This is a genomic window from Pseudomonas sp. S3_C06 (assembly GCF_054667675.1).
Window position 1 is genome coordinate 4481373 of record NZ_CP162747.1, and the last position, 115343, is coordinate 4596715.

The following is a 115343-nucleotide window of genomic DNA, read 5'->3' on the forward strand; positions in this document are numbered from 1 at the left end:
ATTTTTCGAGGTGCTGGATCGTTTTCCACAGGCCCGGGCGGTGTTGTGGGGGCATGTGCATCAGGAGATCGATCGTGAGCGCAATGGCGTGCGGTTGATGGCTTCGCCGTCGACGTGCATTCAGTTCGAGCCGGGGAGTGAGGATTTCAAGGTAGGGGAGCAGGCGCCGGGATATCGGTGGTTGCGGTTGTTGCCGGATGGGCGGTTGGAAACCGGAGTTGAGCGCGTTACCGGTTTCGCCTTCACCGTCGATTACGGCTCTGACGGTTACTGATTGCCAATCAAAAGCCCCTCATCGGAACGCCGCCCGCCCAGCCCTCTCCCAGAGGGAGAGGGGGCCGACCGAGGTGCCTTTCGCTATCCATCGACCTGAAGCAGCGTTGTCGATTATGGATTCACAGCACAGCGTTCAGGTCGATGTAGTTCGCAAATATCCCCCATTCGGTCCCCTCTACCTCCGGGAGAGGGCTAGGGTGAGGGCAGCTCGTGCTGTCACACCAAATTATCGAGCCCACCCCCAATCCGCTCTTCTCTCCCTGTAAACTCCGCAAACCCAAACCGACACCCAGGGAGCTCAAATGTCTGGTTCGATCCTCTATATCCACGGTTTCAACAGCGCCCCGGCCTCGAAAAAGGCCTGTCAGTTGGTGACGGTGATGGAACAGCTGGGTTTGAGCGACAAACTGCGTGTCCCGGCCCTGCATCACCACCCGCGCGAAGCCATCGGTCAGTTGGAACAAGCGATTGCCGAACTGGGCAGCCCGCTGCTGGTGGGAAGCTCACTCGGCGGCTACTATGCGACTCACCTGGCCGAGCGCCATGGCTTGAAAGCCCTGCTGGTCAACCCGGCGGTCAGCCCGCACCGGATGTTCGACGGCTATCTGGGCCCGCAGAAAAACCTGTATACCGATGAGATCTGGGAGTTGACCCACGACCACGTCACGGCCCTGGCCGAACTGGAAGTGCCGGCGCCTCAGGATGCGCAGCGCTATCAGGTATGGTTGCAGACCGGCGATGAAACACTGGACTATCGCCTCGCCCAACAGTATTACCGCGCCTGTGCCTTGCGCATTCAGGCCGGCGGCGACCATGGTTTTCAGGGTTTTGCCGGGCAATTGCCGGCGTTGCTGAGTTTTGCCGGCATTGGCGCCGATTTGTTTCAGGCAATCGATTTCACCGCACTGTGAAGTCTTGCCCCTATTTCATGAATGACTGACGACGAGACCCTATGGCCACTCCCAGCGCTAGCTCTTATAACGCCGACGCCATCGAAGTCCTCTCGGGCCTCGACCCGGTGCGCAAACGCCCCGGCATGTACACCGACACCAGTCGGCCGAACCACCTCGCCCAGGAAGTCATCGACAACAGTGTCGACGAAGCCCTGGCTGGCCACGCCAGATCGGTGCAGGTCATCCTGCACGCCGACCACTCGCTGGAAGTCAGCGACGACGGCCGTGGCATGCCGGTCGACATCCACCCGGAAGAGGGCGTGTCGGGTGTCGAGCTGATCCTCACCAAACTCCATGCGGGCGGCAAGTTCTCGAACAAGAACTACCAGTTCTCCGGCGGTTTGCACGGCGTAGGTATTTCCGTGGTCAACGCCTTGTCGACCGAAGTGCGCGTACGCGTGAAGCGTGACGGCAACGAATACCAGATGACGTTCAACGACGGCTTCAAAGCCTCGGAACTGGAAATCGTCGGCACCGTCGGCAAACGCAACACCGGCACCAGCGTGTACTTCGCGCCGGATCCGAAATACTTCGACTCACCGAAATTCTCCATCAGCCGTCTCAAGCACGTGCTCAAGGCCAAGGCTGTGTTGTGCCCGGGGCTGCTGGTCAGCTTCGAAGACAAAGGCACCGGCGAGAAAGTCGAGTGGCATTACGAAGACGGCCTGCGCTCGTATCTGGTCGATGCGGTCAGCGAGTTCGAACGCCTGCCGAACGAGCCGTTCTGCGGCGCTTTCGCGGGTAATAAAGAAGCGGTCGACTGGGCGCTGCTGTGGCTGCCCGAAGGTGGCGACGCGGTGCAGGAAAGCTACGTCAACCTGATCCCGACGGCGCAGGGTGGTACCCACGTCAACGGTTTGCGTCAGGGCCTGCTCGATGCGATGCGCGAGTTCTGCGAATTCCGCAGCCTGCTGCCGCGCGGTGTGAAGCTGGCGCCGGAAGACGTCTGGGAACGCATCGCGTTCGTCCTGTCGATGAAAATGCAGGAGCCGCAATTCTCCGGCCAGACCAAAGAACGTTTGTCGTCCCGTGAAGCCGCGGCGTTTGTCTCCGGTGTGGTCAAGGACGCGTTCAGCCTGTGGCTCAACGCCAACCCGGAAACCGGTCTGGCGCTGGCCGAACTGGCGATCAACAACGCCGGTCGCCGCCTGAAAGCGAGCAAGAAAGTCGAGCGCAAACGCGTCACTCAGGGCCCCGCGTTGCCGGGTAAGCTGGCTGACTGCGCCGGGCAGGACCCGATGCGTTCCGAACTGTTCCTGGTCGAAGGTGATTCCGCCGGCGGTTCCGCCAAGCAAGCGCGGGACAAGGAATTCCAGGCAATCCTGCCGTTGCGCGGCAAGATCCTCAACACCTGGGAAGTCGACGGCAGCGAAGTGCTGGCCAGTCAGGAAGTGCACAACATCGCCGTGGCCATCGGTGTCGATCCGGGCGCGGCGGACATGAGCCAGCTGCGTTACGGCAAGATCTGCATCCTCGCCGACGCCGACTCCGACGGTCTGCACATCGCAACCTTGCTGTGCGCGCTGTTCGTCCAGCATTTCCGCCCGCTGGTGGATGCCGGTCACGTCTACGTCGCCATGCCGCCGCTGTACCGAATCGACCTCGGCAAAGAGATCTACTACGCCCTCGACGAAGCCGAGCGCGATGGCATTCTCGACCGTCTGGTTGCCGAGAAGAAGCGCGGCAAACCACAGGTCACCCGATTCAAAGGTCTGGGCGAAATGAACCCGCCGCAGCTGCGTGAAACCACCATGGACCCGAACACGCGGCGCCTGGTGCAACTGACGCTGGGCGAAGATTTTGCCGAAACCTCGGAAATGATGGACATGCTGCTGGCGAAGAAACGCGCCGGTGACCGCAAGACCTGGCTCGAATCCAAAGGCAACCTCGCCGAGGTGCTGGCCTGATGCGGTTTGGCTGGGCCTTGGCGGGTGCGTTGCTGTTGTGTGCGATGAGCGTGTCGGCCGAGCCGTTGCAGGAGTTGCGCGTGCTCTCCGGGCACCCGGTCGACGGCATGCGCGGCGGTAACCTGTCGGGGCTGGCCATGTGTGGCGGCGAGTTGTGGACGGTGTCGGACCGCGATGACGATCAGATCTATCGGCTCAATACCGCCGATCAGGTCTGGCAGGCCGAAGCCTTGCACATCGACGTGCCGCTGGTGCCGGAGACCGGTTTGCCGTGGGGGTTGCGCTCGCGCAATTGGGCCGCGTCGTTCGTGCGCGGTGGCGATCTGGATTTCGAGGGCATCAGTTGCGACAGCGCCGGCAATCGCTACATTGTCAGCGAGGGCCATGCGGCGGTTTTGCAGGTGCCCGTCAGCGGCCCGGTCAACTGGCTGAAGATCTCGCCGATGATGGTTCGCGAAGCGCGGGCCAGTGGCATGCTCCTGCATTTCAATGCGATCTTCGAAGGCCTGGCGATCAGCCCTGCGGGCGATCAGATGTGGCTGGCCGCCGAGCGGCAAAGCCGTGGTTTGCTGCTGATCAAGCGCCAGCAGACGGTGTGGGATTGCGATGGTCGTTGCGTGCTGCTCAGCGAGGGCGGCAAGGAAATGCAGCCGCCGCAGTTCCCGAAGGCCAGAGCGGTCGACCGAGACTTTTCCGACCTTTCGTTGTTTAACGGCAAATTGTTTACCCTTGAGCGCAACGCCTTCCAGATTTGTCGGCGCGATGCGCAGACCGCCAAAGTCGAGCGTTGCTGGTCGTACGCCGCTGAACTGTTGCAGGCCAACCGCCGTTACTCGCAGAACTTCGGGTTGGAAGAGGCGCTGATCGTTGACGCTGATGGTGCATGGGTCGGCGTCGACAATAATTTCGGCCCGCGCGCCGACGGTGAGGTTCGGCCGATCGTCTGGCGCTTCGCCGCACCTGACGGTGGCTGGAGCGCCAAGCCATGAGCCAGCAACCGCCGGGCAAGCGCGCCGGTCGGGTGCTGATGATTCTGGCGTGGTGCGCGGCGCTGTTTCTGGCGACGCGGTTTTTCGGCCAGTGGGAGCAGCGCCAGCAGAATCCGAACGTGGTGGTCAGTTCGGAGCAGGGCGAAGGTTTTATCGAAGTGAAACTGGCCGGCAATGCCCAAGGGCATTTTGTCGCCAGCGGTCAGATCAACGGTGAGCCGGTGGAGTTCATGCTCGACACCGGCGCAACCGATGTGGCGATCCCGGCGGATCTGGCCAAGCGCTTGAAGCTGGAAGAAGGTTTCGGAGTGACCCTGAGCACGGCGAACGGCCTGAGCCAGGGCTATCGGACCAAAATTGCCCGTCTGCAACTGGGTGACATCGTGCTGCGGGACGTCCGTGCATTGGTGGCGCCGGGGCTGCATGGCGATCAGGTGCTGCTCGGCATGAGCGCCTTGAACAAACTTGAATTTACTCAGCGCGGTGGCACCATGCTGCTGCGCCAGACAACGAACCGATGAGGCCTGCATGAGCAACCCCCTTGATCTCAGCCTGGACGGTGTAGAACGCCGCTCGTTGGCCGACTTCACCGAAAGTGCCTACCTCAACTACTCCATGTACGTGATCATGGACCGTGCCCTGCCGCATATCGGCGACGGCCTGAAACCGGTACAGCGGCGTATCGTCTACGCCATGAGCGAGTTGGGCCTGGACGCCGATTCCAAGCACAAGAAATCGGCGCGTACCGTCGGTGACGTACTCGGCAAGTTCCACCCGCACGGCGACTCGGCGTGCTACGAAGCGATGGTGCTGATGGCCCAGCCGTTCAGCTATCGCTACACGCTGGTTGACGGCCAGGGCAACTGGGGTGCGCCGGACGATCCGAAGTCCTTCGCCGCCATGCGTTACACCGAAGCACGCTTGTCGCGGTATTCCGAAGTACTGCTCAGCGAACTGGGCCAAGGCACTGCCGACTGGGGCCCGAACTTTGACGGCACCCTGCAGGAGCCGCTGGTACTGCCGGCGCGCCTGCCGAACATTCTGCTCAACGGCACCACCGGCATCGCCGTGGGCATGGCCACCGACGTGCCGCCGCACAACCTGCGCGAAGTCGCCACTGCGTGCGTGCGCTTGCTCGATGAGCCGAAAGCCACGGTTGAACAGCTCTGCGAACACATTCAGGGCCCGGATTATCCGACCGAAGCGGAAATCATCACGCCGCGCGCCGACCTGCTGAAAATGTACGAAACCGGCAAGGGCTCGGTGCGCATGCGCGCCGTGTACCACGTCGAGGACGGCGACATCATTGTCACCGCGCTGCCGCATCAGGTCTCCGGTGCGAAAGTGCTGGAGCAGATTGCCGCGCTGATGCAGGCGAAACCGTCGAAAGCCCCGCAGATCGCTGACCTGCGCGACGAATCCGACCACGAAAACCCGTGCCGCATCGTGATCATTCCAGTCAACAGCCGCGTCGATCACGAAGCGCTGATGCAGCACCTGTTCGCCAGCACCGAGCTGGAGTCGACCTACCGGGTCAACGTCAACATCATCGGTCTGGACGGCAAACCGCAGTTGAAAAACCTGCGGGCCTTGCTGGTCGAGTGGCTGGAATTCCGCGTGTTGACCGTGCGTCGCCGCCTGCAATTCCGCCTCGACAAAGTCGAGCGTCGCCTGCACCTGTTGGACGGTTTGTTGATTGCCTACCTCAACCTGGATGAAGTGATCCACATCATCCGCACCGAGGAACACCCGAAAGCCAAGCTGATCGAGCGTTTCGCCCTCAGCGAGATTCAGGCCGACTACATCCTCGACACGCGTCTGCGTCAGTTGGCGCGACTGGAAGAGATGAAGCTGCGCGACGAGCAGGACGAACTGCTCAAGGAACAAGCCAAGCTGCAAGCGCTGCTGGGCAGCGAAGCCAAGCTGAAGAAGCTGGTGCGTACGGAGCTGATCAAGGATGCCGAAACCTATGGCGACGACCGTCGTTCGCCAATCGTTGAACGCACCGAAGCCAAAGCGTTGACCGAACACGATCTGCTGCCGAACGAGAAAGTCACCGTCGTACTCTCGGAAAAAGGCTGGATTCGTTCGGCCAAAGGTCACGACATCGACGCCACCGGCCTGTCGTACAAGGCTGGCGACGGCTTCAAGACCTCGGCGGCGGGGCGCTCCAACCAGTCTGCCGTGGTGATTGACTCCACCGGCCGCAGCTATTCGGTTGCTGCGCATACGCTGCCGTCGGCGCGTGGCCAGGGCGAACCATTGACCGGTCGTCTGACGCCGCCACCGGGTGCCTCGTTCGAATGCGTACTGATGCCGGAGGATGACGCGTTGTACGTGATCGCCTCCGACGCCGGTTACGGTTTCGTGGTGAAGGGCGAAGATCTGCAAGCCAAGAACAAGGCCGGTAAAGCCCTGTTGAGCCTGCCGAACAACGCCAAGGTGATCGCGCCGCGTCCGGTTGCCGATCGTGAGCACAACTGGCTGGCCTCGGTCACGACCGAAGGTCGCCTGCTGATCTTCAAAATCAGCGATCTGCCACAATTAGGGAAGGGCAAAGGCAACAAGATCATCGGTATTTCCGGTGAGCGTGTGGCCAGTCGCGAAGAATATGTCACGGACATCGCCGTACTTCCGGATGGCGCCACTTTGGTGTTGCAGGCCGGAAAACGCACCTTGTCGCTGAAGGCTGACGACCTTGAACACTACAAAGGTGAGCGTGGACGTCGTGGCAACAAGCTTCCAAGGGGCTTCCAGCGGGTCGATGCGCTGCTCGTCGAAAACCTCAATTAGGCGTCCTAGAGGCGTCGATCCACGATTTAACGCGTAGATCGACGCTTTGGCGCTGGAGTCGGAACGCATATTCACGGATGATATGGCCTTTCCAAGCGCCGGCGTGGCCGAGCGTTCTTCATATTTATTGAGTATTTTCACTGTGGTCAGCCTTGTGGCGGCCACCTGGACGGGATGATGACTGCTCTGCGCCCCCTTATTTTCCTGCTCGCCGGCGTTTTGGGCCTGGCGGGTTGCAGCGTTCACCAGCCGGTGTCGCTGTATCAACTGGACAGCGGAAGTCCGGTTCAGCCTGCGCAAAGCGCGGGCATGGCGGTTTTGTTGGGCCCGGTAGTCGTAGCCGATTACCTGCAACGTGAGACCTTGCTGCAACGTCAACCGGACGGCAGTCTGCAAGCGGCGACCGACGGTCGTTGGGCTGGCAGCCTTTCGTCGGATATCGATCAGTTGCTGATGCGTCAGGTGGCGGGTCATCTGGACAGCCAACGTGTGGTGCTGGCACCGGCCACCGGTGGGTTTACCCCGGATGTGCAGGTATTGCTGACCATCACGCGTCTGGACTCCGGCGCGAAACAGCCGGCGATCCTCGATGCGCAGTGGCGCTTGATCGACCGCCGTGGTCAGGTGCGCGATAACCGCATCGTTCATCTGCAGGAGCTGCATGCCGGCAGTACGGCGTCGCAGGTGCAGGCTCAGGGCATTTTGCTGCAGCGTCTGGCCGAGCAATTGTCGGTGGCGCTGAAGCCTTTGGCCAATCAGCCTCCGGTGGCTGAGGCACCGCGTAAATCGGCACCAAAACCGGCAGCGCCGGCAGCGGAAGCCGAGAAGCAGCCGAAGATTCCGATGGCATCGCCGATTCGGACTGACATGGAAGTGTTCCGCTTCTGACGCTGGAACGAGACAGAACAGAGCCCGCCTTGTGCGGGCTTTGTTGTGTCTGGGGTTCTGCGTGAAAGATCAAAAGCCCCTCACCCTAGCCCTCTCCCAGAGGGAGAGGGGACTGACCGAGGTGTCTTGCGTCATACGTGGACCTGAAAGTACCTGGCGATTATGGATTCGGTAGAGCAGAGGCGGACTGGGAGTATCTGGCGTCATACGTGACCTGAAAGAGCTTGGCGATTCTGGATTCACAGCAGGGCGCTCAAGTCGGTGTAGCTCTCCAATATCCCCCAATCAGTCCCCTCTCCCTCGGGGAGAGGGCTAGGGTGAGGGGCTTTTCAGTCATCCACAAAAAAGCCCGCAGACAATCACTCGTCTGCGGGCTTCTGTGTTTCAGGCTTAAAGCTTAAGCCCGGCGCTCATGCATCCGCGCCAGTTGCCGCTCGAGCATCGATGGATAAGGCTCCATCAACCGCTCGACGCAGCAAGCACCCTCAGGGCTGGCAATCGGCCGAATCCGCGCACGCTGACGGATCAGCGCATCGTCGCCGATCTTGCGTTCAACCAGCAGCAGATTGCGGCTGTGTTGTGACAGAGCCAATGCATCCTGCGCCGAATCGGTCAGCAACAGATCGATCTGGCTCAAGCCGAACAACTCATCGCCCAAGGTCAGGCCCAGTTGCAACTGCAGGGTGATGCCGCTGTCCGCGACTTCAATCTGCAACTGATGACCCAAGGCCCGCAGCAACTCGCCGCAGCAGATCGCGTTGGTCAGGTAATCGTCACCGCTGTCTTCGGTGTGGAACAGCATCAGCGTGCTGCCGTCGTTCAGGGTTTCGATTTCGCCCTGATACAACGAAGCGGCCTGATCGAGGCAGTCGCGATAGCGCTCCTGCAATTCTTCCAGGCGTGCCCGTGGCAAGCGGCGCAGTTGCTCCTGAGAGCCCAGTTGCACGGCCAGTACGGCGGTGTGCTGCGGCACGCTTGGCGACGGTTGGCGGATAACGGGTTGGGGCGCGCCATTGAGCGACTCGTCGCGCAGGTCGGCGAATGCGTCATCGTCATCATCGTCTTCGACGGTGCTGACCAGATGCCGCGGTGCAGGCTTCTGCGCGGCCATCGGACGGGTTTCGTCGAAACTCGGATCACGCAAGTTGCGCACCTCGAATTCCGGCTCGTCTTCTTCGTCCTCGAACTCAGGCTCCGGTTCCGGTGCAGGCTCCGGCGCGTAGTTGGCGTGCAGCTGACGCGCCAGATCGCCAATCTCATCCTGACGATCGATGCCCGGCGTGTGCTCGTCGATACGGCGCAACCAGACGCGCAATTGCAGCAGCGGCGTCGACAGGTAGCGGCCCATGCGCAGGCTCAGGGCCAGCGACAGTGCCAGCAGAATCCCGCTGAGAATGCCCATGCTTTGCAGGCTGATGGTCATCGGCTGCTGGAACTGATCCATGTCCAGGCTGATGCGCAGTTGCCCGGCGGTCACGTCCTGAAAAGTGATCTTGCTCTCGTACATGCCTTCGGCTTCGCCCAGCAGGCTGTGCTTGGGCCGCTGACCGGACTCGGCGAGGATGCGGTTATCCACGCTGTAGATCGCCGCGTGGGCCACCAGTTTGTTCTTGGTCAGGTTGTTGAGCAGCACGTTGAGGCTGAGGATGTCGTTGGACACCAACAGCTCGGTGGCAGAGGTCGCGGTCTGCGTGGTCAGGCTTTCGCCCAGCGCATCGGCCTGCTGGTGCATGGCCTGCTTGAATTGCAAACCCATCACGCCGGCATAGATCACCAGGGCCAGAGCGACCAGGATCACGTTATGGCTGGCAATGCGCAATGCAATCGGTACACGGCGGTGGCGCAGTGCACGGAAGATCAGCAGGAAGAAGTTATCGGTTTTAACTGGCGTGGGCCGGTTCACTGAGCTCGGCTCTTTTGTCCGTGAAGTTGACGCGCAGTATAGCGACAGGCCCTAGACCGGCAAAGCGCTCGCGGTGCCCGATGGTCACTGAAAGTGGGTAGAATGCGGTTTTTTTCCAGTTGCGGGGGTGCGCGTTGCGCGAAATCGTCCTGATTAACATCACGGGAGTCGACCGTCCGGGTCTGACGGCAGCCATTACCGGTGTTCTGGCACAGGGTGGTGTGAACATTCTCGACATCGGTCAGGCGGTGATCCACGACACCCTGTCGTTCGGCATCCTGGTTGAAATTCCCGATTCGGAGCAAGGTAAATCCGTGCTCAAGGACATCCTGTTCAAGGGCTACGAGCTCGACCAGCAGGTGCGCTTCACCCCGGTGTCCGAAGAGGATTACCAGCAATGGGTGGGCAATCAGGGCAAGAAGCGCCACATCGTCACCCTGCTGACTCGCAAAGTGACCGCTGGCCAATTGCAGGCGGTCAGCTCGATCACTGCCAAATATGGCCTGAACATCGATCACATCGACCGTCTGTCGGGTCGCATGCCACTGGACACGCCAGCGGACAAGGGCAAGGGCTGCATCGAGTTCTCCGTGCGTGGCGAAGCGGCTGATCCGCAAGCGCTGCGTGCCGAATTCCTCAGCGTTGCCCAAGAGCTGAATGTCGACATCGCCTTCCAGGAAGATTCGCTGTTTCGTCGCAACCGTCGCCTGGCGGTGTTCGACATGGACTCGACCCTGATTGAAGCCGAAGTCATCGACGAACTGGCCAAGGCGGCCGGGGTGGGCGAGCAGGTATCTGAAATCACCGAGCGCGCCATGGCCGGTGAACTGGACTTCCGCGCCAGTTTCAAGGAGCGCCTGGCCTTGCTCAAAGGCCTGGATGTCAGCGTGCTGGATTCGATTGGCGCCTCGCTGCGTCTGACCGAGGGCGCTGAAACCTTGTTCGCCGAACTCAAGCGTCTGGGCTACAAAACCGCGATCCTGTCCGGTGGTTTCACCTACTTCGCCAAGCAGTTGCAGGCCAAGCTCGGCATTGACTATGTGTTTGCCAACGAACTTGAAGTGGTCGATGGCAAGTGCACCGGCGTGGCGATCGAGCCGATTGTCGATGCGCAGCGCAAGGCTGATCTGTTGAAAGAGCTGGCGCACAAGGAAGGTTTGCGTCTGGAGCAGACCATTGCGGTCGGCGACGGCGCGAATGATCTGCCGATGCTGGCAATTGCCGGGCTGGGCGTGGCGTTCCGTGCCAAGCCACTGGTCAAGCAGTCGGCGAAGCAGGCGATCTCGACGTTGGGTCTGGATGGCGTGTTGTATCTGCTGGGCTTCCGTGATCGCGACGGGCAGCTCTGAGTTCTCTGTTGCCTGAAACGACTCCTTCGCGAGCAGGCTCGCTCCCACAGTTGAAATGCATTCCAATGTGGGAGCGAGCCTGCTCGCGAATGTAGCGCCGCCGATCCATCGGCGGGTACTTAAAGCGACTTCCACAGCGAGTCAAAATCCTCCTCGCTCCCGCCATTCTGCGCGGCCTCCAGTGAGCGATAGGCAAACTGATTGAAGCTATGCGTACTCGCCACCCGTCGATCCAGTCCGGCGCGGTGCTCTTCGCCCTGGGTGTTGATCAACACCTTGCTGCCCTCCTGAAACGGCAAGCGCGGTGCCAGCAGGGTCGCCGGCACATCGATCGCACTGATCTCCGGTAACAGTAATCCGCGCAGATATTGACTGTGATCGTCCCGCGAACGCACCAGTTGCAAGCCGCACGGCTGTGCATGTGGCGCCACCAGTTCAATGCCCATTTGCGTGCCGCCGCCGCGCACCTGACGTATCCAGCGAATGACCGCGATGCTCCATCCCTGACTGACACTGTCCTGAATCCCGAGCATTTCGCCGGCCTGCAATTCTGCGGGCACTTCATTTGGCCACGACAGGCAGTAACCACCGGGGCTGTGATTGATCACCGGCAGGGCGTAGATCGGGTAATGCGGTGTGCTGTCGGTGTGGCTTTCATCCTCAAGCAAATGGTCGTACTGAATCTCCTCATAGGGTAAAAACTCCTCAGACTGGCTCTGCGGCGCAGCGTCGAAGGCCTGGCTCCAACTGTCCTTTTCACCTTTGGCGACGGCACGGCTGAAGTTCGCCGAGCGCGCTCCGGGATGTTTGAGCAGGTCGCTGAAACTGCGCTCGCCGCCGAGGTAGAAGTGCAGGGCGCTCATGCCGACGCACACGGTCAGATGACCCTGGCCGACGGTGCGCTGAAAACTGCGTTCGGCCGTCTGGCCCCAAGTCGCGTGCAGGTGCTGCAGGGTGTCGAAGCTCAGCCCTGCCGGGACGGGCAAGGGGGTCGAAGTGTCCTGATGCTGCAAATGCGCTTCGATGGCGTTCACCAGCGGCTGTGGATCGAAACCGAGCAACCCGCGCTGTTGCTCGCGACGAAACATGCTGCGGTAGCGCGGGCCTGCATCCAGTTCTGCGCTGATCGCCAACAAGCCTGCGTCCGGGCTGGCGGGATGCAGCTTGAGCAGCGCGCTCCACGGCTCCAGCACTTCGGCGAGCCGGGCGATCTGGTTCTGCCGCAACTGATTGCACCGGGCGCTGCCCAGCAAGAGTGCGGCGATGTAGGTCTGTTCAAGGCTCAATTCTGTGGTGAGGCTGGCCAGGTCGTCACGCACGCGTCGGTGTTGCAGTTGTAATTCAGCGGCGCTGAGGTACAACTGATGCAGTTCGAACCACAGCTGCTCCGGCGGCGAGCTATACAGCTGCGTGGCGCGCAGCAGTTGGCCTTTGAGTGCATGGGCGGCACGTTGCAGAGCCATACTGACCAGCGCTGCACGATCCTTGCTGTACTTCGGCGCAATCCGCAATACGATCTGTTTGTAGCCGATGGCCAGATGGCTTTGCAGCGCCTGGCACAGGTTGCTGATCTTGCGCGAGCGCTCGTCGAGCATGATCGCTTGATGCAGGAAGTGCCGCTCCAGATGCTGGCAGACGAAATAAACCTCGGGTCGCAGCAACTCAAGCAGGTTGAGACGGTTGTCACTGGGGGTGAGCAGCTGGTTGAGTTCGCCCAGGCCTTGATACAGCAGGCGGGCGGTTTCGCCGATGTTGGCCTTGGGCAGGTCAGCGATCCAGCGCTTGAGATCACGCGGGGAAGCTTCGCAAAACGACAGGCGCGTTTGCGACGGTGTTGGTGCTTGAAGGGACGGCGGGGAGATGGTCTGGCTCATGCCAAAAACCATAGCAGCAAATAACGTAATCTGCGGGAGCGCCTGAGGCGACTCCCGCAGCGGTCAATCAGGCTTTTGGCAGCGCCAGGCCCTGGCCCATCTGCACAGGCGAACCAGCGACCAGTTCTTCAGCCCATTTCACCTGATCCGGCCCAAACAGTACGATGGCGGTCGAACCCAGCTTGAAGCGACCCAGTTCGGCACCTTTTTCCAGATGGATCGGCGCACGCGCGGCTTCGTCATAGCGGAAGGTTTTCAGTTCACGCTTTGGCGGCGTGACCAGACCGGCCCACACGGTTTCGATCGAAGCGACGATCATCGCGCCCACCAGCACCACCGCCATCGGCCCGCGCTCGGTGTCGAAAATGCACGCCACACGCTCGTTGCGGGCGAACAGTTCCGGAACGTTTTCAGCCGTGGTCTGGTTGACCGAGAAAATCCGCCCCGGGATATAGACCATTTCGCGCAGGGTGCCGGCCAGTGGCATGTGCACACGGTGGTAATCCTTTGGCGACAGGTAGATGGTGGCGAAGTCGCCGCCCATGAACGGCGCCGCATTGGCCGCATCACCGCCGAGCAGTTCGAGCACGCTGAAGCTGTGGCCCTTGGCCTGGAACACGCGACCGTGTTCGATCGGGCCAAGCTGGCTGACCGCACCGTCGGCTGGGCTGAGGATCGCGCCCGGGGTTTCGTCCAGCGGACGCGCGCCGTCTTTCAGGGCACGGGTGAAGAAGGCGTTGAAGTGTTCGTAAGCGGTCAGGTCTTCGACCAGCGCTTGCGACATGTCCACCTGATAGCGCTTGGCGAACCACTGGGTGAAGGCATTCTTGAACCAGCGCACGCGGCACTCGGCAACGCAGCCAGCCAGGCGCGACAGCAGGTGATGAGGCAGCAGGTACTGGCTGAGGATAAACAGACGCTCTTTCATTGGTTGTCCTTAAAAAACCTTAAATCTCGACTGGCGTGTCAGGGTGGTTGCCCCATTCGCCCCAGGAACCGGCGTAGCCTTTGACCCGCGGATAACCGAGGGACTTGGCCACCAGATAAGTGAAGCCCGACCGGTGATGGGTCTGGCAGTGGGTAATGATTTCTTTGTCCTTGGTGATCCCGAGGTCTTCGAGAATCTGCGGCATGTCCGTGCGAATGCGCAGCTGACGCGCCTTGTCCATGCCGGCGGTCCATTCGAAGTTGACCGCACCGGGGATGTGCCCGGCCTTGGCGGCCAGTACTTTCTCGCCGGAGTACTCCAGTGGACCGCGCGCATCCCAGATCGCCAGATCGGCAGCACCGAGACGGCTTTGCAGGTATTCGCGGGTGGCGGTCGGCGCTTCGTGCAGGGTCAACGACAATGGGCCGCCAACGGCTGCCGGTACCTGGATCGACATCGGCATGCCATCCGCCAGCCACGCCGGCAGACCACCGTCTATATAGTGGTACTTGTCGTGACCGATCACGTCGAGCAGCCAGATGAAGCGCCCGGCCCAGCCACCGCCTTCGTCGTCATAGACCACGTAGACCGCGTCTTTGCGATGGCCCAATTCACCGAACAGCGCCTCCAGATCAGCTTTGGCCGGCAGCAGGCCCGGCGCTGGCGGCTGGCCGAGCTGAGTGCGTTTCGGGTCGACAAAGCGTGCGCCGGGCAGATGACCTTCGGTATAGCGGGCGGCACTGGTCAGATCCACCAGAATCAGTTCAGGGGATTCGAGGCGCGGGAGCAGGTCGCTCGGCTCGATGACGAGCGGCAAGCCAGAGAAGTCAGACATGTGAGGTCTCCAGAGCACAAAGGGGGGATTGTAGCGCAGCCTCATCGGGCACGGCTGCTAAAGCTGTGCAGGGCCTTTTCGATGCACTGCGCGGTTTTGCCAAAGGCTTGCACAGTGATGTCGGCGAACGGTCCACCGCCCTGATCGGCGACAACGATCATGATCACCCGGCCATTGTTGACCAGAGAGCGCAGGAATAGATGCTCGCCCCGAAACAGCGTGCGCAGGCTCGGTGGCAGCAGCGCGGAGAACTGCGCGTTGTTGTCCGGGGTAATCCGCACCTGCGCCTGTTGCGCCAACAGCCGTTGCAGCACGCTGCTCTGGCTGACGACAAAATTCAGCGCCGCCGCTTCTTTCGGCAGCCCGGCGGTTTGATTCACGCGCAGATTCGACTGCGTGCGATCGGCCATCAGGATCATCACCCGGCGCATGCCGCTGGCGACCAGTGCATCGCGAGCGGCGACGGTCAGGCTCATGGCATTGGTGAAGCGGCTCGGTTCGGCGAGCAGTTCGGCACATTGCTTGCGCCACTGGCCCAGGTCTTCAGCGCTTGGCGCGGCGGCGGGCAGCATGCCGGCCGGCAAGCGACGAGTGCCCAATGGCCACAACAACGAAACCGCCGGATGCCACAGATCCGGCATCGCATGCTGGCGCGCGCTGTTCGCGGCTTGCTGGTGCAACTGTTGTTGCACGTCGTCCATCGGGATTTGCAGATAAAGGCTGGTCAGGTATTGCCAGCGTTCGCTGTGCGGACTGTCCCAGGCCTGTTGCGCCGACAGCGCCAGACCATTGGCCAGCAGCACGGTATTGGCCGGTTGATTGAGCCAGCGGCGCAGGGTCGGGTCATCGTCGAGGCGGTTTTGCTGACGCAGCGGATGTTCGCTGTCGCGAGCAATACGCAGCACTTTCACCAGTTCGCGCTGCTCACTGAGCAACAGCTTGTAGCCCTGCTGCACCCAGATCGGCAGATGCCAGGCCTGCACCAAAGCGTCAGCGATTTTCAGCAGGCATACGCCGAACAGTTGCTTTTCGACCACGCGGGCCGATTCGCCCTTGTGGATAACCCGCAGCTCCCACTCTTCAAGCAATTGCGGATACGTCAGCGCCAAGGGCCACAGCGGCGACAGAAACAGCAGGCTGCCCCAATGAATGTCCTGCCACAGCCGCGCCAGGCGACTGGCGAAAAAACCGTTGGCCTGTTGCGTCGCGTGCTGGCTGATCATTTGCAGTTGGCGCAGGGCCTTGGGGATTTGCATCAGCGGTTCGGCGGGCAAGCGCGTCAGCAGCTCTTCGGTGCGGGCGAGGCCCAGACGATTGATCGCTACCTCGAGATTTTCCGCTGGCGTGGCCATGGTGCCGTGGGTGTGACGATTCGCCTCACGGATGATGCTCAAGGCCAGTGCCGGGCTGTCCTGCATCAGGTCGGCGATATCGCGCAGCGAGCTGCGATTGTCACGGATCGCGCGGCAGACTTTGTCGTGAGCCTCTTGCGGGACGGGCAGTCGCACGCCATCGAGCAACTTTACCCAGCCGTCGAGCGTGGTCGGTTTTGCGTGTGGGACGTTCGTTTCATTAGCCATGTCTGGACGGGATCTTCACTGACTGTAGACGCGCCCGGCATGGGCTAAATTGGCTTTTCGCCTGAACTGGCTATAGTCTGGCGCAGTTTTGCCGATAAGTAGAAGAAGAGATTTTTTAACTTCCGAATATGACCTTGAACCCGACTTAAGTAAGTACTTTCTACCTATGGCTAAAATTATCGGCATCATCGTCGTATTCGCGAGCGTGCTCGGCGGATACGTGCTCTCCCACGGCAAGATTGCCGCCCTGATCCAGCCCTTCGAGGTGTTGATCATCGGTGGTGCTGCACTCGGTGCATTCCTGCAGGCCAACCCCGGCTACATGACGATGCACGTGCTCAAGAAATCCCTGAGCATGTTCAGTTCGCGCTTCACCCACACGTTCTATCTGGAAGTGCTGGGGCTGATCTACGAGATCCTCAACAAGAGCCGCCGCGAAGGCATGATGGCCATCGAGGGCGACATCGAAGATGCCGCCGCGAGCCCGATCTTCGCCAAGTACCCGGCGGTGCTTAAAGATGAACGCATGACCGCGTTTATCTGCGATTACCTGCGCATCATGTCCTCCGGCAACATGGCTCCGCACGAGCTGGAAGGCCTGTTCGACATGGAACTGTACAGCCTGAAAGAAGACCTTGAGCACCCATCCCATGCGGTGAACGGCATTGCCGACGCCATGCCGGGTTTCGGTATCGTTGCGGCGGTACTCGGTATCGTGGTGACCATGGCCTCGCTGGGTGAAGGCGATCAGAAATCCATCGGCCTGCACGTTGGTGCAGCACTGGTCGGTACCTTCTTCGGTATTCTGGCGGCGTACGGTTTCTTCGGTCCGTTGGCGCATTCCCTGGCCCACGATGCCAAGGAAGAGCTGAACGTCTACGAAGCCATCAAGGCTTCGCTGGTGGCTTCGGCTTCCGGCATGCCGCCGTCGCTGGCGGTCGAGTTCGGTCGCAAGGTGCTGTACCCGGCCCACCGTCCAAGCTTTGCCGAGCTGGAACAAGCCGTTCGCGGTCGCTAAGCCATGGAAAATAATCAGCCGATTATCATCAAGCGCGTCAAGCGCATAGCCGGCGGGCATCACGGCGGGGCGTGGAAAATCGCCTTCGCCGACTTCGCCACGGCGATGATGGCGTTCTTTCTGGTGCTGTGGTTGCTGTCCACCGCAACGCCGGAGCAGAAGATCGCCATCGCCGGTTACTTCAAAGACCCGGTCGGCTTTTCCGAAAGCGGCACGCCGTACATCATCGACCTGGGTGGCACACCGACCCTGGCCCCGGAAAATACCCTCAACCCTGAGGTGAAATCCCAGCCGCAACCGGACAAGGTCACCGTCGACACCGAACAAGTTGAAGGCATGGCCGAAATGGTCGAGAAAGAGCGCCTCGAACTGCTGCTGCAAGAACTGCAGAACAAGGTCGACGAGAACCCGCAACTGCAGAAATTCAAGGATCAGATCCTCTTCGAAATCACGCCGAATGGCTTGCGTATCCAGATCATGGACGCCGAGAACCGGCCGATGTTCGACTCCGGTTCTGCACGCCTGAAGCCGTATTTCGAAGACATCCTGCTGGCCATGGCCGACACCATCAAAGCGGTGCCGAACAAGATCAGCATCAGCGGCCACACCGACGCCAAGCCATACACTGGCACTGGCGATTTCGGTAACTGGGAACTGTCGGCCAACCGTGCCAACGCTGCCCGTCGTGCGCTGATCGCCGGTAGCTATCCGGATGCGCAAGTGGCGCGGGTCGTCGGTTATGCCTCGTCGGCACTGTTCGACAAGGAAAACCCGTTCAACCCGGTCAACCGCCGCATCGACATCGTCGTGCTGACCAAAAAGGCTCAAGCGGCGATCGAAGGTTCGCAAGGTGCCGATCCTGCGAAACCTGCAGATCAAGGTCAGAACGGCGCCGCTCCGGCGACACCGGTTGATCCGAATGCGCTGCCGGCGGACCAGCAGCCGGTGCCGGCGCATGAGTTGCGTGAACGGTTGAATCTGTTTGATGACGCCGCGCCGAAACCGGCGGAACCGGGGAGTGCGGCGCCACCGCCAGCAACCACTGCACCGGCGCCTGCGCCCAAGCAGTAATCGACAAAAAGCCACGGTCACCGTGGCTTTTTTGTTTCTGCCTGCGTCGCAATGACCAGTCGCAGTTTTCGCAATCACGGAAGATCAGTTAATGGAAAGACTCAAAGCCTATTTTCAACGGCATGGCAACGCACCCTTCAAATTTGGCGAGGGGCGGGTCAGTGGCTATATTTCGGCCACCCTCGGGCTGTTGAGCCTGTTGGCGGTGTTCTGTTTCCTGTTTCCCGAGTGGCTGACCACGGCCGAACTGCGCAAGGTCTATGACGAGCAGTTCGCGCGCACCACGCTGTTGCTCGGTCTGGTGCTGTCGTTCAGCCTCGGCACCCTGAATATCCTGCTCAACAAGCGCAAACGTCTGGGGATTACCGGATTGGTGGCGTCGGGGCTGGCGGTATTCCTCGGGGGCACCAATGTCCAGGTCAGCTCGATCGGGCAGACCCCGTACTCGCTCGGTCTGGACTGGTTTGTGCTGGCGCTGCTGGTGTCGGCGATCGTGTTCATTCCGCTGGAGAAGCTCTATTCCAAGGATCCCGAACAAAATATCCTGCGCCCGCACTGGCGCACCGACCTGACCTACTTTTTCGTCAGCCACATGCTGGTGCAGTTCATCCTGATCTTCATCACCGCCTCCTCGAGCTACATCGCTGGTTGGGCGATGTCGCCGAGCTTGCAGGCAAGTGTGCAAAGCCTGCCGCTGGTGGTGCAGTTTCTGTTGGCGATCCTGGTCGCCGATCTCGGCCAATACTGGCTGCACCGGCTCTACCATGTGGTGCCGTGGCTGTGGCGCATCCACGCGGTGCATCACTCCAGCACGCACATGGACTGGCTCGCCGGTTCGCGCGTGCACTTCATCGAAATCCTGCTCACCCGCACCGGCGTACTGGTGCCGTTGATGCTGCTGGGTTTTGCCCCTCAAGCCTTGAACGCTTATGTGATTCTGGTCGGTGTTCAGGCGGTGCTCGCCCACGCCAACGTGCGGATCAACGGCGGCTGGCTGAATTACCTGATCGTGCTGCCGCGCTATCACCATTGGCACCACGCCCGGCACAAGGATTACATCTACAAGAACTACGCGATCCACACGCCGCTGGTGGACATGCTGTTTGGCACCTTCAAATTGCCGCCCAAAGAGTGGCCGGTGCGTTATGGCGTGTTCGGCAAGGAATTGCCGGGCGGGATCGTGCGTCAGCATTTGTATGCGTTTCAAAAGCCTGAGCCGAAGACGGCTGTGCCAAAGCCGCCACCCAGCGTTTGAGGCAAAAAAAAGCCGCGAGATGATCGCGGCTTTTTTGTGTCTGGCTATTTAGTAGCCGTTTTCCGGCAAGCTGGCGATGATCGAGCGGTAGCTATTCATCCGCTGCTGCTGGATCCGTCCGTCTTCGAGTGCCTTGAGCAGTGCACAGCCCGGTTCGCGATCATGCTTGCAGTCGCGGAAACGGCAAGTGCCGAGCAAATCATCGAATTCGATGAAACCGGCTTCGACATCGGCGCGACTGACGTGGCCCAGGCCGAATTCACGAATACCCGGGGAGTCGATCAACTCGCCACCGCCCGGGAAGTGGAACAGTCGCGCGGTGGTCGTCGTGTGCGTGCCCTGGCCGGACAGTTCGGACAACGGCCCGACACGGGTTTCAACTTCAGGCAGCAGGCTGTTGACCAGCGACGACTTGCCGACACCGGACTGACCGACGAATACGCTGATACGGCCGTCGAGTTGCTGTTGCAACTGTTCCATACCGTTGCCGTGGTGCGCCGAGACTTCCAGCACCGGATAACCCAGCGTGCGATACACCGCCAGCAATGCGTTGAGCGCCGGGGCGTTCTGCTCGTCGATCAGGTCGAATTTGTTCAGCAGCAGCAACGGTCGGATGCCGGCGTGTTCGGCGGCGACCAGATAACGGTCGATCAGGTTGGCGTGAGGCTCAGGCAGCGGCGCAAAGACGATGACGATCATGTCGACGTTGGCCGCTACCGGTTTGAGCTGGCCCCGGCTGTCCGGGCGGCACAGTTCGGTGGTACGCGGCAGTTGCGCGACGATCACCCCGATGCCTTGGTTACCGGCACGCCAGACGACCGTGTCACCGGTCACCAGTGCTGGCAGGTTCGCGCGCAAGTGGCAGCGGAACACTTGGCCGGCCTGATCACCGTCAACCGCCTCGACCTCGACCTGGACACCGAAGTGGGCGATCACCAGGCCGGTTTGTTCCGGGCCCAGGTCGCCACCCTCAAGGGCTTCGACAGCCGAGGACTCGCGTTTGGCGGCGCGTGCAGCGCGTTCGCCCTGAATCTTTTCGATGCGCCAGTTTTGACGACGATTGAGTTGGCGTTTGGCCATGGGTGTTCCGTCTGAAGAATGCAGCGATTAGGTAAAACGGCCGCGAGTTTAGCACGCCCGGCCAGCGGCCTAGGCTAAACTGCGCAGCATTGCCTAGGAGCCGAAATATGCCAAACCCGCAGAACCTGATCTGGATCGACCTGGAAATGACCGGTCTGGATCCGGAAAACGACGTCATCATCGAAATGGCCACCATCGTTACCGACAGCGATCTCAACACGCTGGCCGAAGGACCGGTGATCGCCATCCACCACAGCGACGAAGTGCTCGCCCGCATGGACGAGTGGAACACCCGCACCCACGGTAACTCCGGCCTGACCCAGCGCGTGCGCGACAGCCGCATCAGCATGGCCGAGGCAGAAGCCGAAACCATCGCCTTCCTGGAAAAGTGGGTGCCGAAGGGCAAATCGCCGATCTGCGGCAACAGCATCTGCCAGGATCGCCGCTTCCTTTATACGCACATGAAAGGGCTGGAAAGCTACTTCCACTACCGCAACCTCGATGTCTCCACGCTCAAGGAACTGGCTGCGCGCTGGGCGCCGGACGTGCGCGACAGCTTCAAGAAGGGCAGCACGCACCTGGCGCTGGACGACATCCGCGAATCGATCGCCGAGTTGCAGCACTACCGCAAGCATTTCATCAAGTTCTGATGTGGTTTGTGCAGGAGCTGCCACAGGTTGCTCCTGCATTGGAACGTGTCGGTCGCAGCTGTTGCAATGACATCCTGCTAATCTTTCGAAGTGTATTTTATCCCGACATTGTTGTTGCAGTATTCTGATATTGAGTGATGTGCCTTTATTCTGCTCGTGAAAAAGTAATGGCTTTGACGAGTTTTAATTAAGTGCCCCGCTTGAATTGAAGTTATGATCGCCTTTTTGTTTTTTCTTACACTTTTGAGGAAAGAGTTTTCCCTGGTGCATGTTATTACTGATGCTCTGTATTTTCGAACACTCGAAGTGTTCGATTTGATATCTATCAAGGAAGAAGTTCATGAGTGAAACGTTGAGTGCATCACAGGGGCAATCTGTTGAGTCAGGTGCGGCAGAAAGCATTGGTAGTTTTGCCGTAAAGTTTGACGCGGGTGCATCCAGTCGGAGCAAAGTGCTATACGCCAATGGGCGCATGCAGGTTAAGGTCCAGGTTGTAGTGGCGGGTGTGGATCGCGATGGTAACGTCGTTGCTGTTTCCGACGAGGTCATGGAGAGTATTCGTCTTATTCACTATGACAGCGGCAAAACCTTGCGCAATGGCTGGCGAGCCAGCACGGAGCAGGGCCGCTTCACCTTGGCAGTAGCGCCCACCGCCACAGTTACGGAGAATGATGGAGAAGAAGATTCTTCGGGCCAGCAACGCGTACGCACATTCTGGGTTTCCAGCGAAAATGTCGAAACCATCCAGATAGGTGCATCCGTTAAATTCGATAACACAATCATCCGCAGTAACGGCACAACTCTGTCGAGCAGGCATGACAGCAGCATCAACATTGAGGCCATCCTGCCGGTAACCTATGCGGTTGAGCAATTCCGTTGGCAAGATGTCTGGTATGACGGCGGATTTAGAAATCAACGTATTTACAAATACTACCTCGGCTTGTATCCCGATGCGCGACAAGTCAAGTTGGTGGACTGGATTGCTGAGGGCTCTGACAAGAACGTTGTTTTTGCCTTCGGGAATAAAACCAAAGGATGGAATGCAGCATTCCAGGCAGGCATTATGATCCGCCCTGACCGGCAAAGTATTGACGTGTCGTTACCGTTTACCGACGTCGTAGGCTGGACGCCAGACGCCATCAGAGATATTTATCATGAGAAGGACTACGAGGTTCGAGTCAACGACCGCATCGGAGAACTGACGGTTGTCCAGTTACTGTCTCCAGCTGCACGAGATCAACCACCGGTCGACAGATCGGAAGTTTTCCGCTTCACCGCTCTGGACCAATTTGGCACTGAACATAAACTGGCTATCCGCACAGACTTTAAAGAACGAAGCTTCAGGCTGGAACGAGGTTAACGTCATCTCTTTTGATACCGGCGCGAAATGGCTAGACTGCGCGCCTCTCTGCCGGGATCGCCACCATGTTGCTGATGCTCTATCTGATTGCCATTACTGCTGAAGCCATGACTGGCGCGTTGTCTGCGGGCCGTCGTGGCATGGACTGGTTTGGCGTGGTGCTGATTGCCTGCGTCACGGCGTTGGGTGGCGGTTCGGTTCGTGATGTGCTGCTGGGGCATTATCCGCTGACATGGGTCAAACATCCGGAATATCTGGTGTTGACCTCGGTCGCGGCGATGTTCACCGTGTTCACCGCGCGCTGGATGCGCCATCTGCGCTCGCTGTTTCTGGTACTCGATGCAGTCGGTCTGGTGGCGTTCACCCTGATCGGCTGCATGACCGCTCTGGAAATGGGCCACGGCATGCTGGTGGCATCGGTCAGCGGGGTGATCACCGGGGTATTCGGCGGCATTCTTCGCGATATCTTCTGCAACGACATTCCACTGATCTTTCGGCGCGAACTGTATGCGAGCGTGTCGTTTGCTGCAGCATGGTGCTACATGCTGTGTCTTTATCTGAATGTGGCAAGCGATCAAGCCATTTTGATCACGCTGTTTGGCGGTTTTCTGTTACGTCTGCTGGCCATACGTTTTCATTGGGAAATGCCGAAGTTCGTTTATAACGACGAGCATTAACCCTCGTTGCTGGAAGATGGTGGTTTCCGGATAAAAGCCTGTGAGCCGCCGAAACTTGCAAGTGTATGTTTCTTATATTTTTCGCTTTGCTGTTTATTTGAAAGGTCTGTAGTTTTTTTGTTGGCATTTCTTCGGTGCCAATATTTAAATATAACTCTTCAAAGGAATACATCATGAGTGAAAGCATGGACGCTACACCCAATCAGCAAGCCAGTCCGACCATTCTTGCTGGACTTGGCAGTTTCAAAGTCAAGTTTGATGCCAGCGACAATACTCGCAGTAAATCGCTGTACGCTAATGGACGGATGCAGGTGAAAGTGCAAGTTCTGGTTTCCGGGGTTGATGCTGATGGTGATGTTGTGCACGTACCGACAGAGGTGATGGAAAGCATCGAATTGATTCATTACAGCTCTGGCAAAACGTTGCGCGACGGCTGGGCCGCGAATATCGTGCAAGGGCGGTTTACTATCGAGGCGCCGCCCTCAGCCGCTGCAGGAGAGGTTCAAGACGATGATCTGGAAAATGACAGCATCCATCCTCAGGTACGTACGTTCTGGGTATCCTCATCGAGCGCTGGTACGACCCAGATCGGTGCACGCTTGTCTCTGAACGGTGTGAGGATCGTCAGTAACGCGACCACGTTTTCCAATGTTCATGACAGCAGCGTAACGCTCGAAGCACAAACACCTGAGACCTATTCGATTGGACTGTTCGATTGGTTTCAGACGCGGCGGGGCAATGAAGAACCCGGCAATCGTATCTGGAACTACTATCTAGGGTTGTTTCCGAAGGGGCAGCAGATCAGGCTGGTCGACTGGATTGTAGATGGAGTGGAGCCAAACGCTGATGATATCTTTGCAGGCGGTAACAAACTTAATGAATCAAAAACAAATTATATGGAGATTACACTTGTTCGTCGCGAACGAACTGAGTTTATAACGTACTTGCCTTTTTCCGGGAATAGTAATCTGCATACTTTTACTGCTGACGCTATAACAAGGCAAGAGAAGCGATATAGCGTAACCGTCAATGATCGTGAAGGTTATCTGACCGTGGTTCAAGCACTGTCCGAGTATTCGAAAGATGCGGGAAAATACAAAGTCGGCAATGTGCTTCACTTTCGTGCCATTGATCAGCACGGTACCGAGCATAAATTGGCTATTCGCACGAATTTTCATGAGCGTAATTTATACCTCGAACGTGGCTAGGTCTCATCGTCACTGATTCAATTTCTGTGGATGCAGTAATATATGCTTTTGATATGGTGATTACCGATAAGCTGTGATGTTCAATTGTCCGGTATTCGCACCCAAAGTGCTTTTACTGATGTCCGGCGCTGACCCTGAAGTTATGCGGGGTCAACGCCATCTCACTTTAAGGATGAGTATTGATGACTGGCAGGCTCTTACCGGCCACCGTTTGCTTCTCCAGCAATGCTGCATCAGTCCACACCGCATTGCCTAGGGCCGTTGCGGCCTACCTACAAGCCTGCCTCGATCACATTGATGCCAGCGATCAAGGTAACGTGATCCCGAGATCTTCCGCGATCAATGAGTTCGCCAAGCATGCTGCGAAGTCTTCATTGAAAGATTTCTGGATCCCCTACCCAAAAGCCTCGGCGGGACCGATGCGTAAGGCAACCTGCCCAAAACGATGGACCAGGCATTCGGATGGTGACTACAAAGTACGCCCGTAATTGCGCACTTTCTGAGTATCGTCCTCCGGTACCGGGGAGCCCCGGATTGTCGTTCGCCTGACAGTGAACCAGCAATTCATTCGCAGTAATGGAACGCCCCTTTACAGTAGCCACGACAGCAGTGCGCCCCTGATCAAGGAATTCGACGCTTATTCCATCAAAAGTTTCAGGTGGCAAAAGGTTCGACGTGAGAATCAAGAGCACGCCGGTGTAGCTATCTGCCGCTTCATGTGCTCCGTTTTGGATTTTTAAGAAAGTTTACAATCTGCTTATCGGATTTCGTGTTCTGGTGATTCCTGCGCAGGTTATCTTTTGCGTGTTGTCTGGCGACGATTTGTTTGAATGGTTTGCTTCAGTGTTGCAATTACAATTTGTCAATCATCCCTGGTTTATTTGGTTTTTTGGTTGTGTGTAAATGGCGCTGTGTTAATCCTGCTTTTTATTTTTTATCAGGTTAAATATATGTTTGAGAAAGATCTAAGTATTCAGCACTTTGAAGTTAAGTTTGATTCTTCGGCCGCTGATCGCCGTCGGACGTTATATGCCAACGGACGTATGCAAATTCGGGTATTGGTGCGAGTCTCCGCAGCGGATGCGCAAGGTAATGAAGTCTCTCTGCATGGGCATCCGGCGCTGCAGACCCTTAAACTCATCAGCTATAACGACGGCACACCTCTCGAGGGTAACTGGATTTCCAGTCGCCAAGAGAACCGCTATGCCCATGACATGTCAGGCCGCGAAGCGAGCATTACGCCGCTGATACCCGCTTCCGACAATCGGATATCCGACCCTTCCGAAACCGTTCAAGTGTTCGAGTTCTGGGTGTCTAGCAAGCGAGTGGGATCGTTGCAGATTGCCGCAGAATTAATGTTGGACGGCAAGCGGTATCGAAGCAATGGGCAAAATGGCTACGACAGCAGCGTTAGCCTGGACGCCGTTGCTCCCAAGCGATATCCGGCTGCCAGTTTCCTGTTCGGTGGAATCAGGAGTGTCGAGCAGAAAAGTAGTTACGACAGGCTTGAACAGTTCAGTCTTTCGCTTTTTTCGGAGGGGCGGGTTATTCACTTGCTCGACTGGTCCAGTGATCAGGTGAAATATGACCCGGACTACGCTGGTGAATTCTTTTACTCCGGCAATCTTGATGATGGTGTGAATAACCTGAGTACTTACTTTGGTTTCATTGCTCCGGTCTATGGCGAATCAGTCACAGTAAAGACGCACTATGGCTTTAGGACGCTACCTCAGGAAGCCGGTCGGATTTCCATATTCGTCTATGCCAGTGCGGAACCTGCCAATAAACCTGCGCGTACCGAAACCTTCGAGCTGAAAGTTTTTGATGAGTTCGGTACTGATCACCGTTTGCGTATTAATTCAAACACAGCTCTTCGCAGCTTCTTTATAAGCTGATTCCTTTTATTTCGTTCGTCGGCCTGCTCTTGTTGCTGAGTCTCAGGTCGACGGTTGATGTTTGTATGGATGCATTGTTTAAAATAACAGGAAGTTGTTTATGAGTAGTCATTTTCCAGAGCCCGTGCATTCGAATGCATTTAATTTTAGCGAATTTGTGAGCGGTGGCGTTGATCCTCGAACAGGTATATATACCTGCTCGTTGTCCCTGGGTGCCATTCGTTCCGCAGATTTGAACGGCCCCTCGTTTAATCTTGCGCTGAACTTCAATCCGCTTAATTCGCGCAACACAGGTTATGGCCTTGGTTGGTCGCTGACCCTGACGCGTTATGACGTTCGTAACAAGGTCATGACGCTATTCACCGGTGAAACCTATCGGGCAGTTGAATCACGAAATGCGCTTCATTTTAAAGAAATGAAGCTGGAGAGCGCCAAGGTGCTGAAGCACGGCGACGGACACTACGAAGTACGTTACAAGGATGGTCGGCGCGAAGAGCTAAAGGTCTTCGGTGCTACACAGATTGCCGTACCCATTCGAATCTTCGCAGCGAACGGCGTGAGCATCAGCCTGAAATACGTGTTGTTCAATGAGCAGCCGATGCTCATCGAAATCGCGGACGACAAAAGGACTTTGTTGAAAGTTGGCAGCACGCGTAGCCGCGTCACCTTGACTCGCGATCCCGATACGCCAGCCAGCGCCGGATTTACCTTAAAGCTCAAGAATGATCGGGTCAGCACCATCAGCTTGCCTGTCGGCAGGGGCTGGGATCTGCAGTACGAGGACATCAATGGCACCGGTTATTTGAAGCGAGTGGTTTCGCCGCTGGGGGCTGTGGAAAATATCCGCTACAAGGAAATCGGTCATCTGTTACCCACCTTGCAGGGTGTCCAGAGTCTGCCTTACGTGATTGCTCACGATATTTATCCAAAGCAAGGTCAGCCCAGGGTCGTCAAGGCTTACACCTATTCGGACTGGAACTTTCTGGGGCACGGCGTGGCGGCGGATCCTTCGGATGACGGCGACCCGCTTTACCGGGCGGCCAGCACTTACCAGTACAGCAGTGTCGAGCGTCTGATGATGGGTGAGAAAGTTCATACCCAGGTCAAACGCACCTACGATAAGTTCCACCTGTTGGTTTCTGAAGTCACCACTTGTGGTGATGCGGTAGTGACAGTTGCCACCGAATATCACGGTGATGTCAAAAAAACACTCGACCAGCAGCCGGCTCAGTTCCGTATGCCCAAGACGCAGACCCGCAGCTACGAGAACCGACTAACCAAGAAGATCCGTTCCGAGACGTCGACCACTGAGTTCGATGCCACCGGTAATCTGCGTAAACAGGTCGGAATCGATGGCGTGACGACGCTGTTTGAATACTTCCCCTCCTTCCAAAGCCCGGACTGCCCCGCAGACCCACTAGGCTTTGTCCGATTCCTTAAACAGCAGACCGTGATCCCGGCTTCAGGTGGTGGAGCGTCCACCGTTAAACGCTTTCGCTATGCGTTGCAGCCGGGTGTTAAAGGTTCGACATTGGCAAATGTGATGCCCGTCGAAGAACAGCTGTACGAGTGTGTGGCGGACAGTGAAGTGCTGCTGTCGACCGTCAGCCTGACCTATGTGAATGCACCCCACGACTCGCTTAAGCATGGTGTATTGCAGCAACGAAGTGTCTCGCGTGATAGCAAGACGTCGCGAGTCGAGTATTCCTATGTGCTTGACGACAATACGCTTGTGCTGAAGAAAATCTTCCAGGGTTTTGACGGTACGAGCGCGACGACCGAACACGCGCTGTCGACACTCAATGCGCTGATCTTGTCCGAGCGTGACGCAGATGGCCAGGTTGTCGAGTATGAATACGACAAAATCGGCCGGCAGTTGCGCAAGACCATGTCCCCGGGTGCGACCAACGCGTCATCGATCCATTGGGTTTATCACGCTGCAAGCGCTACCGCGCCGGCGATGGTGGTCATGACGGATTCCTCGGGCGGCAGGCAGGATGTCAGCTATGACGCGCTGGGGCGGGTGATCGGCATTCAGGAAAAGGACCGCGACAACCCGGATCATTCGGGGGGAAGTCCAATGCGTACAGTCTTTGCCGCTGTCCATGATCAGGTCGGGCGGTTGGTGGAGCAAACCCACTCGGATTGGTGGGAAGGCGTTGCACGACCGGTTAAAACCCAATCGCTTTACGATGACTGGGGGAATGTCAGGGAAACCCGTCATTGCGACGGTCGAATCGAACATATCGAGTTTGATCCGGTGGGCCGGCAGCAGAAGGCCTGGCAGCACGGTTTTGGCAAGACCGTGACGATCATCAATGACTTCAGCAAGCCGGACAGCATCGAGGTATTCGATCTCAAGGATCAGAGCCTGGGTAAAACCGTTTTTGAATACGATGGGTTGGGCCGAACCCTGAGCCAGACCGATCAGGCAGGTAACAAGACCCGCTACGAATATGACGTGTTCTCCCGGATGGTTCGCAGTGTTCTCCCGGACGGGCATGCCGTGGAAACCACGTTTGCCGCCCATAGCTGCGATGAGTTACCAGTGGAAATCAAAGTGGCCGGTTTGTCATTGGGGCAACAGAGTTTCGATGCTTTGAACCGTGTGACGGAGATTTCAGTGGGGGGGCGTAAATCGGTTGCCAGTTTCGAGGCTGGTCGCAGTCTGCCCAAGTTCACCACCGACGCCACGGGTCAGAAAATCGAGTTCGTTCATGCGCCTGAACTGGGAGGGGTGTTGACTGAGCGCAAAGCCGTGACCGCGGAGGGCAAAGATGGGTTGAGCACGCGGTTCACCTACGAAGCCCTGAGCGGAAGAACCAAAAGCTGTATCGAAGAAGATCGCGAGAGTCATTTCGAGTACTTTCCCTCCGGACGTCTGAAATCGGAAACCACTCGATATGGCGAACAGCGCCGTACCGTTTCCCATACTTACTCATTTGCCGGTCTACCCCTGACGTACACGGACGTGCTGGGTGTAAAGCACCACACCAGTTACGACAAGTGGGGGCGCAGAACTACGTTCAAGCAAGGTGCGGTGCAGGCTGAATACGCCTATGACAAGCGTGGTTTGCTGCAAACGATTGAAACTCGCGATACCTCCTCCAAGCGACAAATGAAGACGCGTCTGACTTATGACGATATCGGGCGCGAAGCCAACCGCAGTTTCGAGGTCAATGGGCTGCCCACTCAGACGCTGACCTCCAGCTACAACATGACCGGAAAACTGGCGCGCAAGGTGTTGACGCGTGGCGCTGCCGTGTTGCGCGATGAGCAATTTACTTACGACGTGCGCGGGCGACTGGTTCAGTACGATTGCGGCGGCAGCCAGCGACCGCGAGATCCGTACGGAAAGGAAATTGTTCAGCAGATCTTTACCTTCGACGCTCTGGATAACATTCTCACGCTACAAACCACGTTTCCTCAGGGGGTCAATGTAACCACCTTCAGTTTCAGCACGCTTGACCCGGCGCAGCTCATCGGCGTCTCACACTCCCATGCCGACTATCCGGCGTCGATCGTTCTGGAGTACGACGCCGACGGTCGGATGATCAAGGATGATCAGGCACGCGCCCTGACATATGACGCTTTTGGACGTTTGGTGCAGGTGACCAATGCGCGAGGGGAAGTGGTGCGTGGTTACCATTACGACGGCTTTGATCGGCTCGTCGAGTTGTCGCAACCGCGAATGCTGGATGTGCAGCGCTACTACCACAACGCCAGAGTCAGCAGCGAGGTCCGTGGCAATGACTCGCGCAGTGTCGTGCGCCATGACGGCTTGATATTGGGGGATCAACAGCTTGGGACCGATGCGGGGAGCCGGATTTTTGGCACTGATCAACAGAACAGCGTGTTGACCCGTTTGCATGGCGAGCAATGGGTCGACAGCACCTACAGTCCCTACGGGCATCGTCCTGTCGACGGTGGTCTGTTCAGTCTGGCCGGTTTCAATGGCGAGCAACTCGATGTGGTCACAGGCTTGTATCTGTTGGGTAACGGCTACCGAGCCTACAGCCCTACGCTGATGCGTTTCACCAGTCCCGACAGCATGAGTCCGTTCCGTGCGGGTGGTTTGAATGCGTACGCTTACTGCCTGGGCGACCCGATCAATAGGGTTGACCCAACGGGCCATGTTTCCTGGCAGTCGATTGCCGGGATCGCATTGGGGTTCATCGGGATTGTATTGAGTATTGTGACCATGGGGGCTGCCACGCCACTGGGCCTGTTCGCCATGGGGTTGGGTGTCGCATCGGGAGCTGCCGGTATCGGCAGTGAGGTGGCAAATGCCTACGACTCACAATCCCAGGCAGGAGCGATACTTGGATGGGTGAGTCTTGGTCTTGGAATCGCTTCGATAGCAGCGGGAGCGCTTGCGGTCCAGAAGGCCTTGGCACAGACCAGTAGAGCCCGTGCTTACATCGCCACGGTTGCGGACGAGCCGCCAGTCAAAATCGTTGAAAAGGAATTCGCTATCTTCACCAAGCCCGGGGGCAAAAAAATCCCTCAGCGAGCTGCTCCAGAACCTTGGACTTTCGAGATTGACGGCGTGAAGGTGGATGGGCAAGCCGACTTGAGTGTCATTAAGGGTTTTAGCAAATTAGATGACCGTGAAATTGGAAAGGCCAAAAGATTCCTGACCGAGATCGTCGACGAGGGGAAGACGCCAACCGACGCGGCTAGCATGTTGGGAACTAATACTAAATATAGAGGGCTAACCCCGTTCCGCAGCGCCAATGCCAAAGAGCTTAACGACCCTGCTTTCGTCAACACGACGGGGCAAACCGAAATCAAGCTAAGTGCTGCCCAACGTTTTATATTTTTTGCGAACAGAGATACTCGGACGGTGACGGCGCATGCGTTTGGGCACACGGTGAAAGGAAGTTGAAAGGTCTGTAAACGAATTTGACGCAAATACGCGAATAGTGTGATTTGCCGAATTTAGCTCGGTTCTGCACTTGAGTAAAACGGGGCTGCGTGAAGATCTATGTATATCTTCACGCAGCAATCATCCCGATAGACTGCTCCTTTCAATCGGCAAGTTATCCAGAGGGATGACTTGTGTCGATGTCCGGCGTTGCTTGTGCAGAGCTGCTGGATCAGTGCAATCAAATCAAGGATGAGAGCTTATGTCTGGCAAACCACCAAAGATCAAACCTTCCCTCGGAAAAAATAACGACTCCAGCGCTGGGGGGGCCCATCGTCAGCTACGTACCAGCCCGCCCCACCCGTCGAATGTCTCGCATCAGGTAGCGCAATCTCCTCTTCTCATGTCGGCGACTGAAGCCGTAGCGCAGTCGGTCAGCGTGACCCCGATGACTTCCTACATGGGAGTTGCAATGGCTGCTTCGGCACCTGCGTTCCGGGACTACTGGGTACGTGCCTGGAACAATCTCGGTGAGGCCGACGCGTTGGGCATTCGGCTATGCAAGCAGCGTCAGTATGTCGCCGTTGCCGATGACTATTTCGTGCAAGTGGTCAAAGATGCCGAAAGCGGTCTGTACCGTGCCACGGTCGCCAGAGAACTCAATGCTTCCGGCCCGCTGATGAAGCTGGATGCCGAGGGCAAGTTCTGGCGTCCGGCGGACAACGATGACTTGCCCGGGCAGGTAGCAGTGGAACGAGCCAGGGAGTTGTCCGGTGAGGGGGAATTTCAGCAGGGGTCGATTCCCACGATAGACGAGCGTCTGGCCGAGCTGTACCCGACCATGACCGAGGAGGCCCGATCAACCATGCTTAGCGAGCGATTTAGCGGCGATCCGTTGCTCGCGGTGGCTCGCCTGGAGAAGGAATTCTCCACACTGGTGGAAGACCTTGGAGCGTGGGTGGCAGAAGTGCCGCCTCTCCACCCCGTCACGGGGCTGTCGCTGACAAAGACCGAGATTGAGTCTCAGCGAGCCCACAGAGAGTTTTTCGCACTGGAGTTACAAGCCAATTGGTCTCGCAAGGCAACAACCGTAAACCCTTACACCCCGTCAACGCTTGATTACGATCTGGATATGCTGGGAAGCCTGCCGCGTTTATCGGCTGACTTCAGTCATGTCCGTGAACTGAGTCTCTCCAGCACTTCGCCACTGAGTGGCAGCGCTTTTCTCGAAGCTTTTCCGGGCGTGCGGTATCTGATCCTCTCGGGTTTTGCGCTGAAAACGTTTCCCGTTGAAATTTTTCAAATGAGAGAACTGGCGACATTAACACTGGACAACTGCGACATTCGACTCTCCGAAGCAACCGTCGAAGGCCTCGCCCATATTGAAAACTTGACGCTTCTGGATTTAAGCGACAACCCGCTTGGCCTCGCGCCTGATATCAGTTTCATGCGGCGCCTGGACAGTCTCTATCTTTCGAATACAGGGCTGATCGAAGTTCCAGTCGGGCTGTTTGACATCGAGAGTCTCGCCTACGCAGATTTGGGGAGTAATGGAATCAAGAACTTGCCACTGGAATTGTTCGACGTGCCCGATGTTTGGGAAGTCAACTATAACTTTCGAAACAATCCGCTGGATGAAGATACCCTGCAACGAGTCACTGACTATATGAATGCCGCCGGTTTAGACAGAAAAGTCCTGATTCAAGTGGGTGGCGATGTCTGGGTGCCCCAACAGAATATAGTGTTCGATGGCGTGGACAGTGGGCTGGAGAGTTCCGACGAGGGCTGACTCATTGGCTGGCAACATGCTCGGGCCAGCGGACTGTGCAGGCTATTGGTCGCACCGCAAAAGTGGATCGAAAGGATTTTACAGTGTGTCAGGGACATGCTGACGCAACGCCCACTCCACATGCTCTCTAACCAACTCTGACGGATAATCCCGTCGCGCCTTCAATGCTTCCAGTACCGGAATCGTTGAAGGCGCATTGCCCAATCCCACCGCCAGATTCCTCAACCAACGCTCATACCCGGCTCGCCGCAACGGCGAACCTTCAGTGCTACCTAAAAATTTCTCTTCGTCCCACAAAAACAGCTCAGCCAATTCGGCATTGTCGAGATTGTGCCGCGGCTTGAAATCGCTTTCCCCGGAAGGCTTGGCGAAACGGTTCCACGGGCAGACGATCTGGCAGTCATCACAACCGAACACGCGATTGCCGATCAACGGACGCAGGTCTTCAGGGATGGCGCTTTTCAGTTCGATGGTCAGATAGGAAATGCAGCGCCGCGCGTCCAGCACATACGGGCCGACGAAGGCATTGGTCGGGCAGATATCCAGGCATGCTGTGCAGCGCCCGCAATGTTCGCTGCTGTGTGGTTCATCCACCGGCAATGGCAGATCAACGAACAATTCGCTGAGAAAGAAGTAACTGCCAGCCTTGCGATTCAGCACCAGAGTGTTTTTGCCGATCCAGCCCAGCCCGGCCTGTTCAGCGATGGCTTTTTCCAGTACCGGGGCGCTGTCGACAAACGCGCGAAAACCGAACGGGCCGATCTGCGCCTGAATCTTGTCGGCCAATTGCTGCACACGTTTACGGATCAATTTGTGGTAATCGCGGCCCAAGGCATAACGCGACACGTAGGCTTTTTCCGGTTGCGCGAGCATTTGCGCCATTTGCGTATCGCCCGGCAAGTAGTCCATGCGCAGCGAAACCACGCGCAAGGTGCCCGGCACCAGCTCTTCGGGGTGCGAGCGTTTGCTGCCATGGGCGCCCATGTAATCCATTTCGCCGTGGTAGCCGGCCTTGAGCCAGCGTGCGAGGTGCTGCTCATGCTCGGCCAGGTCCAGACCGCTGATGCCGACTTGCTGAAAGCCCAGCTCGCGGCCCCAATCCTTGATTGATTGGGCGAGGGCGGGCAGGTCTGTGGTGATAGCGGACATGAGACGAGAGAAACCGGAGCTGAGGTGCGTATAATTCTGCCAGACATCGGAGCCCGAAGACGCATGCCGCACACGAAAGATCAATTACCCGACGCGCTGTATGGTGCCGCGCAGGTGCGCGAGCTCGACGCACGGCTGATCGCCGCCGGTATGCCGGGCTTCGAATTGATGCAGCGCGCGGCGCATGCGACGTGGCGAGCGCTGGTGCGGCAATGGCCGTCGGCGACTGAACTGACGGTGCTGGCCGGGCATGGCAACAATGCCGGTGACGGTTATCTGGTCGCGACCATGGCGCAACGAGCCGGTTGGCAGGTGCGGGTGTTGGCAGTCGGCGATCCGCAGCGTTTGCAGAGCGATGCCGCACTGGCCCATGCCGAAGCGCTGAATGAAGGTGTCGCGGTGCAGGCCTGGCAGGCTGAAAGTGAATTGCGCGGGATCATTCTCGATGCCTTGCTCGGTACTGGGTTGAGCGGTGAAGTTCGCGAGCCTTACGTGTCGGCGATCAAAGCAATCAACACCAGCGGTTTGCCGGTAACCGCCGTCGATATCCCTTCAGGTCTAAGCGCCGACTCCGGGCATGTTCTGGGCGCCGCTGTGCAGGCTGATCTTACGGTGACCTTTATCGGGCTGAAAATCGGCCTGTTTACCGGGGACGCGGCGGATCATGTCGGCCAATTGGTATTTAACGATTTGCAGGCCAGCGCCGACATTTATCGTGACATTCCTGTCATCGCCCAACGGCTCAACACGGCTAATCTTCCAAGGTTGGCGGCGCGAGCCCCGACTTCGCACAAGGGCCGTTTCGGCCATGTGTTGCTGATCGGCGGCGATCACGGGTTTGGCGGGGCGATTTTGCTCAGCACGGAAACGGCCCTGCGCAGTGGCGCGGGTATGGTTTCGCTGGCGACCCGTCCTGAACACGTCCCGGCGGCGCTGACGCGAGTGCCGGAAGCCATGGCGCTCGGAACCTCGTCGGCCAATCAGTTGATGAGTTTGCTGGAGAAAGTTTCTGTACTGGTGGTTGGTCCGGGGTTGGGACAGGCTAGCTGGGGGCGGGCGCTGTTGTCAGCTGCCGCGAATGCCGCGCTGCCGCAAGTCTGGGACGCCGACGCATTGAACCTGCTGGCGAGCGGTTTCGTTGAGTTGCCCAAGGATTGCGTGATCACCCCGCATCCGGGCGAAGCCGCGCGTCTGCTGGGAATCAGCACCGCAGAAGTGCAAGCGGATCGTCCGGCGGCGGTGCTGGCATTGAGCAAAAAATATACAGCGGTTGTGGTGTTGAAAGGCGCTGGCAGCCTGATCGCGCATCCCGATGGACGTCTGGCGTTGTGTCATCAGGGCCATCCGGCCATGGCCACCGCCGGACTCGGCGATGTGCTGGCCGGTTTGACCGGTGCATTGCTGGCGCAAGGCATGGACGGCTTCGATGCCGCGTGTCTGGCGGTCTGGCTGCACGCCAATGCCGGTCTGCAACAAGGAAAATTCGGCCGTGGGCTGGCGGCCAGTGATCTGATTCCAGCCATTCGTCAGTTGTTGGAGGAGCAAGCACCGTGTCTGAAGTAACCCTGTACCTGGCCGATGAACAGGCCATGAGCGACTTTGGCGCACGGATCGCCCGCGTGACCCAGGGCCATGGCCTGATTTTTCTCGAAGGCAACCTGGGGATGGGCAAAACCACGCTCTCACGGGGCATCATCCGCGGGTTGGGCCATGTTGGTGCGGTAAAAAGTCCGACCTTCACCTTGGTCGAACCCTACGAGATCGGTGACATCCGCGCCTTCCACTTCGACCTGTATCGACTGGTTGATCCGGAGGAACTGGAGTTTCTCGGCATCCGCGACTACTTCGAAGACGACGCGATGTGCCTGATCGAATGGCCCGATAAAGGTGCAGGCTTTTTGCCAAAGCCTGACCTGACCATTACCATTAGCCCGCAAGACAGCGGGCGTTCGCTGAAAATTTTATCCCAGGGCTCGCGTGGCGAGGCCTGGTGTGCCGCTTTGGCATTGGAATCCAATTAAATGATGGGGTTAGGTATGCGCTTTCGCGCGTTGGTGGCTGCCGCTGGACTGTTGTTGATGGCAGTAACCGTCAACGCTGTGGCCGATTCGAAGGTCAACAGCGTGCGCCTGTGGCGGGCGCCGGACAACACGCGACTGGTCTTCGACCTGAGCGGCCCGGTCCAGCACAGCGTCTTCACCCTGACCTCACCGGACCGGCTGGTGATCGACATCAACGGCGCCACCCTCGGTGCGCCGCTGAATGTACAGACCGCGAACACGCCGATCACCGCGATGCGCTCGGCCCAGCGCACGCCGACCGACCTGCGCGTGGTCATCGATCTGAAGAAAGCCGTCACCCCGAAAAGCTTCTCGCTGGCGCCAAACGCGCAGTACGGCAACCGTCTGGTGGTCGATCTGTTCGACAACCCGGCCGACGCCGCACCGCCGCCGGCGCCAACGCCGCAGGTGGCCACCGTGCCAGCGGTGCCAGTAACCCCCACCGAGCCTGCGATCAAGTTGCCGCCAGCCCCGGCCGGCAAGCGCGACATTATTGTCGTGATCGACGCCGGCCATGGTGGCGAAGACCCGGGTGCATCCGGCTCGCGTGGCCAGCGTGAGAAAGACGTGGTACTGCAAATCGCCCGTGAACTGCAGCGTCAGGTCAACGGCATGAAAGGCTTCCGTGCCGAGTTGACCCGTACCGGCGACTATTTCATCCCGTTGCGCGGCCGTACCGAAATCGCCCGCAAGAAGGGCGCCGACCTGTTCGTCTCGATTCACGCCGACGCTGCGCCATCCGCTGCAGCTTTCGGTGCCTCGGTGTTTGCCCTGTCTGATCGCGGCGCTACTTCCGAAACTGCTCGTTGGCTGGCCGACAGTGAAAACCGTTCCGACTTGATCGGTGGTGCCGGCAACGTCAGCCTCGACGACAAGGACCGCATGCTCGCGGGCGTATTGCTCGACCTGTCGATGACCGCCTCGCTGACTTCCAGCCTCAACGTCGGCCAGAAAGTCCTGACCAACATCGGCCGCGTCACGCCGCTGCACAAACAGCGCGTGGAACAGGCCGGGTTCATGGTGCTGAAGTCGCCGGACATCCCGTCGATCCTGGTCGAAACCGGCTTCATCTCCAACGCTAACGAAGCAAACAAGCTCTCCGCCTCGAGCCATCAGCAAGCGCTGGCGCGTTCGATCAGCAGCGGCGTGCGTCAGTTCTTCCAGCAGAATCCGCCACCGGGCACCTACATCGCCTGGCTGCGTGATTCCGGCAAGATCGCCCAGGGCCCGCGTGATCACCGTGTTGGCCCGGGGGAAACGCTGGCGATGATCGGCGTGCGCTATCAGGTGTCGCCGGCCACGCTGCGCGCCGCCAACAACCTGAAAAGCGATGAGCTGAAAGTCGGTCAGCACTTGACCATTCCTGGCACCGAACTGGCGTCCAAAGAATGAACGAAGTGCTGAACGCTGCTGCTCGCATTGAACTGCTCAGCCCACGGCTGGCGAACCAGATCGCCGCCGGTGAGGTGGTTGAACGCCCGGCCTCGGTGATCAAGGAACTGTTGGAAAACAGCCTCGATTCCGGCGCCAAACGCATTGATGTCGACGTCGAGCAGGGTGGCGTCAAGCTGCTGCGGGTTCGTGACGATGGCAGCGGAATTTCCGCCGACGACCTGCCGCTGGCCCTGGCACGTCACGCCACCAGCAAGATTCGCAATCTGGAAGACCTTGAGCAGGTGATGAGTCTCGGGTTCCGTGGAGAGGCACTGGCGTCGATCAGCTCCGTGGCGCGCCTGACGCTGACCTCGCGTACTCGCGATGCCGATCAAGCCTGGCAGGTCGAAACCGAAGGCCGTGACATGGCGCCACGGGTTCAGCCAGCGGCGCATCCGGTCGGCACCTCGGTGGAAGTGCGCGACTTGTTCTTCAACACCCCAGCGCGGCGCAAATTCCTCAAGACCGAAAAAACCGAATTCGATCACCTGCAAGAAGTGATCAAACGTCTGGCACTGGCGCGTTTCGACGTGGCATTCCATCTGCGCCACAACGGCAAGACCATCCTCAGCCTGCACGAGGCCCACGATGATGCGGCCCGCGCCCGCCGTGTGGCGGCAATCTGCGGCTCAGGTTTCCTTGAGCAGGCGCTGCCGATCAAGATCGAACGCAATGGCCTGCATTTGTGGGGCTGGGTTGGATTGCCGACGTTCAACCGCAGTCAGGCGGATTTGCAGTATTTCTTTGTGAATGGCCGGGCGGTGCGCGACAAACTGGTGGCCCACGCGGTGCGTCAGGCCTATCGCGATGTGCTGTTCAACGGCCGTCACCCGACCTTTGCGCTGTTTTTCGAAGTCGATCCGGCGGCGGTCGACGTCAACGTGCACCCGACCAAGCACGAAGTGCGCTTCCGTGACGGGCGCATGGTGCATGACTTCCTTTACGGCACCTTGCACCGCGCTTTGGGCGATGTGCGGCCGGAAGATCAGCTTGCCGGTTCCGTGACCACTGCCGTCGTGCGGCCAACGGGCATCGATGCCGGTGAGTTCGGCCCGCAAGGCGAAATGCGTCTGGCGGCCAACGCGCTGCTGGAGCAACCGCAGGCGCAGCCGGCGTTCAATACCGCCTCCGGTGCCAGTGCTGGCGGCGCCTATCAGTATCAGTACACACCGCGCCCGCAATCGGCGGTGCCGCCGGCTGCTGAGGCTCAGGCTGCGTATCGCGAGTTTTTCGCGCCGCTGCCTGAGGCAAACGCCAACGCACTGCCGGCTGGTCAGGAAGACATTCCGCCGCTCGGTTATGCCCTGGCGCAGTTGAAAGGCATCTATATTCTTTCCGAAAACGCTCAAGGGCTGGTGCTGGTGGACATGCACGCCGCTCATGAGCGGATCATGTACGAACGCCTGAAGATCGCCATGGCCAGCGAAGGCCTCAGCGGTCAGCCGTTGTTGGTGCCGGAATCCCTCGCCGTTAGCCAGCGCGAGGCTGATTGCGCTGAAGAACACGCGGCATGGTTCCAGCGCCTGGGCTTCGAATTGCAGCGTCTGGGCCCGGAAACCCTGGCAATCCGCCAGATTCCGGCGTTGTTGAAGCAAGCTGAAGCCAACCGTCTGGTCGGCGACGTACTGTCGGACCTGATGGAATACGGCACCAGCGACCGGATTCAGGCGCACCTCAACGAATTGCTCGGCACCATGGCCTGTCACGGCGCGATTCGCGCCAACCGACGCCTGGCCCTGCCGGAAATGAACGGTCTGCTGCGTGACATGGAAAACACCGAGCGCAGCGGTCAATGCAACCATGGCCGACCGACCTGGACCCAATTGGGTCTGGACGATCTGGACAAACTGTTCCTGCGCGGTCGTTGATGAGCCAGCTCCCTCCAGCGATTTTCCTGATGGGCCCGACCGCTGCGGGCAAGACCGATCTGGCCATCGAGCTGACCAAGGTGCTGCCGTGTGAGTTGATCAGTGTCGATTCGGCGCTGGTCTATCGCGGCATGGACATCGGCACGGCCAAGCCTTCGAAAGAATTGCTGGCCGAATTTCCGCACCGTCTGATCGATATTCTTGATCCTGCCGAAGCCTATTCAGCTGCAGATTTCCGTCGCGATGCCCTGCAAGCCATGGCCGAGATCACCGCACGCGGAAAAATTCCGCTGCTGGTCGGTGGCACGATGCTCTATTACAAGGCTCTGGTCGAAGGCCTGGCAGACATGCCCGCCGCCGACCCCGAAGTCCGCGCGCAGATCGAAGAAGAGGCTGCACGCCTTGGCTGGCAAGCCTTGCACGACCAATTGGCGGTCATCGACCCGGTGTCAGCGGCGCGGATTCACCCGAACGATCCGCAGCGCCTGAGTCGCGCGCTGGAAGTTTATCGGGTCAGTGGTCAGAGCATGACCGAGTTGCGCCTGCAACAATCTGCGCAAAGTACTGAAGCAGCCGCTTCGGGACTGCAACAATTGCCCTATACTGTCGCGAACTTGGCCATTGCCCCGGCAAATCGTCAGGTATTGCACGAGCGCATTAAACAAAGATTCACAAATATGTTGGAACAGGGGTTCATCGACGAGGTCGTAGCCCTGCGTAAAAGAAGTGACCTGCATTCGGGGTTGCCGTCTATACGTGCGGTAGGCTACCGCCAAGTCTGGGACTACCTGGATGGCAAGCTGACATTGGCCGAAATGCAGGAGCGCGGCATCATCGCCACGCGCCAATTGGCCAAACGCCAGTTCACCTGGCTGCGCAGCTGGGAAGATATACACTGGCTGGACAGTCTTGATTGCGACAATCTGCCACGCGCCTTGAAATACCTTGGGACCATCTCCATATTGAGCTGAGTCCTTGCAATTGCCGTCTATCCTTGGGGGTGTGACGGCCAAAGCCATCTGAATTACCTATTTTTATTATTGAATCCTTAAAGGAGTGCGGCACATGTCAAAAGGGCATTCGCTACAAGACCCTTACTTGAATACTTTACGTAAAGAGAAAGTTGGGGTTTCCATCTACCTGGTCAACGGTATCAAACTGCAAGGCACGATCGAGTCGTTCGACCAGTTCGTGATCCTGCTGAAAAACACCGTGAGCCAGATGGTTTACAAACACGCTATCTCGACAGTAGTGCCGGTTCGTCCAATTCGTCTGCCTAGCGCAACCGAATCCGAAGCAGGTGACGCTGAGCCAGGTAACGCCTGATAGGAGTCTCCTTTGTTCTTTGAGCGCCACGGTGGTGGTGAACGAGTCATCCTCGTTCACTTGGATGGACAGGACCCTGAGGCGCGCGAAGATCCGCAGGAGTTTCAGGAATTGGCTAATTCGGCCGGCGCCGAGACCGTTGCGTTTTTTAACGTGCCGCGTCATCGGCCAACCGCCAAATACCTGATCGGCAGCGGCAAGGTCGAGGAACTGCGCGACCTGGTCAAGGCTGAAGAAGCCGATCTGGTGATTTTCAATCACATCCTCACGCCCAGTCAGGAACGTAACCTCGAACGTGTTTTCGAGTGTCGCGTGATCGACCGTACCGGCCTGATTCTCGATATTTTCGCCCAGCGCGCCCGTACCCATGAAGGCAAGCTCCAGGTCGAACTGGCCCAGCTTGACCACATGAGCACGCGGCTGGTTCGCGGCTGGACTCACCTTGAACGTCAGGGTGGCGGTATCGGCATGCGCGGTCCGGGTGAAACCCAACTGGAAACCGACCGCCGTTTGCTGCGGGTCCGCCTGCGCCAGATCAAGGGCCGGCTGGAGAAGGTGCGCAGCCAGCGCGAGCAATCGCGACGCGGTCGCTCCCGTGCGGACATTCCTACCGTGTCTCTGGTGGGCTACACCAACGCCGGCAAGTCCACACTCTTCAATAACGTGACGAAATCCGACGTCTACGCGGCCGACCAATTGTTCGCCACGCTGGACCCCACCCTGCGCCGTCTGGAACTGGACGACCTGGGGCCGATTGTCCTGGCGGACACGGTGGGCTTCATTCGTCACCTGCCGCACAAGCTGGTCGAGGCATTTCGGTCTACCCTCGAAGAGTCGAGCAATTCCGATCTGCTGTTGCACGTGATCGATGCGGCCGAACCGGATCGCATGTTGCAGATCGAGCAGGTGATGGTGGTGCTGGGCGAGATTGGTGCCCAGGACTTGCCGATCCTCGAGGTCTATAACAAACTCGATTTGCTTGAAGGCGTTGAGCCACAAATCCAGCGCGACGAAAACGGCAAGCCCCAGCGGGTCTGGCTTTCGGCGCGTGACGGTAGTGGTCTGGAATTGCTTGAGCAAGCCATCGCCGAATTACTTGGCAGTGATTTGTTTATCGGTACCTTGCGCTTGCCGCAACGATTCGCCCGACTGCGTGCGCAGTTTTTCGAACTCGGTGCGGTGCAGAAAGAAGAGCATGACGAAGAAGGCATCAGTCTGCTGGCCGTTCGTTTGCCCCGTGTCGAGTTGAATCGACTGGTAAGCCGCGAAGGATTGCAGCCGATGGAATTCATCGAGCAACACACTTTGCAATAAAAGCCTGACAAAGCGGTTGTGCCGCAAAGGCAGGCATTCTGTAGCATTGGTCGGCGCGCCGTGGGTGCGTCTTTGCTTTATCAGATGGAGAGCGCTATGGCTTGGAATGAGCCGGGTGGCAACTCGAATAATCAGGATCCTTGGGGTGGCAAGCGCCGCAATAACGGCGACCGCAAGGGGCCACCGGATCTCGACGAGGCCTTCCGAAAGCTGCAGGAAAGCCTGAACGGGTTGTTCGGTGGTGGTAAGAAACGTGGTGATGACGGCGGTGGTTCGGGCAAGAGCAGTGGCGGCTTCGGCGGTCTGCTCGGCATCGGCCTCGTTGTGCTGGCGGCTGTCTGGCTGTACAGCGCGGTCTATGTGGTGGACGAGCAGGAGCAGGCCGTGGTGCTGCGTTTCGGCAAGTACTACGAGACTGTCGGCCCGGGCCTGAACATCTACTTCCCGCCGATCGACAAGAAGTACATGGAAAACGTCACGCGTGAGCGTGCCTACACCAAGCAGGGCCAGATGCTGACCGAAGACGAGAATATCGTCGAAGTGCCGCTGACCGTGCAGTACAAGATCAGCAATCTGCAGGACTTCGTGCTGAACGTTGATCAGCCGGAAATCAGCCTGCAGCACGCGACCGACAGCGCCCTGCGCCACGTGGTGGGTTCGACCGCCATGGACCAGGTGCTGACCGAAGGTCGTGAACTGATGGCCAGCGAAATCAAGGAGCGTCTGCAACGCTTCCTCGATACCTATCGCACCGGTATCACCGTCACTCAGGTCAACGTACAGAGCGCAGCGGCACCGCGTGAAGTGCAGGAAGCCTTTGACGACGTGATCCGCGCCCGTGAAGACGAGCAGCGTTCGCGCAACCAGGCTGAAACCTACGCCAACGGCGTCGTGCCGGAAGCCCGTGGTCAGGCCCAGCGCATACTCGAAGATGCCAACGGTTACCGTGACGAAACGGTCTCGCGCGCCAAGGGTGAAGCAGATCGCTTTACCAAACTGGTTGCCGAGTACCGCAAGGCACCTGAGGTTACCCGCCAGCGTCTGTACCTGGACACCATGCAGGAAGTCTTCAGCAACACCAGCAAGGTACTCGTGACCGGCAACAAAAACGGCCAGAGCAACCTGCTTTACCTGCCGTTGGACAAAATGATTCAGAACAGTTCAGGCAGCAATGCACCGGTCACCGGTTCGGCTGCCGCCAGCAACAACACGGACGTCACGCCGCATGTCACTGACCTGCCGCAGTCGCGCACAAGGGAGACCCGCTGATGAGCAATAAATCGCTGATCGCCCTGATCGTTGGCGTCGTTGTCGTGCTGGTGGGCTGGAACTGCTTCTACATCGTCGCTCAGACCGAGCGTGCGGTGCTGCTGCAATTCGGTCGTGTGGTTCAGGCCGATGTTCAGCCGGGTCTGCATGTGAAAGTGCCTTACGTTAACCAGGTGCGTAAATTCGACGCACGTCTGATGACGCTCGATGCACCGACGCAGCGCTTCCTGACCCTGGAAAAGAAAGCCGTGATGGTCGATGCCTACGCCAAGTGGCGAGTGAAAGATGCCGAGCGCTTCTACACCGCGACTTCCGGTCTGAAGCAAATCGCCGACGAGCGTCTGTCCCGTCGTCTGGAATCCGGTCTGCGTGACCAGTTCGGTAAGCGCACCCTGCACGAAGTGGTGTCGGGTGAGCGTGACGCACTGATGGCTGACATCACTGCTTCGCTGAACAAGATGGCGGAAAAAGAGCTGGGTATCGAAGTGGTCGATGTCCGGGTCAAGACCATCGACCTGCCGAAAGAAGTGAACCGCAGCGTGTTCGAACGTATGAGCACCGAGCGTGAGCGTGAAGCTCGCGAGCACCGCGCCAAGGGTAACGAACTGGCTGAAGGCATCCGTGCTGACGCCGATCGTCAACGCCGCGTGTTGCTGGCTGAAGCCTATCGTGAATCCGAAGAGGTTCGCGGTGACGGTGATGCCCAGGCCGCTGCGATCTACTCCAAGGCCTACGGTCAGGATCAGGAGTTCTACAGTTTCTACCGTAGCCTGCGTGCCTACCGTGAAAGCTTCGCGAACAAATCCGACGTATTGGTCCTCGACCCAAGCAGCGACTTTTTCCACTACCTGGAAAAGGCCAAGCCTTGATACGCCGTTGACCTGAATCATTCCGCCCGGCGGCTAAAACCTCGGGCGGGGTGATCCTTTGGGAAAACGTGTGTATGATGCGGCAGCCGGGAAATTCCCGGCTTTTTTGCGTCTGCACGTTTGATTGCTGTTTTTTGTTGCAGGCATCGGGTTGAATGGCCCGAGAGTATTTCGAGGAAAGTGATGGGCGAAGCCGGTAACAGGCCTTTCGCCGCGTCGTTCATGCGCGTGCGTTTTGAACGGATTGGTCATTTTCTGCTTCACTCAAGGCTCGCCCGCAGGCTGGCCGCCCGGATCAAAGGGGAATGGCGTAATGGCAACGGTAGACCGCTGGCTGCTGCCAGATGGCATCGAAGAAGTACTGCCACCGGAAGCGGCGCGCATTGAAGTCGCGCGTCGTCAGGTGTTGGATCTGTTCCAGAGCTGGGGTTACGAGTTTGTCGTGACTCCCCATATCGAGTACCTGGAATCCCTGCTGACCGGCGCGGGCCAGGACCTGGATCTGCGTACCTTCAAGGTCATCGACCCGCAGTCGGGCCGGCAGATGGGTTTCCGTGCCGACATCACGCCGCAAGTGGCGCGCATCGATGCGCACACCCTGCGGCGCGAAGGTCCGAGCCGTCTGTGCTACGCCGGCAGCGTGCTGCATGCCCAGCCGCGTGCATTGTCGTCCTCGCGCAGCCCGATCCAGTTGGGCGCCGAGTTGTACGGCGACGCCAGCCCGAGCAGCGACGTTGAAGTGATCAGCCTGATGCTGGCCATGCTGCAACTGGCCGACGTGCCGGATGTGCACATGGATCTTGGTCATGTCGGCATCTACCGTGGTCTGGCGCGTGCCGCCGGTCTGTCGGGTGAAGTCGAGCAGCAGTTGTTCGACGCGCTGCAACGCAAAGCCATCGACGAGGTCATTACCTTGACCGAAGGCCTGCCGGCCGATTTGTCCGGCATGCTGCGTGCGCTGGTTGATCTGTGCGGCGGCCGTGAAGTGTTAAGCGCTGCCCGCGAGCGTCTGGCCAATGCGCCGGCGCCGGTTCTGGCGGCACTGGAAGATTTGCTGGCGATCGCCGAGCGCCTGTCGGCGCGGTTCCCGGAGCTGCCGTTGTACTTCGACCTGGGCGAGCTGCGTGGCTACCACTACCACACCGGTGTGGTGTTCGCGGTGTTCGTGCCGGGCGTTGGCCAGTCCATCGCTCAGGGCGGTCGTTACGACGACATCGGTGCCGACTTCGGTCGCGCCCGTCCAGCGACAGGCTTTTCCACCGATTTGAAAACCCTGGTGACCCTGGGGCGTGCTGAGATCGAGCTACCGTCTGGCGGTATCTGGATGCCTGACAGTACGGATGCGGCACTCTGGCAGCAGGTTTGCCAGTTGCGCAGTGAGGGTCAGCGTGTCGTTCAGGCGTTGCCTGGACAACCTTTGGCCGCCGCCCGTGATGCGGACTGCGACCGGCAATTGATTCAGCAGAACGGGCTTTGGCAAGTATCGCCACTGGCTTCTTGAGTTTTCCTGCCGGCCATCGCCGGCACCAAGTTTGCGCGAATGAGGACAAGTGTTATGGGTAAGAATGTCGTAGTCCTGGGCACCCAATGGGGTGATGAGGGCAAAGGCAAGATCGTTGATCTGCTGACCGAACATGCTGCCGCCGTAGTGCGCTACCAAGGTGGCCACAACGCTGGCCACACACTGGTGATCGACGGCGAGAAAACCGTCCTGCACCTGATCCCGTCGGGCGTGCTGCGCGAAGGCGTGCAGTGCCTGATCGGCAACGGCGTGGTGGTTGCACCTGACGCCCTGCTGCGCGAGATCACCAAGCTGGAAGAGAAAGGCGTACCGGTGCGCGAGCGTCTGCGTATCAGCCCGTCCTGCCCGCTGATCCTGTCCTTCCACGTGGCGCTGGACCAGGCCCGTGAAAAGGCCCGTGGCGAGCTGAAGATCGGTACCACCGGTCGCGGCATCGGCCCGGCGTACGAAGACAAGGTTGCGCGTCGTGGCCTGCGTGTTGGCGACCTGCTGAACATGCCGCGCTTCGAAGACAAGCTGCGTGAACTGGTGGATTACCACAACTTCATGCTGGTCGGTTACTACAAAGAGCCGGCCATCGAGTTCGAAAAGACCCTGGCCGAGTGCAAGGAATACGCTGAGCTGCTGAAGCCGCTGATGCTCGACGTGACGGCTGAGCTGCACGACCTGCGTCGCGCCGGCAAAGACATCATGTTTGAAGGCGCCCAAGGTTCGTTGCTCGACATCGACCACGGTACCTACCCGTACGTGACCAGCTCCAACACCACCGCCGGTGGCGTGGCCACCGGTTCCGGCGTTGGCCCGATGTTCCTGGACTACATCCTGGGCATCACCAAGGCTTACACCACTCGCGTAGGTTCGGGTCCATTCCCGACTGAGCTGTTCGACGACGTCGGCGCACACCTGGCCAAACAAGGTCACGAGTTCGGCGCGACCACCGGCCGTGCCCGTCGTTGCGGCTGGTTCGACGCCGTTATTCTGCGTCGCGCTATCGATGTGAACAGCATCTCGGGCATCTGCCTGACCAAGCTGGACGTTCTCGACGGCCTGGAAACCATCAACATCTGCGTCGGCTACAAAGATGCGGACGGCAATGCTGTTGCCCCGACCGACGCTGACAGCTACGTAGGCCTGCAGCCTGTGTACGAAGAAGTGCCAGGCTGGACCGAATCGACCGTGGGTGCGAAAACCCTGGAAGAGCTGCCAGCTAACGCTCGTGCCTACATCAAACGCGTTGAAGAGTTGATCGGCGCGCCGATCGACATTATTTCGACGGGCCCGGATCGCAACGAAACCATCGTTCTGCGTCATCCGTTTGCTTGATAAGTCGTTGATGTAAAAACACAAAGGCCCCTTCATCGGGGCCTTTGTCGTTTATGCCTGTTGGACGGCATGACCTTTGCTGTGAATCTGTCTACAAGAGTGCCATCAAATTAATGGCGTCAGAAGTAGAGGGATTCACAGTGTCGGCCGTTCTCTCACTGTTACAAAGCCGTTTGTTGCGGCCCGTGTTCGTTACCCTTGGTATCGCCCTTTTGGTGCAGGTGTTGGTGGCCGTTGCCCTGACGCGGAGCACCGTCACCGCGCTGGAAGCTGATTTGGCGGTGCGCCTCGGCGCCGACAGCCAGAAACTCTCCGGCGAACTTGAGCAGGCGGGACGTGAAGTCACGTCGAGCCTCGATGCGTTGTCTGCCAGCACTCGTCAGCGCCTGACTGCCGGTCTGTCTTCGCGGCTGAAAGACGAGCAGGCGCAGTTGCGGGCGACGCTGGAAAAGGATCTGAAGGATTCGGCCAATGACATGGCGCAGTTGCTCGCCTCCGTTGCGCCGCGCGCCATGTGGGACAGCGACGTGCCGACCCTTTCCGAGTTCGCCCGCCGGGCCCAGCGCAATCCCAATGTGCTGTTCGTGGTCTACGACGACGCCACTGGCCAGCACCTGACCCGTTATCTCAACCGCGAAAACCCGATCAACAAGGCCTTGCTGGAAAAAGGCCAGGGCGAGCGTGCGCTGGATAAAGTGCTGGATGCGGCCAAGAACGATCCGTCGGTTTATTACCTTGAAGCCTCGATCAATCCAAACGGCGTGGAAATCGGCAAGGTGCTGATGGGTGTGTCCACAGCCTCGGTTGAAACCGATCTGGCGGCACTGGACAAGCGCTTCTCGGCGTTGATCGCCAGCAGTGATCAGTTGGTCGGCGACAGTCTCAAGGGCGCCGCAGCGGACAGCGCCAAAGCCATGCAGTCGCGCCTGCAATCAGCGCAGTCCACCGCAACCGAGATGAAATCCAATACCGCCAATACCGTTCGGGAAGCAGCAGCAACCTTGCGCTGGCGCATAGGCCTGGGCCTGGCGCTGGTCGGTTGTGGAGTGCTGTTGTTGCTGGCGGTAGTGTTGGGCCATCGCGTGGTCAATCGCCTGAAGATGCTCAACGCAGCGATGGATGACCTGGCGGCGGGCGAGGGCGATCTGACCAAGCGTGTGCAGATCAACAGCAAAGACGAAATCGGCGACATGGCCTCGGCGGTCAATCGCTTTGTGGATAAGTTGCAGCCGATCGTGCGTGAGGCGGGCGATGTTGCGCAGCGTACCGGCGTCGAGATTGGCGCGATGACCCTGCGCAATGCCGGGGCGGATGCGGCGGCCGGCATGCAGCGTGATGAGGTGGCGGAAAGCCTGCGAGCGCTGTCGCAAATGGCTGATGAGGCGCAGTCGGAAAGCCATGCAATGCAAGCGGCGTTGAAGCAGGTGGTGGATATTCGTCAGGCCACCGACGAAAACACCCGCACCTCCGCCAAAGTCGGCAGCCTGATCGAGGCGCTGGCGGGGCAGGTCGATACCGGGGCGAAAGTCATCGAGCGGCTGGCGCAGCAGAGCGAACAGATTGAAGTGGTGCTGACGGTGATTCATGGGATCGCCGAGCAGACCAATCTGCTGGCGCTCAACGCCGCTATCGAGGCGGCGCGGGCGGGCGAGACCGGGCGTGGTTTTGCGGTGGTGGCGGACGAAGTTCGAGCGCTGGCGAGCAAGACGCAAAGCTCTACTGGCGATATTCAGGCGCACATCGTCGCGTTGCAGCAGGGCGCGCGTGAAGCGGTCGAGGCGATCGGTCAGGCCGGGCGTCAGGCCAGCGAAGGCTTGCTGGTGTTGCGTGACAGTGCGCGGTTGCAGCAATCAGTGCAGGCGTCGGTCGAGCAAGTGCATGCGGCGATTGGCCTGGCGACGCAAGCGGCGGCGCATCAGGCGCAAGGTGCGCAGGCGGTGCGCGGGCGAGTCGAAACGATTCATGCCCAGGCCGAGAAAGCGGCGCAGGCGGTGGTGGAGACCACGGCCAGTGGCAAGGTGCTGGATGGTTTGGCGGCGCAGCTGAAGGCGAGTCTGGGGCAGTTCAGGGCTTGAGGTCATCTGGGCGGGCCGCTTCGCGAGCAGGCTCGCTCCCACATTGGAATGCGTTTCTCTGTGGGAGCGAGCCTGCTCGCGAAAGCGGTATCAGCGGCTCAGATACATCCGCGTCGTCAGTAAATAAACCGGCAGTCCCGATACCAAAATCAACAACGCCGCATAAGGCGCCGCCGCGGCAAACTCGACATTCGCGGTATGCGCCCAAACCTCAGTCGCCAACGTGTTCAGCCCGGTCGGACTCAGCAGCAGCGTCGCCGTCAATTCCTTCATCGCATCCAGAAACACCAGTGCAAACGCCGCGCCCAATGCCGGGAAGATAATCGGCAACGTCACCCGACAAAACGCCGTAAACGATGAAGCGCCCAGCGTGCGCGCAGCCTCTTCGAGCTGCGGCGCAGCCTTGTTCAGCGCTGTGCGAATCGGCGCCTGTGCCAATGGCAAAAACAACAATGCATAAGCGATCAGCAGCAAGCCTGAAGTCTGGTACAGCGCCGGCACGTAATGCAGGGCGAAATACACCAGCGTCAACGCAATGACCAATCCTGGCAGGGCATGCAGCAGATACGGCAAGCGCTCGGCCCAGATCGCCAGTTGGCCTTTGTAACGCACCACCAGCAAACCGACCGGCACCGCCAGTACCAGACATAACGCCGCGCCGCCGAGCGACAGCGCCAGCGAGGACAGCAGTGCTTCGGTAATCGCTGCCACGGGGAATGCCGCCGAAGAACCCACCGCCAGCCAATACGCCAACATTCCCAGCGGAATCCCGCTGCCGACAATCGCCAGCAGCAGGCAATACAACTGACCGACCGCTGCCCAAGGCCCGAGCCGAACCTGCTCAGCCTGTCGCGCAGCACCTTGGCCGGTGCGCACATGCCGGCCTTTGCCGCGCACGCGCAGTTCCAGCCACAGCAGCACCAGACACAGGGCCAGCAATACGGCCGACAGCATCGCCGCGTTGGCGTTACTGAATTCCAGTTCGAATTGTTGATAGATCGCGGTGGTGAAGGTTTGCAGGCCGATGATCGACAGCGCGCCGAACTCCACCAGCATGTGCAAAGCAATTAGCAGCGAACCGGCCAGCAACGATGGCCAGAGCAGCGGCAAGGTGACGCGGAAGAACACGCCCCAGCGATTCTGTCCAAGGGTTCGCGCGGACTCTTCAAGGGAGGGATCGAGATTGCGCAGGGTTGCCGCTACCGGCAGAAAGATCAGCGGGTATTTCGACAGGCTCATCACCAGAATCGCCCCGCCAAGCCCTTCGAACTGCGCGCTCAAAGAGACCCAGGTGAAGCTGCTGACAAACGCCGGCACCGCGAACGGCAGGCACAGAATCACCCCCCACAGGCGTCGTCCCGGCAGATTGCTGCGCTCCAGCAGCCAGGCCAGCGACAGACCGATCACGCCGCACGCGAGGGTCACGCCAACCATCAATGCCAAGGTGTTGCGCATCAGGCCGAACACATACGGGCGCCACAGCAAGTGCAGCGCCTCGGCCCAACCGGCCTGCCAGGCTTTGAGTCCGACATAGGCCAGCGGCAAAAGGCTCAGCACCACCAGCAGCAACACCGGCAGCACCAGCCAGATCGAAGGCCGCTTGCGTTTTGGCACGTAACCCCCGCGCGCGGCGGGGGCGGATAACGATGCGGCCATCAGTTCAAGCCAACTTCACGTTCCAGCTCCAGCGCTTCTTCGGCATTGCCCAGATCGGCAGGCGTTACGTTCGGCGCTTCCAGCTCGCTGAACGGCTTGAGTCCGCGATCCGATTCCATGCCTTTATGCAGCGGATACTCGGCGGTGGTCTGAGTGATCACGCGCTGGCCTTCTTCGCTGGCCATGTAGGCGAGGAATTGCTGGGCTTCTTTTGGATGCTTGCTGGATTTCAGCACGGCAGCGCTGGACACAGTGATCAGGCCGCCGACGTCACCACCCGTGAAGTAATGCAGTTTCGAGTCGAGTTTGCCTTTCTCGCGCTGCAGGGCGAACCAGTAATAGTTGTTCACCAGTACGGTGGCGACTTCGCCGTTTTCCACCGCTTTGAGGGCAACCATATTGTTGCTGTAGGTCTTGCCGAAGGCGCGCAGACCGGTTAACCATTCTTCAGCAGCATCGCGACCGTGCATCTTGATGATCGCCACGGCCTGTTCCTGGAAGGCGCCGCTGGTCGGTACGAAGCCGACTTTGCCCTGCCACTGCGGATCGGAGAACTCCATCACCGATTTCGGCAGGTCTTTTTCGTCGACCAGTTTCGGGTTGTAGGCGACGACGCGAACGCGTGCAGTCACGCCGATCCAGGTACCGTTACCGGCCACGTATTTTTCCGGAAGCACGGCCAACGTGGCGTCATCGGTTTTCGCCAGCAGGCCGAGTTCGCCGAGATTGTTCAGTGGCGGCGATTCTTCGGTGTAGATCACGTCGGCGGGAGAGCGGTCGCCTTCTTCGATGACCTGGCTGGCGAGCTGATTGCTGCTGCCCTTGCGCACATTGACGTGAATGCCGGTCTTGGCTTCGAAGGCTTTGGCGATCGCGTCGCCGACTTCCTTGTGCTGGCCGTTGTAGAGAGTCAGGGAAACCGCGTCGGCAGCCTGGGTGAGGGGAGTGGCGAGCGCCAGGCCGAGGAAGGTGAAGGTCAGGCCTCGGCGCAGGGTATTTCGAAACGTCATTCGCAGGGTTCCTCACTGTCGCATTGCAAAAACTTGCAACAATGATAAACGATATTGTTTCTCAAGTGCGCCTTGCGAGAGGCTCTGCGTTCCTGTAGGGGGGATTCAGGAGGCCAGAAACGCAAAAACCCGCTTTCGCGGGTTTTTGTGAAACTCAACGTCGTAACCTTGAGTTTGAATTGGTGCCCAGAAGAAGACTCGAACTTCCACGACCGTAAGGTCACCAGCACCTGAAGCTGGCGTGTCTACCAATTTCACCATCTGGGCAATCATCGCTAGCGTTGCCGCTGTTGATGTGGCGCACTATACGGAGCGCCTTTTGATCTGTAAACCCCTGATTTAATTTTAATAAATCAGTTTTAAGAAAACTCGGGCTTAGAATGCAAAAAACCCGCTTTCGCGGGTTTTGTGTGAGCCTTGAAACTGATCTAGTCTCAAACTCGAAATTGGTGCCCAGAAGAAGACTCGAACTTCCACGACCGTAAGGTCACCAGCACCTGAAGCTGGCGTGTCTACCAATTTCACCATCTGGGCAGTATCGGCAGCGCTTGTGCGTCGTCGATGGCGCGCACTATACGGAGCGTCTTTTTAACTGTAAACCCCTCTCAGCAAAAAACATGATTTTTTTTACCGGCGGTGGTCAAAACGGCTTTCAAGCAACGCTACAGCCCCGGATACGCGCCTTATAGAGTCGGAAATTTCCCGTTTCATGGCGCCTATGCCAAACTAACCCGCATATAGACAAGGTGAAAACTCTCTAATGGCCGATTGGCAGTCCCTCGATCCCGAGGCCGCTCGTGAAGCGGAAAAATATGAAAACCCTATTCCTAGCCGCGAACTGATCCTGGCGCATCTCGCCGATCGGGGTTCGCCTGCTGCCCGCGAGCAACTGGTCGAAGAGTTTGGTCTGACCACAGAGGACCAGATCGAAGCTCTGCGCCGCCGCCTTCGCGCCATGGAACGCGACGCACAACTGATCTACACCCGTCGCGGTACGTACGCGCCGGTCGACAAGCTCGACCTGATCCTTGGCCGCATCAGTGGTCACCGTGACGGGTTCGGCTTCCTGGTGCCGGACGACGGCAGCGACGACCTGTTCATGAGCCCGGCGCAAATGCGTCTGGTATTCGACGGCGACCGTGCGCTGGCCCGTGTTTCCGGCCTCGACCGTCGCGGTCGCCGCGAAGGCGTGATCGTTGAAGTGGTTTCGCGTGCTCACGAAACCATCGTCGGTCGCTACTTCGAAGAGGGCGGCATCGGTTTCGTCGTTGCCGACAATCCGAAGATCCAGCAAGAAGTGCTGGTGACGCCGGGCCGCAACGCCAACGCGCAGATCGGTCAGTTCGTCGAGGTGAAAATCACCCACTGGCCGACGCCGCGCTTCCAGCCGCAAGGCGATGTGGTCGAAGTGGTCGGCAACTACATGGCGCCGGGCATGGAAATCGACGTTGCCCTGCGCACCTACGATATCCCGCACGTCTGGCCTGAAGCGGTTCTGAAAGAAGCCGCCAAGCTCAAGCCGGAAGTCGAAGAAAAAGACAAAGAGAAGCGCGTCGACCTGCGCCATCTGCCGTTCGTCACCATTGATGGCGAAGATGCCCGCGACTTCGACGACGCTGTTTATTGCGAAGCCAAACCGGGCAAGCTGCGCCTGTTCTCCGGCGGCTGGAAGTTGTACGTGGCGATTGCCGACGTTTCCAGTTACGTGAAGATCGGCTCGGCGCTGGATAACGAAGCGCAAGTGCGCGGCAATTCGGTGTACTTCCCCGAGCGCGTCGTGCCGATGTTGCCTGAGCAGTTGTCCAACGGCCTGTGCTCGCTGAACCCGCACGTCGATCGTCTGGCCATGGTTTGCGAGATGACCATCTCCAAGTCCGGCGAAATGACCGACTACTGCTTCTATGAAGCGGTGATCCATTCCCATGCTCGTCTGACTTACAACAAAGTCAGCGCGATGCTGGAAACGCCGAAAATCACCGAAGCGCGTCAGCTTCGCGGTGAGTACAACGACGTTCTGCCGCACCTCAAACAGCTTTATGCGCTGTACAAGGTACTGCTGGCTGCTCGTCACGTACGTGGCGCGATCGATTTCGAAACGCAGGAAACCCGAATCATCTTCGGTACCGAGCGCAAGATTGCCGAAATCCGTCCGACCACCCGCAACGACGCGCACAAGCTGATCGAAGAATGCATGCTGGCGGCCAACGTGGCCACCGCCGAATTCCTCAAGAAGCACGAAATTCCTGCGCTGTACCGCGTCCACGATGGCCCGCCACCGGAGCGTCTGGAAAAATTGCGTGCGTTCCTTGGCGAGCTCGGTCTGTCCCTGCACAAAGGCAAGGACGGCCCGTCGCCGAAGGACTATCAGGCCTTGCTGGCGAGCATCAAGGACCGTCCGGATTTCCACCTGATCCAGACTGTGATGCTGCGTTCGCTGAGCCAGGCGGTGTACAGCGCTGACAATCAGGGCCACTTTGGCCTGAATTACGAAGCCTATACCCACTTCACTTCGCCGATCCGTCGTTATCCGGACCTGCTGACGCACCGCGCGATCCGCAGCGTGATCCATTCGAAACAGGACACCCCGCACGTTCGTCGTGCCGGTGCGATGACCATTCCGAAGGCGCGCATTTACCCGTACGACGAAGCGGCACTGGAGCAACTCGGCGAGCAATGCTCGATGAGCGAGCGCCGTGCTGACGAAGCGACCCGCGACGTAGTGAACTGGCTCAAGTGCGAGTTCATGAAGGATCGCGTAGGCGAATCGTTCCCGGGCGTGATCACCGCAGTGACCGGTTTTGGTCTGTTCGTCGAACTGACCGATATCTACGTCGAAGGCCTGGTGCACGTCACCGCGCTGCCGGGCGATTACTACCACTTCGATCCTGTGCATCACCGTCTGGCGGGCGAGCGCACCGGTCGCAGCTTCCGCCTCGGCGATACCGTTGAAGTACGCGTGATGCGCGTTGACCTCGACGAACGCAAGATCGACTTCGAGATGGCCGAAAAAACCATCAGCGCGCCGATCGGTCGCAAAAAACGTGGCGCCGAAACCGCTGCGCCTGCTGCCAAGGCTTCGGAAGAAAAGGCTCCGGCAAAAACCGCCAGCCGTCGTCCGGTCAAGGAAAAGGCTGCCGAAGCCTATCGCCCTAGCGATGCCGTGGCGAAGAACGCCGAGCTGCGCAAAAGCCGTGAAATGAAGAAAGCGCTGCTTTCCGATGCCAAAAACGGTGGTAAAGCGGCGTCCGGGGGAAAGACCGGACGGTCGGCGCCTGAAAAGGCCTCCGGCGGCAAGCCAGCCAAACCGAGCAAACACCGTAAAGGCCCGCCAAAAGCGGGTTCTGCTCCAGCCAAAAGTGGCGGGGCACGTAAACCGAAGGCGAAGTCATGAGTCAGTTGGAAAAAATCTACGGCGTTCACGCGGTAGAAGCGTTGCTGCGTCACCACCCGAAACGCGTCAAGCAGATCTGGCTGGCGGAAAGCCGCAACGATCCGCGCGTGCAGACCCTGGTTGAACTGGCTAATGAAAATCGCGTTCAGGTAGGTCAGGCCGAGCGTCGCGAAATGGACGCTTGGGTTGAAGGCGTGCATCAGGGCGTGGTCGCGGAAGTCAGCCCGAGCCAGGTCTGGGGCGAAGCCATGCTCGACGAGCTGCTCGATCGCACTGAAGGCGCGCCGCTGTTGTTGGTGCTCGACGGTGTGACCGACCCGCACAACCTCGGCGCTTGCCTGCGCTCGGCCGATGCGGCCGGTGCGCTGGCGGTGATCGTGCCGAAAGACAAATCGGCAACTTTGACGCCGGTCGTGCGTAAAGTCGCTTGCGGCGCGGCGGAAGTGATTCCGCTGGTGGCGGTGACCAACCTCGCCCGTACCCTGGAAAAACTTCAGCAGCGCGGTCTGTGGATCGTCGGCACGGCAGGTGAGGCCGAGGTCAGCATTTATGACCAGGATCTGACCGGGCCGACCATCCTGATCATGGGCGCTGAAGGCAAAGGCATGCGTCGCCTGACTCGCGAACACTGCGATTATCTGGTGAAGCTGCCGATGGCCGGTAGCGTCAGCAGTCTCAACGTCTCCGTAGCCACTGGCGTTTGCCTGTTTGAAGCACAGCGTCAGCGCGGCGCTAAAGCCAAGGCTGCCGCGAAGAAGTAGTCTTGAGCTGAAAGCGGTTCAAATGTGGGAGCGAGCCTGCTCGCGAAAGGGGTGTGTCAGACGACATTAATGTTGCCTGATGTATCGCATTCGCGAGCAGGCTCGCTCCCACAGTGTTTTGTGGTGTGGCATAAATGGGTGGTTGTTCAAATAATCACCAACTGCCTTGCACCTCTTCTGTCCCTTCTCTACAATTGCGCCCCTTGCTGTGACGGCAGGCACGCATGTGCCCCGCGCCAGCAAGTCCATAAGTGTCATTCACTCCTTGTCTGACCGTTTTTGAGCGGCAGGCTACAACCCGTAAGGAGCATTCATGCGTCATTACGAAATCATCTTTCTGGTCCACCCGGATCAGAGCGAGCAAGTCGGCGGCATGGTTGAGCGTTACACCAAGCTGATCGAAGAAGACGGCGGCAAAATCCACCGTCTGGAAGATTGGGGCCGTCGTCAACTGGCCTACGCAATCAACAATGTTCACAAGGCTCACTACGTGATGCTGAACGTTGAGTGCACTGGCAAGGCCCTGGCTGAGCTGGAAGACAACTTCCGCTACAACGATGCAGTGATCCGTAACCTGGTCATCCGTCGCGACGAAGCCGTAACTGGCCAGTCCGAGATGCTCAAGGCTGAAGAAAACCGCAGTGAGCGCCGTGAGCGTCGCGATCGTCCTGAGCACGAAGGCGCTGAAAGCGCTGAAGGCGAAGAGAACGACAGCGATAACGCTGACGAGTAATCCACGGACCTTATTAAGGAGCCTATCAAATGGCACGTTTCTTCCGTCGTCGTAAATTCTGCCGTTTCACCGCTGAAGACGTGAAAGAGATCGATTACAAAGATCTCAACACTCTGAAAGCCTACGTATCCGAGACCGGCAAAATCGTTCCAAGCCGCATCACCGGTACCAAAGCTCGTTATCAGCGTCAGCTGGCCACCGCTATCAAGCGCGCCCGCTTCCTGGCCCTGCTGGCCTACACCGACAGCCACGGCCGCTGAGACCGGGCAGTCGACAAGTAGCAAAGGATTGAATGCATGCGTGCCTTAGCTGAGTTCATCATGCGAGGCCGTATGCAGGCCACTCTCGTGGTGGCCGGATGTGCAACATTGCCGTTGTTGTATTGGTTGGGCGCTGCCGCGGGGAGCCTTGTGCTGCTGCGGCGCGGACTGACGGACGCCCTGGGTGTTCTGTCTCTGGGGCTGCTGCCGGCATTGATCTGGTGGCTATATGCCGATGACCCACGGGCACTTCTGGTGCTGCTGGGGTCTTCGGGACTTGCGTTGGTTTTGCGCGCAAGTGAGTCCTGGGTTCGCACGCTGCTGGTCAGCGTAGTGATTGGAGTGGTGTTTTCAGTGGTGCTCGGGGCCGCGTTTGCGGCCCAGATCGAGATGCTCGCGCAGGCCTTGATAAAGGTCATGCCGGCGCTTCTTGGTGAGACTTACAAGCAATTGTCGGTCGATGAGCAAGCGCGTTTCGCGTCCCTGATTGCACCGGTCCTGACCGGACTGATTGCGGCTTTGTTGCAAATCGTCAGCGTGCTGAGCCTGATTGTCGGGCGGCATTGGCAGGCGTTGTTGTACAACCCGGGTGGTTTTGGTCGCGAGTTTCGCGCCATCCGGATCCCGCTGGGGCCGGCGATGTTACTGCTGGCGTTGATGCTTCTGGGCCCGAATCTCGGTGCACAGATGGCCATGTTGACGCCGTTGTGCAGTGTACCGCTGGTGTTCGCCGGACTTGCCCTGATTCACGGGCTGGTCGGGCAGAAGCGACTGGCCGGTTTCTGGCTGGTGGGGTTGTACGTCACGCTGCTGTTGTTCATGCAGCTGATCTATCCGTTGCTCGTGGTCTTGGCCATTGTCGACAGCCTGATTGATTTTCGCGGTCGTCACGTGTCGAAAGACACCGATAACGCGAACGGTGAAGGTTAAAAGTTAAGAGGATTTCCACATGCAACTGATCCTTCTGGAAAAAATCGCCAACCTGGGCAACCTGGGCGACAAAGTAAACGTTAAGGCCGGTTACGGCCGTAACTACCTGCTGCCTTTCGGCAAGGCTACCGCTGCGACCGCTGCCAACCTGGCTGCGTTCGAAGAGCGTCGTGCCGAGCTGGAAAAAGCTGCCGCAGACCGTAAAGCATCGGCTGAAAGCCGTGCTGCCCAACTGGCCGAGCTGGAAGTGACCATCACTGCCACCGCTGGCGACGAAGGCAAGCTGTTCGGTTCGATCGGTACTCACGACATCGCTGACGCACTGACCGCCTCCGGCGTTGAAGTTGCGAAAAGCGAAGTTCGTCTGCCGAACGGCACCATCCGCAACGTGGGTGAATTCGACGTGGCTGTGCACCTGCACGCCGAAGTTGAAGCCACCGTACGCGTTGTCGTGGTAGCAGCTTAAGCAACACTGATCGGCTGGCGGCTTGTCCGTCAGACGGTTAACATCGGGCACGATCCTGTTTACAGGTCGTGCCCTTTGTCTTTCTGAATTCCCCGTTTTTCCAAACAACACAAGTGGCCATGAACGATATCTCCGCTCCCGAGCAATACGATCTGCAAACCGCTGCCCTGAAGGTGCCGCCGCATTCCATCGAAGCCGAACAGGCTGTACTCGGTGGTCTGATGCTGGACAACAACGCCTGGGAGCGCGTGCTCGATCAAGTCTCCGACGGCGATTTCTATCGACATGACCACCGTCTGATCTTCCGTGCGATCGCCAAGCTGGCCGATCAGAACATGCCAATCGACGTCGTGACCCTGTCCGAGCAACTGGACAAGGAAGGTCAGACTTCGCAAGTGGGTGGCCTCGGTTACCTCGGCGAGCTGGCAAAAAACACGCCGTCCGTCGCCAACATCAAGGCCTATGCGCAGATCGTTCGCGAACGAGCGACCTTGCGCCAGTTGATCGGCATCAGTACCGAGATCGCTGACAGCGCCTTCAATCCTGAAGGTCGTACTGCCGCCGAGATTCTTGATGAAGCCGAACGGCAGATCTTCCAGATTGCCGAGGCCCGGCCTAAAACCGGTGGCCCGGTAGGTGTGAACGATTTGCTGACCAAGGCCATCGACCGCATCGACACCTTGTTCAACACTGACAACGCCATCACTGGCCTGTCCACCGGCTACACCGACCTCGACGAGAAGACCAGCGGCCTGCAGCCGTCCGACTTGATCATCGTCGCCGGCCGTCCGTCGATGGGTAAAACCACCTTCGCGATGAACCTGGTGGAAAACGCCGTGTTGCGCAGCGAGAAGGCGGTTCTGGTGTACTCCCTCGAGATGCCAGGTGAATCGCTGATCATGCGTATGCTCTCCTCGCTGGGCCGCATCGACCAGACCAAAGTGCGTTCCGGTCAACTCGAAGACGATGACTGGCCGCGCCTGACCTCGGCAGTCAACCTGCTCAACGATCGCAAGCTGTTCATCGATGACACTGCCGGTATCAGCCCGTCGGAAATGCGTGCGCGGACCCGGCGTCTGGTGCGTGAACACGGCGACGTCGGCCTGATCATGATCGACTACCTGCAACTGATGCAGATCCCCGGTTCCAGCGGTGACAACCGTACCAACGAAATTTCCGAGATCTCGCGATCCCTGAAAGCGCTGGCCAAGGAATTCAACTGCCCGGTGGTGGCGCTGTCGCAGCTCAACCGCTCCCTGGAACAACGTCCGAACAAGCGTCCAGTGAACTCCGACTTGCGGGAATCCGGAGCGATCGAGCAGGACGCCGACGTGATCATGTTCGTGTATCGCGACGAGGTGTATCACCCCGAAACCGAGCACAAGGGCATCGCCGAAATCATCATCGGCAAGCAGCGTAACGGCCCGATCGGTTTTATCCGCCTAGCGTTTATCGGCAAGTACACCCGCTTCGAAAACCTCGCACCGGGCAGCTACAACTTCGACGACGACGAGTAAAGGCTGGCCGAATCCCGTCGGCCAGCACTCACCTCATTCAGTTACAAACGGGTGCCAGCGGCGTTTTCATCACTGCCGCTGGCCGTGTATTGCGCCAGTTCCTCGCGGCTCAGTTTGTCGATCAGGGCCGCCTCTTCAATCATCCACTCAGCCTGCATCGCTTTCGATTGGGCGTCGTAATCGGCGAACGACAATTCTTTTGCCTCATATGACGCGTCGAGAGCCGCCTGCCGGTCCTGAAACGGCTGACGCTGAGTTTCGAAGGTTTCCTGATATTTATGGGTCAGGTATTTTTGCCAGAACTCCCTCGACACCAATGCCTGAAACTCCTCGACTGAATTATCCCGCGCAATGACCGTTTGATAAGCGTTTTCCAATTGCGTTTTGGAGACGCCGGCGAGATGCGAGAAACCCATTTTTTCCGGTTGCCCAGGCAACTGCAGGCGGTCTTTCAGGCCGTGGCGATAGAACAGCCTGATTTCGATTTCTTCCGGCACATGTGGCGGTGGCAGGTTCGCGGCCTCATGGGACGTTCTGGCCGCGGCAATTGCTGCTTCGCGTTGCGCGATGTCCGCCGAGGCGACTTTGTCGACCTCGTGCAAGCGGAACAAGGCCCTGGACAGCTTGAACAGTTCAGGCCCCTGAGTCTTGTCGCTGGCTCGGGCTACAGCGTTGTGCATCATTGATATGACTTCGAGGTTGGTAAAGGTAAACGCCGCCCGATCACAGCAGGCCGCTTCGCCTGCGCGATCGAACACGTCGTTGCGCAAGCGTTCGGACTGCGGCGTGTTTTCGGTGATGCTGTCGATCAGTCTCCAGACTCGTCCCTGAAGTTCGTGGTGACCGGTGGAGGTGTCCAGCAGGCGTTCCAGCGTGTTGAACAAACCGTCCGAGCGCGGTTGGTCGCGCAGGGTTTGCCATTGACGCCTGCGATCAGCCACTTGATTGTCGGAGAATCCCGCTGTCCAGCGCTTCATCGGATCATTCCTGATCCAGCGCAAGGGCGCAGGACGTACGATGGCTGTACTGATGATGTTCCTTGCGCCTGTCAGCGGTGTTCCGGCTGCTCTCAGGCGATTTTGGTATTGAAACAGGCGGGCGTCTGTCGCGTCCGACAGTGGATTGTTCGAAATGTCGGTGATGTTGTTGATGCGCACGGTGTTGGCCAATTGATCATTCGGCGGCGCGATGACGGCGTCGGGAATTTCCGTGATGCGGTTACTGTTCAGTTCGATGGTATCCAGCCGCGGCTGATGGATGAGGCCAGAGGGAAAGGTGTCGATCCCTGTGTGGGCCAGACTGACAGACCGCAGGTCGACGATCTGGCTCATATCCGGGGCGATGCCCAGTTGCCGGTTTCCCTGCAGCTCCAATGCTCGCAAAGTGGTGCGGCTTGCGAGAACGCGGGCAGTGTCGGCGGTGAGGGTGATGTGATTTCTTTCCAGAGACAGTCGCGTCAGGCCATGCATTTCGCCAATGGCCGGGGGGAGTTCGCGCAGTTGATTTTGTCCCAGATCCAGCCAGCGTATGTGGCGAAAGCGCGTCAGGAAACCCTCCGGAGAAGTGCTCAGGTGCATATTGACGAGTTTGAGTGAGCCGACGTGAGTGAAGTCGACGTCTATGTCCGGCAGGCTTGGCAGCCGCAGATTGCTGAGATCGAGTTCCAGGCCGATGGGAGTACCGTCATGGGCGTGAGCTTGCGGCCCCTCTCTTCTCCAGCAACTGATGATCTTGTTGCTGGCCGTGACCCGATCAGCCCGGGTCTGCGCATTGAGCGCCAGCTGGTCGGCGCGAATATACCCGCCCAGATTGCCCCCTCCGGAAAAAACCCAATCGTCGAGCTGGCGTTTCAGTACTTTGAATTCTCGTTCGAGACTGCGCACCTTGATAACTACGGTGTCCGCGTCGAGGCTCCACAGGTATTCCCTGCACTGCTTCATGTTCTTGCCTGGAAACAGCCGTTGGTAACGCCGGGCAACGGAGTTGTCGCTATCGAAGTTGGTGTGAGTCAGCAGCTCGGGAGCGACTGTGCTGACGCGCCGCCAAAAGTCATCAAACTTCTTCCCGTAACCGGCTGCAAAGCGGTTGCCATTGAGTTGGGTCGCGGCGTTGACCCGGGCGATCGCCAACAGTTGCTCCGCGGGTGGATCAAGGAAGGTCGGCGGTACTTCCTTCAAGCGATTGTTGCTTAGATCCACAATGATCAGATCGGGCTTGTCCTGCAATCCGCTCGGCCACTGCTCGATGCCTGTGTTATTGAGCAGCACCTGCCTCAGCCTGGACATACCGCTGAAATCCGGCGTCGAACCGAGGGCCGGATTGTTGCCCAGGTTGATCGCCTCGAGCTGGCTCAGGGTACTGAATATCGCCGCGCTGTCCTTCGTCAATTGCAGACGATTATTGACCAGATCCAGGTTGACCAGGTTATGCATGGCAGAGATGGGGGCGGGCAGAGCTTCAAGCCCGCAATGATTGATCACCAAGCGTTCCAGATTGGGGAAAGCGGACAGGAAAATGTCGGCGTCGCCCGACCAGGCAGCGGTGTTGATAAACAGCGATTTGACATGACTGAAGTCGGCATTGAGCGGCGGCAGTGGCGCTTTGTTCAACGACAGCCTCAGCGTGTGCGTTGAATCCAGCCAACAGGCTCTGGTGATATCCGCGACACGGCGCGCCTGGATTCTGGCCGGTGTGTCTGCGCCTGACGAGTCGGCCTTGCTGCCGTTGACGTAGCTGTCAAGCTGAGCCTCCAGCGAGTCCAGCGCTGCGACTCGTCGTGCCAGTTGCGCTTTGCCGTCTTCATCCAGAGCGAGGAGAAACGCGCGCAACTGCTTTGGGTCTTTATTGGGGTAGACCCGCTGCGCGCTGGCTGTCTCGGGCATGTCGCTGGGGAGTCTGAATGCATCGGCGGCGGCGTTGTTGCCCAGCTCCGGTTGATCGGTTGCCACGCGTTGCCAAAACCCTTCAAGTTTTGTCCAGTAGCCGGGCGGGAACGGATTGCCCTCCAACAGTGTGACGATATTGATTCGGGCGAGCGCTTCGAACTGATCGGCGGGCGGATTGAGGTTCGCCTCTGGGACCGCGGTCAGACGGTTGTTGCGCAAGTCCAGATGCGTCAGCCGGGTCTGGCTGAGCAGACCTGCTGGCCACTGATCCAATTGTGCGTTGCTCAGTTTCAGCGTCTTGAGGTTTGGCATCCCGGAGAAATCAGGTGATTTACCCAATGGGTTACCTGACAGGTCGAGGTGCTTGAGATTGCCCAGCGAGCTCAGTTCTGCCGCTGCTCGTTCATCAAGGGCGATACGGTTCGTACTCAGGTCCAGGCTGTGCAGGTTGGGCATCTGTGCAATGGCTGTCGGCACGGCACTTAGGGTTGATCCGCTGATATGCAGACCTTCCAGACCGGAGAAGTTGCCGAGCAATGTACTGGCGGAGTCTGACCAGGCGACCGATTGCAATGTCAGGTGCCGAACATGGCTGAAATCCGCTTTCAGCGCCGGCAGTGGGCCGTTCCCGGCTTCGAGCCAGAGAATGTCGCCGCTCTGATGACGCCAGCAGCGCTTGAGACTTTGGGCGACCTGCTGCGCGTGGCTGGGCGAAACACTGGGGGGCGACGCGCTGACGGATTGCCGCAGCCAGGCATCCAGTTCGATCTTGAGGGATTTGTAGGCGTTTTCGCGATGGCTCAAACCGCCGGTGACGTCATCTCCCAAGGACTCGATAAAGCGGCCGAGTTCTTCATCGGTGTGGTCCGGAAACAGTTTTTTTGCGCGCGATTGCGGACTGCGTAACCGGTTGAGCGCCTTAGACAGCCAGTCCCGTATTCCGGGGCCGGCAGAAGCATCTGTGCTATCGCTGCGCTTCATTCCTCCGGCCCCGGCCACGGTGGTCCCCACCCAGCCTTGTATGGCGTCGAAAACGATCGGTTCCGACCGGCCCGGGCGAGTCGCGACATACACGTTGGCGCTGTCGCTGGCGACGGGGTCGTCGCTGCGTACGATGCGCATCACGTTGGCCAGTGGGGTCGAGGCGTCCGGGTCGTGTAGAACCTGATAGGCATGGTTGTCGATCAACGCATACAGTTTGCCGTCGAGGCGATGGAGCCCATCGCTGTCGGGGTCTAAGTGGTTGAAAGCGAGCGGTGTGCGAAACGGTGCCAGACGGGTATCGCTCAGGGGAAAGGTGATCGGTTCGAAGTCGTCCAGCCTGTGCCACCGCCCACTGTCTGGATCGCGCAGCAGAGCGGGGCCGGAAGGCTTCGATTCGCTGGACAGCCTCGCCCGGAACAGACCGCTGTCGGCATCCTTGGCGACCTGCACGGTCCCGACATCGACCACGTCGACATAGGGGCGTCCTTTGTAGATCCTGAAACCCTCGGCATTGGCCGCCGGCAAGCCAACAGGTGCCATGACCCGGTAGTGCTCCAGCGGCGGATCGACAGGGCGCGCCGTTTCGGCGGGTGACGGGGAAGGGTGAACAGTGACCGTGGGCACCGGCGTAATCGCATCGAGGTCAGCGTCGTCCGTCGGCCGGAAGGTGCGTGGCGGCGGACCGATCTCGCTGAAGGTTTCAAAGCCCGGACGCACTGTCGTATCGGCGCGCGCAGGGGGCACGTCTGGCGAGGGTGTGGGTCGAACGTGTGTGTCGTTGGAGGGGGTGCCTTTGCCCGGCAATTTGATTGGCATTTCGTACTTTCCTTGTAGTCGCCAGCAACTCTCGCAGACCGGAGTTGCTGGCGTATTCGGCGTCATTGCCTGATTGGAGGTGTTAGCCGATCGTCGCTGTCGCGTCGCTGGCCAGAGCAAAAATCTTCCGTGCGGTCTTGCCATCGAAGGTCTGGCGCCAGATCGCGACATGCGGCAGGCCGGCCTGTTCGTCGCGGCGCTGGGACTCGATGCCGCGCCTGCTCTGTTCGAGGGTTTTCAGATGGCTTCCCCTGATGGTGAAATTCAGCGGCTCGCTGTCGTGTTTGTCGTAGTGAAAGTGCGCTTCCCATAACGGCGCATTGTCGGCGTGATCCCGGATCGAATAGACGTCGAGAAACGACTTGTCCCGGCCTTTGCCCAGCTGTTTGCGATCAACCGTTTTGACGGCACTCAGCTCAGCGTGATCGATCAGATAATTCAGCCGCAAAATGTCCAGCACGTCCTTGTTCTTGTACATGCGCACCAGCACGCTTTGGCCGTGTGCGGACAATGTGTCTGCGGCCGTTTGCAGGCGTTCGGTCAAGTTCTGGATCTCGGCATCCCCGGCCGCGTTTTCGAGGTTTTGCAGGCGGCGTGCCTGCTCGTTGAGCGGGTCGATGGCTTTTTCCAGGTCTTCAAGAATTTCCGTCGGATTGTCTTTGGCGGTTTCTCTGGCCCGCGCTTCGGCACTGTGCTTTTCAACATCAACCAATAAACGATTGGCCTCGGCGATCAGTTCCGGTCGCGGAGTGCTGACAATGGGCGGACGAACAGGCAGCCATTCACCGTGCCTTTTCTCGTATCGCTCGGCCGGGCCATTTGGTTTGAGCGGGTTGGAGACTTTGATGATGGTGCTGCCATCCGTGGCGGTTTCCGTCTCGCCGACGAGGATTCTCGAAGTGCCGTGCCGGCGGGTGCTGAACACTTTTCTCGGCGCTGCCGGGCGGGCTGTCGCGCTGTCGCCTGGTTGTTGTGGAAGGAAGTTGAAGTCGATGTCATGATCCCGGCTGGGGAGCTCGGCATTGCGATCAAACGTAGCCAGGAGTTCGTTCAGTCGTGTTTCGATTCTGCTCTCGATGGGGTCCGTCAGAGCGAGGATTTCTCTGGCGTACTCGGCTTTGACATGGTCTGCCGACAACCAGGCTTCAAAGCGGCCTCTGTCTCCTCGCAGGTGATCAAGGGTCAGCATCAACGCCAGCGGTTGCGTGCCTGCCGGTATGTTTTCCAGGTCGCCGGAGAACAGATCGATGGAGGAGAGCGAAGGCATGGTCGCGTTTGGCGAGTGGTCCGGCGTGCCCGCAAACAGGTGTACGTACAGACTCAACTTGTTGAAGTTGACACGCTCGGCCGTGGGCACTTCCTGGCTGAGTTCTTCAAGTCTGGGGGCCGCCCCGGGGGACGCTTTTCTGATCTGCCCCATCACCGCATCCCGATCCTCCAGAAGCTTCAGTTTCTTGTTCAGGTGAGTGATCATCTTCTTGCAGGTTTCGGCGTTCAGCGTCTCGAACATCGGCGAGACCCGCAAATCCATCAGCGCCATGAGCCGGTTCAGGTAACTCACTCGATCAAGCCGAAAGGTGTGCAGTTCCTCCTTGAATGCCCCGCCGGCCTTTAGATGAACCATCCAGTCCTTGTTGTCGACGAGTGACTGGACGAAGTCCGTCTGCTTTTTGATGTGCTTGAGCAAATGGACTTCAATGGCGATCAAGGCTGCCGTCTGCGCTGAGCTGGCAGTGGGCAAAGCGCGTGCCTGACTGTAGAGGCTGTTATACCGGGCAGCTGACTCGACAAGTTCCTTGTGAACTGCAGCGAAGGGTGCATAGCGCTGCAACAGAATCGCCAGGTTTGCTTGAACCCTGTCCCCACGACGCATGCCCCCCATCAATCCAGTGGCAACAAATGCCCAGCTGTTTTGCGCGTCACGCGTGATGGCTCGTGATTCGCCGCTACGGCTGGCGTGATAGATATTTTCGCTGTCATTTGCCACGGGGTCTTTGGCGTTGACGATGCGCCATACCTTCTGCACTGGCGTAGATGCATCCGTATCGAGCATGACCTGATACGCATGGCCGTGGATAACCGTGTAGCGTTTGCCATCGTGTCGAAACAAGCCGTCGCTGTCGAGTGCGCTCGTGCTGAAATCCAGATCCGAGCGAAAGGCTTGCAGGTCGGGATCGGTCAGCGGCACGGTAGTAATTTGGCGATCATCGACGGCATGCCAAAGTCCGCTGTCGGCGTGGCGTAGCAGCATCGGGCCGGAAGGCAGCCGCTCGCTGGCCAGTCTGGCCCGATACAGGCCCGTGTCAGCGTCCACTGCGACCAGCACGATGCCGCCATCGACCATGTCGACATAGCGGCGGCCCTTGTGCGTCCTGAATCCGCTGGCGTCGACAGCAGGCAACGATGCCGACGCAGCCATTCGATAATGTTCGATCGGCTGCTGCGCGGGTACCTGGTTTTCAGCGTGAGGCGTTGCCGGTTGAATCTTGATGGGCGGGGCCGGGCTGATGGTGTCCGGGTCGTTATCCGAGCCTGTTTTACCCGGCCGCGCCGGCTCTGCGCCCCGGCTTGAGCCGACGCTGATCGTGCTGTCGAGGTGCGGCGTCGGCGTCTCCGGTGTTTGATTCGGACGCGTATGGACGTCGACCGAAACGGTGCCTTTGACGGGCGTTTTTGTAGCCATGGTTATCATCCTTGAATGGTTGTCCCCGGGTGTTGGCCCAGAGACAGGCGTCGTTGGGCTTCCTGCCTTCGGACAAGTTTGCTTGTTCAGTCGCGCTCCTGGTTCAGGTGGCCAGTTCGAAGATTCTCTGAGCGGTTCTGCTGTCGATATCCTCACGCCAGATTTTCACGTGCGTGCGTCCGGCCTGTTCGTCCCTGCGCTGGGACGACGTGCCAAGCCTGTTTTGCTGGCGAGTCTTGAGGTGACCGCGCTTTGCCTGAAAGTCCGCTAAAGGGCTGTCCTTCTGTGCGTAGTGGAAGTGCGCGTACCACAGCACCGTGCCGGACTGACTGTCGTTCAGCGTGTAGACGTCGAGAAATTCCTTTTTGTTGCCCTTGCCCAGCGGTATCCGGCTCTGCGTGCGAGTGGCGCTCAGATGCCCGTGGCGGATCAGATACGCCACGCGGTCGTTGCTCAGGTAGTCGGGGTCTTTGTAGAGCCGCACACGAATGTTTTCACCCTCCTGGAGCAGGCGCTGACTGTCGTGGTGCAGGCGTTGCACCAGCGCGGAGATGTCACTGGCGGCGGGATTTGGCGCTTGTTCGATTTGCCGGGCGAGATCGTCCAGTTCGTCGGCCCGGCCAGTCAGAAATTCGACGATACCGCTGGCGTTGCGTTTGGCCTTCTCATCGCGCCATGCGCTATTCAAATGCGCTTCGGATTGTTCCAGGTGCTGCCGCGCCTGAGCAGTCAGCGTCGACAGGTTTCTTTCTTGCCTGGCCATCTGCCGACGCCATTCGCCCTCCCGGCGTTCGTAGGTTTGCAGGACCTCTGTCGGGTCATGCGGGTTCATCACATCGATCAAGTCTTCACCCGCCGCCGTACGACGTGGCCGTCCGACCCGGATCTTGTAGATCCCGTGGTGCTTGCTGCGGAACATTTTTCTCGGTGCCGCCGCTTGCGGGCTCTGGCCCTGTGCCGGGATGAAATCGAAATCGATCGGTTGTTCGTGGGGTGGCAGCGCGGGAGTGGTTTCCTGCTCCTGATGGTAGCGATCCAGATGCTGTTCCAGCGTGTGCTCGAAATGTTCTATGGCTTCGATGATTTCACTGCGTGAGCTGGCGTGTTGCAGGCCGGGGGGCAGTGGCAGATTTTCGTACGAGGCTTTGACGGCCGACGTCTGATCCAGCAAGTCACTGAGCACTGAAATTCGCGCATGCTGGGGAATTTCCTTGAGCGCACGAAAGGCAAAGGTCACTTCACCGAAACAGAACGCAAGGTATCTGGCACTGGCATTGCTGATATCGACAGACGCATCCGCATCGACAAACAGGCGGCTTTTGGCGTAGATCCAGAAGGCAACATTTTCGTGCAGATCGATCGGATCGTAGACCGTGCCTTGCAAGTCCTCGGGTGACAGGCGCCACTTGTGCAAGAGTTCATCGGCGATTTCCTGACGCTTTTTGAGGATCTCCAGTTTGTTCGACAAATGGGCTGCCACGGCCGCATGGTCGGCAACCGGGCCGCCGAAAATCGGCCCGTCCAGCAACTTTCGCGAATCGCTGGCGATCATCAGCTGGTTGTAGGTCAGCATGCGCCCCTTTTGCAGCACGATGATCTTTTCCCGGTAAGCGACACGCCCCAGGATCGAGACGATGCGTTCCTTTTCGTCGGTGTGCAGGTCGAGGGTTTTTTCCAGTAGCGCCAGCTCCCGCCGATGATGTTCTTCGAGGCGCTCCAAATGGGCGCGCTCACCTTCTTTGCCCTTCAACGCTTGCCAGTGGTGGTGCAACTGCTCTCCCGTGGTCATGGCCTGATTGAATTGCAGTTCCAGCGTCTGTAACTCGAACGTCAGGTCAGCCGCGCGCAGGGCATCGGCCTGATTCGCTCGTCGACGCATGCCTGCAGTGCCGCCCACCAGCGTCCCCACCCAGCCGCGCTGCTCATCAAAGACAATCGGCTCGGATCTTCCCGCGCGTGTGCCGACGTAAACGTTGGCAGGGTCGGCAGCCACGGGGTCTTCGGGGCGAACGATGCGCATGACCGGCAATGCTGGCGAGGAGGCGTCAAGGTCATGCAGCGCCTGGTAACTCTGATCGCCGATCACTGCGTAGAGTTTGCCGCCGTAACGATACAGTCGGTCCCGGCCGACCTGGACGCCGGTAAAGTCCAGATCGGTCGCAAAATCTTGCAGACGCGTGTCGGACAAGGGGAAGGTGATGCTTTTGCCGTCCTCCAGCGGATGCCAGAGCCCGCTCTCGCGGTCACGCATCAGCAGCGGCCCGGCAGGCGTCAGCTCGCTCGCCAGCCGGGCCCGGTAGAGACCCGATGGCGTATCCGTGACGACCTGCACAATGCCGCCGTTCGGTACATCCACGTAACGACGGCCCTTGAAGGTTCTGACGCCGTGCACATCGGGCGCCGGCAGGGACGCGGGCGCACTGATCCGGTACTGTTCAAGCGAAGGTTCCCGGGCTGACGGACGGATGGACGGAGCCGATGGGGTGATCCTGATCGACGGTGCCGGCCGGATCGCTTCCAGATCGGCGCCTGTCGTGAGGGGGCCCGGCACGCGTACCGTGCCGGCCGCCAGGGGAATCGTCGGATGCGGCACGTGGCCGCCCCTCGGGCTGCCGGGGCGTGGATGAACATCAACGGTGGTAGTGCCCCTGATGGGCGATTTCGGTGACATTTCTTCATCCTTGAAGGGTTGTCACATCAGCCGGCACAGGTGCCTGACTGATGAATGTTGGGTTAGAACGATGTTTTTCTGCCTGTTACGTGTTGTCGGGCATGCGCGACGCCGGTTGTAAGAGAAACCGACCATTGCCGTCGGAATTGGTCAAAATTTGTGCTATATTCCGCGCCCGCGATTTTTCACTTCAACACCGGTCGTCGACATGCAAGCAGCCAAGCCGTTATTTGACTATCCAAAATATTGGGCCGAATGTTTCGGGCCAGCGCCATTCCTGCCGATGAGCAGGGAGGAGATGGATCAGCTTGGCTGGGATTCGTGCGACATCATCATTGTTACCGGTGATGCCTACGTCGATCACCCGTCGTTCGGCATGGCGATCATCGGCCGGCTGCTGGAGTCGCAAGGCTTCCGCGTCGGGATCATCGCGCAGCCGAACTGGCAGTCCAAAGACGACTTCATGAAGCTCGGCGAGCCGAACCTGTTCTTCGGCGTTGCAGCGGGCAACATGGACTCGATGATCAACCGCTACACCGCGGACAAGAAAATCCGTTCCGACGACGCCTACACGCCGGGCGGCATGGCCGGCAAGCGTCCGGATCGCGCGAGCCTGGTCTACAGCCAGCGCTGCAAGGAAGCGTACAAGCACGTGCCGATCGTCCTTGGCGGCATCGAAGCTTCCCTGCGCCGCATCGCCCACTACGATTACTGGCAGGATCGTGTGCGTAACTCGATCCTGATCGACGCCAGCGCCGACATCCTGCTGTACGGCAACGCCGAACGCGCCATTGTCGAAGTCGCCCAGCGTCTGTCCTACGGTCACAAGATCGAAGACATCACCGACGTGCGCGGCACCGCGTTCATTCGTCGCGATACGCCGAAAGACTGGTACGAAGTGGACTCCACGCGCATCGATCGTCCGGGCAAGGTCGACAAGATCATCAACCCGTACGTGAACACCCAGGACACCCAGGCCTGCGCCATCGAGCAGGAAAAGGGACCGGTTGAAGATCCGCAGGAAGCCAAGGTCGTACAGATCCTGGCCAGCCCGCGCATGACCCGCGACAAGACCGTGATTCGTCTGCCATCGGTTGAAAAGGTCCGTGGCGACGCCGTTCTGTATGCCCACGCCAACCGCGTGCTGCACCTGGAAACCAACCCGGGCAACGCCCGTGCGCTGGTGCAGAAGCATGGCGAAGTCGACGTCTGGTTCAACCCGCCGCCGATTCCGATGACCACTGAAGAAATGGACTACGTGTTCGGCATGCCTTACGCGCGCGTTCCGCACCCGGCGTATGGCAAGGAGAAGATCCCGGCCTACGACATGATCCGTTTCTCGGTGAACATCATGCGTGGCTGCTTCGGTGGCTGCACCTTCTGCTCGATCACCGAGCACGAAGGCCGGATCATCCAGAACCGTTCCGAAGAGTCGATCATTCGCGAAATCGAAGAGATCCGCGACAAGGTGCCGGGCTTCACCGGCGTCATTTCCGACCTCGGCGGCCCGACTGCGAACATGTACCGCATCGCCTGCAAAACACCGGAAATCGAATCGGCGTGCCGCAAGCCGTCCTGCGTGTTCCCGGGCATCTGCCCGAACCTGAATACCGACCACTCGTCGCTGATTCAGCTGTACCGCAGCGCCCGTGCGTTGCCGGGTGTGAAGAAGATTCTGATCGCCTCCGGCCTGCGTTACGACCTCGCGGTCGAATCGCCGGAGTACGTCAAAGAGCTGGTGACCCACCACGTCGGTGGTTACCTGAAGATCGCCCCGGAACATACCGAGGAAGGTCCGCTCAACCAGATGATGAAACCGGGCATTGGCAGCTATGACAAGTTCAAGCGCATGTTCGAGAAGTACACCAAGGAAGCGGGCAAGGAGCAGTACCTGATTCCGTACTTCATCGCCGCCCACCCGGGCACCACCGACGAAGACATGATGAACCTCGCGCTGTGGCTCAAGGGCAACGGCTTCCGCGCCGACCAGGTGCAGGCGTTCTACCCGTCGCCGATGGCCACCGCCACCGCGATGTACCACTCGGGCAAGAACCCGCTGCGCAAGGTCACTTACAAGAGTGATGGCGTGACTATCGTCAAGAGCGAAGAGCAGCGTCGTCTGCACAAGGCGTTCTTGCGTTATCACGACCCGAAGGGCTGGCCGATGCTGCGTGAAGCGCTGATCCGCATGGGCCGTGGTGACCTGATCGGTTCGGGCAAGGATCAGTTGATCCCGACGCACCAGCCGGCTACCGACAGCTACCAGAGCGCCCGTCGCAAGAACTCGACGCCGGCCGGCAGCCATAAAGTGGCGAAGGAAGGCAAAGAGAAGACCACCAAGATCCTCACTCAGCACACCGGCCTGCCGCCGCGTGCCAGTGATGGTGGTAATCCGTGGGACAAGCGTGAGCAGGCCAAGGCCGCGGCGTTTGCCCGCAACCAGCAGGCGGCGAAAGAGCGCAAGGACGCCGCGAAAGGCAAAGGGCCGAAGCCGACACGCAAGCCGGTGGTACCGCGCTAAACATCGCTTGAGCTGAACAGAACGCCAACCTTCGGGTTGGCGTTTTGCATTGCAGGGGCTGGATATTGGGTTGTCCGCAAGATCCATCCCCCTCACCCCAACCCTCTCCCCCATGGGGGGCGATGGGGAAGGGAGCAGATCTCCATGCTTCTCAAAATCCGAGTTCGACTCAGGACTTTCACGTCGGCGTATCTCCAACAGCCACCCCGGTCAGTCCCCTTTTCCCCAGCGGACGAGGGGGAAGGGAGCAGATCTCCATGCTTCTCAAAATCCGAGTTCGACTCAGGACTTTCACGTCGGCGTATCTCCAAGATCCAACGCGGTCTGTCCCCTCTTTCCCAGCGGATGAGTGGGAAGGGAGCAGATCTCCATGCCTCTCAAAATCCGAGTTCGACTCAGGACTTTCACGTCGGCGTATCTCCAACATCCAACGCGGTCAGTCCCCTCTCCCTCCGGGAGAGGGCTAGGGTGAGGGGCTCTTCGCAACATTTACGTGCAATGAGCCCAAACCATTTCCCCGCATCGCCCGATTTTGGTGCTGTACTGCCCTAAGCATTCCGGGAAAGCGCCCAAGCCTGTGCATGGCATAAGTCTTGCGCGCTTTCGAATACGCTTAGGCTCGCAGGAGGCACGCCGTGTCGATTCATGTCGCATTGCATCACGTCACGCATTACCGCTACGACCGCGCTGTCGAACTCGGCCCGCAGATCGTTCGCCTGCGCCCGGCCGCCCACAGCCGCACGCGGATTCTGTCGTATGCGCTGAAAGTCTCGCCCGAGCAGCATTTCATCAACTGGCAGCAGGATCCGCAGGGCAACTACCTCGCCCGACTGGTGTTCCCCGAGAAAACCAATGAATTGCGCATCGAGGTCGATCTGCTCGCCGAAATGGCGGTGTTCAATCCGTTCGACTTCTTCCTCGAACCCTACGCCGAGAAAATCCCCTTCGCCTACGCGGTCGATGAGCGCAAGGAGCTGGCGCCGTATCTCGAAACCCTGCCGCTGACGCCGAAATTCAAAGCCTATCTGGACGCCATCGACCGTACGCCATTACCAGCGGTGGATTTTCTCGTGGCGCTCAACCAGCGTCTGAGCGAAGACATCGGTTATCTGATCCGCATGGAGCCGGGCGTACAGACACCGGAACACACCCTCGAACATGCCTCCGGTTCCTGCCGGGATTCGGCATGGTTGCTGGTGCAATTGCTGCGCAACCTCGGCTTGGCCGCACGATTCGTCTCCGGCTACCTGATTCAACTGACCGCCGATGTGAAAAGCCTCGATGGCCCGTCCGGCACCGAAGTGGATTTCACCGACCTGCACGCCTGGTGCGAAGTGTATTTGCCGGGTGCCGGCTGGATCGGTCTGGATGCGACGTCAGGGCTGTTTGCCGGTGAAGGGCATATCCCGCTGGCCTGTAGTCCCGATCCATCTTCAGCGGCGCCGATCAGTGGCTTGGTCGAGCCTTGCGCGTGTGAGTTCAGCCACGAAATGTCGGTCGAACGGATCTGGGAGGCGCCGCGCGTCACCAAGCCCTACACCGATGAGCAATGGCTGGCGATTCAGGCGCTCGGCCGGCAGATCGATGCCGACCTGCTGGCGGATGACGTACGCCTGACCATGGGCGGCGAGCCGACTTTCGTCTCCATCGATGATCCGGACGGCGCCGAGTGGAATACCGCCGCGTTGGGCGCGGATAAACGCCGGCTCTCCGCCGAACTGTTCCAGCGCATGCGCAAGCATTACGCGCCGAAAGGTCTGGTGCATTTTGGTCAGGGCAAGTGGTATCCCGGCGAGCAACTGCCGCGCTGGTCGCTCAATTGCTATTGGCGCCGCGACGGCGTGCCGATCTGGCACAACGACGCTTTGATCGCCGATGAGCAGCAGGATTACGGCGCCAATGGCGAATTGGCCGGGCGCTTTCTGGCCAGCGTCGCTGAACGCCTGAAGTTACCTACGCGTTTTGTCTTCCCGGCCTACGAAGACAATTTCTATTACCTATGGCGCGAGGGCACGTTGCCGAGCAATGTCAGCGCCGAAGATTCGCGTCTGGAAGAGCCGCTTGAGCGCGCACGCCTGCGCAAGGTCTTCAGTCAAGGCCTGAACAAAGTCATTGGCCAGGTGTTGCCGCTGGCGCGCACCGCCAAGGGCGACCAATGGCAGAGCGGGCGCTGGTATCTGCGTGATGAGCACTGCCGTTTGGTGCCGGGAGATTCGCCGCTGGGCTATCGCTTGCCGCTGGGTTCGCAGCCTTGGGTGAAAGCCGCCGAGTATCCGTTTATCCATCCACAGGATCCGAATCAGGATTTCCCCGAGCTGCCGGATGCCGCGCAGCTCAACCGTCACAGCGAACCCGCGACGGTTGATGAACGCGTGCCGAAAATCGACGAATCTGCCGATTGGCTGACCCGCACTGCGTTCTGCGCTGAGGCCCGAGAAGGGCGTTTGTACTTGTTCATGCCGCCGCTGGAGCGGGTCGAGGATTATCTGGAACTGGTGGCCGCCATCGAAGCCACCGCCGAAGAGCTGCATTGCCCGGTGTTGCTGGAAGGCTACGAGCCGCCGAGCGATCCACGTCTGAGCAATTTCCGCATCACCCCGGATCCCGGTGTGATCGAGGTCAATGTGCAACCGTCGGCGACCTGGGACGAATTGGTCGAGCGCACCGAGTTTCTCTATGAAGAGGCGCGCCAGACCCGCCTGACCACCGAGAAATTCATGATCGATGGTCGCCACACCGGCACCGGTGGCGGTAACCACTTTGTTCTCGGCGGTGCGACGCCGGCAGATTCACCGTTCCTGCGTCGCCCCGATCTGTTGCGCAGCCTGATCAGTTACTGGCACAACCATCCGTCGTTGTCGTATCTGTTTTCCGGATTGTTCATTGGCCCGACGTCGCAGGCGCCGCGTGTCGACGAGGCGCGCAATGACGCGCTGTACGAACTGGAAATCGCTTTCGCGCAGATGCCGGAACCGGGCGAGGAATGTGCGCCGTGGCTGGTCGATCGACTGCTGCGCAATTTGCTGATCGACGTCACCGGCAACACTCACCGTGCCGAGTTCTGCATCGACAAACTCTATTCGCCGGACGGCGCCACCGGACGTCTTGGCTTGCTGGAATTGCGCGCCTTTGAAATGCCCCCCCATGCGCGGATGAGTCTGGCCCAGCAGTTGCTGTTGCGGGCGTTGGTCGCACGGTTCTGGCGCGAACCTTATGCGCCGCCGAAACTGGCGCGCTGGGGCACCGAACTGCATGACCGTTTTCTGCTGCCGCACTTTATCGAGCAGGACTTCGCCGACGTCATCGTCGAACTGAACAACGCCGGTTATCCGCTGCGCGCGGAATGGTTTGCGGCGCATATGGAGTTTCGTTTTCCCAAGGTCGGCGATTATGCGGTCAACGGTATCGAACTGGAGTTGCGGCAGGCGCTGGAGCCGTGGCATGTCCTGGGCGAGGAGGGCGCGGCAGGCGGTACGGTGCGTTACGTCGATTCCTCGCTGGAGCGTTTGCAGGTCAAGCTCAAAGGCCTGCCGCCGCAGCGTTATCTGTTGACCTGTAACGGCATCGCAGTGCCGTTGCACCCTACCGGGCGCGTGGGCGAGTTCGTTGCCGGTGTGCGTTATCGCGCGTGGCAACCTTCCAACTGCCTGCAACCGACCATTCCCGTACACGCACCGCTGGTGTTCGACCTCCTCGACACCTGGATGGGCCGTTCGCTGGGCGGTTGTCAGTATCACGTCGCGCATCCCGGCGGGCGCAATTACGAGACGTTGCCGGTCAACGCCAACGAAGCGGAGAGCCGGCGTATGGCGCGGTTCTTCCGCGTCGGACATACGCCGGGGAAACTTCCTGTACCGAATGTAGAAATCAGTGACGAGCTGCCGATGACAATCGATTTGCGACGTTTCTAAGGCCTACGCGACACGCGGATTTTTCGTATATCCGCGCGTCATGTGCCTGCGTTAGTCTGACCGTTCCTTGCTGTCTGCCGAGCTTTCCATGCCTGACCTGCTAGACCGCTACCCGCTTACGGCGGGCACTTATCACGAACTGCTCGACGGCAGTGGCGCGGTGCGCCCGCATTGGCAGCGGCTGTTCGATCAGTTGCAGCGCAGCACGCCGGCACAACTGGTGCAGCGGCAAGCCTTGTTGGCGCGGCAGATTCAGGAAAACGGCGTCACTTATAACGTCTATGCCGACCCGAAAGGCGCGGATCGGCCATGGGAGCTGGATCTGTTGCCGCATGTGATTGCGGCGGATGAATGGCAGCAATTGTCGGCAGGCATCGCTCAGCGCGCGCGACTGCTCAACGCTGTGCTGGCGGATTTGTACGGGCCGCAGCGGTTGATCAGTGAAGGCTTGCTGCCCGCTGAACTGGTCTTCGGTCACAACAATTTTCTCTGGCCCTGCCAAGGCATCGTTCCCCCGGAAAACGCCTTCCTGCATCTTTTTGCGGTGGATCTGGCGCGCACTCCGGATGGGCGTTGGTGGGTGACTGCCGATCGCACACAAGCGCCATCGGGCGCCGGGTATGCCCTGGAAAACCGCACCATTGTGTCGCGCGCCTTTCCCGAGTTGTACCGGGATCTTAAGGTGCAGCATCTGGCCGGTTTCTTCCGCACATTGCAGGAAACCCTCGCGCGACAGGCGCCGTGTGACGATGACGCACCGCTGGTGGTGTTGCTCACGCCGGGTCGTTTCAACGAAAGCTATTTCGAACATCTGTATCTGGCTCGCCAGCTCGGTTACCCGTTGGTCGAGGGCGGTGACCTGACGGTGCGCGACGCCACGGTCTATCTGAAAACCCTCAGTGGCCTGCGTCGGGTACACGCGATCATGCGCCGTCTGGATGATGATTTCTGCGATCCGCTGGAACTGCGCACGGACTCTGCGCTGGGCGTGCCCGGGCTGCTCGAAGCGGTGCGTCAGGGCCGCGTACTGGTCGCCAACGCGCTGGGCAGTGGCGTGCTGGAGTCACCGGGACTGCTCGGGTTTCTGCCTAAGATCAATCAATACCTGTTCGGCGAAGAACTGCTTCTGCCGTCGATCGCGACGTGGTGGTGCGGCGAGGCGCCGGTATTGGCGCAAGCCCTGGAGAAACTTCCCGAGCTGCTGATCAAACCGGCCTTCCCCTCACAAAGCTTCGCACCTGTGTTCGGCCGTGATCTGAGTGAAAAACAGCGTCAGGCGCTTGCCGAGCGCATGCAGGCGCGCCCTTATGCCTATGTTGCGCAAGAATTGGCGCAGCTGTCGCATGCGCCGATCTGGCAGGCGGAAAACGGTCAACTGCAACCACGAGCAATCGGCATGCGCATGTACGCGGTGGCCAGTGGTGATGGTTATCGCGTGCTGCCCGGTGGCCTGACCCGGGTGGCCGCCGATGCCGATGCCGAAGTGGTGTCGATGCAGCGCGGCGGCGCGAGCAAAGACACCTGGGTGTTGGGCGATCGTCCGCCCAGCGGCGAACAGTGGAAGACTCAACGCAACGTCGGCGTCCACGATCTGGTGCGGCGCGACCCGTATCTGCCCTCACGGGTGGTGGAAAACCTGTTCTGGTTCGGCCGTTACTGCGAACGCTGTGATGACAGTGCGCGACTGCTGCGGATCATGCTCGCGCGGTATGTCGATGGCGATGACCCGCAAGCGCTACAGGCGGCGGTCGATCTCGGCGAGCGACTGACGCTGTTACCGGACGAAGGCGAATTGCCGGAGCGCTTGCTCGCAGCACTGCTCGGCGAGGACTGGTCGTTCAGCCTGCGCTCCAATCTGCAACGCTTGCAGTGGGCGGCCTCGCAGGTGCGTGGCAAGCTTTCGCGCGAGAACTGGCAGGCGCTGGTGGAGCTGCAGCGCGAGGCGATGGAACTGGACACCGACGAACCCGACTTCGGCGAGCTGCTGGATTTTCTCAATCGGTTGGTGATGTCGCTGGCAGCGCTGTCCGGTTTTGCCTTGGACGACATGACGCGCGACGAAGGCTGGCGCTTTCTGATGATCGGCCGGCGTATCGAGCGACTGCAGTTTCTCAGCAGCAGCCTCGCGGCGTTTCTGCGTGGCGCCGGTGCTTTCGATCAGGCGGGCCTGGAGTGGTTGCTGGAGTTGGGCAACAGCAGCATCACCTATCGCTCACGTTATCTGGCCGTGGCGCAATTGATTCCGGTGCTCGACCTGTTGCTGCTTGATGAACAAAACCCGCACGCGGTGTTGTTTCAGTTGAAATTGGTGACTCGTACGTTGAAACGTTTGAACGATGATTTCGGTGTGCCACGGGAAACGGGGCTGCCGCAACTGGTCGAGCGTCTGGCACGGTTCGATCTAGGCTGTCTGGAGAATCCATTGTTCGGGGAGTCCAGCGTCCGCGCCGCGCTCACTGGCCTTGCCGATCTGCTACAAGAGATTGCCGAGGCCAGTGGGCAAGTGTCGGATCGTCTGGCCCTGCGCCATTTCGCCCATGTCGATGACGTCAGCCAGCGCACGGTGTCCGTCTGATGAATGCTCGATACCAGATCTTCCACGACACCTGTTACCACTACGACAGCCCGGTGTCCCTGGCGCAGCAACTGGCGCACTTGTGGCCGCGAAAATGCGATTGGCAGCGCTGCACCGAACAGCAATTGCTCATCAGCCCGGACCCGACAGCGCGGCGCGATGAGCTGGATGTATTCGGCAATCCATTGACCCGACTGGCCTTTGAGCGGCCGCATGACGAATTGCAGGTCAATGCACAACTCAGCGTTGAAGTGCTGGCGCGGCCGACGCTGGACTTCAATCAGTCACCCGCCTGGGAGTTGACCCGCGATTCGCTGAGCTACAGCAGCCAGCCGTTGTCCGCTGAGTTGCTCGAAGCCTGTCGCTACCGGTTTCAGTCACCGTACGTGCATCTGAAACGCAGTTTCGTCGAGTTCTCGCAAAGCTGTTTCCCGGCGGGCCGCCCGTTGCTGTTGGGTGTGCAGGACTTGATGCAGAAAATCTTCAGCGAATTCACTTTCGATGCCGAGGCGACTCAGGTGGCGACACCACTGGTGGAGGTGCTGGAGCGGCGACGCGGGGTTTGTCAGGACTTCGCACACTTGATGCTGGCGTGCGTGCGTTCGCGAGGGCTGGCGGCGCGATATATCAGTGGTTACCTGCTGACGCAGCCGCCACCGGGACAACCACGCTTGATCGGCGCCGATGCGTCGCATGCCTGGGTTTCAGTGTTTTGTCCGGTGCTGGGCTGGGTGGACTTTGATCCGACCAACAATGTGCAGCCGGCGCTGGAACACATCACGCTGGCGTGGGGGCGGGATTTTTCCGATGTGTCACCGTTGCGCGGGGTGATACTCGGCGGCGGCAATCATGATCCGGAAGTGCGCGTTACCGTAATGCCACTGGATTAACGCCGATCAAACTGTAGGAGTGAGCCTGCTCGCGATAGCGGTGTGTCAGCGGCAAATATTTCAACTGACACACCGCTATCGCGAGCAGGCTCACTCCTACAAGGAAATTGGGGTGTTTCTGGGAAGGCTGTGAGGGCCGGCGGTGAAACCGCCAGCCCCGTCACAAATCCGCAGGGTCTGATTCGATGATCAAACCCGGTGGGGTTCAGGCGTCGGGTGCCTGATCTTTCGGTGTTTCAGTTGCTTCGGTTGCATCAACATCATCTTCCGTTGCCACTTCACCCTCAGGGTTCAGTGCTGCTTCTTCAGCGGTTTGTTTCTTGCGCTGAAGCTTTTCCTCTTTCTTCTGTTCCTTTGCCAGGTCTCGTTGACGTTTGGCGAAGGAGTAATTGGGTTTGGCCATGGGCGTTCCTCTTGGTCGAAGGTGAGGTTGAGCGGCGCGTATTCTGCCCTGTATCGGTGCCCGGCAGTTAGCCGGGTTTTTGGTCGACCCACTTGGGCGTGACGGTCGGCTTCCAGTTATCCAGGGCATCGAGCAGTGTTTGCGGCGATTCGCTCACTTGCAGCATGTCACGGTGTGGCGCGCGAACGAAGCCTTCGCCGACGATATGGTCAAGAAAAACAGTGAGTTTGCTGTAGAAACCGTTCACTTCGAGCAGGCCCAACGGTTTGCCGTGGTAGCCGAGCTGGCCCCAGGTCCAGACTTCGAACAATTCTTCCAGCGTACCGAGGCCGCCGGGCAAGGCGATGAACGCATCGCTCAGTTCAGCCATACGCGCCTTGCGCGCGTGCATGCCGTCGACCACTTCCAGGCGTGTCAGGCTTTTGTGGCCGATTTCCTTGTCCATCAGGCTCTGCGGGATGATGCCGATCACTTCGCCGCCAGCGGCCAGCGCCGCGTCGGCGACAATGCCCATCAAACCCACAGCACCACCGCCGTAGACCAGGGTCAGTTTACGTTCTGCCAAAGCCCGGCCAAGGGCAATGGCGGCTTCGGTGTAAGCCGGATCAGTGCCTGCATTGGCCCCGCAAAATACACATACGGATTTCAGAGACATGCCTTCCTCCTGGGTCAATCCGTCACAGGGTAATGGCTGGCACGCCTTGATCCAAGGCCTAAACTTCGCGTTCAGGCGATTCAAAGGTACCGCTGGCGCCACAGGCGTAAGCGGCGAGCAAACTGCACAACAGACCGTTAAAGAACATGACAGGCACTCCGTCTCAGTAGATGCGCCGATCATAGGGCCGGCCGGGGAATCTGGCCGTTAGATTGTCTCGATGAGTGTCATAGCCTGAAAGTTGTATACAATTTTTGACTCAAGTCATAGGAACTTGCGAAGATTTCAGGCAGTCTTTCCACCATTCGTGTTTTTGTTAACCCTGCCTTGGAGATTCACCATGTTTTCCAAAGTTGTTGCGGTATCCCTGCTGGCGCTGGCCAGCAGCCAATTGATGGCTGCCGAGTGCAAAACCACCGTTGACTCCACCGATCAGATGTCCTTCAACACCAAGGAAATCGTGATCGACAAGAGCTGCAAGACTTTCACCGTCGAACTGACCCACTCGGGCAACCTGCCGAAGAACGTCATGGGCCATAACCTGGTGATCAGCAAAGAAGCTGACATGCAGCCAATCGCTACCGCTGGCCTGGCCGCGGGTATCGACAAGAACTACCTGCCGGAAGGTGACGCGCGCATCATCGCTCACACCAAGATCATCGGCGCCAAGGAAACCGATTCGGTGACCTTTGACGTATCGAAGCTGGATGCCGCTGAAAAATACGGCTTCTTCTGCTCGTTCCCGGGCCACATCTCGATGATGAAAGGCACTGTCACCCTCAAGTAAATCCGGGTTCCGTTATTGCAAGAAACGCCGCTGCGCGATGATCGCCAGCGGCGTTTTTGCGTCCGGCGCAAAGCTACCGTTCGTCCGAATCAGGCGCCTACCTGTTATTTCTGACAGTAGACCACTCCTTCAAACTCGGGCTTACATGAGTCTTCTTTCCAGACGATTGCAAAGAGGATTTCCACATGAATGCCAAGAGCAAAAATTCGACCTTAGCCGACCTGAAAATCACTAGAGTGTTTTCAGGTGGGCAGGACGTTGTCGACGGCGGCACGATTTTTTCCGCAAGAGCCAACTTCACCGTCACCGGGCCTCTCGACGCCCGTCTGCAGCTCCTTATCGATGATGTGCCGAAATACAACGGCCAGACAAACAACGCGGGCGACCTGTCTTTTTTGATAGATGATCTTCCGGATGGGCGGCACGAATATCGGCTGGCCCATGAGGAGGAGCGCACCGATCCATTTATCTTGAATGCGGTTGCGACCAAACCCTTCATCGAAACGTTGAAAGATTCCAATGGGAATGTTGAGAACGGCGGCTCGACCGAAGATACCGATCTCAGCATCAATGGCTTGTGGAAGGAAGGTCAGATATGGATCTTGAACGGTGCTGCCGCTGAACCGATTGCCATGTTTCGCGTGGGCACTGACCGCACTTGGGGCGGCGATCTCAAGCTTGCAACGGGAAAAATCCATACGCTGAAAGCCAGAGCGGATGATCGATCGGTGTCCGACCTCTATACCGTGACCGTCGGCGAGGTCTCCGAAGGCGAGGTGAAGATCACTTCGCTGAAGGATTCGGAGGAGGGCGAGATCGAAGACGGTGATACTACCGCAGACACCACACTGACGATCACCGGCTCGGCGAAGGACGGCGAGGTCAAATTGCTGGATGGAGATAGCCCGACTCCGATTAAAACGTTTACGGCAGCGGATGGCACTTGGGGTGGCGAAATCGAGCTCACGGCGGGTAAAACCTATGTGCTGAAAGCCGAGGACGTAGACGGCAAACAATCCGAGACCCACACCGTGATTGTCAGCGAGGCGTCCGAAGGCGAGGTGAAGATCACTTCGCTGAAGGATTCGGAGGGGGGCGAGATCGAAGACGGTGAGACTACCGCAGACACCACACTGGCGATCACCGGCTCGGCGAAGGACGGCGAGGTCAAATTGCTGGATGGAGATAACCCGACTCCGATTAAAACGTTTACGGCAGCGGATGGCACTTGGGGTGGCGATATCGAGCTCACGGCGGGTAAAACCTATGTGCTGAAAGCCGAGGACGTAGACGGCAAACAATCCGAGACCCACACCGTGATTGTCAGCGAAGTGCCCGAAGTCGATTTAAGGATTACTTCGCTGACGGATTCGGAAAGGGAAGTAGAAAACGGTGGGAATACCGACGACACCACTCTGACAATCGGCGGCACGGCAAAAGACGGCGAGATCGAGTTGCTTGAGGGTGCTAACACGACGCCGATTGAAACGTTTACTGCGGCGAATGGCATCTGGGGTGGCGAGTTCGTCCTCGCAGCTGACGCAACCTATGTGCTGAAAGCCAAGGATGCAACTACAGAGTCTGAGACCTACACCGTGACTGTCAACGCGGCGCCCCCTGAAACTCGCGTGAAGCACTGATTGCGAGTCTGCGGATACCGCGGCGAAGCTGACGCAGGCAGCGATCTTTCGATTGTCATCCTCGAAACCGGGATCGCTGTCTGCGGCAGTTTTTGCCGTTTTTTACCCGCTCAGGGTGCGAACGGCATCACGCGTTTGTGATGAGTCTTGTTGTAGGTCGCGACGATGATGTCGAACGCTTCCCGGCGCACTGGCTCACCGTGCAGGAAAGCGTCGATCTCGGCGTACGTCACACCATGGGACGCTTCGTCCGGTTTGCCCGGCGACAGGTCTTCCAGATCCGCCGTCGGGACTTTCTCGACCAACGACTCCGGCGCGCCAAAGCTGCGCGCAATTGCGCGTACCTGATTCTTTACCAGGCCGCTGAGCGGTGCCAGATCACAAGCGCCGTCGCCGAACTTGGTGAAGAAGCCCATCACCGCTTCCGCCGCATGATCAGTGCCGATCACCAGACCATGCGCCGCGCCGGCGATGGTGTATTGGGCGACCATACGCATGCGTGCCTTGGTATTGCCGAGTACAAAGTCCACCGACACCGCGTGCTTGCCTTCAAACGCCGCCACTTCACTGGCCAGCGATTTCACCGCTGGGCCGATGTTGACCGTGTGGCGTTCGTCCGGGGCGATGAAATCCACCGAGGCCTGGGCGTCGTGCTCGTCGAACTGGGTTTCGTACGGCAGGCGCACCGCGATGAATTTGTAGCTGTTGTCGCCGGTCTGGTCGCGCAGTTCACGCATCGCGCGCTGGGCCAAGAGGCCTGCGGTCAGCGAATCGACGCCGCCGCTGATGCCCAGCACCAGTGTCTTGAGCCCCGAATTGACCAGGCAATCCTGAATAAAGGTAATCCGCCGGGCGACTTCGGCCTGCAGGGCCTTGTAGTCGGCGAATGGCGGTTGCACCTTGAGCTGCTCAGCAATCTCACGCTGTACGGCTTGCATGAATTCACTCCTTGCTAGATAGACTGGAATCGGCAGGAACCTGGAAAACGTGTCGCAAATAGGCAACAAAATTGGGGTCTTTGCAGTGGGACTTGCCTGGCTCGTCGGAGATCTTCGCCACCGGTTGGCCGTTGCAGGCAGTCATTTTAAGCACGATGCTCATCGGTTCGACACCCGGAATGTCACAGGTGAGGTTGGTGCCGATGCCGAAGCTGACGTTGATCCGACCGTGCAGCGCGCGGAAGATCTCCAGCGACTTGGGCAGGGTCAGGCTGTCGGAGAACACCAGGGTCTTGCTCATCGGGTCGATGCCGAGCCTGTGATAATGCGCGATGCATTTTTCGCCCCACACCACAGGATCACCGGAGTCGTGGCGCAGGCCGTCGAACAGCTTGGCGAAGAACAGGTCGAAATCGCCGAGGAAGGCATCGGTGGTGATGCAATCAGTCAGGGCGATCCCCAGCAAGCCGCGGTATTCGCGAACCCAGCAATCGAGCGCGGCGATCTGGCTGTCGATCAGCCGTGGACCGAGTTGTTGATGGGCCATGATCCATTCATGGGCCATGGTGCCCAGCGGTTTCATGTCCAGTTCACGGGACAGGTGCACGTTGCTGGTGCCGACAAAGCGTCCGGGGAAGTCGTGTTTGAGGACATTCACCACTTCAGCCTGCACACCGTACGAGAACCGCCGACGGGTGCCGAAATCGGCGACTTGCAGTTGCGACAACTCATCGGCCGAGGCGTTGGCGGTCAGCCAGTCGAATTTGCGATAAAGCTGCTCGCGCGCCTGTTCCAGCACGGTTTCACGATAGCGATAGCGGTTGCGTACTTCGCTGACGATCGCCAGCAACGGCACTTCGTAGAGGATTACGTGCAGCCATGGTCCACGCAGGCGGATGAACAACTCGCCGTTTTCGATACCGGTGTGCACATAGCGCAGGTTGAAGCGGAACAGCCCGAGGAAACGCAGGAAGTCCGGTTTGAGGAAGCTGATCCGCTCGAGAAAACTCAGTTGATCGGCGCTCAGGCTCAGCTCGGCCAGACGCTCGATCTGAAAACGGATCTCGGCCAGATACGGGCGCAGATCCTCGCTGTTGCGGCAACGGAACTCCCATTCGACTTCGACGTTGGGGTAGTTGTGCAGCACCGCCTGCATCATCGTCAGTTTGTAGAAGTCGGTGTCGAGCAGGTTCTGCACGATGCGATCGGCAAACACGCTCTCGCTCATAACGGGGTCTCCAGGTGCGCCGCGCCTGTGCGCGGTCTCATTCAATGGCGCTAGTGGCGCATATCAGGGACGAAGATTGCCAGCAGTTTTTTAAATCACCGCAGAACCCTTGTGGGAGCGAGCCTGCTCGCGAAGGCGTCATTTCAGTCAACATTGATACTGAATGTGCCGGCCTCTTCGCGAGCAGGCTCGCTCCCACATTTTTCAATCGAGTCAAATTTCCGGGCTGTCGATCTGTTCGAGCATCCACTTCACAAAATCACGCACCTTCGGCACTTCCGCCGCATGCTCCGGGTACGCCAGGTAATAGGCATCAGTGCTGGGCATGGCATGCTCAAAGGGAATGACCAGTTTGCCGTCGGCCAATTCCTCTTCCACCAGAAATCGCGGCAACAACGCCACGCCACAGCCGACCTGCGCAGCACGTATGCACATATAAAAGGTTTCGAAGCGCGGCCCGTGGTAGCTGTGCTCGGTCTGGTAACCCTGGCTGTCGAACCAGTCGTGCCACGCCTGCGGGCGCGAGGCATTTTGCAGCAGCACCAGATCGGTCAATTGCGTCGGATCAGTAAACGGTGTGTCCGGCAGGCTGCCCGGCGCGCACACCGGCACCAGTTCTTCGCCGAACAGTTTCAGGCATTCAGTCCCTGGCCGTGAACCCTGACCGAAGTAGAACGCCAGATCACTGCGCCCTTGCAGCAGATCATCGGCTTCCTGCTCGTTGCACAAATCCAGATGGATCGAAGGATGGCGTAGCCGCCAGCCTTTCAAACGCGGCACCAGCCAGCGCGCGCCGAAGGTCGAGGGCGTCGATACGCGTAAGACTTCGGTCTCGCCGCCGTAGGAGCGCAGGTAATGGGTCGACATTTCCACTTGGGTGAGAATTTTTCGTACTTCAACCAAGTACAAATCCCCGGCCGGGGTCATCTGCAAACGCCGGCGTACGCGACGGAACAACAAATGCTGCAACAGCTCTTCAAGCTGCGCGACCTGTTTGCTCACCGCGCTCTGGGTCAGGTTCAGTTCCTCGGCGGCGCGGGTGAAGCTCAAGTGCCGGGTCACGGCCTCGAAGCACTGCAACGCGGTGATCGAGGGCAAGTGGCGTTTGTTCAGCATGGCCGATCCTTTTCTTGTCTTTCTAGCGCTGCATGAATAAACGGAATGATATCTCGCGTAAAGGTCGTTTGTTGCCTTGCCATTGTGACGCTACAACTAAAGGCCTGCCCGGTCGCGAAACAGTGGCCGCACACATTCAGTTTTTTGCTTGAGGAGTGACCCATGGTTGCCGCATTGCTTGATCGTCTTGGTGTGAACCCGGCCCTTTATCAGAACGGCAAAGTGCCGGTGCATTCGCCGATCGACGGCAGCCGCATTGCCGCTGTCAATTGGGAAGGCCCGGCCGAAGTCGAGCAGCACATCAGTCGCGCAGATCATGCGTTCGAGCAATGGCGCAAGGTGCCGGCCCCGCGTCGCGGCGAGCTGGTGCGTCAATTCGGTGAAGTGCTACGCGAATACAAGGCTGATCTCGGCGAACTGGTTTCCTGGGAGGCGGGCAAGATCACTCAGGAAGGCTTGGGTGAAGTGCAGGAGATGATCGACATCTGCGATTTCGCCGTCGGCCTGTCTCGCCAGTTGTACGGTTTGACCATTGCCTCCGAGCGTCCGGGCCATCACATGCGTGAAACCTGGCATCCGCTGGGCGTGGTCGGGGTGATCAGCGCGTTCAACTTCCCGGTCGCGGTGTGGGCGTGGAACACCACGCTGGCGCTGGTCTGCGGCAACCCGGTGGTGTGGAAACCGTCGGAGAAAACCCCGCTGACCGCACTGGCCTGCCAGGCGCTGTTTGATCGTGTAGTGAAGAACTTCACCGACGCCCCAGCGAATCTTTGCCAGGTGATTATTGGTGGTCGCGACGCTGGCGAAGCCTTGGTCGATGATCCGCGTGTTGCGCTGATCAGCGCCACCGGCAGCACACGCATGGGTCGCGAAGTGGCGCCGAAAGTCGCCGCACGTTTCGCTCGCAGCATTCTGGAACTGGGCGGTAACAACGCGATGATCCTCGGCCCGAGCGCCGACCTCGACATGGCGGTACGCGCGATTCTGTTCAGCGCCGTCGGCACTGCCGGGCAGCGCTGCACCACCTTGCGCCGACTGATCGCGCATGAGTCGGTGAAAGAAGAAATCGTCACGCGTCTCAAGGCTGCCTACTCGAAAGTGCGCATCGGTAACCCGCTGGAAGGCAATCTGGTCGGCCCGTTGATCGACAAACACAGCTTCGAAAACATGCAGGACGCACTGGAGCAGGCGTTGAGCGAGGGTGGTCGGGTGTTTGGCGGCAAGCGTCAGCTCGAAGACCAATTCCCCAATGCCTATTACGTTTCGCCGGCCATCGTTGAAATGCCGGAGCAGAGCGACGTGGTCTGCAGCGAAACCTTCGCGCCGATTCTGTACGTGGTCGGTTACAGCGATTTCCAGGAAGCGCTGCGCCTGAATAACGCGGTGCCACAAGGCCTGTCGTCGTGCATCTTCACCACGGACGTGCGCGAAGCCGAGCAGTTCATGTCGGCGGTCGGCAGTGATTGCGGCATCGCCAACGTCAACATCGGCCCGAGCGGTGCCGAGATCGGCGGCGCGTTTGGTGGCGAGAAAGAAACCGGTGGTGGCCGTGAGTCGGGCTCCGATGCGTGGCGCGCGTACATGCGCCGACAGACCAACACCGTGAACTACTCGCTGGAGTTGCCGCTAGCGCAGGGCATTACCTTCGACTGACAAGTGGATATCCCCCTTGTGGGAGCGAGCCTGCTCGCGAATACCGTGGGTCAGTCGACATAGATGTTGGCTGATATACCGCTTTCGTCGGAACGCCGCCCGGAGCAGGCTCGCTCCCACAGGGTATGCAGTGTTTGTTAGGTTTCTGTTGGAGTCTGGCAATGCCGTTACGCGAAGAATGTCTGTGGGAAAAGCTCACGCCACAAAGGCCGGATAACACCGCGCTCAAGGGCGAAGTCAAAGTCGATGTCTGCGTGATCGGCGCCGGGTTCACCGGGTTGTCGGCGGCGCTGCATCTGTTGGAAAAAGGCAAAAGCGTCTGCGTGCTGGAAGCTCATCGCGCCGGTCACGGTGGTTCCGGACGCAACGTCGGGCTGGTCAACGCCGGCATGTGGATTCCGCCGGACGAGATCGAAGCCGGCTTCGGCGAAGCGGTCGGCAGTCAGCTCAATCGTATGCTCGGGGCCGCGCCGGCGCTGGTGTTCAGCCTTGTGGATAAATACAACATCGATTGCCAGTTGCGCCGCGAAGGCACGCTGCACATGGCGCACAACGCCAAGGGTGAGGCGGATCTGCGCAGTCGTGAACAGCAATGGAAACGCCGAGGTGCGCCGGTAGAATTGCTCACCGGCAAGGCCTGCGAACAGGCCACCGGCACGCAAAAAATCGCCGCTGCGTTGCTCGACCGCCGCGCCGGTACGCTCAATCCGATGGCTTATGTCACTGGATTGGCGAACGCGGTGAAAGGTTTTGGCGGGCAAATGTTCGATCATTCGCCGGTCACTCGCCTCGAACGTCAGGGCTCGAACTGGTCAGTGCAAACCGAGCACGGTTCAGTAATGGCCGAACAAGTGGTCATCGCCTCCAACGCCTACACCGAAGGTGACTGGACCGAACTCAAGCGCAACTTCTTCCCCGGTTACTACTATCAGGTCGCTTCGGTGCCGCTGACCGAGGACGCCGCGCAGCAAATTCTCCCGGGCGGGCAGGGTTCATGGGATACCCGTCAGGTGCTGAGCAGCATCCGTCGCGACAAAGAAGGGCGCTTGTTGCTCGGCAGCCTCGGCAATGGCAATCAGAAACCGACGTGGTTTCTCAAGGCCTGGGCTGACCGCGTGCAGCAGCATTATTTCCCCAATCTGAAGCCGGTCGAATGGGAATGCACCTGGACCGGGCGCATCGCTTTCACGCCCGATCACCTCATGCGCCTGTTCGAACCGGCGCCGGGACTGGTGGCCGTCACTGGCTACAACGGTCGCGGCGTTACCACCGGGACCGTAGTCGGCAAAGCCTTCGCCGACTACCTGTGTCACGGTGAGCCTCAAGCTTTGCCGATTCCCTTCGCACCGATGCAGCCCTTGGCGGGTGTGGGCTTGCGCAGTTGTCTGTACGAGGCCGGGTTCTCGCTGTATCACGCGGGCCAGTGCCTGCGCATTGTCATTTGAGTGTTGAAATATGTTGCCGGAAGCGGCGCTTTTCGATGCAGCGACTAGCCTGTAATGGTGCGGGTTGTAGCAGTCCCGCACCAGCAGTGTGCAGTTCGGTGACGCGGGCTGTTACAGGCTGGTTGCACGTCGTTTGGCGCCGCGGTTGCAATGATGGCGCGTGCGGGTTGCGCCTGAAAAAATAAATGGTTTCACCTTCCGCGGTTTAGACGGTTGCACGCCCAATGAAAATGGGAACGAAACAGTCGAAATAACAAGAAAGCAGCGACTTTTTGAAGAATAAAAAACCGATGGCACGGCCCTTGCTCAGAGCATTCAGTGAAGTGAAGTCGCAGTGCCAACTAAAAAAAACCTTGGAGCACCACCTCATGTCCCAGACGTTTTACAAGAAAGGCTTTCTGGCCCTCGCAGTGGCTACTGCGTTGGGTGTTTCTGCGTTTGCTCAAGCTGATGTGAAAATCGGTGTAGCGGGTCCAATGACTGGCGCCAACGCGGCATTTGGCGAGCAGTACATGAAGGGTGCACAGGCAGCGGCTGACGCAGTCAACGCGGCGGGCGGCGTCAACGGGGAAAAAATCGTACTGGTCAAGGGCGATGACGCCTGCGAACCGAAGCAGGCCGTGACGGTCGCCAAGGACCTCACCAATCAGAAAGTCGCCGGCGTGGTCGGTCACTTCTGCTCCTCTTCGACCATTCCAGCGTCGGAAATCTATGACGAAGCCGGGATCATCGCGATCACCCCGGGTTCGACCAACCCGCAAGTCACCGAGCGTGGCCTCAGCGCCATGTTCCGTATGTGCGGGCGTGACGACCAACAGGGCATTGTTGCCGGCGACTACATCGTTGATGTGCTCAAGGGCAAGAAAGTCGTCGTACTGCACGATAAGGACACCTACGGCCAAGGCCTGGCGGATGCCACCAAGGCACAACTGGTCAAGCGCGGCGTGACGCCTGTGTTGTACGAAGGCCTGACCCGTGGTGAAAAAGACTTCAGCACCATCGTCACCAAGATCCGTGGCGCCGGCGCCGACGTCGTCTACTTCGGCGGTCTGCACCCGGAGGCCGGTCCGCTGGTTCGCCAGCTGCGTGAACAAGGCCTGAAAGACGTCAAGTTCATGTCCGATGACGGCATCGTGACTGACGAACTGGTGACCACCGCCGGTGGCCCGCAATTCACCGATGGCGTGCTGATGACCTTCGGCGCCGACCCGCGTCTGTTACCTGAGAGCAAGACCGTAGTGGACGCATTCCGCAAGGCTGGTACCGAGCCTGAGGGCTACACCCTGTATGCCTACGCTTCGGTGCAGACCCTGGCTGCCGCGTTCAACGGCGCGAAGTCCAACAAGGGCGAAGAGGCTGCGGCCTGGCTGAAGAAAAATCCGGTGAAAACCGTCATGGGCGAAAAAACCTGGGACTCCAAGGGCGACCTGAAAGTCTCCGACTACGTGGTTTACCAGTGGGACAAGGACGGCAAATATCACCAGCTGGAAAAACAGAAGTAAGGGCTGACGCGACCAGCTGATCCGCACCGATCCAATGTGCGAGCGAGCCTCCTCGCGAAGACGGAATGACTGCCAACACATGTGTTGAATGATCGACCGCATTCGCGAGCAGGCTCGCTCCCACAGGAGCGGTGCGGGTCGGCTGATCGTGGCTGACATTGCTCCGACGTAAATCTGTATTTTTCCTAGAAGAACCGCACACCACAGGTGTGCAGGTTCTCACTGCGTGAGATTGCGTTATGGATGGTATTTTCCTGCAGCAACTGGTCAACGGCCTGACCCTCGGGTCGGTCTATGGCCTGATCGCCATCGGCTACACAATGGTCTACGGCATCATCGGCATGATCAACTTCGCCCACGGCGAGGTTTACATGATTTCTGCTTACCTGGCGGCAATCAGTCTGGCTCTGCTGGCGTACTTCGGTATTGAATCCTTCCCGCTGCTGATGCTCGGCACACTGATCTTCACCATCGTGATCACGGCGGTGTATGGCTGGGTCATCGAGCGAGTCGCTTACAAACCCCTGCGCAACTCCACCCGACTGGCTCCGTTGATCAGCGCCATCGGCATCTCCCTGATCCTGCAAAACTACGCACAGATCGCTCAAGGCGCCAAGCAACAGGGCGTGCCAACCCTGTTGAGCGGGGCATGGCGTGTCGAAGTCGGTACTGGCTTCGTGCAACTGACCTACACCAAAGTCTTCATTCTGGTGGCCGCGTTCGTCGGTATGGGCCTGCTGACCTACGTCATCAAGTACACCAAGCTCGGACGCATGTGCCGTGCGACCCAGCAAGACCGCAAGATGGCTTCGATCCTCGGCATCAATACCGACCGGGTCATTTCCTATGTGTTCATCATCGGTGCAGCCATGGCGGCGCTGGCCGGTGTATTGATCACCATGAACTACGGCACTTTCGACTTCTATGCCGGCTTCATTATCGGCATCAAGGCGTTCACCGCGGCGGTGCTTGGCGGGATCGGTTCACTGCCTGGGGCAATGCTCGGCGGGATCATCCTCGGCATTTCCGAGTCGCTGTTCTCCGGTCTGGTCAACTCCGACTACAAAGACGTGTTCAGCTTCTCGCTGCTCGTACTTGTTCTGGTCTTCCGGCCGCAGGGCCTGTTGGGCCGTCCTCTTGTGTCGAAGGTGTAAGCGATGTCTTCAACCACTCAAAAATCCATCGATATCAAAAAAAGCCTGGTTGAGGCGATTCTTGCCGGCCTGATTGCCCTGATCGTTTTCGGCCCGATTGTCGGCGTTGTGCTCGAGGGTTACAGCTTCAACCTCGAGCCGACCCGCGTGGCCTGGATCATCGGCATTGTCATGGTCGGTCGCTTTGCCCTCAGCCTGTTCCTGCAAACGCCCAAGGGCCTGAAAATTCTCGACGGATTCGAGAGCACCGGTTCCGGTGTGCATGTGCTGCCGTCCGATCACAAATCCTCACTGCGCTGGATCATCCCGCTGCTGATTGTGCTGGCCGTCATCGTGCCGTTTGTCTCCAACTCCTATCTGCTCGGCGTGGTCATCCTCGGGTTGATCTACGTGCTGCTGGGGCTGGGGCTGAACATCGTAGTCGGTCTGGCCGGTCTGCTCGATCTGGGTTACGTCGCGTTCTACGCCATCGGCGCTTACGGTCTGGCGCTGGGTTATCAATACCTCGGTCTGGGTTTCTGGACGGTGCTGCCACTGGCGGCGATCACTGCCGGGCTGGCCGGGTGCATCCTCGGTTTCCCGGTGTTGCGTCTGCACGGCGACTACCTGGCGATCGTGACCCTGGGCTTCGGTGAAATCATTCGCCTGGTCCTCAATAACTGGTTGTCCCTGACTGGCGGCCCGAACGGCATGCCGGCGCCGCTGCCGACGTTCTTCGGTCTGGAGTTCGGCAAACGGGCGAAGGATGGCGGGGTGCCGTTTCATGAGTTCTTCGGTATCGCCTACAACCCGGACGTAAAGTACTACTTCATCTACGCGGTGTTGTTCCTCGTGGTGCTGGCCGTGCTGTACATCAAGCATCGTCTGGTGAAGATGCCGGTCGGCCGCGCCTGGGAAGCCTTGCGTGAAGATGAAATCGCCTGCCGCTCGATGGGCCTCAACCACGTGCTGGTCAAGCTTTCGGCGTTCACCATCGGTGCGTCGACCGCAGGTCTCGCCGGTGTGTTCTTCGCGACCTACCAAGGCTTCGTCAACCCGACTTCGTTCACCTTCTTCGAATCGGCGCTGATCCTCGCCATCGTCGTGCTCGGCGGTATGGGCTCGACCATCGGCGTGGTGATTGCGGCATTCGTACTCACCGTCGCTCCGGAATTGCTGCGCGGCTTCGCTGAATATCGCGTGCTGCTGTTCGGCATCCTGATGGTCTTGATGATGATCTGGCGACCACGCGGGCTGATTCGCATCAGCCGTACCGGGGTCACTCCACGCAAAGGTGCCATTCACTATGAGAGGACTGCGCCATGAGTGAAGTCGTACTCTCTGTTGAAAAACTGATGATGCATTTCGGTGGCATCAAGGCGTTGAGCGATGTCAGCCTGAAGGTCAAACGCAACTCGATCTTCGCCTTGATCGGCCCCAACGGCGCCGGCAAGACCACGGTGTTCAACTGCCTGACCGGGTTCTACAAAGCCACCGGCGGCAAGATCGAACTCAATGTGCGCGGCCAGCAGACCAACGTCATCCAGTTGCTGGGCGAGTCGTTCAAACCGACCGATTTCGTCTCGCCGAAATCCTTCCTCAGCCGCATGTACTACAAGATGTTCGGCGGTACGCACCTGGTGAACCGTGCCGGCCTGGCGCGAACCTTTCAGAACATTCGCCTGTTCAAGGAAATGTCGGTGCTGGAAAACCTGCTGGTGGCCCAGCACATGTGGGTCAACCGCAACATGCTCGCCGGCATCCTCAACACCAAGGGCTACCGCAAGGCTGAAAGCGACGCGCTGGACGTTGCCTTCTACTGGCTGGAAGTGGTCGACCTGGTCGACTGCGCCAACCGTCTCGCCGGTGAGCTCTCGTACGGTCAGCAACGCCGTCTGGAGATCGCCCGTGCCATGTGCACGCGGCCGCAGATCATCTGCCTCGACGAACCGGCCGCCGGCCTCAACCCTCAGGAAACCGAAGCGCTGAGCGCGATGATCCGGCTGCTGCGCGACGAGCACGATCTGACCGTGGTGCTGATCGAACACGACATGGGCATGGTTATGAGTATTTCCGATCACATCGTGGTGCTGGACCACGGCATCGTCATCGCCGAAGGCGGGCCTGAAGCGATCCGTAACGATCCGAAAGTGATCGCCGCCTACCTCGGCGCCGATGAAGAGGAAGTGGCATGACCCAACCGATCCTCGAACTGAAAGACCTCGACGTCTTCTACGGCCCGATCCAGGCGCTCAAAGGTGTTTCGCTGCAGATCAATGAAGGGGAAACCGTCAGCCTGATCGGCTCCAACGGCGCCGGCAAATCGACGTTGCTGATGTCGATCTTCGGTCAGCCACGGGCGGCAAGCGGGCAGATTCTTTATCAGGGCGTAGACATTACCCACAAGTCCTCGCACTACATCGCTTCCAACGGCATTGCGCAGTCGCCGGAAGGGCGGCGAGTGTTCCCTGACATGACCGTCGAGGAAAACCTGCTGATGGGCACCATCCCGATTGGTGACAAGTACGCCAAAGAGGACATGCAGCGCATGTTCGAGCTGTTCCCTCGGCTTGAAGAGCGGCGCACGCAGCGGGCAATGACCATGTCCGGTGGCGAGCAGCAAATGCTCGCCATTGCCCGGGCGTTGATGAGTCGGCCGAAGCTGTTGCTGCTCGATGAGCCTAGCCTTGGGTTGGCGCCGATTGTGGTGAAGCAGATCTTCGCGACCCTGCGGGAACTGGCGAAAACCGGCATGACCATTTTCCTCGTCGAGCAGAACGCCAACCATGCGCTGAAGCTGTCGGACCGGGCGTATGTGATGGTCAACGGCGAGATACGCCTGACAGGTACCGGTAAAGAGCTGCTGGTGAACGAGGAGGTGCGTAACGCCTATCTGGGCGGGCACTGATTCTTCCAGCGTTATGCACAGCCCCGGCGACGCGAGTCCCGGGGCTTTTTTATATCCCAAATTCACCGTAAACCCCTGTAGGAGTGAGCCTGCTCGCGATCGCGTTTTCCCATTCGCCATCACCGGTGACTGATACACCGCTATCGCGAGCAGGCTCACTCCTACAGTTGATCTGCGCCAGAATCCAGAATTGTGGAAAACAAATTCCCCAAGCTGCCAAAGCGCGACATATAGACGCTGCAAATGGCTGTTTTTGCACAGTTTTGACTTGTCCCCGGTTACTGTGGAGCTGGCTGTGAATAACGTGGGTGTATCTAGCTGCAGGCCTTGTAATCCGTGGCTTGCAAGTGTGTGGTTGTTTTTTGATCAGGTGTTTTTGCTGAGGCTGAAGGCGTCGTTGTCAACCTTTTTCTAGGCATCGCCTCTTGGGCAATTCGACGTGAACAGGCCTGTGGATAAGTCTGTGATTAAACTCTGGAAAGACTGCGCTGAGGGCCGTAATTGCTGGCCTCGCGCAATCACTGTGCTGACTGACCAGTCGTGCAAAATGCCATGTCCCGCACATCCGCCACTTCAGGGTCAAGCAAAAAACTTTCTATTTCGCCCGCAAAGCCTTGTGTGGCGCGGCTTTGCGCGATTGTACTTGCCCCCGGAAACTGTGGAAGGGGCTGTGGATAACATGCGTGCACATGGCTACAGGCCACGGCGGCTATGGCGCCGGCAGGGTTGGTTGTTTTTTGTACACTTTGTAGCAGTTGCCCGTGAGTGTCGGGCCGGGCATGCTGCCTGCTGATTTTCTATTCCAAGGGCTGCTCCGGCGGCCGAAGCAAGGAGAACACGATGTCCAACACCCTGTTTATCACCGGCGCGACGTCCGGATTTGGTGAAGCCTGTGCCCGCCGTTTTGCCGAGGCTGGCTGGAAACTGGTGCTGACCGGTCGTCGTGAAGAACGCCTCAATGCGTTGTGCGCCGAATTGTCGAAACAGACCGAAGTGCACGGTCTGGTCCTCGATGTGCGTGATCGCAAAGCAATGGAGGAGGCGATTGCCAACTTGCCGCCATCGTTCGCCAAGCTGCGTGGCCTGATCAACAACGCAGGTTTAGCGCTGGGCGTGGACCCGGCGCCGAAGTGCGATCTGGACGATTGGGACACCATGGTCGACACCAACGTCAAAGGCCTGATGTACGCAACCCGCCTGCTGCTGCCGCGCCTGATCGCCCACGGCCGTGGCGCCGGCATCGTCAACCTTGGCTCCATCGCCGGCAACTATCCGTATCCGGGCAGCCATGTGTATGGCGCGACCAAGGCGTTCGTTAAACAGTTCTCGCTGAACCTGCGTTGCGACTTGCAGGGCACCGGCGTGCGGGTCAGCAACATTGAGCCTGGGCTGTGTGAAAGCGAGTTCTCGCTGGTGCGTTTTGCTGGCGATCAGGAGCGTTACAACGCGACCTACGCGGGTGCTGAGCCGATCCAGCCGCAGGACATCGCCGAGACGATTTTCTGGGTGATGAATGCGCCGGCGCACATCAACATCAACAGCCTCGAGTTGATGCCGGTGAGCCAGACCTGGGCCGGTTTTGCCATCGAGCGGAACAAGGCTTAAGACCGCGCTGAAGCCCTTCGCGAGCAGGCTCGCTCCCACATTGGAATGCATTTCAAAGTGGCAGCGAGCCTGCTCGCGAAGGGGGCAAATCGGCCAAAACAGGGCGATAAGGTAAACTCCCCTCGCAACAACCTAACCGCACCCCGCGGTTTTCAAGGTTTTTCGAGGAGTCAAAGTGAGTAACCGAGGTGAGCAGGCACTGCTCAAACAATCCACCATCCTGATGTTCGCCGTGGCGATTGCCGGGATCGTCACCGGTTTTGTTTCAGGTTCGCAATCCATCCTGTTCGATGGTTTTTTCTCGCTGATCGCAACGTTCATCAAAGTTCTGATGCTGATCACTGCCAAGCTGATCGCCAAGGAAAGCAATCACCGTTTCCAGTTCGGTTTCTGGCATCTGGAGCCGATGGTGCTGCTGATCGAAGGCAGCTTCCTGATGTTGATCGCGATCTACGCGTTCCTCAACGGTGTATTCGGCATCATCAACGGTGGCCGCGAGATCGAGTTGGGCCTGGTGATCATTTATGCGGCGGTGTTTACCGTTGTCGAGTTCGCCTACTTCTTCTACGTCCGGCAGCGTAACCGCAAGCTCAAATCCAGCCTGATCCAGTTCGACAACATCAGTTGGTTGGTGGACGCGATGCTGTCCGTGGGCTTGTTGATCAGTTTCCTCGCGGCGCTGCTGCTCAAGTCCCAGGGTTATGGTCAGTGGGCGGTGTATGTCGACCCGTTGATCCTGATCGTACTGGCGCTGACCATGTTGCCGCCGGCGTTCAAGATCCTTGGGCCGGCGCTGCGCGATGTCTTGGGGATCGCCCCGGACACGCTGGATGATCAGGTGCGCCAGGTGATGGAGGCGGCGAAAACCGAGCATGGTTTCGACGATTACGTGTCGTACGTGCAGAAGCACGGGCGGGCACGGTTTATCGAAATTCATGTGGTGTTGCCGGCGGATTATGCGTTGAGCAATGTCGGACAGCTGGATGCGTTACGCGAAGAGATTTCGGCGAAGCTGGGCAAGCCGGATGCGGCGCGCTGGTTGACCATCAGCTTTACCGGGGACAAGAAATGGATCGCTTAGAGACCGCATAACGGCCATTCGCGAGCAGGCTCGCTCCCACATTGAATTGCGCTGAACACACTATTTGTGAGCCGCACAATCAACTGTGGGAGCGAGCCTGCTCGCGAAAGCGATCTATAAATCAGCGAAGATATTCAGCTAGACCGTGGTAACAAGTCGCCAAGTGATAAGGCGTAGTCGAAGGCATGTCCTTACGGCTCACCTCTCCCAATTCATCCCGACACTCATGCCAGCCACCGGCATGCAGAAACCGCTGCTGCAACGCCTGCAACTGGCGCAGCACCACCGCTTCACTGCCCTGACGCAAGGTCAGCGCGCGCAGATATTCCGCCTGAGCCCAGATCCGCTGAGTCGAGTCTCGCGGGCGTCCGTCCATTTCCAGATCGAGCATCGCCCGCACCGCGCCGGATGGCTGCACCACACCGTATTGCTCGGTGAAGGCAAACGTCCGGTCGAGCGCCGCGTGCAGTTTCGAACCCCGCAGCAACGCTGACGATTCCAGCAGGAAATACCATTCGAATTGATGCCCAGGCTCATACCAGTTATCCACAGCCCCGAGCGGTTTTTCCATCAACACGCCATATTGCGGATCGACGAACTGTTTGTGCATGGCTGTGCATAACTCCAGCAATGCCTGCTGCGTCTGTACATCTTCACGAACGGCGAGGGTGGCGAGAAACGCTTCGGCCAGATGCATCAACGGATTTTGCAGCGGACCGGTCTGCAGGGTGATCCAGTCGCGCTCCAGGCACGCTTCGTACAAGCCATCGCCGGTCGCAAAGCGCCGGCCAATGATTTCCAGCGCCGCATTCAACGTCGACTCGACCAGCGGATCGCCGGACTTTGCCCAGTAATGCGCGCAGGCAAACAGGATGAAGGCGTGGGTGTAGAGGTCTTTGCGCTGATCCAGCGGCTTGCCTTGTGCGTCGATGCTGTAGAACCAGCCGCCGTGTTCGGCATCATGGAAGTGCCGTTGCAGCGAACGAAACAGCGCCGCGGCACGAACTTCTGCGTTATCCACAACCCCGATCAGACTGGAAAACAGATACAGCTGCCGCGCGCAGGCCATCGCCCGGTAGCGCTGCGGTGGCAGCGGTTGGTGCGCGGCGTCCAGCGCCTCAAAGGGCAGCGCCATGTCGGCGTTCCAGCCCGGGCCTTGCCAGAGGGGCACGATCACATTGACGAAGTGCTGTTGCACATCATCGAACAGGGCGGTCAATTCGGGCAGGGCGGTGGAGCGGGAGGCGTGGGGCATGGGCGGACGTCGTCACGGCTGGGGCGATTGCGCGACATGGTAGCAGAGAGACCGGCCTGAGCGATGTGGTGTCTGTCAGTCCGCCTTCGCGAGCAGGCTCGCTCCTACAGTGGATTTGCAGCGTACACAAAACCTGTGGGAGCGAGCCTGCTCGCGAAAGGGGCAGTTCAGGCGATAGAGATCAGCCGGCCAGCAACCAGGCCCCAGTCACTGCCGAAGCCGCTCCGGCCAACCGCACCAACGGTGCCGCCGCCTGAGGCAGGAACCGCACCACACCATAACCCGCCGCATGCAGCGCTGCTGTCGCGGCCACGAAACCCGCCGCATACGCCCAAGGATTGCTCATGTCCGGCAACTCCAGCCCATGCGCCACACCGTGGAACAACGCAAACACCGCCGTCGCCACCACCGCCATGACCAACGGCGGACGCACTGCCAGCGCCACGGCCAGACCCAACGCCAGCACCGACGCCGCAATCCCGCTTTCCAGCGCCGGCAATTGCAGCCCTTCAAAACCGAGCATGCCGCCCATCAGCATGGTGCCGACGAACGTGCACGGCAGCGCCCAACGCGCCGCGCCTTGCTGCTGCGCCGCCCACAAACCGACTGCCACCATCGCCAGCAAATGGTCGAGGCCGCCGATCGGGTGGCTGATGCCGGCGATCAAGCCACTGTCGCCATGCCCCGGATGCGCGAAGGCCAGCGCCGGGGTCAGCAGCAGCGCCACGGCGCCAAGAATACGTTTGAGTGTCATGGATGAGCTTCCTTGTTGATCAGTGAATCAGGCTGCGGTCAGCAGGCCCTGGCGTTCGATGAAGGCGATGATTTGCTCAAGGCCTTGACCGGTTTTCTGATTGCTGAAGACGAACGGCTTGCCGTTGCGCATGCGTTTGGTGTCGCTGTCCATCATCTCCAGCGAGGCACCCACCAGCGGCGCCAGGTCGATCTTGTTGATCACCAACAGGTCGGATTTGCAGATGCCCGGCCCGCCCTTGCGCGGCAGCTTGTCGCCGGCCGAGACGTCGATCACGTAGATGGTCAGGTCGGACAGCTCCGGGCTGAACGTCGCCGAGAGGTTGTCGCCGCCGGATTCCACCAGAATCAGATCCAGCCCTGGAAAACGCCGGTTCAGTTGATCGACCGCTTCCAGGTTGATCGAGGCGTCTTCACGGATCGCCGTGTGCGGGCAGCCACCGGTTTCCACGCCGATGATCCGCTCGGGCGCGAGGGCTTCATTGCGCACGAGAAAATCGGCGTCTTCGCGGGTGTAGATGTCGTTGGTGACCACGGCGAGGTTGTAGCGCTCGCGCAAGGCCAGGCACAAGGCCAGGGTCAATGCGGTTTTGCCGGAACCGACCGGGCCGCCGATGCCGACGCGCAGAGGTTGTGTGTTCATTAATGTTTCTCCTAGGAGCGAAAGAGGCGGCTGTACTGGCGCTCGTGGGCCATGCACGCCAGGGACAGGCCGAACGCGGCGCTGCCCATGTGTTCGGGGTTGATTCGGCTCGCATCCTGCTGCGCTTGCTGCAGCAGCGGCAGCAGTTCGCTGGTCAGGCGTTGTGCGGCTTGCTGACCCAGCGGCAGGGTTTTCATCAATACGGCGAGCTGGTTTTCCAGCCAGCTCCACAGCCATGCGGCGAGGGCGTCCTGTGGGTTGATGCCCCAGGCGCGCGCGGCCAGCGCCCAGCACAGAGCCAGGTGCGGTTCTGAACATTGATCGAGAAAGTCGCGGGCGGGCGTGTCGAGTTCAGGCAAACCATTGAGCAATTGCTGCAACGAATAGCCCATCTGCCGGCTCTCCAGATGCAACTCGCGAGTCTCGCGGCTGGCGCGGTGGCTTTCGCAGAGGCTGCGCAACTCGGTCCATTGTTCATCGGCGGCTGCCTGGCAATGCGCAAGCAACAGCGGCGCTTCGAAGCGCGACAGATTCAGCAGCAACTGATCGCTGATCCAGCGCCGAGCACTGTCAGGATTGTTCACGCGGCCGTTATCCACAGCCATTTCCAGGCCTTGCGAATAGCTGTAGCCGCCAATCGGCAGTTGCGGACTGGCCAGGCGCAGCAGCGCCCAGGCCGGATTCACAGGCGTACGCCGAACTGATGGAGTTTCGGCGCGTAATTGAAGTCTTCGTCGCCGTGTCGGGAATGGTGATGGCCGCCGCCGTAGGCACCGTGTTCCGGCTGGAACGGTGCTTCAATGGCTTTGACCTGGGCGCCAAGCTGTTCGAGCATCGCTTTGAGGACGTAATCGTCGAGCAGACGCAACCAGCCATCGCCAACTTGCAGGGCGACGTGGCGATTACCCAGGTGATAAGCCGCGCGGGTCAGTTCGAAGGCGTTGGCGCAGGTGACGTGCAGCAATTGCTCGGGGCGGGCGCAGACGCGGACGATGCGGCCGTCTTCGGCCTGCAGGCACTCGCCATCAAACAGTGGCGGCTGACCGCGCTCCAAAAACAACCCGACGTCTTCGCCCTCGGCACTGAAACAGCGCAAACGGCTTTTGCTCCGCGCTTCGAAGGTCAGGTGCAACTCGGCGGCCCAGACGGGTTGAGGGTCGATTCTGCGGTGAATCACCAGCATCGGAAAACTTCCAGCTATGGACAATGATTGGTCTAGAGCAAGGGCCTTGCCAATCGGACGAGATGTAGGAAATCCCTGTCGGAGCGTAGTGGATGTTTCAAGATGTTGCGGGAATATGGAAGGTTTTGGTGCGTGAAGATTTTTTAATGCACCAAATGGAGGCCGAGACGCCGCACCTTTGTAGGAGTGAGCCTGCTCGCGATAGCGGAGTGTCAGTCAGCAAATATGTAGCTGATAAACCGCTATCGCGAGCAGGCTCACTCCTACAGGGGACCGGATGTATCAGTAAGGAAGAGGGAATTACTCGGTACTGCCCAGCCCTTGCCAGTGCTTGAGGCCAATAAAGATAAAGCGCAGTTGCTGGGTGATCTTCGCCTGCGGCGTCAGATGCTCCGGCAGGGCTTCGGCGGGCGGGTCGATGATGTCGGGGAGGGTGGCGAACACCGATTTGACGATCAGGTCTGCCATCACGCTCAGGCCCTCGGCGTCCAGATGCTGAAGCTTGGGCATCATCGTCAGATCGGCAGCCAGGTCGGAACTGATGTTCTCGCGCAAGCGCCCGATCGCTTGGCGCACGGGCAGCGAGCCGCCGTACTGCTCACGGGCGAGAAACAGGAATTGCGAGCGATTGGCGCTGACCACGTCAAGAAAGATCCGCACCGAGGCATCAATAATGCCGCCCATGACGAATTCGTTGTGCCGTACCAGGCGAATGGTTTCGCGGAAGGTCTGGCCGACTTCGCTGACCAGCACCAGGCCCAGCTCATCCATATCGGCGAAATGCCGGTAGAAACCGGTGGGCACGATCCCGGCGGTTTTGGTTACTTCGCGCAGGCTCAGGCTGCCGAATCCTCGGCCGCTTTCCATCAAGTGGCGGGCAGCGTCCATCAGGGCGTTGCGGGTCTGTTGTTTCTGTTCGGCGCGGGGCAGCATCGCAGGGTGTGTTCTATGGCAGGACAAGCGCCGCACTCTAGCAAATCGGCTTTGTCGGCGTCGAACGGGAGGAGGTGGGGCGAAAGGTTTTACCGGGTCAGAAAAGTCAAAAGCCCAATCCGTTGATTGGGCTTTTTTTCCAGGCCGCCATGGGCTTAGCTCAATTTGCTGTTGCGTTCGATCACACGGTCACCACCACCTTCGGCGAGGGTTTGACCTTGTGGAGTGCGGTCGCCGCCATCAGAAGCCAGGGTTTGGCCTTGTGGAGTACGGTCGCTACCATCGGACGCCAAGGTTTGACCCTGTGGAGTGCGGTCGCCGCCGTCGGAAGCCAAGGTCTGGCCTTGTGGAGTGCGGTCGCTACCGTCGGACGCCAGGGTCTGACCTTGTGGAGTCTTGTCGTAGCCGTCCTGAACCAGACCTTTCTCTTCCAGGCGATCACGGCCACCTTCAGCCAGAGTCTGACCTTGTGGGGTACGGTCCGAACCATCAGCTGCTACGGTTTGGCTGAATACCGAGTGGCTGGATTTCACTTGCGGAGTAGCCTGATCGGCAGCGGGCAGGGCGAAAGCAGTGCTGGCTAGCATCGACAGGGTAAGGCTGAGCAGTAATTGGCGTTTCATGATGGGTTGCTCCTTGGGAGGGCGATAAAGTGGGTACGAGGGCAATGCTACTCTCGATAAGTCGATATAAAAGTTCATAAACGCAATGGTAATAATCAACAGAATTGATTGTTCTGCCGGGAGGCTCTAGGTCGCGGCTTTGCGGGCGACGGTTTTGCACCGGGGTGGGTATTTCCGACTCACTCGCGCCTCGTAAAAGTGCGGGTCGCGGTAACACTGTTCGACTGATCGGTCAGATTTCACGCGGCTTTTTGCGCGGTAATCGACCTTTCGATTAAACCTGCGGCTGGTTTGCCAGTCGTAGATTTCATGAGGGCCGCTTTGGCCCGCCGTTTCAGCCGTGCGCCGCAGTCTTTGCGTGCGGTCGTGATCAGGAGCTTTGTGCATGACGCGCACTGGAAAAATCTTCAGCTGGACCTTCGCCATCCTCGTGCTGCTACTGGCCGTGCTGGTGTTGATCATCGTGTTCTTCGACTGGAACCGGATCAAACCGCCGCTCAACGCCAAAGTCTCGGAAGAACTGCACCGACCGTTTGCCATCAATGGCAACCTCGCGGTGATCTGGCAGCGCGAGCCGGACGAGGGCGGCTGGCGTGCGTGGGTGCCGTGGCCGCACATGGTCGCTGAGGATCTGAGCCTGGGCAACCCGGACTGGTCGAAGAAACCGCAGATGGTCACGCTCAAGCGCGTTGAGCTGCGTATTTCGCCATTGGCACTGTTGGCGCAACGGGTGGTGATTCCGCGCATCGACCTGACCGAACCGAATGCCGAGTTGCAGCGTCTGGCCGATGGCCGCGCCAACTGGACATTCAAGTTCGACCCGAAAGATCCGAATGCCGAGCCGTCGAACTGGGTGGTTGATATTGGCGCCATCGGGTTCGACAAGGGCCACGTCACTCTCGACGACCAGACGCTCAAAACCAATCTTGATGTGCTGATCGATCCGCTGGGCAAGCCGATTCCCTACAGCGACATCGTCGGTGCCAAAGCGGCGAAAACCGCGCAGGACAAGGGCGGCTCACCGCAGGATTATGCGTTTGCTCTGAAGGTCAAAGGCCAATACCACGGCCAGAGACTTACCGGCCAAGGCAAGATCGGCGGTCTGCTCGCCTTGCAGGACGCGAGCAAACCCTTTCCGTTGCAGGCCCAGGCGAAGATTGGCGACACCAGCATCGAACTGGCCGGCACGCTGACCGATCCACTGAACCTAGGCGCCCTTGATCTGCGCCTGAAACTGGCCGGTGCCAGCCTCGGCAATCTTTATCCGCTGACTGGGGTGACCCTGCCGGACACGCCGCCGTATGCCACAGACGGCCATTTGATTGCCAAGCTGCACGACGAGGCCGGGGCGAAATTCACCTACGAGCAGTTCAACGGCAAGATCGGCAGCAGTGATATCCATGGCGACCTGACCTACGTCGCCAGCCAGCCACGGCCAAAACTCAGCGGCGCGTTGCTCTCCAATCAATTGCTGTTCGCCGATCTCGCACCACTGATCGGCGCCGACTCCAATGACAAACAAAAGGCTCGCGGCGGCGATAGCAAACAGCCGGCCGATAAAGTCCTGCCGGTGGAGGAGTTCAAGACCGATCGCTGGCGCGCGATGGACGCCGACGTCGAGTTCACCGGCAAGCGCATCGTCCACAGCGAGAAACTGCCGTTCAACGACCTCTATACCCACCTGAAACTCAACGATGGCGAACTGAGCCTGGAGCCGCTGCGCTTCGGTGTGGCGGGCGGCAATCTTGATGCACAGATTCGCCTCAACGGCCGCACCGAACCGTTGGAAGGCCGGGCCAAACTGACCGCGCGCCGCTTCAAACTCAAAGAGTTGTTCCCGACCTTTGAACCGATGAAGACCAGTTTCGGTGAGCTCAACGGTGATGCCGATATCAGTGGTCGCGGCAACTCGGTGGCCAAGCTGCTGGGTGGGGCCAATGGCAAATTGAAGATGCTGATCAACGATGGCGCGATCAGCCGTGAGCTGATGGAACTGGCCGGGCTCAACGTCGGCAACTATGTGGTCGGCAAGATCTTTGGCGACAAGGAAGTGAAGATCAACTGCGCAGCGGCGGACTTCGACATCAAGAGCGGTCTGGCCACCACGCAGTTGTTTGTCTTCGATACCGAGAACGCGATCATTTATATCGACGGCACGGCGAACATGGCCACCGAGCAACTGGATCTGACCGTGACGCCGGAATCCAAGGGCTGGCGGTTGATTTCCCTGCGCTCGCCGCTGTACGTGCGTGGCAAGTTCATCAAGCCGGATGCGGGTGTGAAGGCTGTGCCGCTGATGTTGCGCGGGGCGGGGATGGTGGCGCTGGGCGTGATCGCAGCGCCAGCGGCGGGGCTGTTGGCGCTGGTAGCGCCGAGTGGTGGCGAGCCGAATCAGTGTGCGCCGTTGCTGGAGCAGATGAAGGCGGGCAAGGCGCCGGTTACCGTCAAACCCACTAAATAGTCGGTGCCCGTAAGGGCCCTTCGCGAGCAGGCTCGCTCCCACATTTGAAATGCATTCCAATGTGGGAGCGAGCCTGCTCGCGAAGGCGGTTTTGAAGGGTTACAGGTCTTTCAGGATGTCAGCCATGTCATCGGCATGCTCTTCTTCCTGCGCCAGAATATCTTCGAAGATCCGTCGGGTTGTCGGGTCTTTCTCGCCGATGTACTGGATGATTTCGCGGTAGCTGTCGATGGCGATGCGCTCGGCCACCAGGTCCTCGTAAACCATTTCTTTCAGGGTTTCCCCGGCCACGTATTGCGCGTGGGACATTTTCGACAGCATGTCGGGGTTGAACTCCGGCTCGCCACCCAATTGCACAATGCGCTCGGCCAGGCGATCGGCGTGCTGGGCTTCCTGAGTGGCGTGTTCGAGAAACTCTTCGGCGGCCACGCTGGCATTCACACCGGTGGCCATGAAGTAGTGGCGCTTGTAGCGCAACACGCAGACCAGTTCAGTGGCCAGCGATTCATTGAGCAAGCGCAGCACCTCTTCACGGTCGGCGCTGTAGCCCTCGGTGACGGCGCCGTTTTCGACGTGTTGGCGCGCACGGTCGCGCAGTGTTTGGACATCTGACAGATGCAGGTCGTCGCTCATTTCGATCTCCTGGAGGCTAATCCGATGGGCGCCACGTTCTGCGGACGCGGTCGCTTCCTAAGCTGTGAGTCATGAGCGTTGCAAAAAGTTTTATCGGTTTACGCAACCCCTGCAGGCGCTGCCGAAGGCTGCAATCTCGGTGCCAGCCCGGACAAAACTGCCTCCTCCCGCAACCAGGCAAAAAACGCCCGCACCGGTGGATGCCGTTCGCGCCCCGGCACACACAACGCGCTGTACCCGGCGCCATCGACTTGAACCTGACCCATGAACGGCACCAGCAAGCCACTGGCAACACTCTCCGACACCAGAATATTGCTCGCCAGCACCAGCCCTTGCCCGGCGATCGCCGCTTGCAGGGCGTAATGCTCTTCATCGTATTCGCGGATGGCCGGCTGCGGGTTCAACCAGTTTTCGCCGGCCTTCGCGCACCACGCTTCCCAGCCATGGGCGTAAAGCTTGGAGTTGTGCCAGCGCACGCTGATCAACGTCGGTGTGCGCCGCGCGGCCAGCGCCACTTGCTCGGGCGAGCCGTAAACACCGAATGATTCATCGAACAGGCACAGGCCATAAAGGTTCGGGTAGTCGTCGAGGCTGTAGCGCAACACCAGATCGACGCTGGCGTCCTGATGCAGATCGATGACTTCACAGTGAGTATCGAGGCGCACGTTGATGTTTGGATGCTGGGCATAAAAACGCCCGAGGCGCGGCACCAGCCACAGTGCTGCGAAGGCGGCGGTGGTCGATAGCGTCAGCGAGCTGGCGTTGCGCTGTGGGCGTAGGGTGTCGACGCTTTGCGCCACTTCCAGCAGCGCGCCATGCAAGCTGCGAAACAAGCGCTCGCCGCCCTCGGTCAGACGAACCTGGCGCGGCAGACGCTCGAACAACGCGACGCCAAGCCAGTCTTCCAGCGAACGAATCTGGTGCGAAATCGCCGTGGGCGTGACCGACAGTTCTTCGGCAGCAGCCTTGAAACTGAGCAGCCGTGATGCCGATTCAAAAGCGCGCAGGGCGGTGAGTGGCAGCGAGGCGAACATGAAAAGCTCCATGGATGAAATGAATTCATCCCGACTGATTTTTGCTCATTTGAGGCAACGGTGTGCTGCCTGCAATCTGCAGCGACACAGCCATCAAAGTCTAGCCTCAAGGAGTTTCAGATGAGCAAAATTCTTGCGATCCATGCCAGCCCCCGTGGTGACCGTTCCCACTCGCGGCGCCTGGCGGAACATTTTCTCAGTGCCTGGCAGGTGCGTCATCCGCAGGCGCAGGTGACTCGCCGCGAGGTCGGGCGGGCACTGATTCCGGCGGTCAACGAAGCCTTTGTTGCCGCCGCGTTTTATCCACAGCCTGAAGCGCGTCCATTGTCGATGCAGGCGGATCTGGCCCTGAGCGATCAACTGGTCGGCGAGTTGTTCGATCACGACCTGCTGCTGATTTCCACGCCGATGTATAACTTCAGCGTGCCCAGTGGCCTCAAGGCCTGGGTCGATCAGATCGTGCGCCTGGGCCTGACCTTTGATCACACGCTGGACAATGGTGTCGCCCAATACACGCCGCTGTTGCAGGGCAAGAAGGCGCTGATCGTCACCAGTCGCGGCGGCTTTGGTTTCGGCCCGGGTGGCGAGCTGGAAGCCTTGAACCACGCCGATCCATGGCTGCGCACGGCGCTGGGTTTCATCGGCATCAACGACGTCACGGTGGTCGCGGCCGAGGGCGAAGAGTCTGCCGAACGCACCTTCGCGGTGTCGGTGGCCGAGGCCGAGCAGCGCTTGCTCGACCTCGCCCGGGTGTTCTAGGTGGCCTGGCTGTTCTTGCTGATCGCCGCCGGGTTTGAAGTGACCTTCGCCATGGGCATGAAGTACGCCGAAGGGTTTACTCGGCTCTGGCCCTCGCTGATCACCGTGGTCGCGGCGGTCGGCGGGATTTATTTCCTGACCCTGGCAATGCGCGAGTTGCCGGTGAGCATTGCCTACCCGATCTGGACGGCGATTGGCTCACTGGGCACGGTGTTCCTCGGTTTTGCCCTGCTCGGCGAGAGCCTGACGCTGGTCAAACTGGTTTCGGTCGGGCTGATTGTGGCGGGGGTGGCAGGCCTGAAGTAGGCTGGTCGTTGAGTTGTCATCATCACGGAGGATGCTTGGCGGGCGTTTTGCACGTCTTGCATCCACTCACCGACCACAAGGATGTTTGCCCATGTCGACGCGTTATCCACTGGTGCTGGTGCCGGGCATGCTCGGGTTTATCCGGCTGGTTCTCTATCCATACTGGTACGGCATCATCAAGGCACTGCGCCGTGGTGGTGCGACGGTGATTGCCGTGCAGGTATCGCCGCTCAACTCGACTGAGGTGCGCGGCGAACAGTTGCTCGCGCGCATCGATGAGATATTGCGCGAGACCGGGGCGCAAAAGGTCAACCTGTTCGGCCACAGTCAGGGCTCACTGACGGCGCGCTATGCGGCGGCGAAACGGCCGGATCTGGTGGCGTCCGTCACGTCGGTGGCCGGGCCCAATCATGGCTCCGAGCTGGCCGATTATCTGGAAAAAAATTATCCGGCCGACAGCGCCAAGGGGCGGCTGCTTGAGGCGTTGCTACGGTTGGTCGGGTGGTTGATGGCTGTTTTGGAGACCGGTTATCGCGGGCCGAAATTGCCGGTGGATATCCACGCCTCGCACCAATCGCTGACCACTGAGGGCGTGGCGCTGTTCAATCAGCGTTATCCACAGGGCTTGCCTGAGTCGTGGGGCGGGCACGGGCCGGAGGAGGTTAATGGCGTACGTTATTACTCATGGTCGGGAACGTTGCAGCCCGGCAAGACTGATCGCGGCGGGAATTTGTTTGACGGGACCAATCGAAGTTGCCGCTTGTTTGCGAAAACCTTCGTGCGTGAGCCGGGGCAGTGCGATGGGATGGTCGGGCGGTATAGCTCGCATCTTGGGACGGTGATTGGCGATGACTATCCGCTGGACCACTTCGATATCGTCAATCAGTCGCTGGGGCTGGTCGGCAAGGGTGCGGATCCGGTGCGGCTGTTTGTCGAGCATGCGGCGCGGCTTGAGGCTGCCGGGGTTTAGCCCTGAGACCGCGTCATCGTTCTTCGCGAGCAGGCTCGCTCCCACATTCGAATGCATTCCAACAGAAGGAATGCGGACACCTGTGGGAGCGAGCCTGCTCGCGAAGAGGGCCTATCAGGCAACGCTTAATTTGCGGCCCAACACGGTGGTCCAGCGCTCGGAAAGAATCACCCCGCCCAAGGTCAGCAATCCACCCACCAGGTGATACATCGCCAGTTGTTCCTTCAACACCACCGCCGCAATCAGCGCGGTAATCAACGGTAGCAAGTTGAAGAACAACGTCGTGCGGCTCGGCCCCAGACGCTGCACAGCCTGCATCCACGCCAGCGGCGCGAGCATCGACGCCAACAGACACGCATACAACACCAGCGGAATGTTCTGCAGGGTCAAACCGGTCTTCGGCGAAGCGGCATACAGTGGAAACAGCACGACAATTGCCACCAGCACTTGCAAATACAGCAACACCAGCGGCGGCAGGCGCAGCTGCCATTTTTTCAGCAGGGTGCTGTAGATCGCATAGGCCAGGGTCGCGATCAACATCATCGCATCGCCCATGTTCACGCCGTGCTGCAGCAACGCGCCGAGGCTGCCGGACGACACCACCACCAGCACACCGGCAAACGACAACACGGCACCGACCAGCGCGCCGGCAGTCAGGCGCTGCCCGAGGCTGATGATCGCCATGGCCAGCGACATCAACGGCATCAGCGACAGGATGATGCCCATGTTGGTCGCCGTGGTCAGAGTCGCAGCGAAATAGGCGAGGCTTTGATACACCGCCATGCCGAGTACGCCGAGGATGAAAATCTTGCCCAGGTTCGGGCGGATCTGCGGCCAGTGCGCGATCACCGCTTTGAGCATGAACGGGGTGAATAGCAAACCGGCGAGCAGCCAGCGGTAGAAACCGATCTCGGCGGGGAAAATTGCCCCGACCGCGAGTTTGTTGATCACGGTATTGCCGGCCCAGATAAAAATCGCCAGCAGCGGAAACGCGTATTGCATGAGTTGAAACCATTACGTTGATGAAGGGCGATTATCCCTTGTCTGGATGCAAGCCTATACTGCGAACCGGACAACCTGCCTCTGAAACCGGACAGCATGAACAGCAAACATATCGATCTGCTGGATTTCAGCGAACTGCCTTCGGCGGTGTACTTCCGCTACGCCGACTTCAACGCCCATGAATACGCCGCGCCGCACCGCCATCCGTGGGGCACGCTGGAATACGCGGCGCACGGCGTGCTGCACATGGACGTCGACGGCAGCCGCTTCATGTCGCCGCCGCAATACGCGGTGTGGGTGCCGCCGCAGGTCGAACACAGTTTCTACAGCCATCAACCGGTCAACTATCGCGCGGTGTGCCTCGACCCGAAGGTCTGCGCCGAACTGCCGACACGCGCCTGTACTCTGGCGATCAGCGATATTCTCAAGGCGATTCTCAAAGACTTCGCCGCCCGTGACGTGAAGATTCCCGAACTCGATGCCGACCAGCGTCTGGCGCAAGTGTTGGTCGATCAACTGCAACAGGCGCCAGTGCACGAATGTTATCTGCCGTACGCGAGCAGTCCGGGGTTGCTGGCGATCCTCGAAACCTTGCAGGCCGAACCGGGCAACAATCAGCCGTTGGCGCATTGGGCGCTGCAGGTGCACGTCAGCGAACGTACGCTGGCCCGGCAATTCGTTCGGGAGCTGGGGATGAGTTTTGGCGAGTGGCGTCAGCGCTTGCGCTATCTCGCCGCGATCGAGGCGCTGGAAACATCGTGCAGCGTGCAGGAAATCGCCTTCGATCTCGGTTACAGCAGCGGCTCCGCATTCATCGCCATGTTCGCGCGGCAGGCGGGGTGTACGCCGGAGCAGTATCGCCGTAGCCATCTCGAAGGCAGGAAGGTGTAACAAGATTTGGCTACACTCCAGCAGAGGCCGCCCCCATCGGTGCGGCGACAAGGAGAAAACTCCATGAAGATGTTGCGTGTGCCGTTGTTGATGATTGGTTTGCTCCTGTGTTCCCAGGGTTTCGCCGCCACGGCGCAACAGAACAAAATGACCACTTGCAATGCCGATGCGACCGCCAAGAGTCTGAAAGGCGATGAGCGCAAAACCTTCATGAGCACCTGCCTCAAGGCAGCGCCAGCGGCCAACGATGCCAAGGCCCTGACCCCGCAGCAGCAGAAAATGAAGACCTGCAACGCCGATGCCGCCACCAAAGCCCTGACCGGCGATGCGCGCAAGACCTTCATGAGTGATTGCCTGAAGAAAAAATAACTGGATTCGGTGGGGTACCTGGTCGACGCGTCCGCTTGAGATTTGCCCTCACCCTAACCCTCTCCCAGAGGGAGAGGGAACTGACCGCGGTGTTTCAAGACATTCGTCGACCTGAAAAAACCGGGCGATTATGGATTCCATGGCGCTGTCTCAGGTCACTGGATATCCAGAGCATCCCCCAATCGGTTCCCTCTCCCTGAGGGAGAGGGGACTGACCGCGGCGTTTCAAGACATTCGTCGACCTGAAAAAACGGTCGATCATGGATTCCATGGCGCTGTCTCAGGTCACTGGATATCCAGAGCATCCCCCAATCGGTTCCCTCTCCCTTTGGGAGAGGGCTAGGGTGAGGGGGGCTGTAGCTCCGCATATTTCTAGTGCTTACCCCGGAACGCTGGCAGACTGCCAATCCTTTTACGCCGTTCGTTTTGAGGCTGTATGCCAACGTTTTCTGAGCGTCATGTAGTGTTCTGGGTCAGTTGCATCATCATTTTCGGCGGTTTGCTGCTGGTGCTGCCGCTGCGCTTGTTGCCCAGTCTGTTGGCCGGTTTGTTGGTCTATGAGCTGGTCAACATGCTCACTCCGCAACTGCAACGGCTGATCGAAGGCCGACGCGCGCGCTGGCTGGCGGTGGCTTTGCTCGGCACCCTGGTGGTGAGTGTGCTGGCGCTGATCTTCGCCGGCGCGATCAGTTTTCTCCTGCACGAAGCAGAAAATCCCGGCGCGTCACTCGACAAATTCATGGGCGTGGTTGATCGCGCGCGTGGGCAATTGCCACCGTTCATCGACGCCTACCTGCCGGCCAGTGCTGCGGAGTTTCGCGTGGCGATCGGCGAGTGGATGAGCAAGCACCTGTCTGACCTGCAACTGGTCGGCAAGGATGCGGCGCACATGTTCGTGACGCTGCTGATCGGCATGGTGCTCGGCGCGATCATCGCCTTGCAGCGCATCCCCGACGTGACCAAACGCAAACCGCTGGCCGCCGCGCTGTTCGACCGTTTGCACCTGCTGGTGCAGGCGTTTCGCAACATCGTCTTCGCGCAGATCAAGATTTCCCTGCTCAACACCTTCTTCACCGGGATCTTCCTCGCGGTAATCCTGCCGATGTTCGGCATCAAGCTGCCGCTGACCAAAACCCTGATCGTGCTGACCTTCCTGCTCGGCCTGTTGCCGGTGATCGGCAATCTGATGTCGAACACGCTGATCACCATCGTCGGCCTGTCGCTGTCGATCTGGGTGGCGATTGCCGCGCTGGGTTATCTGATCTTTATCCACAAGCTCGAGTACTTCCTCAACGCGCGGATTGTCGGCGGGCAGATCAGTGCCAAGTCGTGGGAGTTGCTGCTGGCGATGCTGGTGTTCGAGGCCGCGTTCGGTCTGCCGGGAGTGGTGGCGGGGCCGATTTATTACGCGTACCTGAAGAGTGAGTTGAAGCTGGGCGGGATGGTTTGATTCAGAATTTGTAGTGTTTGAGCTGGCCTCTTCGCGAGCAGGCTCGCTCCCACATTTTGAGCGCATTCCTTCAGTTGAAATGCAATCCAGTGTGGGAGCGAGCCTGCTCGCGAAAGGCGCGACGCCGATTTCAGGTCAGTTCATGGCGCCATAGCGTTTCATGGCTTCAATCGCCAATCCGCTACCAATGCTGCCAAAGATATTCCCTTCAACATGCCGCGCCTTCGGCAGCATCGCCGAGACGCTGTTGCGCAGCGCCGGAATCCCGCTCGAACCGCCGGTGAAGAACACGGTATCCACCTGTTCAACCGCCACACCGGCATCGTTCAACAGTTGTGTGACGCTGCCGCGCACCCGCTCCAGCAACGCATCAATCGCCGATTCAAACAGCGCACGGGTCAGTTCCACGCTCAAACCGGCTTCGATGCGGTCCAGCGGCACATGGCGGCTGTCGGTATGGGTCAGCTGGATCTTGGTTTCTTCGACTTCCATCGCCAGCCAGTGCCCGGCGCGCTGTTCGATCAGCTTGAACAGGCGATCGATGCCACCGGTGTCTTCGATGTCGTAGCGCATGCTGCCCAGCGCCAGGCTGGATTTCTGCGAGTACACCGAGTTGATCGTGTGCCAGGTCGCCAGGTTCATGTGGTGGCTGGTCGGCATATAGGCGCCGCTCTTCATGCGGCTGCCGTAGCCGAACAGCGGCATCAGGCCTTGCAGGCTCAGCTGTTTGTCGAAGTCGGTTCCGCCGATGTGCACGCCGCCGGTGGCGAGGATGTCGTCGTGACGGTTATCCAGACCCCGACGTTCGGGCGACAGGCGCACCAGCGAGAAGTCGGAGGTACCACCGCCGATGTCGACGATCAGCACCAGTTCTTCTTTCTCGATGGTCGACTCGTAGTCGAAGGCTGCCGCAATCGGTTCGTACTGGAAAGAGACTTCCTTGAAACCGATCTTCTTGGCTACGTCGACCAAGGTGTCTTCGGCTTCCTGGTCAGCCAGCGGATCGTCGTCGACGAAGAACACTGGACGACCGAGCACAACCTGCTCGAATTCCCGACCGGCGGCGGTCTCGGCGCGGCTTTTCAGTTGACCGATGAACAGGCCGAGCAAGTCCTTGAACGGCATTGCCGTGCCGAGCACGCTGGTGTCGTGCTTGATCAGCTTGGAACCGAGCAGGCTTTTCAGCGAGCGCATCAGGCGGCCTTCGTAGCCTTCCAGATACTCGTGCAACGCCAGACGACCGTACACCGGGCGGCGCTCCTCGATGTTGAAGAAGACCACCGACGGCAGGGTGATCTTGTCGTCTTCCAGCGCGATCATCGTTTCCATGCCGGGGCGCAGCCAGCCGACGGTGGAGTTGGACGTGCCGAAGTCGATGCCGCAGGCACGGGCTGGAGAGGCGTCTTTCATGTCTTTCGGTTCCGGTCAAAAAAACGGCCGCGCAGTGTATGTCAGTGCGCGTCAGATTCGAAGGCCGGTCATCTGCTATTTCGCGACTAAACTGCTTGAAACTCGCAGCTTCGCCCCAAACTTGCTGGCATGGGCCGGCAGAACCACCGGCGGTCGCAAGAACCGCCGTCCACTGCCGATAAACTTCTGCTGCGCCACCCGGTCACAACCTTGAGATCGGTCAACCCGGCACGCGCGAATCGGCGCATGCTGGCATCGGCGCGAAATCGATAACGGATGGTGATTCCTTCAATGGACTTCAAAGACTATTACAAGATACTCGGCGTGGAGCCGACAGCAGACGACAAGGCAATCAAGGCTGCCTATCGCAAGCTGGCGCGCAAATACCACCCCGATGTCAGCAAGGAAAAGGACGCCGAGGCGAAATTCAAAGACGCCTCGGAAGCCTATGAAGCGCTGAAAAGCGCCGACAAACGCGCCGAATACGACGAGCTGCGCCGCTATGGCCAGCACGGTCAGCCGTTCCAGGGGCCACCGGGCTGGCAGAGCCGAGGCGGCTT

88 protein-coding genes and 2 tRNA genes (2 of these 90 cut by a window edge) are annotated in these 115343 nt (G+C 59.2%); 60 read left to right on the forward strand and 30 right to left on the reverse strand.

The genetic code is table 11. The annotated features are described in order from the left end of the window. The 7 genes from cpdA to AB4N44_RS19945 all read left to right on the forward strand — a co-directional run. Positions 1 to 274, forward strand: the 3' portion of a protein-coding gene (cpdA, locus tag AB4N44_RS19915; RefSeq protein WP_127925595.1) for a 3',5'-cyclic-AMP phosphodiesterase. It extends 542 nt beyond the left edge of the window; 274 of the gene's 816 nt are visible here — the last part of the coding sequence; its start codon lies beyond the left edge, outside the window; it ends in the stop codon at positions 272 to 274. A gap of 304 nt (positions 275 to 578) precedes the next feature. Then, positions 579 to 1187 (forward strand): YqiA/YcfP family alpha/beta fold hydrolase, encoded by a 609-nt coding sequence (locus tag AB4N44_RS19920; RefSeq protein ID WP_150750094.1) that lies wholly within the window; start codon positions 579 to 581, stop codon positions 1185 to 1187. 41 nt (positions 1188 to 1228) lie between these two features. Next, positions 1229 to 3136 carry a DNA topoisomerase IV subunit B gene (gene parE, locus AB4N44_RS19925; RefSeq protein ID WP_093430155.1) on the forward strand — a complete coding sequence of 636 codons (1908 nt, stop codon included), beginning with the start codon at positions 1229 to 1231 and terminating at the stop codon, positions 3134 to 3136. Further along, complete coding sequence (locus AB4N44_RS19930; RefSeq protein ID WP_127925597.1) at positions 3136 to 4125, forward strand: esterase-like activity of phytase family protein; 990 nt, start codon at positions 3136 to 3138, stop codon at positions 4123 to 4125. The genes parE and AB4N44_RS19930 overlap by 1 nt, the downstream gene beginning before the upstream one ends. After that, positions 4122 to 4646 (forward strand): retropepsin-like aspartic protease family protein, encoded by a 525-nt coding sequence (locus AB4N44_RS19935; RefSeq protein WP_053116749.1) that lies wholly within the window; start codon positions 4122 to 4124, stop codon positions 4644 to 4646. The genes AB4N44_RS19930 and AB4N44_RS19935 overlap by 4 nt, the downstream gene beginning before the upstream one ends. 7 nt (positions 4647 to 4653) lie before the next feature. Then, the gene (gene parC / locus AB4N44_RS19940) at positions 4654 to 6918 is read left to right on the forward strand and encodes a DNA topoisomerase IV subunit A (protein WP_460107872.1); all 2265 of its coding nucleotides are present in this window, start codon (positions 4654 to 4656) and stop codon (positions 6916 to 6918) included. Between the two features lie 177 nt (positions 6919 to 7095). Next, positions 7096 to 7806 (forward strand): PqiC family protein, encoded by a 711-nt coding sequence (locus tag AB4N44_RS19945; protein WP_077570583.1) that lies wholly within the window; start codon positions 7096 to 7098, stop codon positions 7804 to 7806. Between the two features lie 397 nt (positions 7807 to 8203). Here AB4N44_RS19945 and AB4N44_RS19950 read toward each other — a convergent pair whose 3' ends face one another. Further along, the gene (locus tag AB4N44_RS19950) at positions 8204 to 9709 is read right to left on the reverse strand and encodes an AhpA/YtjB family protein (RefSeq protein ID WP_127925598.1); all 1506 of its coding nucleotides are present in this window, start codon (positions 9707 to 9709) and stop codon (positions 8204 to 8206) included. A 134-nt stretch (positions 9710 to 9843) separates the two neighbouring features. On the opposite strand from AB4N44_RS19950, the gene serB reads away from it, so the two are divergent. Then, a complete protein-coding gene (gene serB / locus AB4N44_RS19955) occupies positions 9844 to 11058 on the forward strand; it encodes a phosphoserine phosphatase SerB (protein WP_008079219.1) in 1215 nt (404 codons plus the stop codon). Between the two features lie 119 nt (positions 11059 to 11177). Here serB and AB4N44_RS19960 read toward each other — a convergent pair whose 3' ends face one another. The 4 genes from AB4N44_RS19960 to AB4N44_RS19975 all read right to left on the reverse strand — a co-directional run bounded on the left by AB4N44_RS19960 (position 11178) and on the right by AB4N44_RS19975 (position 16275). Then, positions 11178 to 12932 carry a molecular chaperone gene (locus AB4N44_RS19960; protein WP_460107870.1) on the reverse strand — a complete coding sequence of 585 codons (1755 nt, stop codon included), beginning with the start codon at positions 12930 to 12932 and terminating at the stop codon, positions 11178 to 11180. Positions 12933 to 12999: 67 nt separating this feature from the next. Next, the gene (gene asd, locus AB4N44_RS19965; RefSeq protein WP_008079215.1) at positions 13000 to 13860 is read right to left on the reverse strand and encodes an archaetidylserine decarboxylase; all 861 of its coding nucleotides are present in this window, start codon (positions 13858 to 13860) and stop codon (positions 13000 to 13002) included. A 19-nt stretch (positions 13861 to 13879) separates the two neighbouring features. After that, entirely contained in the window at positions 13880 to 14695 is an 816-nt protein-coding gene (gene rhdA / locus AB4N44_RS19970) for a thiosulfate sulfurtransferase (RefSeq protein WP_127925600.1), read from the reverse strand. A 41-nt stretch (positions 14696 to 14736) separates the two neighbouring features. Beyond that, on the reverse strand, positions 14737 to 16275 hold the full coding sequence (locus AB4N44_RS19975) for an HDOD domain-containing protein (protein ID WP_150750092.1): 1539 nt from the start codon (positions 16273 to 16275) through the stop codon (positions 14737 to 14739). A 166-nt stretch (positions 16276 to 16441) separates the two neighbouring features. Here AB4N44_RS19975 and motA point away from each other — a divergent pair, with 166 nt between their 5' ends. The 3 genes from motA (at position 16442) to AB4N44_RS19990 (ending at position 19619) form a co-directional block, all read left to right on the forward strand. Then, on the forward strand, positions 16442 to 17293 hold the full coding sequence (gene motA / locus AB4N44_RS19980) for a flagellar motor stator protein MotA (protein ID WP_053116758.1): 852 nt from the start codon (positions 16442 to 16444) through the stop codon (positions 17291 to 17293). Between the two features lie 3 nt (positions 17294 to 17296). Continuing rightward, positions 17297 to 18364, forward strand: a complete 1068-nt coding sequence (motB, locus tag AB4N44_RS19985; protein ID WP_150750091.1) for a flagellar motor protein MotB — start codon at positions 17297 to 17299, stop codon at positions 18362 to 18364. Positions 18365 to 18455: 91 nt separating this feature from the next. After that, positions 18456 to 19619, forward strand: a complete 1164-nt coding sequence (locus AB4N44_RS19990; RefSeq protein ID WP_455807497.1) for a sterol desaturase family protein — start codon at positions 18456 to 18458, stop codon at positions 19617 to 19619. A 48-nt stretch (positions 19620 to 19667) separates the two neighbouring features. Here the strand turns inward: AB4N44_RS19990 and rsgA are convergent, their stop codons facing one another. Continuing rightward, the gene (rsgA, locus tag AB4N44_RS19995; protein WP_038360332.1) at positions 19668 to 20699 is read right to left on the reverse strand and encodes a small ribosomal subunit biogenesis GTPase RsgA; all 1032 of its coding nucleotides are present in this window, start codon (positions 20697 to 20699) and stop codon (positions 19668 to 19670) included. Between the two features lie 107 nt (positions 20700 to 20806). Here rsgA and orn point away from each other — a divergent pair, with 107 nt between their 5' ends. From orn to AB4N44_RS20030, 7 genes are all read left to right on the forward strand, one after another. Beyond that, positions 20807 to 21349: an oligoribonuclease gene (gene orn, locus AB4N44_RS20000; RefSeq protein WP_016985703.1), complete on the forward strand. Its 543-nt coding sequence runs from the start codon at positions 20807 to 20809 to the stop codon at positions 21347 to 21349. Positions 21350 to 21689: 340 nt separating this feature from the next. Then, positions 21690 to 22709: a hypothetical protein gene (locus tag AB4N44_RS20005; protein WP_127925604.1), complete on the forward strand. Its 1020-nt coding sequence runs from the start codon at positions 21690 to 21692 to the stop codon at positions 22707 to 22709. A gap of 65 nt (positions 22710 to 22774) precedes the next feature. Next, a complete protein-coding gene (locus tag AB4N44_RS20010; RefSeq protein WP_127925605.1) occupies positions 22775 to 23386 on the forward strand; it encodes a trimeric intracellular cation channel family protein in 612 nt (203 codons plus the stop codon). A 173-nt stretch (positions 23387 to 23559) separates the two neighbouring features. Further along, complete coding sequence (locus tag AB4N44_RS20015) at positions 23560 to 24594, forward strand: hypothetical protein (protein ID WP_150750086.1); 1035 nt, start codon at positions 23560 to 23562, stop codon at positions 24592 to 24594. 950 nt (positions 24595 to 25544) lie between these two features. Next, positions 25545 to 26489, forward strand: a complete 945-nt coding sequence (locus AB4N44_RS20020) for a hypothetical protein (protein ID WP_150750085.1) — start codon at positions 25545 to 25547, stop codon at positions 26487 to 26489. A 100-nt stretch (positions 26490 to 26589) separates the two neighbouring features. Further along, on the forward strand, positions 26590 to 31377 hold the full coding sequence (locus AB4N44_RS20025) for an RHS repeat domain-containing protein (protein ID WP_460158123.1): 4788 nt from the start codon (positions 26590 to 26592) through the stop codon (positions 31375 to 31377). Positions 31378 to 31618: 241 nt separating this feature from the next. Continuing rightward, complete coding sequence (locus tag AB4N44_RS20030; protein WP_127925608.1) at positions 31619 to 33145, forward strand: leucine-rich repeat domain-containing protein; 1527 nt, start codon at positions 31619 to 31621, stop codon at positions 33143 to 33145. A 78-nt stretch (positions 33146 to 33223) separates the two neighbouring features. On the opposite strand, the gene queG is transcribed toward AB4N44_RS20030, so the two are convergent. Continuing rightward, a complete protein-coding gene (queG, locus tag AB4N44_RS20035; protein ID WP_150750084.1) occupies positions 33224 to 34294 on the reverse strand; it encodes a tRNA epoxyqueuosine(34) reductase QueG in 1071 nt (356 codons plus the stop codon). Between the two features lie 63 nt (positions 34295 to 34357). On the opposite strand from queG, the gene AB4N44_RS20040 reads away from it, so the two are divergent. From AB4N44_RS20040 to AB4N44_RS20095, 12 genes are all read left to right on the forward strand, one after another. Beyond that, positions 34358 to 35857, forward strand: a complete 1500-nt coding sequence (locus AB4N44_RS20040) for an NAD(P)H-hydrate dehydratase (RefSeq protein WP_460107857.1) — start codon at positions 34358 to 34360, stop codon at positions 35855 to 35857. Further along, positions 35845 to 36315 carry a tRNA (adenosine(37)-N6)-threonylcarbamoyltransferase complex ATPase subunit type 1 TsaE gene (gene tsaE, locus AB4N44_RS20045; protein ID WP_007915806.1) on the forward strand — a complete coding sequence of 157 codons (471 nt, stop codon included), beginning with the start codon at positions 35845 to 35847 and terminating at the stop codon, positions 36313 to 36315. The genes AB4N44_RS20040 and tsaE overlap by 13 nt, the downstream gene beginning before the upstream one ends. 57 nt (positions 36316 to 36372) lie before the next feature. Further along, positions 36373 to 37746: an N-acetylmuramoyl-L-alanine amidase gene (locus AB4N44_RS20050; RefSeq protein WP_401044867.1), complete on the forward strand. Its 1374-nt coding sequence runs from the start codon at positions 36373 to 36375 to the stop codon at positions 37744 to 37746. An 8-nt stretch (positions 37747 to 37754) separates the two neighbouring features. Then, entirely contained in the window at positions 37755 to 39656 is a 1902-nt protein-coding gene (gene mutL, locus AB4N44_RS20055; RefSeq protein ID WP_460111692.1) for a DNA mismatch repair endonuclease MutL, read from the forward strand. Continuing rightward, positions 39656 to 40627, forward strand: a complete 972-nt coding sequence (gene miaA / locus AB4N44_RS20060) for a tRNA (adenosine(37)-N6)-dimethylallyltransferase MiaA (RefSeq protein WP_127925612.1) — start codon at positions 39656 to 39658, stop codon at positions 40625 to 40627. The genes mutL and miaA overlap by 1 nt, the downstream gene beginning before the upstream one ends. 94 nt (positions 40628 to 40721) lie before the next feature. Then, a complete protein-coding gene (gene hfq, locus AB4N44_RS20065; RefSeq protein WP_007902656.1) occupies positions 40722 to 40982 on the forward strand; it encodes an RNA chaperone Hfq in 261 nt (86 codons plus the stop codon). 12 nt (positions 40983 to 40994) lie between these two features. Beyond that, positions 40995 to 42296: a ribosome rescue GTPase HflX gene (hflX, locus tag AB4N44_RS20070; RefSeq protein ID WP_007915827.1), complete on the forward strand. Its 1302-nt coding sequence runs from the start codon at positions 40995 to 40997 to the stop codon at positions 42294 to 42296. A gap of 96 nt (positions 42297 to 42392) precedes the next feature. Then, on the forward strand, positions 42393 to 43565 hold the full coding sequence (hflK, locus tag AB4N44_RS20075) for an FtsH protease activity modulator HflK (protein ID WP_007915828.1): 1173 nt from the start codon (positions 42393 to 42395) through the stop codon (positions 43563 to 43565). Then, complete coding sequence (hflC, locus tag AB4N44_RS20080) at positions 43565 to 44434, forward strand: protease modulator HflC (protein ID WP_007915830.1); 870 nt, start codon at positions 43565 to 43567, stop codon at positions 44432 to 44434. Before hflK ends, hflC begins: the two co-directional genes overlap by 1 nt. 313 nt (positions 44435 to 44747) lie before the next feature. After that, positions 44748 to 45935: an ATP phosphoribosyltransferase regulatory subunit gene (locus AB4N44_RS20085; protein WP_007915833.1), complete on the forward strand. Its 1188-nt coding sequence runs from the start codon at positions 44748 to 44750 to the stop codon at positions 45933 to 45935. Between the two features lie 54 nt (positions 45936 to 45989). Continuing rightward, complete coding sequence (locus AB4N44_RS20090) at positions 45990 to 47279, forward strand: adenylosuccinate synthase (RefSeq protein ID WP_127925613.1); 1290 nt, start codon at positions 45990 to 45992, stop codon at positions 47277 to 47279. 140 nt (positions 47280 to 47419) lie between these two features. Next, the gene (locus tag AB4N44_RS20095; RefSeq protein WP_127925614.1) at positions 47420 to 49354 is read left to right on the forward strand and encodes a methyl-accepting chemotaxis protein; all 1935 of its coding nucleotides are present in this window, start codon (positions 47420 to 47422) and stop codon (positions 49352 to 49354) included. A gap of 90 nt (positions 49355 to 49444) precedes the next feature. Here AB4N44_RS20095 and AB4N44_RS20100 read toward each other — a convergent pair whose 3' ends face one another. From AB4N44_RS20100 to AB4N44_RS20115, 4 genes are all read right to left on the reverse strand, one after another. Beyond that, a complete protein-coding gene (locus AB4N44_RS20100; protein WP_460107852.1) occupies positions 49445 to 51010 on the reverse strand; it encodes an ABC transporter permease in 1566 nt (521 codons plus the stop codon). Then, positions 51010 to 52020 carry an extracellular solute-binding protein gene (locus tag AB4N44_RS20105; RefSeq protein ID WP_127925616.1) on the reverse strand — a complete coding sequence of 337 codons (1011 nt, stop codon included), beginning with the start codon at positions 52018 to 52020 and terminating at the stop codon, positions 51010 to 51012. Before AB4N44_RS20105 ends, AB4N44_RS20100 begins: the two co-directional genes overlap by 1 nt. A 180-nt stretch (positions 52021 to 52200) precedes the next feature. Beyond that, positions 52201 to 52287: transfer RNA gene (locus AB4N44_RS20110), tRNA-Leu, on the reverse strand. 180 nt (positions 52288 to 52467) lie between these two features. Beyond that, positions 52468 to 52554 (reverse strand) — tRNA-Leu (locus AB4N44_RS20115). A 226-nt stretch (positions 52555 to 52780) separates the two neighbouring features. Between AB4N44_RS20115 and rnr the strand changes: the two genes are divergently transcribed. The 7 genes from rnr (at position 52781) to dnaB (ending at position 60078) form a co-directional block, all read left to right on the forward strand. Next, on the forward strand, positions 52781 to 55411 hold the full coding sequence (gene rnr, locus AB4N44_RS20120) for a ribonuclease R (RefSeq protein ID WP_127925617.1): 2631 nt from the start codon (positions 52781 to 52783) through the stop codon (positions 55409 to 55411). Beyond that, complete coding sequence (gene rlmB, locus AB4N44_RS20125) at positions 55408 to 56172, forward strand: 23S rRNA (guanosine(2251)-2'-O)-methyltransferase RlmB (RefSeq protein ID WP_127925618.1); 765 nt, start codon at positions 55408 to 55410, stop codon at positions 56170 to 56172. Before rnr ends, rlmB begins: the two co-directional genes overlap by 4 nt. 313 nt (positions 56173 to 56485) lie before the next feature. Further along, entirely contained in the window at positions 56486 to 56905 is a 420-nt protein-coding gene (gene rpsF, locus AB4N44_RS20130) for a 30S ribosomal protein S6 (protein WP_007915844.1), read from the forward strand. A gap of 29 nt (positions 56906 to 56934) precedes the next feature. Beyond that, positions 56935 to 57165: a 30S ribosomal protein S18 gene (rpsR, locus tag AB4N44_RS20135; RefSeq protein WP_002551829.1), complete on the forward strand. Its 231-nt coding sequence runs from the start codon at positions 56935 to 56937 to the stop codon at positions 57163 to 57165. A gap of 36 nt (positions 57166 to 57201) precedes the next feature. Beyond that, positions 57202 to 58095, forward strand: a complete 894-nt coding sequence (locus AB4N44_RS20140; RefSeq protein ID WP_016983782.1) for a hypothetical protein — start codon at positions 57202 to 57204, stop codon at positions 58093 to 58095. A 19-nt stretch (positions 58096 to 58114) separates the two neighbouring features. Next, on the forward strand, positions 58115 to 58561 hold the full coding sequence (gene rplI / locus AB4N44_RS20145) for a 50S ribosomal protein L9 (RefSeq protein WP_003186385.1): 447 nt from the start codon (positions 58115 to 58117) through the stop codon (positions 58559 to 58561). 119 nt (positions 58562 to 58680) lie between these two features. Then, a complete protein-coding gene (gene dnaB / locus AB4N44_RS20150) occupies positions 58681 to 60078 on the forward strand; it encodes a replicative DNA helicase (protein WP_007915846.1) in 1398 nt (465 codons plus the stop codon). A 41-nt stretch (positions 60079 to 60119) separates the two neighbouring features. Here dnaB and AB4N44_RS20155 read toward each other — a convergent pair whose 3' ends face one another. The 3 genes from AB4N44_RS20155 to AB4N44_RS20165 form a co-directional block, all read right to left on the reverse strand. Then, a complete protein-coding gene (locus tag AB4N44_RS20155; RefSeq protein WP_460107847.1) occupies positions 60120 to 64829 on the reverse strand; it encodes an NEL-type E3 ubiquitin ligase domain-containing protein in 4710 nt (1569 codons plus the stop codon). Positions 64830 to 64845: 16 nt separating this feature from the next. Further along, the gene (locus AB4N44_RS20160; protein WP_460107844.1) at positions 64846 to 67446 is read right to left on the reverse strand and encodes a hypothetical protein; all 2601 of its coding nucleotides are present in this window, start codon (positions 67444 to 67446) and stop codon (positions 64846 to 64848) included. A gap of 103 nt (positions 67447 to 67549) precedes the next feature. Further along, complete coding sequence (locus AB4N44_RS20165) at positions 67550 to 70117, reverse strand: hypothetical protein (protein WP_460107842.1); 2568 nt, start codon at positions 70115 to 70117, stop codon at positions 67550 to 67552. Between the two features lie 208 nt (positions 70118 to 70325). Here AB4N44_RS20165 and AB4N44_RS20170 point away from each other — a divergent pair, with 208 nt between their 5' ends. From AB4N44_RS20170 to AB4N44_RS20185, 4 genes are all read left to right on the forward strand, one after another. Then, positions 70326 to 72638, forward strand: coding sequence for a YgiQ family radical SAM protein (locus AB4N44_RS20170; RefSeq protein ID WP_007915855.1), 2313 nt, complete (start codon positions 70326 to 70328; stop codon positions 72636 to 72638). Between the two features lie 635 nt (positions 72639 to 73273). After that, on the forward strand, positions 73274 to 76549 hold the full coding sequence (locus AB4N44_RS20175; RefSeq protein WP_460107838.1) for a transglutaminase family protein: 3276 nt from the start codon (positions 73274 to 73276) through the stop codon (positions 76547 to 76549). 88 nt (positions 76550 to 76637) lie between these two features. Then, positions 76638 to 79124, forward strand: a complete 2487-nt coding sequence (locus AB4N44_RS20180; protein ID WP_150750076.1) for a circularly permuted type 2 ATP-grasp protein — start codon at positions 76638 to 76640, stop codon at positions 79122 to 79124. After that, the gene (locus AB4N44_RS20185; RefSeq protein WP_150750075.1) at positions 79124 to 80014 is read left to right on the forward strand and encodes a transglutaminase family protein; all 891 of its coding nucleotides are present in this window, start codon (positions 79124 to 79126) and stop codon (positions 80012 to 80014) included. Before AB4N44_RS20180 ends, AB4N44_RS20185 begins: the two co-directional genes overlap by 1 nt. 205 nt (positions 80015 to 80219) lie before the next feature. On the opposite strand, the gene AB4N44_RS20190 is transcribed toward AB4N44_RS20185, so the two are convergent. Further along, positions 80220 to 80417, reverse strand: a complete 198-nt coding sequence (locus AB4N44_RS20190) for a hypothetical protein (protein WP_016985374.1) — start codon at positions 80415 to 80417, stop codon at positions 80220 to 80222. A 67-nt stretch (positions 80418 to 80484) separates the two neighbouring features. Further along, positions 80485 to 81072, reverse strand: coding sequence for an LOG family protein (locus AB4N44_RS20195; RefSeq protein WP_460107833.1), 588 nt, complete (start codon positions 81070 to 81072; stop codon positions 80485 to 80487). 340 nt (positions 81073 to 81412) lie between these two features. On the opposite strand from AB4N44_RS20195, the gene azu reads away from it, so the two are divergent. Both azu and AB4N44_RS20205 read left to right on the forward strand, forming a co-directional pair. Further along, positions 81413 to 81859, forward strand: a complete 447-nt coding sequence (gene azu, locus AB4N44_RS20200) for an azurin (protein ID WP_150750074.1) — start codon at positions 81413 to 81415, stop codon at positions 81857 to 81859. A gap of 185 nt (positions 81860 to 82044) precedes the next feature. After that, positions 82045 to 83499 (forward strand): hypothetical protein, encoded by a 1455-nt coding sequence (locus AB4N44_RS20205; RefSeq protein WP_460107831.1) that lies wholly within the window; start codon positions 82045 to 82047, stop codon positions 83497 to 83499. Positions 83500 to 83609: 110 nt separating this feature from the next. Here the strand turns inward: AB4N44_RS20205 and nadE are convergent, their stop codons facing one another. The 3 genes from nadE to AB4N44_RS20220 form a co-directional block, all read right to left on the reverse strand. Beyond that, positions 83610 to 84437 carry an ammonia-dependent NAD(+) synthetase gene (gene nadE / locus AB4N44_RS20210; protein WP_127925628.1) on the reverse strand — a complete coding sequence of 276 codons (828 nt, stop codon included), beginning with the start codon at positions 84435 to 84437 and terminating at the stop codon, positions 83610 to 83612. A 4-nt stretch (positions 84438 to 84441) separates the two neighbouring features. Then, a complete protein-coding gene (gene pncB / locus AB4N44_RS20215) occupies positions 84442 to 85665 on the reverse strand; it encodes a nicotinate phosphoribosyltransferase (protein ID WP_123593058.1) in 1224 nt (407 codons plus the stop codon). Positions 85666 to 85878: 213 nt separating this feature from the next. Then, entirely contained in the window at positions 85879 to 86781 is a 903-nt protein-coding gene (locus tag AB4N44_RS20220; protein WP_127925629.1) for a LysR family transcriptional regulator, read from the reverse strand. Between the two features lie 162 nt (positions 86782 to 86943). Here AB4N44_RS20220 and amaB point away from each other — a divergent pair, with 162 nt between their 5' ends. From amaB to AB4N44_RS20265, 9 genes are all read left to right on the forward strand, one after another. Beyond that, entirely contained in the window at positions 86944 to 88434 is a 1491-nt protein-coding gene (gene amaB, locus AB4N44_RS20225) for an L-piperidine-6-carboxylate dehydrogenase (protein ID WP_007915887.1), read from the forward strand. 161 nt (positions 88435 to 88595) lie between these two features. Next, on the forward strand, positions 88596 to 89879 hold the full coding sequence (gene amaA, locus AB4N44_RS20230; RefSeq protein WP_460107827.1) for an L-pipecolate oxidase: 1284 nt from the start codon (positions 88596 to 88598) through the stop codon (positions 89877 to 89879). 368 nt (positions 89880 to 90247) lie between these two features. Further along, positions 90248 to 91381, forward strand: coding sequence for an ABC transporter substrate-binding protein (locus AB4N44_RS20235; RefSeq protein ID WP_038360427.1), 1134 nt, complete (start codon positions 90248 to 90250; stop codon positions 91379 to 91381). Positions 91382 to 91620: 239 nt separating this feature from the next. Continuing rightward, a complete protein-coding gene (locus AB4N44_RS20240) occupies positions 91621 to 92535 on the forward strand; it encodes an ABC transporter permease subunit (RefSeq protein WP_034151619.1) in 915 nt (304 codons plus the stop codon). A 3-nt stretch (positions 92536 to 92538) separates the two neighbouring features. Further along, positions 92539 to 93840: a high-affinity branched-chain amino acid ABC transporter permease LivM gene (livM, locus tag AB4N44_RS20245; RefSeq protein ID WP_273915997.1), complete on the forward strand. Its 1302-nt coding sequence runs from the start codon at positions 92539 to 92541 to the stop codon at positions 93838 to 93840. Then, positions 93837 to 94709: an ABC transporter ATP-binding protein gene (locus AB4N44_RS20250; protein ID WP_150750070.1), complete on the forward strand. Its 873-nt coding sequence runs from the start codon at positions 93837 to 93839 to the stop codon at positions 94707 to 94709. Before livM ends, AB4N44_RS20250 begins: the two co-directional genes overlap by 4 nt. Continuing rightward, positions 94706 to 95422 (forward strand): ABC transporter ATP-binding protein, encoded by a 717-nt coding sequence (locus AB4N44_RS20255; RefSeq protein WP_116031847.1) that lies wholly within the window; start codon positions 94706 to 94708, stop codon positions 95420 to 95422. The genes AB4N44_RS20250 and AB4N44_RS20255 overlap by 4 nt, the downstream gene beginning before the upstream one ends. 840 nt (positions 95423 to 96262) lie before the next feature. Next, positions 96263 to 97027: an SDR family oxidoreductase gene (locus tag AB4N44_RS20260; protein ID WP_007915905.1), complete on the forward strand. Its 765-nt coding sequence runs from the start codon at positions 96263 to 96265 to the stop codon at positions 97025 to 97027. A 175-nt stretch (positions 97028 to 97202) separates the two neighbouring features. Continuing rightward, positions 97203 to 98108, forward strand: a complete 906-nt coding sequence (locus tag AB4N44_RS20265; RefSeq protein ID WP_150775875.1) for a cation diffusion facilitator family transporter — start codon at positions 97203 to 97205, stop codon at positions 98106 to 98108. A 121-nt stretch (positions 98109 to 98229) separates the two neighbouring features. On the opposite strand, the gene AB4N44_RS20270 is transcribed toward AB4N44_RS20265, so the two are convergent. The 7 genes from AB4N44_RS20270 to AB4N44_RS20300 form a co-directional block, all read right to left on the reverse strand. Beyond that, positions 98230 to 99363, reverse strand: coding sequence for an AGE family epimerase/isomerase (locus tag AB4N44_RS20270; protein ID WP_460107823.1), 1134 nt, complete (start codon positions 99361 to 99363; stop codon positions 98230 to 98232). Positions 99364 to 99544: 181 nt separating this feature from the next. Next, on the reverse strand, positions 99545 to 100117 hold the full coding sequence (locus AB4N44_RS20275; RefSeq protein ID WP_150750066.1) for a HupE/UreJ family protein: 573 nt from the start codon (positions 100115 to 100117) through the stop codon (positions 99545 to 99547). Positions 100118 to 100144: 27 nt separating this feature from the next. Beyond that, a complete protein-coding gene (ureG, locus tag AB4N44_RS20280; protein WP_007915910.1) occupies positions 100145 to 100759 on the reverse strand; it encodes an urease accessory protein UreG in 615 nt (204 codons plus the stop codon). 11 nt (positions 100760 to 100770) lie between these two features. Further along, positions 100771 to 101445 carry an urease accessory protein UreF gene (locus AB4N44_RS20285; protein ID WP_150750065.1) on the reverse strand — a complete coding sequence of 225 codons (675 nt, stop codon included), beginning with the start codon at positions 101443 to 101445 and terminating at the stop codon, positions 100771 to 100773. After that, positions 101442 to 101942 carry an urease accessory protein UreE gene (ureE, locus tag AB4N44_RS20290; protein WP_127925638.1) on the reverse strand — a complete coding sequence of 167 codons (501 nt, stop codon included), beginning with the start codon at positions 101940 to 101942 and terminating at the stop codon, positions 101442 to 101444. The genes AB4N44_RS20285 and ureE overlap by 4 nt, the downstream gene beginning before the upstream one ends. A gap of 300 nt (positions 101943 to 102242) precedes the next feature. Next, positions 102243 to 102875 carry a TetR family transcriptional regulator gene (locus AB4N44_RS20295; protein ID WP_077570695.1) on the reverse strand — a complete coding sequence of 211 codons (633 nt, stop codon included), beginning with the start codon at positions 102873 to 102875 and terminating at the stop codon, positions 102243 to 102245. Positions 102876 to 103030: 155 nt separating this feature from the next. After that, positions 103031 to 103498 (reverse strand): WD40 repeat domain-containing protein, encoded by a 468-nt coding sequence (locus AB4N44_RS20300; protein WP_150750064.1) that lies wholly within the window; start codon positions 103496 to 103498, stop codon positions 103031 to 103033. A gap of 385 nt (positions 103499 to 103883) precedes the next feature. On the opposite strand from AB4N44_RS20300, the gene AB4N44_RS20305 reads away from it, so the two are divergent. After that, positions 103884 to 105959 carry an AsmA family protein gene (locus AB4N44_RS20305; protein WP_460107820.1) on the forward strand — a complete coding sequence of 692 codons (2076 nt, stop codon included), beginning with the start codon at positions 103884 to 103886 and terminating at the stop codon, positions 105957 to 105959. A 99-nt stretch (positions 105960 to 106058) separates the two neighbouring features. On the opposite strand, the gene AB4N44_RS20310 is transcribed toward AB4N44_RS20305, so the two are convergent. Both AB4N44_RS20310 and AB4N44_RS20315 read right to left on the reverse strand, forming a co-directional pair. Then, positions 106059 to 106592, reverse strand: coding sequence for a ferritin-like domain-containing protein (locus tag AB4N44_RS20310; protein WP_127925641.1), 534 nt, complete (start codon positions 106590 to 106592; stop codon positions 106059 to 106061). Positions 106593 to 106690: 98 nt separating this feature from the next. Then, positions 106691 to 107638, reverse strand: a complete 948-nt coding sequence (locus tag AB4N44_RS20315) for a LysR substrate-binding domain-containing protein (RefSeq protein ID WP_455807616.1) — start codon at positions 107636 to 107638, stop codon at positions 106691 to 106693. A gap of 108 nt (positions 107639 to 107746) precedes the next feature. Between AB4N44_RS20315 and AB4N44_RS20320 the strand changes: the two genes are divergently transcribed. The 3 genes from AB4N44_RS20320 to AB4N44_RS20330 all read left to right on the forward strand — a co-directional run bounded on the left by AB4N44_RS20320 (position 107747) and on the right by AB4N44_RS20330 (position 109661). Beyond that, a complete protein-coding gene (locus AB4N44_RS20320) occupies positions 107747 to 108385 on the forward strand; it encodes an FMN-dependent NADH-azoreductase (RefSeq protein ID WP_102899426.1) in 639 nt (212 codons plus the stop codon). Further along, a complete protein-coding gene (locus AB4N44_RS20325; RefSeq protein ID WP_150775868.1) occupies positions 108386 to 108691 on the forward strand; it encodes a DMT family transporter in 306 nt (101 codons plus the stop codon). 91 nt (positions 108692 to 108782) lie between these two features. Beyond that, the gene (locus AB4N44_RS20330; protein ID WP_150750062.1) at positions 108783 to 109661 is read left to right on the forward strand and encodes an esterase/lipase family protein; all 879 of its coding nucleotides are present in this window, start codon (positions 108783 to 108785) and stop codon (positions 109659 to 109661) included. Between the two features lie 114 nt (positions 109662 to 109775). Here the strand turns inward: AB4N44_RS20330 and AB4N44_RS20335 are convergent, their stop codons facing one another. Next, positions 109776 to 110663: a DMT family transporter gene (locus AB4N44_RS20335; RefSeq protein ID WP_034151603.1), complete on the reverse strand. Its 888-nt coding sequence runs from the start codon at positions 110661 to 110663 to the stop codon at positions 109776 to 109778. A gap of 96 nt (positions 110664 to 110759) precedes the next feature. On the opposite strand from AB4N44_RS20335, the gene AB4N44_RS20340 reads away from it, so the two are divergent. The 3 genes from AB4N44_RS20340 to AB4N44_RS20350 all read left to right on the forward strand — a co-directional run bounded on the left by AB4N44_RS20340 (position 110760) and on the right by AB4N44_RS20350 (position 113373). After that, entirely contained in the window at positions 110760 to 111554 is a 795-nt protein-coding gene (locus AB4N44_RS20340; RefSeq protein WP_460107814.1) for an AraC family transcriptional regulator, read from the forward strand. A gap of 63 nt (positions 111555 to 111617) precedes the next feature. Beyond that, the gene (locus AB4N44_RS20345; protein ID WP_077570711.1) at positions 111618 to 111923 is read left to right on the forward strand and encodes a PsiF family protein; all 306 of its coding nucleotides are present in this window, start codon (positions 111618 to 111620) and stop codon (positions 111921 to 111923) included. Between the two features lie 436 nt (positions 111924 to 112359). Next, positions 112360 to 113373 carry an AI-2E family transporter gene (locus AB4N44_RS20350; protein ID WP_064388695.1) on the forward strand — a complete coding sequence of 338 codons (1014 nt, stop codon included), beginning with the start codon at positions 112360 to 112362 and terminating at the stop codon, positions 113371 to 113373. Between the two features lie 135 nt (positions 113374 to 113508). Here AB4N44_RS20350 and AB4N44_RS20355 read toward each other — a convergent pair whose 3' ends face one another. Then, positions 113509 to 114783 (reverse strand): Hsp70 family protein, encoded by a 1275-nt coding sequence (locus tag AB4N44_RS20355; RefSeq protein WP_150750059.1) that lies wholly within the window; start codon positions 114781 to 114783, stop codon positions 113509 to 113511. A 291-nt stretch (positions 114784 to 115074) separates the two neighbouring features. Here AB4N44_RS20355 and AB4N44_RS20360 point away from each other — a divergent pair, with 291 nt between their 5' ends. Further along, positions 115075 to 115343 carry the beginning of a DnaJ C-terminal domain-containing protein gene (locus AB4N44_RS20360; protein ID WP_116031808.1) on the forward strand. It continues 682 nt past the right edge of the window, so only the first 269 of its 951 coding nucleotides appear in the window; its start codon is at positions 115075 to 115077; its stop codon lies off the right edge, out of view.

What these genes read in the sequence shown, in the direction of transcription:
- AB4N44_RS20100 (WP_460107852.1), bottom strand. Translation starts at nt 51,010, where the DNA reads ATGGCCGCATCGTTATCCGCCCCCGCCGCGCGCGGGGGTTACGTGCCA.
- miaA (WP_127925612.1), top strand. Translation starts at nt 39,656, where the DNA reads ATGAGCCAGCTCCCTCCAGCGATTTTCCTGATGGGCCCGACCGCTGCG.
- AB4N44_RS19920 (WP_150750094.1), top strand. Translation starts at nt 579, where the DNA reads ATGTCTGGTTCGATCCTCTATATCCACGGTTTCAACAGCGCCCCGGCC.
- AB4N44_RS20345 (WP_077570711.1), top strand. Translation starts at nt 111,618, where the DNA reads ATGAAGATGTTGCGTGTGCCGTTGTTGATGATTGGTTTGCTCCTGTGT.
- AB4N44_RS20240 (WP_034151619.1), top strand. Translation starts at nt 91,621, where the DNA reads ATGGATGGTATTTTCCTGCAGCAACTGGTCAACGGCCTGACCCTCGGG.
- ureG (WP_007915910.1), bottom strand. Translation starts at nt 100,759, where the DNA reads ATGAACACACAACCTCTGCGCGTCGGCATCGGCGGCCCGGTCGGTTCC.
- AB4N44_RS20275 (WP_150750066.1), bottom strand. Translation starts at nt 100,117, where the DNA reads ATGACACTCAAACGTATTCTTGGCGCCGTGGCGCTGCTGCTGACCCCG.
- AB4N44_RS20305 (WP_460107820.1), top strand. Translation starts at nt 103,884, where the DNA reads ATGACGCGCACTGGAAAAATCTTCAGCTGGACCTTCGCCATCCTCGTG.
- AB4N44_RS20185 (WP_150750075.1), top strand. Translation starts at nt 79,124, where the DNA reads ATGAATGCTCGATACCAGATCTTCCACGACACCTGTTACCACTACGAC.
- rnr (WP_127925617.1), top strand. Translation starts at nt 52,781, where the DNA reads ATGGCCGATTGGCAGTCCCTCGATCCCGAGGCCGCTCGTGAAGCGGAA.
- AB4N44_RS19945 (WP_077570583.1), top strand. Translation starts at nt 7,096, where the DNA reads ATGACTGCTCTGCGCCCCCTTATTTTCCTGCTCGCCGGCGTTTTGGGC.
- AB4N44_RS20105 (WP_127925616.1), bottom strand. Translation starts at nt 52,020, where the DNA reads ATGACGTTTCGAAATACCCTGCGCCGAGGCCTGACCTTCACCTTCCTC.
- AB4N44_RS20320 (WP_102899426.1), top strand. Translation starts at nt 107,747, where the DNA reads ATGAGCAAAATTCTTGCGATCCATGCCAGCCCCCGTGGTGACCGTTCC.
- AB4N44_RS20170 (WP_007915855.1), top strand. Translation starts at nt 70,326, where the DNA reads ATGCAAGCAGCCAAGCCGTTATTTGACTATCCAAAATATTGGGCCGAA.
- AB4N44_RS20160 (WP_460107844.1), bottom strand. Translation starts at nt 67,446, where the DNA reads ATGGCTACAAAAACGCCCGTCAAAGGCACCGTTTCGGTCGACGTCCAT.
- AB4N44_RS20255 (WP_116031847.1), top strand. Translation starts at nt 94,706, where the DNA reads ATGACCCAACCGATCCTCGAACTGAAAGACCTCGACGTCTTCTACGGC.
- nadE (WP_127925628.1), bottom strand. Translation starts at nt 84,437, where the DNA reads ATGCAAGCCGTACAGCGTGAGATTGCTGAGCAGCTCAAGGTGCAACCG.
- rlmB (WP_127925618.1), top strand. Translation starts at nt 55,408, where the DNA reads ATGAGTCAGTTGGAAAAAATCTACGGCGTTCACGCGGTAGAAGCGTTG.
- AB4N44_RS20140 (WP_016983782.1), top strand. Translation starts at nt 57,202, where the DNA reads ATGCGTGCCTTAGCTGAGTTCATCATGCGAGGCCGTATGCAGGCCACT.
- queG (WP_150750084.1), bottom strand. Translation starts at nt 34,294, where the DNA reads ATGTCCGCTATCACCACAGACCTGCCCGCCCTCGCCCAATCAATCAAG.
- AB4N44_RS20030 (WP_127925608.1), top strand. Translation starts at nt 31,619, where the DNA reads ATGTCTGGCAAACCACCAAAGATCAAACCTTCCCTCGGAAAAAATAAC.
- AB4N44_RS20310 (WP_127925641.1), bottom strand. Translation starts at nt 106,592, where the DNA reads ATGAGCGACGACCTGCATCTGTCAGATGTCCAAACACTGCGCGACCGT.
- AB4N44_RS20155 (WP_460107847.1), bottom strand. Translation starts at nt 64,829, where the DNA reads ATGACGCCGAATACGCCAGCAACTCCGGTCTGCGAGAGTTGCTGGCGA.
- AB4N44_RS19960 (WP_460107870.1), bottom strand. Translation starts at nt 12,932, where the DNA reads ATGAGCCAGACCATCTCCCCGCCGTCCCTTCAAGCACCAACACCGTCG.
- AB4N44_RS20020 (WP_150750085.1), top strand. Translation starts at nt 25,545, where the DNA reads ATGTTTGAGAAAGATCTAAGTATTCAGCACTTTGAAGTTAAGTTTGAT.
- AB4N44_RS19990 (WP_455807497.1), top strand. Translation starts at nt 18,456, where the DNA reads ATGGAAAGACTCAAAGCCTATTTTCAACGGCATGGCAACGCACCCTTC.
- AB4N44_RS20295 (WP_077570695.1), bottom strand. Translation starts at nt 102,875, where the DNA reads ATGCTGCCCCGCGCCGAACAGAAACAACAGACCCGCAACGCCCTGATG.
- AB4N44_RS19930 (WP_127925597.1), top strand. Translation starts at nt 3,136, where the DNA reads ATGCGGTTTGGCTGGGCCTTGGCGGGTGCGTTGCTGTTGTGTGCGATG.
- AB4N44_RS20205 (WP_460107831.1), top strand. Translation starts at nt 82,045, where the DNA reads ATGAATGCCAAGAGCAAAAATTCGACCTTAGCCGACCTGAAAATCACT.
- AB4N44_RS19975 (WP_150750092.1), bottom strand. Translation starts at nt 16,275, where the DNA reads ATGGCTAATGAAACGAACGTCCCACACGCAAAACCGACCACGCTCGAC.
- azu (WP_150750074.1), top strand. Translation starts at nt 81,413, where the DNA reads ATGTTTTCCAAAGTTGTTGCGGTATCCCTGCTGGCGCTGGCCAGCAGC.
- pncB (WP_123593058.1), bottom strand. Translation starts at nt 85,665, where the DNA reads ATGAGCGAGAGCGTGTTTGCCGATCGCATCGTGCAGAACCTGCTCGAC.
- AB4N44_RS20090 (WP_127925613.1), top strand. Translation starts at nt 45,990, where the DNA reads ATGGGTAAGAATGTCGTAGTCCTGGGCACCCAATGGGGTGATGAGGGC.
- parC (WP_460107872.1), top strand. Translation starts at nt 4,654, where the DNA reads ATGAGCAACCCCCTTGATCTCAGCCTGGACGGTGTAGAACGCCGCTCG.
- hfq (WP_007902656.1), top strand. Translation starts at nt 40,722, where the DNA reads ATGTCAAAAGGGCATTCGCTACAAGACCCTTACTTGAATACTTTACGT.
- motA (WP_053116758.1), top strand. Translation starts at nt 16,442, where the DNA reads ATGGCTAAAATTATCGGCATCATCGTCGTATTCGCGAGCGTGCTCGGC.
- ureE (WP_127925638.1), bottom strand. Translation starts at nt 101,942, where the DNA reads ATGCTGGTGATTCACCGCAGAATCGACCCTCAACCCGTCTGGGCCGCC.
- parE (WP_093430155.1), top strand. Translation starts at nt 1,229, where the DNA reads ATGGCCACTCCCAGCGCTAGCTCTTATAACGCCGACGCCATCGAAGTC.
- AB4N44_RS20190 (WP_016985374.1), bottom strand. Translation starts at nt 80,417, where the DNA reads ATGGCCAAACCCAATTACTCCTTCGCCAAACGTCAACGAGACCTGGCA.
- AB4N44_RS20315 (WP_455807616.1), bottom strand. Translation starts at nt 107,638, where the DNA reads ATGGAGCTTTTCATGTTCGCCTCGCTGCCACTCACCGCCCTGCGCGCT.
- AB4N44_RS20165 (WP_460107842.1), bottom strand. Translation starts at nt 70,117, where the DNA reads ATGTCACCGAAATCGCCCATCAGGGGCACTACCACCGTTGATGTTCAT.
- hflC (WP_007915830.1), top strand. Translation starts at nt 43,565, where the DNA reads ATGAGCAATAAATCGCTGATCGCCCTGATCGTTGGCGTCGTTGTCGTG.
- AB4N44_RS20355 (WP_150750059.1), bottom strand. Translation starts at nt 114,783, where the DNA reads ATGAAAGACGCCTCTCCAGCCCGTGCCTGCGGCATCGACTTCGGCACG.
- AB4N44_RS20300 (WP_150750064.1), bottom strand. Translation starts at nt 103,498, where the DNA reads ATGAAACGCCAATTACTGCTCAGCCTTACCCTGTCGATGCTAGCCAGC.
- AB4N44_RS19935 (WP_053116749.1), top strand. Translation starts at nt 4,122, where the DNA reads ATGAGCCAGCAACCGCCGGGCAAGCGCGCCGGTCGGGTGCTGATGATT.
- hflK (WP_007915828.1), top strand. Translation starts at nt 42,393, where the DNA reads ATGGCTTGGAATGAGCCGGGTGGCAACTCGAATAATCAGGATCCTTGG.
- AB4N44_RS20180 (WP_150750076.1), top strand. Translation starts at nt 76,638, where the DNA reads ATGCCTGACCTGCTAGACCGCTACCCGCTTACGGCGGGCACTTATCAC.
- rsgA (WP_038360332.1), bottom strand. Translation starts at nt 20,699, where the DNA reads ATGGCCAAACGCCAACTCAATCGTCGTCAAAACTGGCGCATCGAAAAG.
- AB4N44_RS20335 (WP_034151603.1), bottom strand. Translation starts at nt 110,663, where the DNA reads ATGCAATACGCGTTTCCGCTGCTGGCGATTTTTATCTGGGCCGGCAAT.
- AB4N44_RS20050 (WP_401044867.1), top strand. Translation starts at nt 36,373, where the DNA reads ATGGCAGTAACCGTCAACGCTGTGGCCGATTCGAAGGTCAACAGCGTG.
- AB4N44_RS20235 (WP_038360427.1), top strand. Translation starts at nt 90,248, where the DNA reads ATGTCCCAGACGTTTTACAAGAAAGGCTTTCTGGCCCTCGCAGTGGCT.
- AB4N44_RS20010 (WP_127925605.1), top strand. Translation starts at nt 22,775, where the DNA reads ATGTTGCTGATGCTCTATCTGATTGCCATTACTGCTGAAGCCATGACT.
- livM (WP_273915997.1), top strand. Translation starts at nt 92,539, where the DNA reads ATGTCTTCAACCACTCAAAAATCCATCGATATCAAAAAAAGCCTGGTT.
- AB4N44_RS20015 (WP_150750086.1), top strand. Translation starts at nt 23,560, where the DNA reads ATGAGTGAAAGCATGGACGCTACACCCAATCAGCAAGCCAGTCCGACC.
- AB4N44_RS20025 (WP_460158123.1), top strand. Translation starts at nt 26,590, where the DNA reads ATGAGTAGTCATTTTCCAGAGCCCGTGCATTCGAATGCATTTAATTTT.
- motB (WP_150750091.1), top strand. Translation starts at nt 17,297, where the DNA reads ATGGAAAATAATCAGCCGATTATCATCAAGCGCGTCAAGCGCATAGCC.
- AB4N44_RS20260 (WP_007915905.1), top strand. Translation starts at nt 96,263, where the DNA reads ATGTCCAACACCCTGTTTATCACCGGCGCGACGTCCGGATTTGGTGAA.
- rhdA (WP_127925600.1), bottom strand. Translation starts at nt 14,695, where the DNA reads ATGTCTGACTTCTCTGGCTTGCCGCTCGTCATCGAGCCGAGCGACCTG.
- amaB (WP_007915887.1), top strand. Translation starts at nt 86,944, where the DNA reads ATGGTTGCCGCATTGCTTGATCGTCTTGGTGTGAACCCGGCCCTTTAT.
- AB4N44_RS20195 (WP_460107833.1), bottom strand. Translation starts at nt 81,072, where the DNA reads ATGTCTCTGAAATCCGTATGTGTATTTTGCGGGGCCAATGCAGGCACT.
- orn (WP_016985703.1), top strand. Translation starts at nt 20,807, where the DNA reads ATGCCAAACCCGCAGAACCTGATCTGGATCGACCTGGAAATGACCGGT.
- rpsR (WP_002551829.1), top strand. Translation starts at nt 56,935, where the DNA reads ATGGCACGTTTCTTCCGTCGTCGTAAATTCTGCCGTTTCACCGCTGAA.
- dnaB (WP_007915846.1), top strand. Translation starts at nt 58,681, where the DNA reads ATGAACGATATCTCCGCTCCCGAGCAATACGATCTGCAAACCGCTGCC.
- AB4N44_RS20330 (WP_150750062.1), top strand. Translation starts at nt 108,783, where the DNA reads ATGTCGACGCGTTATCCACTGGTGCTGGTGCCGGGCATGCTCGGGTTT.
- AB4N44_RS20270 (WP_460107823.1), bottom strand. Translation starts at nt 99,363, where the DNA reads ATGCCCCACGCCTCCCGCTCCACCGCCCTGCCCGAATTGACCGCCCTG.
- rplI (WP_003186385.1), top strand. Translation starts at nt 58,115, where the DNA reads ATGCAACTGATCCTTCTGGAAAAAATCGCCAACCTGGGCAACCTGGGC.
- AB4N44_RS20085 (WP_007915833.1), top strand. Translation starts at nt 44,748, where the DNA reads ATGGCAACGGTAGACCGCTGGCTGCTGCCAGATGGCATCGAAGAAGTA.
- AB4N44_RS20220 (WP_127925629.1), bottom strand. Translation starts at nt 86,781, where the DNA reads ATGCTGAACAAACGCCACTTGCCCTCGATCACCGCGTTGCAGTGCTTC.
- amaA (WP_460107827.1), top strand. Translation starts at nt 88,596, where the DNA reads ATGCCGTTACGCGAAGAATGTCTGTGGGAAAAGCTCACGCCACAAAGG.
- AB4N44_RS20040 (WP_460107857.1), top strand. Translation starts at nt 34,358, where the DNA reads ATGCCGCACACGAAAGATCAATTACCCGACGCGCTGTATGGTGCCGCG.
- rpsF (WP_007915844.1), top strand. Translation starts at nt 56,486, where the DNA reads ATGCGTCATTACGAAATCATCTTTCTGGTCCACCCGGATCAGAGCGAG.
- AB4N44_RS20005 (WP_127925604.1), top strand. Translation starts at nt 21,690, where the DNA reads ATGAGTGAAACGTTGAGTGCATCACAGGGGCAATCTGTTGAGTCAGGT.
- AB4N44_RS20350 (WP_064388695.1), top strand. Translation starts at nt 112,360, where the DNA reads ATGCCAACGTTTTCTGAGCGTCATGTAGTGTTCTGGGTCAGTTGCATC.
- AB4N44_RS20250 (WP_150750070.1), top strand. Translation starts at nt 93,837, where the DNA reads ATGAGTGAAGTCGTACTCTCTGTTGAAAAACTGATGATGCATTTCGGT.
- AB4N44_RS20340 (WP_460107814.1), top strand. Translation starts at nt 110,760, where the DNA reads ATGAACAGCAAACATATCGATCTGCTGGATTTCAGCGAACTGCCTTCG.
- asd (WP_008079215.1), bottom strand. Translation starts at nt 13,860, where the DNA reads ATGAAAGAGCGTCTGTTTATCCTCAGCCAGTACCTGCTGCCTCATCAC.